This window comes from Flaviaesturariibacter aridisoli (assembly GCF_004343705.1).
In the GTDB taxonomy this organism is placed as follows: Bacteria; Bacteroidota; Bacteroidia; order Chitinophagales; family Chitinophagaceae; genus Flavisolibacter; species Flavisolibacter aridisoli.
The window spans coordinates 1-115,343 of sequence record NZ_SKFH01000007.1; the positions used below are offsets into that span (position 1 = coordinate 1).

Below are 115,343 nucleotides of genomic sequence, written 5' to 3' on the forward strand. Positions count from 1 at the left end.
ACTTCCGACTTTTTACTTTTTGTGTTACCAGCCGCTGGCCAGCACATCAGCCAGGTGCATGGTTTTGATCGGGGCACCGCGGTGGTTGATATAGCCTTGCAGGTGCATGAGGCAGGAAAGGTCGGTGGAGATTAGGTAGTCGGCACCGGTGGCGAGGGCATTCTCGACTTTTTGCTCGCCCATCCCTACCGAAATGGCTTCGAACTTAACGGCGAACGTACCACCGAAGCCGCAGCAGGTTTCCACATCGGCGAGTTCGGTGAGCTCGAGGCCCTCCACGGCCATCAGTAGCCTGCGCGGTTCTTCCTTGATATGGCACTCGCGGAGGCCGGCGCAGGAATCGTGGTAGGTGGCCTTGCCGGGCAGCTTCGCGCCGAATTCGGTGATGCCGAGCTGCTGCACAAGGAACTCACTCAGTTCGAAAATATTCTTGCTGATGGCCTGCACGCGGTGATGCAGCGAGGAATTGTCGAACAGCTTTCCATAGTAGTTGCGCACGAAGCCCACACAGGAGGCGCTCGGTGCCACGATGGGCAACTCGGGATCGAAGTCGTTGAGAAACTTGCTGCACACGGCGCGGGCGTCGTCGAGGAAGCCGGCGTTGAAGGCGGGCTGCCCGCAACACGTTTGCTGCGGGTTGTAGCGCACGGTGCAGCCCGCTTTCTCCAGCACCTTCACCATGTTGAAGGCAGTGTCCGGAAAAAGCTGGTCTACGAAACAGGGAACAAAGAGTTGAACGGTCATTCGTCTTACTTTTTGAGCCGGTGGCTCAGCTGGATCATCTTCAGGGCGGTAACGGCGGCTTCTTCGCCCTTGTGGCCGTGAATGCCACCGGTGCGCTCGTCGGCCTGCTCCTGCGTGTTGACGGTAAGCACCCCGAAAATGGTGGGCACCGGCAGGCGGAGGTTGAGTTGCGTTACGCCCATCGTCACGGCCTGGCACACGTATTCGAAGTGCGGCGTGTCGCCGCGGAGCACGCAGCCAAGGGTGATAAAAGCGGCGGGTCGGTCTTTTTTCTTGTGCTGCCTCCAGTAATGGCGGACGGCGAACGGAATTTCTACGGCCCCGGGCACCAGCAGCGTTTCGCTGCGGACCTGGTTGGCGGCCAGCACGCGCAACGCTCCTTCTTCCAGGGCATCAACGGTGGCGGCGTTCCATTCGGTCTTCACCAAAACAACGAGGGCATCCTGAAGCTCAGGGATGCCCTCGAAATCCAGTAAGCGGCTGTCTTTGATATCGGCCATGGAAACTTACTTGTCTTCGGTATTGTATACACCCAGCTGGGCCAGGTATTTGTCGGCTTCGATGCCGCGCTGCGTGCGCGGGTATTTCGTTTTCAGCTCGCGGTACAGGTCGGTGGCTTCCTTGCTGTTGTTGAGCACGCGCTGTGCGAAGTAAGCGGCGGTGAACAGGTAGTCGGCCGAGTTGGCGTCGTCCTGCTCAAAGTGGTGGGCCGCCTTCTTGTAGCTGCTGAGGGCGTCGTTGTTTTTGCCTTGTTCGGCATAAGCGTCGCCGAGGAGCTTGTAGGCGCGGGCCTGCACCTGCGGGGCGTCGGTGGAGAAGTCGGACAGGAATTTGGCGGCCTTCGCGGCGTCGCCGAGCTGCAGGCTGATGGCGCCGGCATAGTAGTGGGCGAGCTCACCGGCCTTCGTACCGCTGTACTTGTCGGCGATCTTGGCAAAACCGGGGTTAACGCCGTCACCATTGAGGGCCTTCTGCAGTGAGTCCATGCGGAAGTATTCTTCGGCGCGGAACGAAGCTTCGGCGGCCTTTACTTCGTTGGGCTCCTTGAACATTTTTTTATAGAGCAGGTAACCGCCCGCCAGCAGGATGATACCCAGACCGAGTATCATGATCAGCCGGTTGTTGCGGGTCCAGAAGTCTCTTGCACGATCCACCACGATTTCGTGGTCTTCACGGGTTTGGGGCGTTACCGTTTTCGTTTCAGCCATTGTCGTAATGTTTAGAGTATGTTAGTTTTAGTCGGTGATGAACGGATAGTTCTGGTCTACGTAGATGTCTTTGTACACTTCGCTGTCATCGGGCCAGGGCGACTCCTCGGCGAATTTCACGCTTTCGGCCACGGCAGCGTCCACGCGCTCGTTGATCGCCTGGATCTCCTCGTCGGAAACGAGGTTGTTCTCTTTCATCGTGGCCAGCAGGGCGGTGATGGGATCCTTGCCTTTGAATTCTTCCACTTCTTCCTTTGTGCGGTATTTCTGCGGGTCGGAGATGGAGTGTCCTTTATAGCGGTAGGTTTTGATCTCGAGCAGCGTCGGGCCATCGCCTTCGCGGGCGCGCTTTACGGCGCGGCTCACGCCTTCGTGTACGGCTTCGGCGCTCATGCCGTCGATCACGTCGCTCGGCATTTCATAGGCGTCGGCCAGCTTGTAGATGTCCACGATGTTGGAGGTACGCTTTACCGAGGTGCCCATCGCGTAGTTGTTGTTCTCGCAGATGAAGATCACGGGCAGCTTCCAGGTCATGGCCAGGTTGAAGGTCTCGTGCAGCATACCCTGGCGGGCAGCGCCGTCGCCGAAGTAGGCGAGGCACACGTTGTCGGTACCCTTGTATTTCTCGGCAAACGCCAGGCCGGCGCCGGTACCGATCTGGGCACCCACGATACCGTGGCCACCGTAGAAATGCTGTTCCTTGCCAAAGAAGTGCATCGAGCCACCCTTTCCCTTGGCATTGCCGGTGGCCTTGCCATAGAGTTCGGCCATGCAGGAATTGACGGAGATGCCCTTGGCGATGGCCAGGCCGTGGTCGCGGTACGCCGTGATGAACGGGTCCTCGGGACGGGTAGCCGTCATGCAGCCGGCGGCAATCGCCTCCTGGCCCACGTAGGCATGGAAAAAGCCCCGGATCTTGCCTTCCATCTTGTATTTTTCCTCGGCCATCAGCTCGAACTGGCGGATCAGCTGCATCAGTTCGTACCAGTACAGGTAGGTTTCTTTCGTGTATTTCGTCGACACGGGTCCAATTTTGAAGCGCGAAAATAAGACTTTCGGGGGAGTTTATCGGTTAATTGGTCGATTGGTTTATTGGTATCCGGCTCGCTGCCAAATCAAAATCCTAAAAACCTGATACCCAGAACGTAAAACCTATTACCTGTTCTCCTATTCTCCCTTTATCCCAATAACCCATTCACCTTACCTTCGACCACCTTGAGCCTGTTTGTCTCCGACATATCGCTGTTCCAGTTTAAAAATTACTTCCACCAGGAATTCCGCTTTACCGAACGGATCGTGGGCATCTGCGGGCGCAACGGGCGCGGCAAGACCAACCTGCTCGACGCGCTGCACTATCTCTGCTTCACCCGCAGCTATTTTACCCGGCTCGACCAGAACGTGCCGCAGCACGGTCACCAGGGCTTTCGCCTCGAAGGCCGCTTCCGGCTCAATGGCCGGGAGGAAAAAGCGGTTTGTGTACTCCGCGAAACCGGCCGTAAGGAATTTTCGGTCAACGACCAGGCCTACAGTCGCTTTTCGCAGCACATAGGACGCTACCCCTGCGTGGTCATCGCCCCGGACGATGTGCAGCTCATCATCGGAGGCTCCGAAGACCGCCGCAAGTTCCTCGACACGCTCCTCTCCCAGCTCGACAGCGCCTACCTGCAGCACCTCATTGCCTACAATAAGATCCTCCAGCAGCGGAATTCCTTCCTGAAAAACTACGGCGACGGGCCCAGCCGCGACCTGTCGGTGCTCGACGTGCTGGACGAGCAGCTGCTGGCTGAAGGAAATCCCCTTTTCAGCCGCCGGGAGCGCTTCCTTATCGGCTTCCTGGCCGACGTTAAGCATTTGTACAACGAGATCGCGCAGAATTACGAGCCGCTGCAGCTGCTTTACGACAGCGAGCTGCTTAGCAGCGAATTTGCGGAGCTGCTCCGCTTCAACCGCCCCAAAGACCTTGTCATCCAGCGAACGGCCTCCGGTATTCACCGCGACGACCTGCAATTCCTGATGGGCACGCAGCCCTTCAAGGCCATTGCCTCGCAGGGCCAGCGGAAGAGCCTGCTGTTCGCCCTCAAGCTGGCCGAGCTCGATGTGCTCAAGGCGGAGAAGCACCTCACCCCTCTTCTCCTCCTCGACGATGTGTTTGAAAAACTGGATGAAGAGCGCATCGGCAACCTCCTCAACCGGGTTTCTTCCGACGAAGACGCCCAGATCTTCATCACCGACACCAACTGCGGCCGGTTGACAAAGCAGCTGGAAGCGCTGAAACAGCCGTTCCAGATCATCGAACTATAGGGAAGTTTGTGGTTTGCAGTCTGTAGTTTGAAGTTGGCTAAAGCTTGCCAGCCTGCTGAGAATCGTATCTTTGTCTACGCCGCATCGCGGAACAACAAACCACCAACCTACAAACTACAAACGGCTTTTTATGGCGCAATACTCCCTCGGCGACGCGATCCAGAAGTTTTTGCAGGGCAGCCGCCTCAAGGGCGAGATCCAGGCCCTGCAGATCGGCGACGTGTGGGCGGAGCTCATGGGCAAGACCATCGCCAAGTACACCGACCGGATCGCCATCATCAATGGCACGCTCTTCATCACCACGCACGTGGCACCGCTGAAGCAGGAACTCTCCTACCAGAAGGAAAAAATAAAGCTTCGCGTGAACGAAGCTTTGGGAGATGCGGTGGTTAAAGAAGTGGTGATTCAGTAACTCCAGGTATACAATTCAGAAGCATTTTCTTCCTCGAAGAAATTGCGGCGCTTCGACAGTGCCTGTTTCATCAGGTCGTGCGAAGAAACGACACCCTTGAAGTTGAAGCGGTCGTAGATGGCTACGTGGCGTACGTTGTAGCGCTCCATCAGCTGCATGCAATACTCGAGCGTATCGTTCGTGGTGGCCACCGGCAGGTACGTGCTCATGAATTCTTTCACGGTTGCGTGCTCGAGCTCGCCCGAGCGGTACAGCACTTTTTCGGCAATGTCGTGCTCGGTCAGGATGCCCATGAACCGCTCCTCATCCAGCACGATGAGATAATCGACGTTTTCGCAATGCATCTGGTGCAGGGCTTCGGTGATTTTACGGCGGGAGGAGGTAGAGTTGAATTGGGGATACTTGTGACGAAGCACATCTGCTACTTTTTCCATGGTTAAGGGTTTTAAGGGTGAATCCCTTGGGTGGGTTTTGGGTGAAACGTATGGTCCCGGTAAAATTAAAACTCTTTGTTATACGATTCGACGTTTGTGTACTTCGGACACGCCGAATTACCGGATGCGCACCCTCGGATCGACGATACCGTAGAGCAGGTCGGCAAGTACATTGATGAGAATGAAAAAGGTAGCCGACAGCAGCACCGAGCCCATCACAACCGGGAAGTCGAGCTTCTCCAGCGCATCCACAGTCAGCTTCCCGATGCCCTGCCAGCCGAAGATGTATTCAATGAAAAAGGCGCCGGCGAGCAGCTCGGCAAACCAGCCCGTAACGGCCGTGATGACGGGGTTGAGCGCATTGGGCAGCGCGTGCCGCCAGAGCACGGCGCGGCGCGTTAGTCCCTTCGCATAGGCGGTGCGGATATAATCCTGCTGCAGCACGTCGAGCATCGCGCTGCGCGTGAGCTGCGTGATGATGGCCAGCGGTCGGATGCCGAGCGTCAGGGCGGGGAGAATGAGGTTTTGAAGGGTGAGGCGCCGGTGCCCTTGCATGTCGGTCATGAACCAGCTGCCGGTCAGCGATAAACCCGTCCAGCCGCTGAGCAAAAAGCCAAATACATAGGCAATGATGATGCCCATAAAAAACGAGGGCGCTGAAATGCCGAGTATGGATCCGCCGATGGCGGCACTGTCGGCCCAGGAGCCTTTGCGTACCGCCGCCAGCATCCCCAGCGGCACCCCGAGCAACACGGCAAGTGTCATGGCGGAAAAAGCCAGCAGCAACGTTCCGGGCAATGCTTCCAGCAGCATTTCGCCCACGGGCCGCTTGGTCTGGTACGAGCGGCGCAGGTAAGGGGTCTTCAGCACGAGGCAGCGCGCGCCGCCGATGGCAATGCCCCCGACCTGCCGGGCCTGCCAGTCGCTCCTTGTATAAATACTGACGGGCGACACGTCGTTGAGGTAGTGCAGGAATTGTTGCGGCCGCGGCTGGTCGAGGTACAATTCTTTGCGGATGGCCGCCTCCGTGGCCGCGTTGCCGGTTTGCCCGAGCACGAGCCGCGCAGGGTCGCCAAACCCCTGGAACAGCACGAACACCAGCACCACCACGCCCAGCAGCACGAGCACACCGTTGAACAGCTTTTTCAGGAAATAGGGGAGCATACAGAAAGATAAGAAGAGGGTAGAATAAATGAGTACATGAGTACATGAATACATGATTACATGAGGTAAGAAATATTACCTCACTTCACCTTTCATGTACGCATGTATTCATTTGCTCCTGTAATCTACAACCTGTTCAGGATGCGGTCGGCCTTCGGGGCGGCGGCTTTATCGCGGATAGTTCCCTTTTCCACCAGCATCACCGTCGGGTTGGCGCGGGCGGCGGTTTTGACGGCGGTGTTGTCGCAACTCAGGAACACCACTTCCGGGAGCCCCGCGCTGTTGAACAGCACCTTGCCCTGCGCCACCTGCGGCGTGACCACGAACAGCGGAACGTTCTTGCTCCGCGCCTGTGCATACCAGTTGCGGAAGGCGGGCATCCACTTATTCAATTCTTTGAAATCAAGCGCAAACACGAGGACAGCTTTCGGTTCGGCCAGCACCTGTTCGGTCACGTCGCCGGCATCGGAGGTGAGCGAGAAGCCTTTGATCGGCGCTTCGGCATTGCCTTTGCGCACGAGGGTCTGTTCGCGGTCGATGAACTTGTAGGAAGCGAGATCGGACGGGAATTCACTGATCCCGAACGAGTACCGCTTGCCATCTTTTTCATAAATGAATTTCATCGCAAAGGAGTCCGGAACCGCTCCCGCGGGGATCTTCATCCCTTCCGGGATGTTCTTGCCCACCTTGTAGGGCAGGCAGTCCACCGCAGGCAGGAAGCGAAGCATGTACCACTGGAACACGAAGCTGAATACAATGCTTAGAAGAAACAGCATCCGGTTGGCGCGGTGAGAGAACAGCGGCTGAATGTAGCGCTGGAATACGATCAGCCAACCGATCATCAGCACAAGGGCCACGTCTTTGAGGAAGGACGCCAACGGTGTTATGGGCAGGCAGTCGCCGAAGCAGCCGCAGCTGCGGAACTTACCCGACAGGAAAGCATAGGCCGTAAGAAACGTAAAGAACACGATCAGCAGCGCCAACCCATTGAGCACCCAGCGGCGCCACAACCCCAGGAGCAGCGCCACGCCGGCCACGATCTCCAGCGCGATCATCAGCACCGACAAAGCGAGGGAATGCCCGTGCAGGTACTGGAACAGGCGGATAAGCGCGTCCTTCGCGAAGAAGGAACCAGCCTGCAGCGAGGTATTCCAGACCTCGAAGAATTCTTCCATCTTGTAGCCGAGGCCCAGCGGATCGTTGGCTTTTACGAGTCCCGAGACGATAAAGAGCACGCCGACGAGGATGCGGATGACATTGGTGACGGTTCTCATGGTGGTGGCAGCTTAAGCGTTGGTATCGCCGCTCAGGATGAGGGCGAAGACCGCGTAGTTCAGGATGTCGTTGTAGTTGGCGTCGATGCCCTCACTGACGAGGGTTTGTCCCTTGTTGGCGAGAATCTGGCGGATGCGCGCGAGCTTCATCAGGATCAGGTCCACGAAGCTTTCCTGCGACATGCTGCGCCAGGCTTCGCCGTAGTCGTGGTTCTTGTCCAGCATCAGGTCGCGGGCGGTTTGCACGGCGCGGTCGTAGTACTGCAGCGTGGGGTCCACGGGCAACTCCTCGGCCGCATCTTCGGGCAGCTGCAGCTGGATGAGACCGATGACGGCGTAGTTGGCGATGCCTACGAATTCACTCCGCATATCGTCGCCGATGCGCTGCGTGCCTTTCTCCTGTATGGTGCGGATCCGCTGCGCTTTGATGTAGATCTGGTCGACGATGGAGATGGGCCGCAGCACGCGCCAGGCCGTTCCATAGTCGCTGGTCTTTTTGGCAAACAGGTCGCGGCAGGCCCCGATCACTGCATCATACTGCGCCGATGTGCGCTCCGCTCCTTGCGTGAGATTCATGTGCTGGTAAGTATTACTTTAGCTCCAAAAGTAAGTAAACGTGAGCCGTGAACCGTCAGCCGTGAGCGGGCATTCCGAAAGCCCGGTGCCGCCTCTTACCGTCAATGCCCGCGGACGCCTTCTCCGGCTCGAAGGCCCGTCCGTGCTGGGCATCCTGAACGTCACGCCCGATTCCTTTTTCAGTGGCAGCCGCGTGGCTGCCCCCGACGACCTGTTGCGCCGCGCGGAGGGCATGCTGGCCGACGGCGCCTGGATGCTCGATATCGGCGGCCAAAGTACCCGCCCGGGCAGCGAACGGGTGGATGCCGATGAGGAACAGCGCCGTGTGCTCCCTGCGATTGAGGCGATCCTGAAGCGCTTCCCGGAGGCGCTGATCTCCATCGACACCTTTTATGCCTCCGTAGCCCGCGCGGCCGTGGAAGCAGGCGCCATGCTGGTCAACGACGTCAGCGCCGGCAGCATCGACCCGGAACTGCTGTCCACGGTGGCCGGTCTCCGCGTGCCTTATGTGCTGATGCACCGCCGCGGCGACCCGCAAACAATGCAGGGGCTTACGCAATACAACGACGTGCTGACCGAAGTGTTTGACGACCTCAATTTCCGGCTCCGGGAACTGCGTGCCTGCGGCATCAACGACGTGCTGATCGACCCCGGTTTTGGCTTCGCCAAGACCGCGGCGCACAACTTCCGGCTGCTGCAACAACTCTCCTTCTTCCACGAGCTCGGTTGCCCGCTGCTCGTGGGCATTTCCCGAAAAGCTACCGTGTACCGCACGCTTGGCGTTACACCGGAGGAAGCACTCAACGGCAGCACGGTACTCCACACGCTCGCCCTGCAGGGCGGCGCGCAACTGTTGCGCGTGCACGACGTCCGCGAAGCCGTGGAAGCGATCAAGCTATTCACCGCCGTTCAATCCGCTTCCTGACCCTTTGCATTGACCGCCGTTATCAAATAAATATTATTCAATCTTCATTATTCAATAAAAAAGCCCCCGCCTGAGGCGGGGGCTTTTTTATTAATGTCCGTGGCCGTCGCCACCTGCTGCGGGCGGGGGCGGCGGGGGCATAGCGGCGCGGGGATCGGCAGTGCTCACCTCGCGGAGCTCCACGTCGAACACAAGGATCTCGTTGGGGCCGATCTTGCCACCGGGGGGCGGGTTCTCGCCATACGCCAGCGGCGACGGGATCAGCATGCGGGCCTTGTCGCCTTTCTTCAGCAGCTGGATCGCTTCATCGAAGCCTTTCAGCATCTGGCCCTGCGCCAGTTGGAACGACAGCGGCTGGGGGTGATGAAAGGCCGTGTCGATATTGGAGTCGAACACCACACCGTTGATGGTGCGGCCCGTGTAATATACGTCCACAAAATCGCCCTTCTGGGCTTTGGCGCCCGTGCCGGGTTGCGTCACCAGCACATAAACACCGGAAGGCGTCTGCTGGGCCTGGCCTGCGGAAGCACCCAGGAACTGCTGGATCTTCTGCTGGTCTTCGCGGATCTTGGCCTGGAGCTTCACATCATTTTTGAAGGCCAGCTCGCGTGTTTTGACCTCGTCGTCGTTGGCGGCCTTCTGGTCGGCAAAAATGTCCACCACGCGGATCCGCGTGGTCAGCTTGCCCCCCTTCTGGAAGTACGGAGGAGCACCCTGGGGTGAACGGCGCAGGAAGGTGTCGACCGACTGTACCATGATGAGGCTATCGCCTTTGTGCAGCATCGGAAGAACCTCGGAAAGATCGTAGGGTTGCGTCTGGGCGGTCACCGGCATGTAAAAAGGCGTGCCGCGCTCGTAGGAGGACTGAAGTACGGAGTCCTTGTTGCCATTGGTGATTGTCACGACGTAATTAAACTTGATCCACTCGTTGTTCTTCACCTTTTGAGCGCCGCTTTGCGAGATGATCTTGTACGGCATGCCGCCCTTCGTTTTCTTGAAATCCTTGCAGCCAGCCAGCAGGAGACCCAGCGCGGCGGCAGACAGGAGCGATTTGAAATGCATGTATGAATGGTTTATTGTAAAAGCGAACTGTTTTGACCAATGGCTTCGCGGAAGCGGCGCACCGTGTCGGTGAGCGATGCGCTGTCGCGGCCGCCGGCGGCGTTGAAGTGGCCGCCGCCCTCGAACCAGGTCCGCGCAAAGGTATTGCAATCGAAGGTTCCCTTACTGCGGAAGGACCACTTGCGCTCTTCGTCGCGGTCGATGCAAAGCCCTACGAGCTTGATGCCCTGTATGGACAACGGGTAGTTGACGAGCCCTTCGGTGTCGCCGGTCTTGATATCGAACTTGAGGAGATCGGCTTTCGGGATCGTGATGAGCGCCGTGTTGAGCTCGTAAATCACTTCCATACGGTTCATCAGCACATGGCCGAGAAAGCGCAGGCGGTTTTCAAGGTAGTTGTCGTAGAGCGCTTCGTGCACGCGGGTATGATCGAGTCCGCACTCCTTGAGCTTCGCCACCATATGGTGCGTGGCGGCATGCGTGGAAGAAAAGCGGAACGAACCCGTATCGGCTACGACGCCGGCATAGAGGCATTCGGCCACCTGGAGGTTGATCTTGTCGGCATGACCCGAGCCTACGATGAAATCGTACACCATTTCACAGGTAGAGCTCTTGGAGGTATCAGATACACCATATGTGAACATTTGCTCATCGGGTTCCTGGTGGTGGTCGATGAGCACCTTCACGCAGGGGAGCGCCGATAGCTTCGGGGCCATCGTTTTGGTGCGGCCCATGTGGTTGAAATCAAGGCAAAAAAGCCAGTCGGCACTGTCGAGCCACTCGTCGGACTGTTTGCGGAGCAGCTCGTAATCGAGCACCGCGCGCGCGCCCGGCATCCAGTCTACCCAGCGGGCCCAGTTGGTGGGCGAAATGACCTGCACGGTATGCCCCAGCTGCACCAGGAAGTGGTACAGTCCAAGGGTAGAGCCCATCGCGTCGGCGTCGGGCTTCTGGTGCATCGTGATGGCTATGCGGCGGGACGGACCTGCCAGCTGGGAGTAGATTTCAGAGATCGGCTGCATAAAGAAGCGGCAAACCTAAGGCATTTCCTGCAACACAACGCCCAATTAACAGCGTCCGTACCGCGTCACCGCTACAGCCCTACGGTCTTGATCAGCGTTCCTTTGGACACGTTGTCCGTGAGCTGCATTCCGTTCAGGATCGACAGCTCCTCGAGGCGCGCTTCGGGTGTACCGAGGGCGGTAAGCACCTGCCGCAGCGTGCCGCCGGTATTGGCGGTGCGCAGGCGTACGCGCTCAGGCCTGCGGTTCAATTTATTGGCGTCGGTGAGTGTGCGGAATCCTTCCATGACCGAGGCGAACTGGCCCTCGTAAGCCGGGTAGTCGGCCGCGGACGTGACCCCGATCAGGTGGTAGATCGCGTTGTTGTATTGAATGAAATACGACAGCGTACGGATGACGCCACCGCCCTGCTGTTGCTGGTCGGCCACTACGATCTGGGCCGGGAGGCCGTTAACCGTAGAAGTACGGGAGCTGCGCGCGGTGAGCTGGTATTTCTGGAGCTGGGCGGTGGCGGCTTCCTGGAGGTTGGCGCCCGCGGCCAGCGTCAGGATCATGAGGGCTTTGCCGTCCTGCGGCGCCATCTGGAACTGTTGCGGCGTATTCTGCGTTTGCCAGCCCTGGGGTACCGGGAACTGGAACTTCAGGTCGGGGTGGTAGAAAGCGCCCGCTTCCACAAAGCCCTGGCGCGGGTCGGCGCCGTAGATGATGCCTTCCAGGCGGCGCAGGTACGAGTCGCGGTTCACCTTGAGGTTGGCCGTGTTGCCGGTCTTCTGCTGCCATTGGTTCGCCAGCTCGTTCACGGTCACGTAGCGGTCGCCCGGGTCGGGGTGAGTGCTCAGCAGCGGGGGCAGAGCCTGGCCGCCGTGCGATTGCGTTTCGCGCTTCAGCGTCTGGAAGAATTCCGCCATGCGGTGTGCGTCGTAGCCGAGCTTGGTGGAGTATTCCACGCCGAGCTCATCGGCCTGGCGCTCGTCGTCGCGGCTGAATTTGAGGAGCAGGAGCCCCAGGCCCTGGGAGGCCTGCTCGGCAAATTGCCCGAGGTTGGGGTTGATGATAACGCCGGCGATGATGCCGACCTGTCCGAGGATCTGGTTGCGCTGCTGGATCACCGAGTGGCGGGCGGTCACGTGGCCGGTTTCGTGGCCAAGCACGCCTTCCATCTGCGCCTCGTCGTTGAAATAGGCCATGATACCCCGGGTGAAATATACGTAGCCGCCGGGGGTGGCGAAGGCGTTGATGACATCCGAGTCGAGGATCTTGTAGCTCCATTGCAGGCCAGGACGGTGACTCACGGCGGCAACGGCCTGTCCGCGCTCACGGAAGTAGCGCTGCAGGGCGCTGTCGGGGTATACCCCGAACTGCGCCGTGATCTGCGGGTCGGCATCGGCGCCCTGCTGGATCTCGGAGGCTTCGGAGGTGAATACGACCTGCTTTTTGCCCGTAACGGGGTTGCGGGCGCAGGAGTGCATAAAAGCGACGGCTGCGGCAAAGGAGCCAAATAGGAATAGACGTTTCATAAATGCTTCGTTGAGGAATGTCATTCAAAAACTGAGCCGTACCAAATATAGAGGCCGCACCCCTATCTTTGCGCGGCAAAACACAGAATATGAGCAACCGCACGTTTACGATGATCAAGCCCGACGCCATGCGCAATGGCCATGCCGGCGCTATCCTGGACCAAATCATTAAAGCCGGCTTCCGCGTGGTGGCCCTGAAGCAAACGAAGCTGAGCCTTGACCGGGCCGGCGAGTTCTACGCCGTGCACAAAGAACGCCCCTTCTATGGTGAGCTGACCGAGTTCATGAGCAGCGGTGTGATCATCGCGGCCATCCTCGAGAAAGACAACGCCGTAGCAGACTTCCGCAAGCTGATCGGCGCTACCAACCCGGCCCAGGCCGAGGAAGGCACGATCCGTAAGAACTTTGCTACCTCCGTCGGCGAGAACGCCGTACACGGTTCCGATTCCGACGAAAACGCCAAGATCGAGGGCGACTTCTTCTTCTCCGGTCTCGAGCAGTTCTGAGCCCCCTGTCCCCCAAAGGGGGCACTTAGGTTGAAATGTCCTTACGACTTCAACCTTACGGTAGATCGATACTAATCAAAGCCCCGGATCGCTTCGCAATCCGGGGCTTTTCTATTCCCCTTCCTCTCGGGAAGGGGTTAGGGGATGGGCTAGAGATTTTTCTCTAGTTTCTTCAGCATATTGTTGGCCACGGGCTCCACGGTATAGCCGGCATTGCGCAGCAGGCTAAGTACGCCGCGGTCGCCGGGAAGGTGCCCCGCTCCTACTGCCGCTACGATGGGATGGTCGGGCATCAGCGTTGACAGCTTCGTCACCCAGTCCACGTTGCGGCGGTACAGCAGCAGCTCCATGTATTGCTCCATGGTGGCGTTCTCTTTTTTGGTGATCGATTCCAGCTGGTCGAGGCGCTGGTTCACGTACGCCTGCATCATCAGCTCGAAACCCTTGCGTCCCTCACCCTTACCGTAGTTCCTTACGTAGTCAACCAGTTGCTGCGCCTGGAGGCGGTAAGGAATCGAATCGAATATGCTCATCTGGAAGGCCATCGTTTCCAGCCCGCGTACGCCCACGTGCTGCTGGCGGGCTTCCACCATGATCAGCTGCTCCATCCCGATGGGGTTCGAGCAGGCCATATCGGCTTCCATAATGGCCGATGCAGCGAGCATGGGCTTGAATTTTTCCAGCATCGTAAAGGGGATCATCCCCGGCTTGTCGCTGAAAAACGTTTTGACCGAATCGTAGGCGGAGCGTGAAAGCAGGTCGGCCAGCGTGGTGTCGCCGGTCATTTTCATCTTGCTCATGATGCTCATGAGTTCCTGCATATTTTCCATATCGAGCTCCAGGTACACATAATCGGAGCGCTTGATGGCATCGCGGAGGCTATCGCTAAGATCGATCTGCGTTGCGCACAGCATATGCATGGTGCCAAAAAGATAAGAGGGTTGCTTGAGGTCTTTGCCGGAAACCCGCCAGAGGAGCGTGTTTTCGTCCGCCGCTGCTTCACGCGATTGCGCGTGCGCGCTGCCTGCCGCCACCAGCAGCAGGAGAGCCAGTAAGATGTTTTTCATGTTTCTTGTCTTTGGGTTAGCGGCAGGCGGACGCGGGTGCGGTGGATCATCCCCAGGTGCGACGAGCGGCAGATTCTTAGGTAGTAAGACAAGGGAAGTGCCAAAGTCGTGAGGCGTGAGGCGTCAGTTGCTTTCGCCCGTAACGAAAGAACGGATGCCGAAGGCATCCGTTCTTTTTAACCGCGCACGAGCGCTCACGGCTCACGCCGGACGCCTCACGACGCTACGGCCTCTTCGCCGTACATCTGGGCGCGGAAGCGCAGCGACGGCGACGATAGGAAAGGCCCGATGCCGAGCTTTTCCCACTTCGCGTCGACGGAGCGGATCGTTGCTTCGTCAGCCACGATGATGTTGGGCCAGTCGCGGCCGAAGCCGTCGAGTTCCGCGGTCTTGCGGGTGCCGTCCATGCCCAGGCAGGCCGTGCGGTGGCCGGAGTCGGAGGATGCGCTTCCCTCGTACAGAAACGAATCGCGGCGCGGATCGAGGTTGTTGCAAAAGCGCCAGAGGGCCACGCCGAGGTCGGCGGCGTCGACGTTGTGCTCGATGTACAGAATGAGCTTTACCCCTTCGAGTTCGCTGTGCGCCGCCAGGCGCCCGTGCAACTCGCGGAGCTGGTTGGGACGTTCCTTTTCCACCGACAGTAGTAATACGGGAATATCCTGCTGAAGCAAGTCGGCATTGACCGATTTCACTTCGGGAAAATCGCGCGGTATGAACGACAGGTCGCGCGAGGTTTGGGCGAAAACGTAGCGGTCGTCGACCTCCTCATCGTGCTTGGCGGTACCGTCGAGGCACATCTTGCCGCCGTAGCCAAGCTTGCTGCAGCTGTGGTCGAGGACGTCCATCGGGCCCTGCGAAAAATAGATGTCCGTCGCGGGGTTAAGGTTGCGGAAAACGTATTGCGCGAGTGTTTTGTAATCCTGGATGGGTGTGCCCTCGTCGGTGAGCACGAGGATCTTGTTGAACATCATCTGGCCGGCGCCCCACATGGCGTTCATCACCTTTTGTCCTTGCCCGGCATAGTCTTTCCTGATCTGCGCGATGACCAGGTTGTGGGCCACGCCTTCCACGGGCATGTCCATGTCCACGATCTCGGGAATGAGCGTCATCTTCATCGGCGCCAGGAAGATGCGTTCGGAAGCCTTGATCAGCCAGGCGTCCTCCTGCGGCGGAATGCCCACGATGGTGGCCGGATACACCGCGTTTTTGCGGTGCGTGATGGCCGTTACGTGAAAACGCGGGTACCAATCGGGCAGCGAATAGTAACCCGTATGATCGCCGAAGGGACCTTCCCAGATCATTTCTTCCGACGGGTCCACATAGCCTTCAATGATGATATCGGCATCGGCCGGCACTTCGATCTCGGGCTGTGTAAGACAGCGCACGAGCTCCACTTTCTTCTTACGGAGAAAGCCGGCCAGCATGTATTCATCCACGTTATCGGGCAGCGGCGCCGTAGCCGAATAGGCATAGGCCGGATCGCCGCCGAGCGCCACGGCCACGGGCATTTTCTTCCCGAGTTTCTTGTATTCGTTGAAATGACGCGCAGACACCTTGTGCTTGTGCCAGTGCATCCCCGTCAGCGTTTTGTCGAACACCTGCATGCGGTACATGCCCACGTTGCGGATACCGGTATGCGGGTCCTTGGTGTGAATGACGGGCAGCGTAACGAAGGGACCGCCGTCTTTCGGCCAGCAGGTGATCACGGGCAGCTTCGTCATATCGGGATCGAGCATTACCACTTGCTGGCAGTCGCCGCGGCCGCTGCGTACTTTGGGCATCCAGCCCGAAAACTCGGCGAGGCGCGGCAGCATGCGGAGCTTTTCCATCATACCCTCCTTGGGCGACGAAAGCATCTTGAAGAGGCCTTCGATCTCGCGGGCCACGTCGTCGAGCTTTTGCACGCCGAGGGCAAGGCACATCCGCCTTTCCGATCCATATGCATTCATCAGCACCGGGAAATCATAGCCCGTGTTTTCGAAAAGCAGGGCCTTGCCGCCGCCTTCCGTCTTCGACATACGATCGGTGATCTCGGCGATCTCCAGCTTAGGGTCCACATAGGTTTTGATGCGGAGCAGCTCGCCTTCACGTTCAAGGATCTCGATGAAGTGCTGCAGGTTCTTAAATGCCATACTGCAAAGGTAGCCCCCTGTCCCCCGAAGGGGCAACGAAGGCGGGTCATTTTTACTTTTCTTGCTATGGAAAACACGCAAAAAGTCCAAAGGTTGCTGCCAACCTTCGGACTTAAAAGTGAATTACCGGAGATCGTGATACGGTCTGCCTGTACGTGCCCTTTTCGGGAGACAGGGGGCCTATTCTGAAACCTTCGGGCAGCCATAACGCTTCGTGCTGCCGCCACCGCTGCCGAGGCGGAACTGCAGGTGCAGGCCTGTAAAATAATAGAGGTCTTTGTTTTTCGAATTGCCCCGCATGGAACCTTTTTGCGGGTAGGCGGCGCCGGGGTCCACTTCGGGGCGGCGGAAGGCGAGCTCCACGGACTTGGCGCCGCGCGTAGCCATCAGGTCATTAGCGTCGGCATAGGTGCCGCTCACGTCGTCGATGTAATCGGTGAAGGTCTTGCGCAGTCCCAGCTCGAGGCCCAGCTGCCAGCGCTCGGTGAGGGCGTAGGTAATGCCGCCGCCGAAGGGAATGGCGAACTGCGTCAGGTGGTACGCCTTGCGGTCGGGGTATTGCTCCAGGCCCTGGCCTTCGGTGCCCAACGGCATCAGGTACCACTTCTGGCCACCCGAGTCATAGGTGTAGGGATTCATCCGGAAAACGGCCACGCCGCCGAACACATAGGGCGACCAGCGGGTGTCGTCGAGGTTGAAAAAAGTGTATTGCCCCACCAGGCTGGCTTCCACCAGTTTGCTGGCAAAGCTGAAGTTGCGCACGCGGAGTTCCTCCTTTGTATTGTAGCGATCGCTGGCTTCGAGGCCCGACAGCGTGAGGCCGGCGCGAAGGGCCAGGCGCGGCGCGAGGTCGTACGACGCCGTGAGGCCGAAGGCGCCGCGCGCAAAGCGGCTTTGAAAAACAGAACTCTGGAGATCGCCCTGGTACTGGCTTACGCCTCCGAAGAGACCGATACGAAGAGGCGACTGGGCAAAAGAAACGGAAAGAATAAGCAGGCCGAAGACGGTTAGCAAAGAACGCATTGAGATTGGGTGTTTTGCGCAGGTAGGCAAATTTGGGACCGCTTTTGTCCTTTCATCATATTAACAGCAGAGTGACGGCACTTTGACCTATTTTGTAGCCTTCAACACTCAAAATCTTATGCGTCATTCCTTGCTTACCGCGGCAGCCGCCACGCTCCTGCTGGCAGCCTGCCAACAGGAAACAAAAGTGGCGGGCTCCACAGCCGACAGCCCCGCCAACGACATCCTGTACAACGACCGCGACACGACAATCAGCCCGAGAGAAGACTTCTTCGAATACGCCAACGGCGGATGGATCAAGGCGCACCCCATCCCCGAAGACCAGAGCTCCTGGACCATCGGGCATGCCATCCAGGAAGACCTGTACGTTCGACTCCGCAGTATCAACGAGGAATCGCTCAAAGCGTCCGGCGGTATCGAAAAGAAAGTGGGCGACTTCTGGTATAGCGCCATGGATTCGGCCACGGCCCAAAGCCAGAAGCTGCAGCCGATCGCTCCCGAGCTCGGTGCCATTGCAAAGGCCGGCGACCTGAACAGCCTGCTCGCCGTGATGGCCGACCTGCAAGTGAAAGGCGTCGGCGCCGGGTATAACGCCAGTGTGTACCAGGACGCCAAAAATTCCGACGCCATGGCGCTGTACCTGAACCAGGGCGGGCTCGGTCTGCCCAACCGCGATTACTACTTCAACAGCGACGCGCGCACGACGGGTATTCGCAACGGCTACCAGCAATACGTGCGTTCAGTGTTCGCCGCACTGGGTGCCGACAGTGCCACGGCACAGCAAAAAGCCCTGGCGCACCTGTCGCTGGAAACGCGCCTGGCCAAGGCTTCGCGCAAGCTGGAAGACCTCCGCGATCCCTACCGCAACTACAACAAAATGACGGTGGACGCCCTCAGCAGCCTCTGCCCCGCCATCCAGTGGAAAGACGTGCTGCAGCGCCAGGATGTGCACGGCGTGGATACGGTGATCGTTGGTCAACCGGAATTCTACAAAGAGCTCGACGCCACCCTCCGCGGTACGCCGGTGCCCGTGCTGCAGGATTACCTGCGCTTCCACCTCATTCGCGCCACGGCCCCCTACCTCGACAGCGCCACCTATGGCAGCTATTTCGCCTTCTACGGCAAAACCCTCCGCGGTGCCAACCAGCCGAAACCGCGCTGGAAGCGCATGCTCGACCTGGAAGACAACCTGCTGGGCGAAGCGCTCGGTAAAGTATTCGTGCAGGAATTTTTCCCGCAGGAAGCAAAAGACCGCTACACGCGTATGGTGGAAGACATTCGCAGCGCGCTGAAAGAGCGCATTCAGCAACTCAACTGGATGAGCGACAGCACGAAGCAGAAAGCCTACACCAAGTTGGCCACCATGAAGAAAAAAGTGGGCTACCCCGACAAATGGAAAGATTTTTCGGCCATGAAGATCGAGCGGCAGCCGCTGGTGCGCAACGTATTCGCCGCCAACAACTGGTGGCACCAATACGAGGTGAACAAGCTGGGCAAACCCGTTGACCGCGATGAATGGGACATGAACCCCCAAACCTACAATGCCTATTATAACCCGAGCAACAACGAGATCGTGCTGCCGGCCGGCATTTTTACGGTACCCGGTCTGAAAGACAACCAGCTTGATGATGCCCTGGTATACGGCTATGCCGGCGCCACCACCATCGGCCACGAGATCACCCACGGCTTTGACGACGAAGGGCGCCAGTACGACGAGAAGGGCAACCTCCGTGCGTGGTGGACACCGAAAGATTCCGCCGAGTTTGCACAGCGCGCTGAATTGATGGTGCGGCAATTCAACGAGTACATGCCCGTGGATTCGCAACGCATCAACGGCCGCGCTACGCTGGGCGAGAATATCGCCGACCTGGGCGGCGCCATCCTGGGCCTCGAAGCCTTCAAGAAAACGGAAGCTTACAAAAGCGGCAAACTGATCAATGGCATGACGCCGTTGCAGCGCTACTTCCTGGGTTATGCCCTCGGCTGGCTCGGCCACCAGAAAAAAGAGGAACTGGCCAACCGCCTGCTCACCGACGTGCACTCACCAGCCAAGTGGCGCGTGAACGGACCCTTTGTGAATGTGCCGGAGTTCTACGAAGCCTTCGGCATTAAACCGGGCGACAAGATGTATCGCCCCGACTCGCTGCGCGTGCGCATCTGGTAATACGGCACGCAGAAAACGCGGATAACGCAGATCAGAAAAGCCATCGCATTGCGATGGCTTTTCTTATGTCATTCAATGAACTGCGTTATCCGCGTTTTCTGCGTGTTACTTCTCGTAAGGCTCCGGGTTGAACCGGATGCCCAGCCCGTGTTCTGCACTCGTCATGATCAAACCGTCGGCACCGTATTCGAGCCCGGTGGCGAGGTCCTGCTTCAGCAGCAAGGGACCGTCGGCATCGATATAGTCGGCGAGGCAGGCCAGGTGCGCAATGGCAGCAGAACCCACCGTGCTTTCGTTCATCGCACCGATCATCACGCCGAGGTCCAGTTCGCGCGCGCGACGGATCATCCGGATGGCCGGCGTGATGCCGCTGCACTTGGTGAGCTTGATGTTGATGCCGTGAAAATGGCCGGCGCACTTTTCCACGTCGCTTTCCGCCACGCAGCTTTCATCGGCGATCAACGGCAGCGCCGATGCATCCACCAGGCGCTTCATGCCGTCCCAGTCGTCTTTGGCAAGGGGCTGCTCCACGAGTTCTACCCCCAGGCCGGCGAGGACGCGGATCTTTTCCACCGCCTCATCGTACGTCCAGGCCGCGTTGGCGTCGATCCGGAAGGGCGCATCGGTGTGGCGGCGCAGGGCTTCCACGATCTCGATGTCGCGGTCGGTGCCCAGCTTGATCTTATACAGGGGCCAGGGATGGGCGCGCAGCTTTTCCACCATCTTTTCCGTGCTGTCGATGCCGATGGTAAAATCGGTGATGGGCCGCTTTGGCGCTTCGGGCTTCCAGAATTCCTGCAGCGGCTTGCGCTTCATTTTCCCGAACAGGTCCCAGCCGGCGATGTCGAGGGCGCAAACGAGAAAGGGATTGGCCGGGTACAGGTGATGCAAATAATGCCAGTAGCGCTCGGGCTCGGTAAAGGCGAACTTTTCAACGAACACCTTTTTGCGCTCGAGGTCGGCGACCATCGCTTCCGTGCTGATGTTGTAATACGTGATGGCCGGTGCTTCACCAAAACCAACGTGGCCCAGGTGTTCCAGGGCCACGATGAGGGTCGGCTGATGCGTCTTGGTGCCCTTCGAGATCGTAAACGGATCACGGAAAGGCAGCTCGTAGGTGCGGTACCAGAGACGCATATCAGCGACCGCTGTTGGTGATGTATTCGCGGAGCTCCGTATTGAATTCCTTCTCCTTGAGCAGTTGCTCCAGGGACAGGTGCATGCGGTAGCGCCAGTAATGCTTCGGGTCGGCGGGCTGGTTGATACGCTCCTCGGCCGGGTTGTCGCGGCGCAGGGTATCGCTCATGCCCAGCAGGTCCTGCAGCTGGAAGATGCTCCACATCGCCGGCGCGTAGAGGTGTTGCAGGATGATGGCGCGGTTGATCCAGCTTTCGCAGAAATACGGTGCCGCACCGGGCGACTCCAGCACTTCGTTGAAGAAGCGCTGCGTGCGTTCCCGGTCTTCTTCCCACCAACCACGGATGGTGCTCATGTCGTGTGTGGACGGGGTCACCACGCTCAGGTAGGGCGCCGTTTTGGGATGAAAGAATTCGGTCTTCGGGTCTTTCGGCATCCGCTGGATCTCGAGGCTCAGGATACCGAGGTCCTTCATCACGCTGGGCACGGTGGCGGGCACCATGCCGAGGTCTTCACCGCAGATCAGCATGTGCGTGGCCGCTTTCAGGGCCGGCAGCTTGCGCAGGGCCTCGCCTTTCCAGAACTCGTCCTGGCGGCGGAAGAAGTAATCCACGTACAGTTCTTTCAACCGGCCCTTCGTGCCTTCGTCGAGGTGACGGAAAGACGTCGTGCTGTCGATCGAAATGCGGAAATGATAATTCGTGCCGTTCGAGCCGGGCTCGTCGAAAAAGAGCACGTTCGACACCAGGTCGTAGAGGCCTTGCTTCAGCGATTCGTTGTCGGGAGTAGCTTCCTGCTGGGCAAAGTAAGTTTCCACTTTGCGCTGCGTCCGGTAGGCGTCGAGCAGGTCGTAACCGCCGCGGACATTGCTTTGCACAAAATGCTCTTTTACAAACTGGGCGCGGTCAGCAAACACCTCGGCCAGCACGGCGTCGGTGATGTAGGGACGGCAGTAGCGGTCGTAGTCGAACCAGATGCCGCGTTCGCCAAACTCGTGGTGACGGATGGGCAGCGCCGGGATAAAGCGGCCCATGATGCCTTCCACCGCGTCGAGCGGGATGCTCCAGATGCGGAAGAAGCCCAGGATATGATCGATGCGGAAGGCGTCGAAATAGTTGGACATCTGCTCGAAGCGGCGCTTCCACCAGCGGAAGCCGTCCTGTTGCATCCGGTCCCAGTTGTAGGTAGGAAAGCCCCAGTTCTGACCTTTCACCGCAAAGTCGTCGGGCGGTGCGCCGGCCTGCCAGTCCATATGGTACAGGCCCGGCTCCTGCCATGCGTCCACGCTGTAGCGGTAGATGCCGATGGGAATGTCGCCTTTGACCACGATGCCGCGCTTGTGGATGTATTCAACGGCTTCACGGAGCTGCAGGTGCAGGTGGTATTGCACGAAGTAATAGAAGCGGATTTCCTTGCCGGTGCGCGAGCGGTTGGTCACGAGGCGGTCTACCTCGGCTTCGTCGTACACGCTGTTGGTCTTCCACTGGTTGTAATCGGAGGTACCGAACTTGTCGCGCAGCTGGCTGAAGGTAGCATAGGCTTTGAGCCAGTGGTTGTTCTGCGCTACGAATTCCTTGTAGGCCGCTTCCTTGGTAAACTCGTCGCCGTCGGCTTCGAAGAGTTCACGCAGCACCTGCATCTTGATCTTCATCACCTCTTCGTAATCGATCTCGGCGAGGGCGTTGAGTTGCTTTTGCTTTTTCGCGAGCGACTTCAGCGATGCGGCGCCCTTCTTGCCGGCAACGCGGGCAAGGCTGATGTACTGCGGGTGCAGGGCAAAGGCAGAAATGGCCGCATACGGATAGGAATCGGCTTTGGTAAAGGTGGCCGACGTATCGTTGACGGGAAGCAGTTGGATCAGCTTCATGCCTACGCCCGATGCCCAGTCGGCCAGCAGTTTCAGGTCGGCAAATTCACCAACACCGAAGGAGTTCTGCGAACGCAGCGAGAACACGGGGATGGCGATGCCGGCGCCCTTCCACGAAGTGTTGGGCAGCCGCAGGAAGCCGTCGTGGAGGATGGTGAGGGTTTCGGGCGTTTCCTGGCTGTGCAGGAGGCGGTTGTCGCCTTCCTCGTAACAGATAAAGTGATTTTTCTTGAAATTATAAACACCGTACTTGTAGCTCAGGGGAAACACGGCGTCGCCCAGGTCCAGCCTGGCGGTCCACCATTCGCCGCTGCGCTCGAGCAGCACAGGTGTTTCGTGGTTCCAGTTGCCGAGGCCTTCGCCGTCGCCGAGGAGGCACACACACTCGTTGGCCTGCAGCAGCGGCGCCTTGACGCGGAACTGGTGGGTATAGCGCTTTGCCTTCTTTACGCGGGGCGAGGAAGCGCCGTTGAAGAAAACATCCGTGAAAGGCGCCGTATAAAAGGCGTTCTCAAATTCACCGGCGTAGTTCCAGGTATCGATCAGTACGAGCTGCTCTGCGTCCTTTTTGGCCAGCGCCACGCTGCGGTGCTGCTCGGCATCGGCAATGATCTCTCCGTGCTCATTGGTGTAGAGGTAATGGTAGTGCAGGTGTTCGGCAGTACCGGTTTCTACCTCGATGGAGGCGTGCCAGAAGTCGTTGTTCAGGAAGCGCATCGGGAGGGCGGCGGCGGGTTCGCCGGCACCGAGGCTCAGCAGGTTGCCCGACAACGCCAGCGATTGCCCGTAGCGGGTTTGGAAGCGCAGGTAAAAATCGATCTTCATCAATAGGTTGGTTGGTCAAATAATGTGTGCGGCGCACACAATGTTTGCGAAAATAGCAAAGGGCGGGGACGTGGAAAAGGCGAAAATAAGATTCGGCCCAATGCAGCCCGTCCCCTATTTTTGCCAAAATTTTTTCAGATGGAAGTGAAACGTTCTAAACGCGGCATCTACTGGCTCCTGTTCTTCATCTCCACCGCCGCCCTGCTCGCCGCCATCTTCCTGCATTGGGAGTGGCTGACCCTCATTATCCCCTTCGTGACCACGTTCTTCGTGCTGGCGATGGACATCATTTAAGAGAATTCCGGATGTCGGATTTCTGATGTCTGGTTTTAAGATACAGGCCCTGGGGTTTCCCGGGGCTTTTTGCGTCGCTCCCTCTCCCCGCAACGACGGTTTCAAGGGCCCCGGCCGCGTAAATAGCAACGAAAAGCTACCAACGAAAAGACCCCAGCGGGATCGCCGGGGTCTTTCACTAAAATCAGCTATTACTTCACTTCTTCAAATTCCGCGTCGGTCACATTCTCAGAGCCGCCGCCGGGCTGGCCTTGCTGGCCGCCGGGCTGACCGCCCATATCAGGACCGCCGGGCTGACCGCCTGCCTGGTTGTACATGCTCTCGGAAGCCGACGTCCAGGCTGCGTTGAGCGCAGCCATGGCCGTGTCGATGGCGCCGAGGTCCTGGCTCTTGTGGGCGTCCTTCAGCTGCGTCAGGGCCGTTTCGATGGGTGCCTTTTTATCTTCGGGCACCTTATCGCCAAACTCTTTCAGCTGCTTCTCGGTCTGGAAGATGAGGGAGTCGGCAGAGTTCAGCTTTTCCACGCGCTCTTTCTCGGCTTTGTCCGTGGCCTCGTTGGCGCGGGCTTCGGCCTTCATCTTTTCCACTTCTTCCTTGCTCAGGCCCGAGCCGGCTTCGATGCGGATCTTCTGCTCCTTGTTGGTGCCTTTGTCCTTGGCCGTTACATGGAGGATGCCGTTGGCGTCGATGTCGAAAATCACTTCGATCTGCGGAACGCCGCGGGGTGCCGGCGGGATGCCGTCGAGGTTGAATACGCCGAGGCTCTTGTTCTGCGTCGCCATGGGGCGCTCGCCCTGCAGCACGTGGATCTGCACGCCGGGCTGGTTATCGGAAGCCGTGGAGAAGGTCTCCGACTTCTTCGTAGGAATCGTGGTGTTGGAGGGAATGAGGGTCGTCATCACACCGCCCATCGTTTCGATACCCAGCGACAGCGGGGTCACGTCGAGCAGCAGCACGTCCTTCACTTCGCCGGTGAGTACGGCACCCTGGATGGCGGCGCCGATGGCTACCACTTCGTCGGGGTTCACGCCGCGGTTGGGCTTCTTACCGAAGAATTTCTCGACGATCTCGCCCACTTTGGGAATGCGGGTGGAACCACCCACCATGATCACCTCGTCGATCTGGCTGATGCTGAGACCGGCGTCTTTGAGGGCCTGCTCGCAGGGCTTCAGGCAGCGGGCAAACAGGGTATCGGCCAGCTGCTCGAACTTGGCGCGGGTGAGCTTCTTCACGAGGTGCTTGGGCACGCCGTCGATAGCGGTGATATAGGGCAGGTTGATCTCCGTTTCCGAAGAGGACGACAGCTCCACCTTGGCCTTTTCGGCCGCTTCCTTCAGGCGCTGGAGCGCCATCGGGTCTTTGCGGAGGTCTACGTTCTCGTCGCCGCGGAACTCTTCGGCGAGCCAGTCCATGATTACTTTGTCGAAGTCGTCGCCGCCAAGGTGGGTGTCACCGTTAGTGGATTTTACTTCGAATACGCCTTCGCCGAGCTCGAGCACGGAGATGTCGAAGGTACCACCGCCGAGGTCGAACACGGCGATGTGGTGGTCTTTGCCGCCCTTATCGAGACCGTAGGCAAGGGCTGCGGCCGTAGGTTCGTTTACGATACGGCGCACGTTGAGACCGGCGATCTCCCCGGCTTCTTTCGTGGCCTGGCGCTGGGCGTCGTTGAAGTAGGCCGGCACGGTGATCACCGCGTCGGTCACTTCCTGGCCGAGGTAGTCTTCGGCCGTCTTTTTCATTTTCTGCAACACCATCGCGGAGATTTCCTGCGGGGTGTAGAGGCGTCCGTCGATGTCGATGCGGACGGTATTGTTGTCGCCTTTGGCTACTTTATAGCTCCAGTGGCTGATCTCTTCGGAAACTTCGTCAAAACGGCGGCCCATGAAGCGCTTCACGCTCATGATGGTGTTTTGCGGGTTGGTAATGGCCTGGCGCTTGGCGGGGTCGCCCACTTTGCGCTCGCCGTTTTTGAGGAACGCCACTACCGAGGGGGTCGTGCGGCGGCCTTCGTCGTTGGCGATGACCACGGGCTCATTGCCTTCCATCACGGCCACGCAGGAGTTGGTCGTACCTAAGTCTATACCGATAATCTTTCCCATTGCGTATACTGTTTTTAAGAATTCACCCTGTAGCATCAATCATTATGCCCCGGCGGCAGATTATGCAATTTTGTCAGGGCTTCGCCCTTCGACTAGCGCTCAGGGTGACAATTGTCAGGCCGAGCTTGAAAAAACCTGTCATCCTGCGCGGAGCTCTGTCATCCTGGGCGCAGCCGAAGGATGGGTTTCGGGAAGGCGCCCTTTTGCCGGTTGGAAGATACAGGAAGGTAAATAAGCTTCGGTCCCGAAGCATCGGGACGCTAGGAGGCTATCTAAAAATGATTCGTTGAAAGTGCGTTAGTAGCGAACCGTCCCGAAGGGACGGAATATCGGTAGCCCCGGGTGCAACCCGGGGTTAAATGCGGGTAGGTTAACCGCGCACCCTGTAGGGGTGCCACCGCGTAGAACAGGCCCTCCCGGAGGCTTAAGCCCCCGGGATAAAGTGGCGCCCCTACAGGGCGCGCCTGCTCACCCCGGCTCACGCTACCCCGGGTTATACCCGGGGCTACCAACATGCTGCCTCTTCGAGGCAGTACTTACCATCGGGTAATCAACCACTTAATTTTAGACAGTCTCTAAGAAAAGAAGAGAAAAAGGTGGTACGTGAAGGATTCGGGGCTGCGTCGGTGGTCCAGGTATCCGCGTCGATGGTCGGGGAGTCCGCGTTGCGGGTCGGGGAAAGCGCGTCGATGGTCCGGGTATCCGCGTTGATGGTTGAGGTAAGCGCGTTGGTGGTCGAGGAAAGCGCGTCGATGGTACAGGTATGCGCGTCGATGGTCCAGGAGTCCGTGTTGGTGATTCATTTAAGCGCGTTGCCGGTCGGATTATGCGTGCAGGCGGCCACTTTACGCGTGCAGGCGCTCCGTTTATGCGTGCAGGTGCTTGCTGTACCGCTACAGGCGGTCGGTTTACGCCTACCGGCGGATCATCACCCCGCGGTGGTCATGGAGACGCACATGGTGCGGTGGTCAGGGAGACGCACATGGTGCGGTGGTCAGGGAGACGCACATGGTGCGTCTTTACCATTCTTCCTATTTTGCACCCGATGAAACGCCTCCTGACCGCCTTCCTTTTATTGCTGACCGCTTCCGCTTTTGCGCAAAAGGGACTTACCGATTCTGCCCGCCGCGTGCTCGATTCGCTGCCCGAGTCGGACATCGACATTCCCATTACCATCAAGCTCCGCCCCCTGTTCGCGCTGGCGGAAAAAAAGGTCGATACCGCCTTTGCCTCCCCCGGCTGGCCGGCGGGCTGGGTACAACCCGACTGTGCCACGCGCTATAAATACCACCTCCGCCGCTCGCCGCTGCGCTTCTCGGCATCCGGCACGGCGTTCAACCTGCAGTTTACCGGCTATTACAAGATCATCGGCTCCTCGCGTGCCTGCGTCAAAGGCACGGTGCTGAGCCCCTGGACGCCCGAGTGCTCCTGCGGTATCTCCGAAAGCGAGCGCCGCGTGCTGATCGGCTTCGGAGCCACCTTCAGCCTGCAGGCCGACTACCGCCTGCTGACGAAGATCGTGCGCCCCGAGCCCCAGGCCCTCGACAAATGCACCGTCTGCTTCTGGGGCCAGGACGTTACTTCCACCGTCATCGACGGCATTCGCGCCAAGCTCGACGCTTCCAAAAAGGAGCTGGAAGATTCCTTCGGCGTGGTCAACCTCCGCCCCTACCTGCAACAAGCCTGGAATAAGCTCAGCACGGTTTATGCAATTCCTGGTGCAGGCTTCTTTTCGCTTCACCCCAAACGCCTTCGCATGGAAAACATTTCGGCCCAGAACGACCTGCTCCACATCTCGATCGGCATCTCCGCCACGCCCGTGGTGAGCCTGGTGCGCCCCGGCGAGGCCAGCACGCCGGTGCCAAACCTGAGCAACGCCGCCCATCCCGGCGGTTTCAACATCTACCTCGAAGCGGCCCTGCAATACGACTCGATGTCGCAGGTGATGAACCAATACATGCTGCACAAGCGCTTCGACATCTCCGACGGCCTTTTTAAAAAATACATCGTGGTGGAAGGCGTCCGCGTCACTTCCGACACGAGCGGCAACCTGCGCTTCCAGCTCGACTTCTCGGGGTCGTTCAACGGCACGGCCGTCTTTATCGGCAAGCCCATTTACGATGCGGTGCAAAAGACCATTGAAGTGCAGGAACTGGAGTACGACCTGCAAACAAAGAGCGTGTTGCTCAAAACGGCCAAGTGGCTGTTCAGCAAAAAGATCACCACCGAATTGCAGAAGTATACCACCTTCCCGATGCAGCCCTATTACGACTCGGCTGCGAAGACCATCAACGAATGGCTCAATAAGGAATGGACAAAAGGCATCAAGGGGGCGGGCTCGGTAAGCGACCTCAAGATCACCGGCCTCTGGGCGCTGCCCGACCACCTGAAGATCCGGACGAATTGCGCGGGGAAGCTGGCGGTGGTGGTGAACGAAATCAACCTCTAAGCCCCCTGTCCCCCCAAGGGGGCACTTAGGTGGAGCATATTTTCGAGATCGCGCTATTTCTAACTTTGAAAATACTATAACGGAAATCCCCGCCAGCAGCGGGGATTTTCTATCTACATCTATTGATAAGACTGCTATTGTAGGAATACAGGAACTAAGTGCCCCCTTCGGGGGACAGGGGGCCTACTCCAATGCTTTATTTCCTTTAAATGTAAAGAACCGCTGCGCGAGGTAACTGAATAACACCACGATACCGACGGTGGTGATGTAGGAAGGCGTCGGGTAAAAATGAAAAACTTCCACGAAGATCTTCACGAAGAGCCAGTTGAGAAAGAGGCAGGCCATCGTCACCAGGAAGTAGCGCCACAACTGGATGCGCCGCTTCAGGTACGAGCCCTGGAACACGACGAACATCGACAGGTAGAAGCCGATGGGAAAGGTGCAGCAAAACGACAGGAACACCGCCGCCGTATGCGGCTCGAAGGCCCAGAAGCCGAAGTCGACCACCGACTCGTGGAGCACGTAATGATACGTGAGGTAATAGAGCAGGATGTTGAAGGCGGTATTGCCCCCGCCGCAGGCGGCGTAGCGGAACATCTGCACCGTCATCAGGCGCCGGAAGGGCGGGTAGAACAGGTCGATAAAGCGCAGGATCGCTGCCCGGACCTTATAATGTGCCTGTTTCATGAAGCGCGAATTTAATGTGCTAAACTGCTAATGTGGAAATCTGCTACTACTTTATTCTTTACCAACAGCGGCAACGATCTGCCGCGGGCAAGGCGCTCACAATTAGCAGACTCGCAGATTATCCCCACCAGCAGATTATCTTTGCGGCTTAATTTCCAGAAAGAAGATGAGCCTTGTAGCCCGTGTTAAAGAAGCCAGCGCCGCCGCCATCAACGCCCTGTATGGGGCGAACGTGACGGCCGACGCCATTTCCATCAGCCAGACGAAGCCCGAGTTCGAGGGCGATTTCACCGTGGTGCTCTTCGCCCTTGTAAAGAGCCTGCGTAAAGCCCCCGAAGCGCTGGGCACGGAGCTGGGCACCTATATGGTGAAGCAATCGCCGGAGCTGTTTACGAATTTCAACGTGATCAAAGGCTTTCTCAACCTGACGCTGTCCGACGCCGTGCTGATGGATTTCCTGAGCAAACCCGCCTTCGCTGAAGCTACGACGGGCGGAGGAAAGGTGATGGTGGAGTACTCCTCTCCCAACACCAACAAGCCGCTGCACCTGGGCCACCTGCGCAACAACTTCCTGGGCTGGAGCGTGGCCGAGATCCTCAAGGGCGCCGGCAACGAAGTGCTCAAGACCTGCATCGTAAACGACCGCGGCATCCATATCTGCAAGAGCATGATCGCCTGGCAGAAGCTGGCCAACGGAGCGACGCCGGAAAGCAGCGGCATGAAGGGCGACCACTTCGTAGGTCACTATTACGTATTGTTTGAAAATGAATTGAAGGCGGAAACGGAGCCCATCTTCGAGCGCCTCAAGAACGGTAAGTTCGACGCGCTCGACGAAGCGCAGCGCACGAAAGCCGAAGCCATTTATAAGAACTGGGCCAACGGCGACCGCAAGGGCGAGGCCGCACAGAAAGCGCTCGACGGCCTTAAAGAGATCGCCCGCGCCGCCACGCACGTGATGCGCGAGGCGCAGCAGATGCTGGTGGACTGGGAAGCGGGAAAGCCCGAAGTGATCGATCTCTGGAAGCGCATGAACAGCTGGGTGTACGCCGGCTTCGACGCCACCTACCAGCGCATCGGCTCCGACTTCGACAAAACCTATTACGAAAGCCAGACCTACCTCCTCGGCCGCGATATCGTGCAGGAAGGCCTCGACAAAGGCGTCTTCTTCCGCAAGCCCGACGGCTCGGTGTGGATCGACCTGACGGCCGAGGGGCTGGATGAAAAGCTGGTGCTCCGCAAAGACGGCACCTCGGTGTACATCACCCAGGACATGGGTCTGGCCCAGCAGAAATACGAGCAGTTTCCCTACGACCAGAGCCTCTACGTGATCGCCGACGAGCAGAACTACCATATGAAGGTGCTGCAGCTGATTTTGAAGAAACTGGGACGCCCCTATGCCGATGGTATTCACCACCTCTCCTACGGCATGGTGGAACTGCCTACGGGCCGTATGAAGAGCCGCGAAGGCACTGTAGTGGACGCCGACGACCTCGTGGACGAGATGGTCCAGGTGGCCGAAAAAGAAACCCGCGAGCACTGCAAGAACCTCGAAGAGTTCGGCGCGGGCGAGCTGACGGAATTATTTGAAACGATCGCCCTCGGCGCGCTCAAGTTCTTCCTGCTTCATGTAGACCCGAAGAAGAAGATGCTCTTCAACCCCGAAGAGACCATCAAGTTCCAGGGCTACACCGGTCCGTTCGTCCAGTACACGCATGCGCGCATCCGCTCCATCCTGCGCAAGGCGGGTTCCTTCCGCTTTGCGGCGAACGCGTCGGGTACGCTGCTGCCAAAAGAAAAGGAGCTGCTGCTGCTCATCGAGCAGTATACGGGCACCGTGCAGCAGGCGGCAACGGAATACAATCCGTCGGTCATCGCCAACTACGCGTTCACCCTTGCGAAGACCTACAACGGGTTCTACGCCGAACATTCGGTACTTAATGCCGAAAGCGAGGAGAAGAAGGCGCTGCGTCTCGAGCTGTGCCAGCGCACCAGCGCCGTGCTGAAAGCCGCCATGGCGCTACTCGGCATCCGGGTGCCGGAGCGGATGTAGCCCCCTGCGCCCCGAGTCCATCGCCAAAGGCTTTGGCCGCCGGCGAAAGGGGGCGCTTCGGCTGATCATCGTTATCCATTCAAATCTTTCCTCATTTTATTCACTACGGCCCGATCGCTTTGCGATCGGGCCGTAGCTTTATAATGGAACCAAGGAAAGATCCATATGAAAGGAAACTTCGATCTAAGTGCCCCCCTCGGGGGACAGGGGGCCGGGGCCGGCCCCGACACCTTCGAGCGCATACCCGTCTCCGTTTATGCAACGCCCGACGAAGGGGCGCGGGCAGCGGCAGCTGCCATTGCCGCCCTGCTGCGGCAGCGGGCTGCGGAAGGATGCTCCTGCGTGCTCGGGCTGGCTACGGGCAGCACGATGATCGCAGTGTATGCCGAGCTGCTGCGCCTGCACCGCGAGGAAGGCCTCTCCTTCCGAAACGCCGTCACCTTCAACCTCGACGAATATTACCCCATCGACCGCACGGCCTACCAGAGCTATTACCAGTTCATGCAGCGCCACCTGTTTCAGCAGGTGGACATCGCCCCCGCCAACATCCACCTCCCCGACGGCTCGCTGCCGAAGGAGGCGGTACGCGCGCATTGCGCGGCCTACGAGGAAGCCATCGCGGCGGCTGGCGGCATCGACCTGCAGTTGCTGGGCATCGGCCACAACGGCCATATCGGCTTCAACGAGCCCGGCTCGGGATTGCACACCCGGACGCGCCTCGTGAACCTCGAGCCGGGCACGCGCATGGCCAACAGCTACGAGTTTGCCAACCCCGGCCAGGTGCCGCGGCTTGCCATCAGCATGGGGCTCAGCACCATCCTGCAGGCCCGGCGGATCATACTCCTCGCCTGGGGGCCGGGGAAGGCGCGCATCGTACGCCAGGCCGTGGAAGGCCAGCCCTCCGAGTCGGTGCCCGCCTCGCTGCTGCAACAGCATCCCGACTGCCGCTTTGTGGTGGATACCGCCGCCGCCGCGGAGCTCACGCGCCTGCGCGCACCCTGGCTGGCGGGCGAAGTGGAATGGACCTCCGCCACCGTGCGCCGCGCCGTGGTGCGGCTGGCGCTGGAAAAGGGAAAGCCCGTGCTCTGGCTGACCAACAAGGACTACACGGAAGCCGGCCTCGGCGACCTGCTCGCCGACCGCGGCGATGCCTACACCATTAACCTGGAAGTGTATTACGCCCTCCGCGACAGTATCACCGGGTGGCCCGGGGGCAAGCAGGGCGCCGGCTCCAGCCACCCCGAGCGGGCGGAGCCCTGGCCGAAGCGCGTCCTTATCTTCTCGCCCCACCCCGACGACGACATCATCTCCATGGGCGGCACATTCCGCCGCCTCCACGAGCAAGGCCATACGGTGCACGTAGCCTACCAGACCTCGGGCAACATAGCCGTGACCGACGAATTCCTGCTGCGCCACCTCGACTTCGCTGCCGGTTTTGAAGCGGCTGCCGGCGATGGGAACGAGCAAACGGGCCGGGCGCTGCAGGAGGTGCACGCTTACCTCGCCCAGAAGGGACCGCACGACCTCGACTCGCCGCTCATCCGCTCCCTCAAGGGTTTGATCCGGCGCGGCGAAGCCCGCGCCACCTGCCGTTATGTAGGCCTTCCCGAAGACCAGGTGCATTTTCAAAACCTGCCCTTTTACGAGACCGGCACCATTGAAAAGAACCCGATGGGACCGGAAGATGTACGCATCACCAAAGAGCTGTTGCAGACGGTACGTCCCCACCAGGTATTCGCGGCCGGCGACCTCGCCGACCCGCACGGCACACACAAGGTGTGCCTCGACGTGGTGCTGCAAGCGCTGAAGGAACTGAAAGAGTCCGGCGCCGGCTGGATCGGCGACTGCCGCCTGTGGCTGTACAAAGGCGCCTGGCAGGAATGGGACGTGGAAGAGATCGACATGGCGGTGCCGATGAGCCCCGGCCAGGTGCTCGAAAAGCGCCACGGCATTTTTATGCACCAGTCGCAAAAGGATATCGTACCCTTCCAGGGCGACGACGCCCGCGAGTTCTGGCAGCGTGCCGAGGAACGCAACGCGCACACCGCCGACGCGTATGCACAGCTCGGGCTCACCCGCTATGCGGCACTCGAAGCCTTCAAGCGCTGGGACTTTTGAATGGCACCATCATTGTGAGACCCATTAAAAAAAGAGTATGAAGAAATGGATCCTGATGGCGGGCATCGTGCTGTTCGGCGCCGCCGGCGCTGGTGCGCAGTCGACAACCACAACGACCGCAATAACGACGTACGATAGTACGACCGGCACGGCCACGAAAACGAAAGTAAAGCCGAAGACGACGGTAAAGGACAAGGCGTACAACGCCGTGCACCGGCACAAGAAGCGGAGCAGCGGTACGAAAACAAAGTCCACTACAGAAACGACAGTACGCAAAGAAGACTGACGGGCTGCAGGCCGCTAAGGACTTGACTTTGAGCGGAATAGTTCGGCCCGATAAAAAGTTTTTTCCAATTTTTTTTCGGCCGGATTTGTTTTTTTGCAGTCAGCCGCCCTATATTTGCACTCCCAATCGGGAATGGCTGCGTAGCTCAATTGAATAGAGCATCTGACTACGGATCAGAAGGTTTCAGGTTTGAATCCTGACGCGGTCACGAAGAGAGTCTTACTGAAAAGTAGGACTCTTTTTTTATGCTCTAAATCAAGCGGTTACGCTTAGAGTGGCAGAGACCGACACGTCCCCAGTTCCCTACTTGTTTCAGTACTGTTTCAGTAACCGGTGTTCACCAAAAATTCTACTGAAACATGAACATCACTTTTGCCTTGGAACTTAGTAGTAGCAAGGGCTCCAATGGAGAACAAAGCATCTTGGTCCGGCTTACCCAAAACCGCAGGATGAAACGGATCAGCACCGGGATTAAAGTGGAAAGCCGGTATTGGGACAAGGCCAAACAGCTGGTAAAACGGGGGCATCCCCTGTACCAGGAATACAACGCTGTCCTATCGGAAAAACTCAGGGCCGTGACCAATGTCTACGCAGAGCTGCTAAAAAAGTCAGCCGACGTAGTTTTGGAAGACGTGGTGCATGAACTAGAGAACGCTTCCGGCTCCGTAGTGTCTTTCTTTGATTTTGCCCACCGTACCAAGCTAGCGGAGATCAAAGGACGGGGAAAGCTCGGCACCCTTCGCCGGTATGAAGCAGTACTCAGCAAGCTGCGGGACTACGTGGGAAAAGATCTTCCAATACGCAGGATCAATTACACCTTCCTTCAGCAGTACAGTAACCACCTCCGCTCTGAGCTGAAGAACTCAGAAGATACTGTTTCAGCGAACCTAAGCGTGATCAGGTCCATTCTGAACGAGGCTATCCGCCACGGGGCCTACACGGACCGGAATCCCTTTGACCAGCTCCAGTTGAAATACACGGACAACACCAAGGAAAAGCTCACGCTGGACGAACTGCGGCGGATTTTTACCACAGAGCTCCCCACAATACCTACGCTGCTGCTGGCCCGGGACGTCTTCCTGGCATGTTTCTTAGCGGAGGGCAGCCGGGCCGGCGATATCATCCAGATGAAGCGGGAGCATATTCAGAATGGATGCCTGGTGTTCCGGCAAACCAAAACCGGGATGCACATGGCAGTACCGATAACGCCCCCATTACAAGAGATCATAGACCGCCAGCCTTCGAACGGCCCCTACATCTTTCCGCTGCTGAACGGAGAGAAGCGGGTAAATGAGATCGTGGTAAACAGCCGGCTGACGATGGTGAACAAGTACCTACGGGAACTTGCCAAGTATACGAACATCTGTAAGAAGCTCACCACCCACGTAGCCAGACACACCTTTACGGACATGGCTCTTCAGGCTACAGGGGGAAACATCTACGACGTACAGAAGTCCTTGGGACACACGTCTGTGAAAACCACGGAGCTCTATAGCCGACAGTTAGTAAACTACCAACGAAAAAACCTGACAGAGCAGGTTCTTGTAATGATATATGACAAAAAGAAGTAGGTGCCGCAGCTGCCCTACTTCTTTTCACCAGCAAAGTATGTGTAGATCTGTGATATTACCCAGATTACGGCGGCTGCTATGGCCAGGTAGATTGCTATTTTGAATGCAAAACTCACGATCGTGCTTACCAACTCAAGGATCAAAATCAGAATTGGGACGCCGGCCAGAAAAGCAGCTAGGAACAAAAGTCCCGTTCCGAGCCCCTTGATAGCCTTGATATTTTGAAGAATGAAGCCGATGACTCCAACCACGGCTCCGGCTTTTATGCCCCATAGTAATTCGGCTTTTGAAAGGTGGTCCTCATCGTCCTGGGCAAAACAGACGGTTACAAGAAGGAGGAACAGTACGGTACAACTTACTCGTTTCAACATGACAGTTAGTTTGGACCAAGGTAATTAGATCTGTCCTCAATGCAAAGGTTCTAAACCTAATCATGTTATTCTAAGCATTGGAACTACTCGAAATTTATTGAGAAACATATCTTTACGCAAAGACCAAAACCAATGGCTCGAGCTAAGAAAGAGAAAACCCAGGAGCAGAAACCCTTTGAGCAGATGCTATGGCAGGCTGCCGATAAGCTCCGGAAGAATATTGACGCCGCAGAATATAAACACTACGTTCTCGGCCTCCTTTTCCTCAAATACGTGAGTGATGCCTTTGAGGAGCTGCACCAGACGATCCTGAATAAGGAGGGCGAGCACGCTTACGATGATCCGGAAGACAAGCTGGTGTATAGTTCCCAATACGTGTTTTTCGTTCCTCCCCATGCCCGCTGGAGCCACCTGGTGAGCCGGGCCAAGCTGCCGACCATCGGAGAGGACGTAGATAACGCCATGGACCTCATCGAAAAGGAAAATCCCAAACTCCGAGGTGTGCTGCCCAAGCAGTTCGGCCGCCCGCAACTGGATAAGATGGTACTGGGTGAGCTGATTGACCTGATCAACAACATTAACCTAGGAGATGAAGCGGCCCGAAAAAAAGACCTCCTTGGCGTCGTGTACGAGTACTTCCTCGGCCAGTTTGCATTGGCGGAAGGACGCAAGGGCGGACAGTTCTATACGCCCCGCTCCGTGGTGCAGCTCCTTGTTGAAATGCTCCAACCTGACCACGGTAAAGTATATGACCCCTGCTGTGGCAGCGGGGGAATGTTCGTGATGAGTGAGAAGTTTGTGCTGCAGCACCAAGGCCGGATCGACGATATCACCATCTACGGACAGGAAAGCAACCAGACTACGTGGAGGCTGGCCGTGATGAATCTAGCTATTCGCGGCATTGATCCAGAGCAGGTGAAGTGGAACGCTGAAGGAAGCTTTCTGAAGGACGCCCACCCTGACCTGAAAGCCGACTTCATCATTGCTAACCCGCCCTTCAATATTTCCGACTGGAGTGGAGAACTGCTTCGGAATGACGGTCGGTGGAAGTATGGCGTACCACCAACAGGGAACGCGAACTACGGCTGGCTCCAACATATGCTTTACCACCTATCACCCACAGGAAAGGCGGGTGTTGTTCTCTCAAAAGGAGCATTAACAACAAAGTCGGGTGGAGAATACGAGATCCGGAAAAACATGATAGAAGCCGGCGTTATTGATTGTATTGTAAACCTTCCCACGAAGCTGTTTTTAAACACGCAGATCCCAGCTTGTCTTTGGTTTTTGAACCGGGATGAAAACAGGAAGCGGAAAGGTCAGATTCTGTTCATTGATGCCCGGAATCTGGGACATTTGATCAACCGGCGGACGCGTGAATTTACTGACACAGATATTCAAAGGATTGCGGACACCTATCACCACTGGCTCAATGAGCGAGAATATTATGAGGATATTCCCGGATTCTGTATGAGTTCCAGCCTTCGCGACGTTACACAGATGGACTATGTTCTAACCCCTGGACGTTACATTGGCTTACCAGATGATGAGGATGATTTCAATTTTGATGAAAAATTTTCAGAGCTTAAACGGTCCTTGGAGTTCGAAATAAAGAAGGAGTACGAACTGAATGACCGAATACTTCGAAACCTATCACTCTTAAAACCTTATTCTAATGGGTGAATGGAGAGAGACAACGCTTGGTGAAATCCTTGGAGCCAAAGGGTATATAAGAGGGCCGTTTGGATCCTCACTTAAACGTAATGACATGAAGAGTTCTGGGACACCTGTTTACGAACAGATGCATGCAATCTATGGACATAGAAAATTTCGTTTTTTTGTTGATGACGAGAAGCTAGGTGAGCTTTCACGGTTTCAGGTAAAACCTAATGATCTCATTATTAGCTGCTCAGGTACAGTCGGACGAATATCTACGATTTCAAATAGTGACCCTAAAGGAATTATTAGCCAAGCTTTATTAATACTAAGGCCTGACACCTCTTTAGTTCGGCCCCAATTTCTCAAGTACTTCTTGACATCGGAGTTAGGTCAGCATCATCTTTTATCTGCATCTCACGGATCGGTCCAACCAAATATCTCAGAAAGAAAAATAGTAGAAAAAATACCCGTTGATTTACCTGACCCTGATACTCAGGATTTAATAGTTGAAGTTCTATCTAGCCTCGACGACAAAATAGAAATTCTTCAACACCAGAACAAAACGCTGGAGCAGCTAGCGGAGACGTTGTTTCGGCAGTGGTTTGTGGTGAACGAACTTGACGAAACTTTAACGACGACGCTTGGGGAGCAGACCACAATTCTTAGAGGTTTGAGCTATAAGGGGGCAGGGCTAACCGAACAATCTGATCTTTTGGCCGTGCCAATGATCAATCTAAACTCAGTGTTTGAAGGTGGCCATTTTAAGGAGTCTGGTACCAAATACTATAATGGTGACTTCAAAGAACGCCACCTGATATTCCCAGGAGATGTGTTCGTGACAAATACCGAGCAGGGGCATGAGCACCGACTGATTGGGCACGCCGCTATCGTCCCAAGGAGTATCGGGGAAAGAGCAATCTTCAGTCAACACGTTTACCGGATTGTGCCGAAGAACAATGCACTTACCCCCGCCTTTCTTTACCACCTGTTTAATCATTCACCGATGCGGGACCAAGTGATTGGAGCTACAAACGGGTCGACGGTAAACATGCTTTCTCTTGAGGGACTGGAACGCTGTACTTTTAGTTTGCCTGATGGTGAGCGACTGACGCATTTTAATACCATCAGCGGAGATCATCAGAAGAAGATAGAGGCCAATAACGAGCAGATAAAGACACTGGCTGGTACCCGAGATCTGATTTTACCTAAACTTATGTCGGGGGAAATCCGTGTTGTAGAAGCTGCAGAACAAATACTTGAAACCGCTTAAGTCTCCATACGATGAAGGCCCACCATCTCTACGAAAGCTATCCTGATATTTTCCAACCGAAGAAGCTGCCAGAATACCTGCAGTTCTCAGATATCCTACCGTTTTTCATTGATGATGGAACCGAATCCGAGCGGCCTTCCAGTTCCGCGCGGCCAGTAAAAGTCCTACGCTCGCGGCCGCAAGCCGAGACACTAGTACCAGTCAAAGGCAAGACATTGGATGACATGATCGAGCCGGGTGAAGATGGAATACCGATGCTCACCCATAACGGTCAGATCCTGGCATTGTACCTTCCTTTTCATTTCTTCTACCGGCCCGACCAGAGTGAATTTGAACAGTGGTGGGGTATCTGGATCACCGAGACAGCCATTTATGATGTACTTGAGCCGCTGCTAAGCCACCTTCCGATTAACGCCGCTCAGAGACAGCTGCTGGCCGAAACCTACATCGTCAATTTTGGCCTCTTTTACCACAAAGTAGAGATGTTCGTTAGCCGGAACGAGGTCTTTGAACGTGAGCCGCTCTATAAATACCATTTTAGCAAATTGAAAAAGGAGCTCCTAAAGCAGATCGACAGACACGCCCATACCTACGCAGCTTTGCGGGTTGATCAGGCGGTAAATAAGCGGCTGGAGAGCATTGGGAGAAAGGAGCGGGCTCAAGCGGCCACGATCTTTCGAGAGCTCTTTGAATACGGGTGGTACAATGAGGAAGCCGACTTGCTGAACGGTATTTACAACGAGATGCACCAACCCGGGCGGCATCGTAACAAGGAGATCTGGACGGATCTGGGACACTGGTCGGATGCGGGGATCGTGTCGACTAAAAGAGATAATGTTTTCATCGTTCCGGAGATCATCCCGGGAAGACGTCCAAAATAAAATGCAGTTTAAGTTTCCTACCTTGTAACCAAACCAACTGACTCATGGCCGCACTTGGCTCAAATAACACGAACGATGAATTCCTCCAGAACCTACGGGAGGGTTTCGTGTATGGAAACAGGTTTAAGAACGGCATTGGGAGCTATTTCCGGCGGGCATTCGATGAAGTAACGGAGCAAGAAACCGGATTCACGATAAACGTTACCAGCCGTATAGTAGTCAGGGCTACCTATATTTCTTCAAACAACGAGATCAATGGAATTGAGCTGACCAAACTCGATAACGGTAAAACAGTACAACAAATTTCTCTGACTGGCCTCAGTACGAAAGGGATCTGTGAGTTTTTGGAGTTCTTGACATCAGCTGACTTAAAAAACCTCACTGGCAGATTTCGAGTTCCCGTCACCTTCAACGATTTTGACCCAGAGGTGGAAGAAGCCGTTCGGGCTCTTTGTTCACGGCGCGACGCTACGAACTTTCTTGAAACATTACTAAAAGAGGACTGCGTAACCTCTCGGGACATAGTCAATACAGGATACCGAAAAAGGAGCCTGAACACCTTTGATCGGCTTGTCAACGAGGATGACTACTGGAGAGTGTATGCAGGAGAGCAAGGAGTCAGTGATCACCAAGAGGAGAAGGTAATCCAACACTTTCTGAAAAATAACCCATGGATTTTTGGCTACGGCCTTGATTACCGCTACCTAGGCATCATCCAACCCGAAGCTCTATTATCTAATCCTAGTTTCGATGGGTCAGGCGGGGTAATCACCGACTTTTGGATGGGCGATCCGAGATTCACCGTTTTTGTCGAACTGAAAAGACCCGGCACCAGCCTGTTTTCCTCAAAAAACCGCAGTGGGTCGTGGAGATTGTCAAATGAACTTTTCTGGGCGGTTTCACAGATTCTTGAACAGAAAGCTGCGGGTACGGAGAAAGTAAAGAACACAAAGTACCTTCCTAGCGGTGAGCTGAACGATCAGTCAGCATACGATCCCAAAGTGATTCTGGTGATCGGACGGTGGAAGGAACTGAATGACGCGTCCAATCCCGAAGAACGGGAAATAAAACGACGAACTTTTGAGCTTTTCCGTAGGGATAGCCGGAATATTGAAATCCTTACGTTTGATGAACTCTTGGAGCGGGCAAGGTTTATAGCAGGTTCGGCATCGTCACCTGAACTCCCTGATGATGATATTCAAGATCTTCCATTCTGATAAACTATGAACGGTATCGTCACCTTTTACAACAAGGAAAAATTCTACGGTTTCATTGAATCACAGGAGAGCAAAGAGTCATATTTCTTTCATGTGGACACGTCAAACCCGAGAAAGGAGCGGAAAGCGGCTCCTAAGGAGGGAGATGAAGTAGTCTTTAATCTCGTAGAGGACAAAACACACCCGGGTCAAAAAATAGCCGTGGTCCAGGAAGTTCTAGGGAATGAGCGATGGGAAGCTCTCATTGAACGTTTACGACTACAGCCTGTTCAAAGGGGATACTTAAAAAGAATAAACGGCTCTTGGTTTTTCAAGGTAATGCCTGAAAAGATGATGATACCAATGAAGGGCCCAGGCGTCTACGAGATTAACGTGGCGGAAAAATATGAAGCTCGAGAAAATCAACTGGTTGACGTCACCATGACTGTTTCCGCAAAGGGGGCCGCAAAAGCTCAGTTGACTGATGCGGCGTTCCATCCTGATTTTCTTGAAGTAAAAGCAGCATTGGAAGCGGAAGCTGAACTTCCAGCTCGTATTTCTGGACAGAACAAGGATGTATATTTTGTTCAGCTGAAAAGCCTACCCTTGTGTGTCATCCGAAAGAAAACGCTACCAAAGGCTATTTTTTTTGAGAAGGGTCAGGAAGTGCTTGTCAATGTCCATATGGCAGCTGATTCAATGATTGCAGTACATCCTGCTGGTGTACCACTAAATACCACCTTAGATGCCTGATCAGCTGAGCCCTTTTACCGAAACTTGCGAGCGGCTGGTTCAACACGCTCTCAGTGAGCTTTCTGGCTTTATATCCAGAGACTTTGAGAGCGAAAAGATGCTACACCTACTCAATTGCTACGAGAAAAAACTTAAACTGCTAGAGCTACTGAACGAGGTGCCGGATGCCCCTCATAATTCAGTTCTTTTTAAGGAGTTCGGGTGGGCGTCTGACCATAATTCGGCACAGGTTCGTTCGAAGAACTACGAGCAGACCACGGCCACCTATTTGGTTTTATCCGCTCTTTGTTTAGTCTCATCTCACAATTTGAGTAATGAGGTCTACTTGACTGATGAAGCCGAAGTAAATAGAGTGGCGGGCAGGTTCCGATACAATGCGAACATGACAATTTCACCAAAGACCCCACTACGCCGGACCCTGAGCTTCAGGATCTTCGTAATGGAACGCAATTCCCTTTATCTTGAAAGCAATCCGAGAGAGAACATCTTGAAGGACCTTGACGTAAGCCCGTTCATCGTCCACAGCTGCTCACAAAACTCGAAAAATTACCTTGTCTCATCGAGAGTGGGGTATATATGCGGTGTGTGTAGTAAACAGAGCAGGGTCGTACAAAGCTGGGAGTCTGAATATCAGCGTGTCTTTAAACAGAAGGGATGCACTGATCTGTATAGGTTTTTAAAGGTATCTCCGGAGCTAACCGATCTGCAGAAGTTATTGTATTGGACCCGGAGCATCCTTCCTGAAGCAGAAGCCACCCATTATCTCATAAACGAGTTACGGAACTATGAGGAAGAAAAAGTATGGGAGAACATCCTGAAGTTCCATACGGTTGACAACCAAGAAAATGACAACTAGAATCACAAACGAAAAAGCCACTTGATCATCTAAGCCAGCCCCTGTACCACATGAGCTCTATATCCGAAGATCATATTGAACGATGGGTCATTGAGGCCCTATCAAAAGATGGTTTCAAATACCTGACTCCTGAATCCATTGACCCAGATGTTGCGGGTTCATTGCGAACATCCTACCAGGAGCTGCTGCTGAAAGACCGTCTGCAGCAAGCCGTAGTGGCTCACAATCCTACCATTCCTATCACGGCCATTCAGCAGGCTATCAAAGAAGTGGAGCGGGTCAATGCCCACGGTGACCTAGTATCTTGCAACGCCTACTTTCAAAAGCTGCTCACTGAAGGCGTGGACGTGACATTCATGGAGAAGGGTGAAGAACGCACACAGAAAGTGTGGCTGGTGGATATTCACAACCCTGGTAAAAACGATTGGGTTGTCACCCACCAGATGACCATTATTGAGAACGGCCAAAACAAGCGGCCCGACGTATTGATCTTCCTTAACGGCATCCCCGTAGTGGTGATGGAGCTGAAAAACGCTACTGATCCGAACGCCACCATCGACAAAGCCTACCAGCAGCTTCAAACGTACCACGCCGCGATTCCCTCCCTATTCCATTATAACCTGTTGGAAATCATTTCCGATGGTCTTGAAGCCAAGGTCGGAACAATCACTTCCGACATTTCCCGGTTTTTGAGCTGGAAGACGGCGGATGGGAAGACGACCGCCGACCGAAAAACAAGTGAGCTGCAGGTGATGATGGAGGGGCTACTCAACCCCGGTACCCTGCTGGATATGTTCCTCAACTTCATCGTTTTTGAACAGTATAAATATGAGGATCTTAAAACAAAGACGATTCAGATTGGCACAATGAAGAAGGTTGCTGCCTATCATCAGTATTACGCGGTGAAGAAGGCTGTTCTTTCAGCCCAGCGTGCCAGCTCGGAAGCCGGCAACAAAAAAGGTGGCGTTGTGTGGCATACTCAGGGTAGTGGTAAAAGTCTTTCCATGGTGTTTTTTACCGGTCTACTGGTAAAACACCTGAACAACCCCACTATCGTCGTTATTACTGACCGCAATGACCTGGATGATCAGCTCTTCGAAACCTTTGCCAACTGTAAGCAGCTGCTCCGGCAGGTGCCCGTTCAGATAGAGAGCCGCGCAGCCCTGGTAAAGGAACTCAAACAGCGTCAGTCAGGCGGTATCTTCTTTACGACCATTCAAAAGTTCCTTCCCGAGGAAGGTAACAGCCAGTTTGAGCTGCTATCTGACCGTCGGAACATCATCGTAATAGCCGATGAAGCCCACCGGACCCAGTACGGCTTTGAGGCTAAAGTGCGGACCTACAAGGACGATCAGGGTAAGGAGATCGGCTCCGAGGTCTCCTACGGCTTTGCCAAGCACATGCATGATGCCCTGCCGGCCGCCACTTTTGTAGGCTTCACCGGAACCCCAGTAGAGGCAGCAGATAAGAACACGAAAGCCGTATTTGGTGAGTACGTAGACATCTACGACATCGAGCGGGCCGTCCGGGACGGGGCTACAGTACCTATCTTCTACGAGAACCGTTTTGCGAAGCTGAAACTGGACCAGTTCTTCGTGGAGGAACTGGATGACCGGCTTTCCCATGTGGCCGAAGGCCTGCCTGAGTACATCGTAAAGCAATCGGTGGAGAAAGCGACCCGCATGGAAGCAATCGTCGGTAACCAGGAGCGGATGGAAGCCGTTGCGCTGGACATCATCACCCACTTTGAAGACCGCACCGAAACCTTAAAAGGGAAAGCTTTGGTTGTAGCCATGTCCCGGAACGTAGCGGTAAAGCTCTATAACGAGATGGTCAGCCTCCGTCCGGACTGGCACAGTGAGGATGACACCGCCGGAAACCTCAAAGTCATTATGACCGGCAGTTCGTCGGATGATGCCTTCCTGCAACCTCATATACGAAACAAAGAAGGACGCTCCAGGATCGCGGCTCGTTTGAAAGAACCGAATGATCCCCTTCAGATGGTGATCGTGGTAGACATGTGGCTCACTGGGTTTGACGCTCCCGTACTCCACACCCTATACCTGGACAAGGACATGTCAGGACACAACCTTATGCAAGCCATAGCCCGTGTCAACAGGGTTTTCGGATCAAAGCCGGGTGGCTTGGTGGTGGACTACGTACCGGTAACCGGCAACCTGAAAGCTGCCCTTAAAGTCTATACGGAAAGTCAAGGCAAGGGAAATATCGCCGCAGATATTAGTGAGGCCGTGGCCTTTATGCTCACCAAGCTTGAAGTGGTGCAGCAGATGTACCATGGGTTTGAATACCCTGAGTACTTCACATCCCCTGTAGGGAGAAAGATGAACATTATCCTGGAGGCTGAAGATCATATCCTTTCACTGGAGAACGGAAAGGAACGGTACCTGAAAGAAGTCACGGCCCTCAGTAAAGCGTACGCTCTGTCTAAGGCGGAGCCGGCAGCCAAAGAGATCACCGAAGAAGTGGCGTTTTTTCAGGCCGTTAGAGCACGTCTGGCTAAGTTCGATACCCAAGTAACCGGGCAGAGGAGGAAGGAATTTGAAGGTACTGTACGCAATCTAGTGGAAGCGGCCGTAGCTGCAGACGGGATTGTTAACCTGCTGGATCAGGCAGGTCTCGAAAAACCGGAGATTTCAATCTTTTCCGATGAGTTCATGGACGAAGTCCGTAATATGAAGCAGCGGAACGTAGCCGTGGAACTGCTGAAGAAGCTCCTTTCCGACCAGATAAAGATCCGGTTCAAACGGAACATCGTGGCTACTAAAAACTTCTCAGAAAAGCTGACCGAGGCCATCAACCGGTATAACCGGAAAGCTATTACCGCCCTAGAGATGATCGAGTTGCTGCTGGAAATCTCTGGAGAGGTAAATAAAGAAACAGAACGCGGCCAAGACTTAGGCCTGACGGAAACCGAGAAGGCTTTCTATGATGCCTTGCGGGTCAACAAGTCAGCGTTGGAGCTCATAGGGGATGAAAAGCTGATGATCATTGCGCGGGAGCTGGTTTCTCGTGTTAAAAGGAGCACTACGTTGGATTGGACGGTCCGGCAGTCCGCGAAGGACCGTGTAAAGCTTGAAGTTAAGCGGGTGCTACGGTTTCATAAGTATCCGCCTGACGACGAGCCCAGAGCCACTGAAACTGTGCTCGAGCAGGCGGAACTCCATGCAGCAGATCTGGTATAGGGGGGGCACACTCGGTTCTTCATTAAGACCCCCAAAATGCCCCCCTAACCCCCCATAACAGGAGTGTTATTATGGGATGAGGAGCATTTAGACGGTAAACCCGCTTTTACTATAAAAGAGGGTTACCCCAAGCCGGAAAATCCAGTGATCCAGACGCGTGGTTGACTTTTGTTTCCGCACTGTTTACCATTGAATAAACCAGCGCAGGGGATTCTTTTGAAGGACCTGTAGTGACTGTTTCAGTCCATACCCCGGGGTGAGCCATACGACACCCCTCTCAGGACAGCCATCACATGTGATTGTTTCCCTTTCAGCTCTTCCCGGTGGTGATCGGGCCTTAGTTCCAGTCTGCTTCCACCGCTTTTGGAGCACGAAGCTCCTCTCATATATAAAATACCGATTATTTCCCAAAGATCCGTCCGTTCTGGTATGCCGGCATCCACAAACTGTACACATAATGTGGAAGGCTCTCACAACTAGTAATACAAGGACTTTCACGTCACCGGTAGTCAGGGGTGGTTGACTCTTCCATCGGCCCTTTTCATGGCCGTTCGTTTGGTGGACGGGTGGCAGAGAATGGAGTGTCCGCTCAGGTAAGCATACTTCAGGTATTCGTCAAGGAGTGAAACCATCGTCTCCAGCTTTTGGATTAAATAGCTATAACCCGCACCTTTAGAAGGAGGTCACAAAAAAACAACCATGCTCTATGTACCTTGACAAGATCAAACAGGTTCCGGCGCCTACGCTCCAAAGCATCGGTCAGTTCGTGGCTAATTTTTGTCAGGCACACAGCTGGTACAAACACTTCGGCCGGAACGAGCCCAGCCCGGTAATATTCTTTCTCGATCCAAACGCCAGCCGGCCGGTAGTCATTGGGCCTATTCCACATAAAGGGGGAGCACCGGCATTGTCCTTTGGCCCCCCTGTAGCGGGAAGGAAAGCATCCCTTTGGCGGTATTACTCCGATCGGTACACCAAAAACCACCTCACCAACGAAAATGGGGAACTCCAAAACCCGAATGATTACTTGGGGCTCAACGTGCTAGCGGAGGATGGCAGCCTCTTTCCGGTACCGGGAGACGTAGCAGCACTGGGAACGATCGGTTTGACAGCATACATTCATGAGAGCTTTAGCCGCGGGCGGGAGAAAGAACAGGTCTGCCATCAACAAGAAAAGGAAAGGCTCAGAAATCATCTGATCGACGTCTGGAATCATCTGCGGCCTGATGCTCCAATGGAGTTCTAAACCCAAACCGAGTACCATAATTTTTCTACCCCCGCCGTCACCACGGGCTAGCTAACCCCCCGGGCCACCAGAGCTAGAACTAGCCCCCGGGTCCGAAATGTCTCGTGTTCGTGTGAAACTCCCTCTACCAATCATCAGACTCCCCTCCTTACGATTAGTCGGGGTTCCCCCGGTCATTAAAATTTATAAGATGGAAAACAAAGCAATCCAAGGGATGATGGCTGTTGATCAGTTTCTCGAGTTTTTGGGTATCAATGAACTCCAGTTCTTGAAAGGAAAGGGCCGTGAGTACGTAGGCACGCCTGTCGGCACCGTATTCGTGGCCCGGGAGTTCGATAAGTCCAAACCGGCTTACATAGCCGTGGCGGGGCCGAACCTTATCAGTGAACGTGGGGAAAGCTTGGCTGGAACACTCTGGCTGGTGAATAGCTCCGTGCAGCTCGGCTCCGTGAAGCTGGTACGCAACAACAGCAAACCCTATCCGCGTCCGGCAATGAACCTGGACCGCGCACAACTGAACGACGTGGGGGCCTAAACCTCCCACGTTTACCACATGAAAGGCTGACAGCATACCGCTGTTAGCCTTTTTCTTTTTAAACCTTAAACGTTTACAGATGAAACTACAGACTGCTCAACGAAAAAGAGCCCGCATCAAAATGGGGTTACAGGGACCGTCCGGGTCTGGAAAGACTTTCTCCGCTTTGTTATTAGCTTATGGGCTCTGCAACGACTGGTCAAAGGTGGCAGTGGTCGACACAGAAAACCATAGCTCCGAGCTTTATGCCCACCTCGGACCCTTCCAGGTGCTTCCGATGCGGGCTCCCTTCACGCCGGAACGCTACATGCAGGCTATGGAAGCCTGTGAAGCGGGCGGTATCGAGGTCATTATCATTGACTCTGCCACGCACGAGTGGGAAGAGCTGCTCGATCACCACAGCAAGCTGCCCGGAAACAGCTTTACTAACTGGGGTAAGATCACGCCCCGCCACAATGCTTTCGTACAACGTGTGCTGCAGTCACCGACTCATGTGATCTGCACCATCCGAACCAAGCAGGACTACGTGCTGAACGAGAAGAACGGGAAGATGACACCTGAGAAGGTCGGCCTGAAAGGAGTCCAGCGGGATGGTATTGAGTACGAGCTCACACTTGTCTTTGATCTGGACATCAAGAACCTGGCAGTGGCATCAAAGGACCGTACCGGGCTTTTCTTCGGCAAGCCGGAACAGCGGCTGTCGGTTGAAACAGGGCTGGCAATCCTGGAGTGGTGTAATACAGGTGCCGACATCACCGCTCACGATGTGTCGGGGCGGATCGGTGATTGCCGCAGCATTCAAGAGCTGCTGGAGCTTTATCAGGAGTACCCGCAGTTCCAGGGGGTGCTGAAGCCAGAGTTTGAGCAGCATAAGCGGCGGATCATGATCAACCAGGAAGCTCAGAAAGAATTAGCTAACCAAAACCTCAGTACTAATGGAACCGATCATTCATAATACTTCCCTTTATCCTGTCCCCGAAACGGACCAGCAGCAGGAGTCAACGCTCTCTGTAGCCTCCAACCCCTTTATCGAGGCAAACACGCTCTCCGTGGACTTGGAGGAAATCCGTGATGAACACATAATCCCCGTTTACGCCAAGGACAACGAGCCGCTGATCTCTCATTTTGACTTCCTTGAGACCGTGCATCGGCAGGTGTTGGAGGTCTACCGCGGTGAGACGATCCTGCATCCTTCAGTCCGCGTGTCGCACCCAATCAAAGGGCGTATTCCGGATGCCCGGAACAAGCCGGCCAGCCAGCTAGAGGAATGGGAAAAGACGCTGTATTACGAACGTATGGCCTTTGTGATCGAGATCCCTTCTATAAGGGAGGACGTGGGCGGAAACGCACTATCCCTCACCATCGGTGGCGTGAAGGCCTACAATATGGACCGGCTGCACTTAAAAAAAGGAGCTGACGAGCATTTCAAAGTCTTCGTCGGCTTTCAAAACCGGGTGTGTACGAATCTGTGTGTCTGGACAGACGGCTACCTGCAGGATCTAAGGGTGAGCAATCTTCAGCAGCTTGCGGCTGCCGTAGGTACGCTTTTGCAGACCTACGATCAAAAGCGGCATCTGGCGGAGCTGGCTACGTTTCCGGGTCTCCACCTCGAAGAGCGGCAGTTTGCCCAACTACTTGGGCGGGCACGCCTGTATCCCTATTTACAGGGGGAGCTCCGTCGAACGCTTACACCGCTGCTCCTCACCGACACTCAGATGGGTACCGTTGCCCGGGACTATTACAAAGATCCCAACTTCTGTGGGTCGGGGAACGGGCAGATCAACCTCTGGCGGGCATACAACCTGCTTACCGGGGTTAATAAGAGCAGCTACGTGGACAGCTTTCTGGATCGGGCGTTAAATGCCTTTCAGTTCATCCAACAGGTCCGCCTGACGCTCGAGGGTAAAGCCAACAGCTGGTTCCTGCAGTGAGCCTATTATTTTTTCACCAGCCCACCCACGATATCTGTTCGGGGTGGGCTTTTTATTTCGACCATGAAGAAGACGACACAGCGTGTTTCAGAGATACGGGTAAGCTACCGGCCCAGGGCGGGCCATAAGCCGTTGATCCAGACTTCCCAAGATGCTTTCAATGAACTGCATCCGTTCTTTCCTTCCCAGACCATTGCCCTACAAGAGCGGGTGGTAGCCCTATATCTCAACCGGGCCAATCGGGTACTGGGGGCATACGAGGTTTCCAAGGGCGGGATATCGGGTACCGTTGTTGACGCCCGGCTGATCCTGTCCGTCGGGCTCAAGGTAGCCTGCAGTGGAATTATTCTCGGCCACAATCACCCATCGGGCAATCCGACACCGTCACAACAAGATCTGGAACTAACCGCTAGGCTCAGAGAGGCCTGTAAACTCGTCGATATGCGGCTACTGGATCATCTGATCCTGATCCCAGACGGACGCTTTCAGAGCCTGGCCGATGAAGGATACCTCTAACCGGGGGAGTCGAGCGGTTCTTTGCCCCTTTCTGTCCGTCATCAGTAAAGGGGTTATTATCTTTGTTTCAAACACAATGCTATCGGCATAAGAGCTTAATAACATATCATCTCGTTACGACCAATCGTAGCTTTTGTAACCGGGAAAGTCGAGAGTCCAAGTTAGATACAAAAAGCAGCGGTGCGGTCCACGTCAAGCGTGGGCTACACTCTGCATGTATCTAAACGGCCTCGACTCCGTCCGGTTACTGTAGATGTTGTTAGCCCACGTGTCGTTTCAGTACACCTAATTACTAAACCCTGCATTATGACAAAAAGTAACGTTCAATGGCTAGCTATCACCGCCTTCTGTGTATCGGCATTAACTGGATGTAAGAAGAAAAGTTCAGAGGAAGACACTAGCCGTACCACAAGCGGGCCGATATATTATTTCTCCTACACCGTCGGAGGTCAGACAAGAGACCATTCCGATACAGGATACGCAAATCTCGCAACCAACCACCTCTATCTCGGGCAAGCGACCAGTAGCCCGAATGTTCATGTTCTGATCTCTGGAGACTGCAATGTTAACGGACTACCCCCTTGTATTGACGCGTTTATTGGGTTGAACTCCATGAACGTAGGTACCACACAGATCGGTGGGGCTACGAACCAGAGCTTAAATATTGTTGAAAATCCCTCATCTCTGAATTCAACAACCTGTTTCATCGACAATCCGGACGGGACAGGAACTGTTACATTAACGGAGGTCGGGCAGATTGGAGGAATGATAGAAGGTACGTTCTCGGGTACGGCTTACCGGAACTCCACACAGAACCCTGTTTCCATAACCGGAAAGTTTAGAGTGAGGAGGACACAATAACTCAAAACAATTTCTATGATTTTTACGATAATTATACTGGTTCTTGCGTTGCTGGTAGTTCTCTTCCTCTATGGGAGCAAATTAAACGGCGCGGCAGTACCCAAGCTGAGTGAAAAGTACCCTGATCTCACCACCCGGCTACTAGGCGGAAACGCTAAGGCTCGGATCTTTCATGATCGAGACAACAAGCTGATCCTTGGAATTAAGTCACTGGAGGCTGGAAGTACGCTGTTTGAGATCAAGGAGCTTTCTGATGGTAATGTCCGCATCTGGTATACCGTTTCAGAAAGTCCGATGATCCCTAATTTCCAAGAACGCTTCGAGTTCACGCAGGCTACGTGTCTGAATGATCCCGATGAGGTGGCTGAGAAGATTGACTTCTTTATCGGCCGCCGGATCCAGAAGCATCTGGGTAACATGCTCTAACCTCTGATAAAGGGGTTGCCCACTTCTTTATAACTTTGTCATTCTCACCGGTTTGTTTCAGTAATGTTTCAGTAAGGACCGGGAAAGTGTTTCAGTAGACCTCTGCTGATGGCTGCGTAGCTCAATTGAATAGAGCATCTGACTACGGATCAGAAGGTTTCAGGTTTGAATCCTGACGCGGTCACGAAGAACCTCACAGAAATGTGAGGTTTTTTTATTTTCCATCCGAAAGGCAGTGCACGCACGTTCTTTCCATCGCATCAATCTGTGAAGCACGGTTCCTCTATCTCCTGTGGAGGTACCGCACCGGCAGGTCCCTGTTACCAATCCACCAATAAACCAATCCACCAATCCACCAATAAACAAGGCCCCGCTCATCGCGGGGCCTCGCTCCAATCTTATGTGCTGTTGATTATTGCACCTGCGTGCCGTTCGCATGGAAGGCAGCAGAGCCGTTGGTGTACGAATCTTCCACCGACATGTCCACGATCACGAAGGTGGCCGTGTAGGTGTTGCCACTGTGCGTCCACACTACGTTGGTGAGCACCTGGTTGTTGGCGGCGTACTGGGCCTGCAGGGCGGCAAAGGCGTTCTGCACTTGCTTGGGCAGGGCGGCCGCTACCTTAACAGTGCTGTTGGCGAAAAGCTCAGTGGTGCCGGCTACGCCGGTTGTGAGCAGCAGGGCGGCAAAAAGAATCTTTTTCATAAGGGACGGTTTTGGGATGGATAAAATGGATAACACAACCAAAGTAGTCGTCCCATTCCAAAAAAACAATCGGAAAAACACGAGATTTGAAAATAATCGACCGTAAATCTACGGTCCTAATGGGAACCCCATAGTCCCCGTAAGGATGAGTCTCAGTACTACTTACCCAATTCCGTGTCGCTGCAGCGCCGCCGGCATAACAGGCGTAGCGGGCGGCGGAAATTACCCGGAAAGACAAAACGACTGTTCGGTCAGGGCTGCACGTTACCCGGCTCCTTGCCCGGCGACTGGTAGATCTTCGGCACGCGTCGCGCCGGCCGTGGGTTGATCCTCCGGGCTTTTTTGCCCCGCACCAGGTTGTATTCGTCGCCGGTATCGTCGGCATTGAGCTCGAAGCGGAAACGGCTGCGACCCGGTCCAAATGTAAACCGGTCCTTCCCGTGAAAGGCCCAGAGCCGCAGCAGGCGGGTATCGTCTCGGACAAATTGCCTGCTGTACAGTTGCCGGTCGCGGCGGCCGTCTTTCAGCGCGAACACCTGCACCTGCACGCTGTCGCCGCTACCCGAGATGAAAAATTCTTCGTCTTTGTCAGAACCGAACACATCTACATAGCCCGATAAGAAGCGGTAGTATTTCAATCCCCTCGTCACCAGGTCGTCGCGGCGGCCTTTCAGTTGGCGCAGAAGGCGGCTGCCGTTTTTCGCATAGATCTCCGGTGGCATGGCCCGTACCGACTCCTCCAGCACGCTGTCGGTGAGTGCGGACTGCATGTGTTGCAACTCGCTGGTCCACTGGGCCCGATTGAGGCTGTTGAGAAAGAAGCGGTCGAAGGGCCAGCTCTTAAAGGTGATGCCCCGCCAGTTGCCGAGGTCGTCCTCGTACGACACGAGGTATTTCAGGGCGACGGCCTGGAAGAGGCGCGGCAGCAGCCCGTTGCTGAAAAAGAAGGCCTGGTCGCGGTCGCGGGGCAGGGCCTGCACCAGGCCGTTGGACCGCTCGGCCCAGCGCCACTGGCCGGTGTGCCGGTCCCAGTCGCCGATAAAGAGGTCCAACAGCCGCGCCCGCAGGATCTGCTCCCCGTCGGGCCGGGCAGCGCCGCGGTCGATAAGCCGGTCGAGCACCTTTTCGGAGTTGAGTGTTTTCACTTCGCCCGGCTCCCGCTCTTCGAGCAGGCACACGTTACCCGCGAACCGCTTCTGGAATTCTCCGAAGTCCGGGTCGTCGGGAACATAGTAAATAGCGGGGTGCGGTGTCTTTACACCGACGGCGTCTGACAGCGGCGCCACCACCAGGGGGGCATAGGGATGCGAGCCGGAGACCTGCTGCTGCACGAGGCTCAGCACAAAGGTCTTGGCCAGCAGCGGCGGCAGCGCTTTCGTTACTTCCTTTTCCACCGTCCGCAGCACCCATGGGTGCCCCTGCGGGTCGGTGAGCTGCAGCGACAGGGTCTGGTTACCGCCGCCGAGTTCCTTGATCCTGAAACCTTGCCCCTTGAGGTGAAATACCGGGAGCCGCACGGGGGTCTCCCACAGCTCGCGGTAGTTGTTGCCCAGTAACGCCCGGTTGATCAGCCCGGGGCGCTCGTATTGCAAGCTCGCCGGCACCCACACCGAATCGTTCTGTGCGGCCAGCTGCCCGGCCGGCAAGCCGGAAAGAATGGTTACCAGGAAAGAAAGCCGAACTAAAAACCGAATACCCACCACGTGCACATCCATTTGTGGATAGGACTTTGCAAATCCCGTACTAGCCCCATCCATGAGCCGGCGAAGGAAAATAACGTACTATTGCCGGGCACTGCCCCTGTATGAAGATCGCCCTTTGGACCATCGGAAAGCCGCACGAGCCCTACGTTAAGGCCGGCGTGGAAGAATTCACCAAGCGGCTCGGCCGCTATTTCCAGGCCGAGTGGCAGATCATCCCCGTGCCGCGTAATGCGGCAAGCCTCCCCGAGCCGGAACAGAAAAAGCGGGAAGGCGAGCTCATCCTGGACCTGCTGCGCCCCGAGGACTACCTGGTAGCCCTCGACGAGCGGGGCAAAAGCCTCAGCTCCGAAGGACTGGCGAACTTCCTCCAACAGCGCGCTACGGAAAGTACGCGGCAGATCGTATTTCTCATCGGCGGCGCCTTCGGCATCGACGCGGCCGTGCTGAAGCGGGCACAGCTCCAATGGTCGCTTTCGGCGCTGACCTTTCCGCACCAACTCGTGCGGCTGCTGCTGGCGGAGCAACTTTACCGCGCCTGCACGATCCTGCGCAACGAAAAATACCACCACAAGTAAAGAACGCATTATGGACTTCATTCCCTATATGACCATCGGCATCATGATCCTCACCGTGCTCGTTTCCATCGGCGCCTTTTCGAGCCCGAAGATCATGGAGGACCTGATCTTTTACCCGCCGGCCGTCGGCCGCGGACAATGGTACCGCTTCTTCACGAGCGGTCTTATCCATGCCGACTACTTCCACCTCGGCTTCAATATGTACGCGCTGTTCCTGTTCGGCCGCAACGTGGAGCTCGCCTTCGGCTACATTTTCGGTGACTATGGAAAGTGGGTATACCTGCTGCTGTACGTGCTGGCCCTCCTGGCCGCGCTGCTGCCCACTTACAACCGCAATAAAGACAACTACGCCTACCGCGGCCTCGGCGCTTCGGGCGCCGTGAGCGCCGTCATCTTTGCATCCATCCTCATCGACCCGACGGCCAAGATGGGGCTCATCTTTATCCCGGTGTTGGTGCCCGGCTTCGTGTTCGGACCGCTGTACCTGCTTGTGTCGACGTACCTCGACAAGCGCGGGGGCGGCAACGTGAACCATTCGGCGCACATCTGGGGGGCACTGTTCGGTATCGGTTTTCTTATTCTCGCGTGCCGGATGGTGGAGTTCCCGATCGTTCAGAGCTTCCTGCAGGAAGTGAAGCGTTATCGCTGGGGCTGACGGCCGCGAGTCGTAGCTGCAGCACCTTTCGCGTAGCGGGCGTGACCTTGAAGCGGTCATCGATGCGCAGCCCGGCCACCCACACGATCTTCTTGTGCGATTCCACCACCCACACCCGCTCGCGCAGGTGTCGCGGCAATTTGCTGTCAATGAAAAAGCGCGCGAGCTTCTTCTTTTTACGCATGCCGAGCGGGTAAAAGTAATCGCCTTCTTTCCAGCGCCGCACCACCAGCGGAAACCGGATGTCGCGGGCGTCGAGCAAGGCGATGGCGGGATCGGGTGGCATGACGGCGGGCGCAGCGGTCCATTCTTCCCAGCTGAGCACCTGCTCGTCCAGCAGCACCGACGATTCGTTGCGTTCCAGCAGGTGGAGGCGGTTGTCGCGGCCCTGCAGCGGCACCACCTGGAGCCAGACGCCGTAGCGCAACGCGCGGTGCGTAGCCGAATCGATATAACGTCCCGGCCCGCTGTCGAGCAACCGGCGAAGGCCGTTTGTTTGCCCGGGGGTAAAACCGAAGGGACGCGCGAGCTCGTATAACACCGTATCCAGCGGCGTTGCCTGCAGCAGCTTGCGCACCGGCACGCGGGCCTCGCTTCCGTGCCATTCCAAAAGCTTTTTCAACTGGGCGTCGATGGAGCTGCGGTAAACGGCTTCCAGCCCGGCAAAGCGTTCGAGGTTGTGCGCCAGGTTTTGCCGCACCTGCGGGAACAGCTTTTCGAGCAGTGGCAGCACCTCGTTGCGGAGGGCGTTGCGGGTGTATTTGGTATCGCTGTTGGAACTGTCTTCGCGCCAGCTGAGTGCGCGGGCGTCGGCCCAGGCACGGATCTGCCCGCGGCCGGCGAAAAGCAGGGGCCGGAGCACGCGCCCGTTTTGCACCGGGATGCCCGTCAGTCCCGCCACCCCGGTGCCTTTGAAGAAGTTCAGTAACAGGGTTTCGATGGAATCGTCGAGGTGATGCGCCGTCAGAAGGAATGAATCATCCATGGTGCAGCGGGCATGCGCCCCCCACGGCTGTTGCAGCAATTCCTCGAACCAGGCATAGCGCAGCTCCCGTGCGGCTACCTGTATCGAGATTTTTTTTTCTACCGAATAGCTGTTTGTATCGAAGCTCTTTTCGAAGTAAGGAACTGCGAGCGTTGCCGCCAGTGCCCGTACGAATGCCGCATCCGCATCGCTTTCGGCACCGCGCAGTTGAAAGTTGCAGTGCGCGATGGCAAAGTCGTAGCCGGCTTCGCGGCACAGGTGTGCCAGCACCACCGAATCAAGGCCGCCGCTCACGGCCAGCAGCAACCGTTTTTGGGTAAGGTTCCAACCCAGCTGGTCAATATGATGGAGAAATGCTTCGGATAAATGCACGATTCAGGTTTGACGATTCACGATGCCGGATGACGATAGACGGTTCACGATCACCGGTTACATCGTGAGTTCCTCGTAGGCCGAGCGGAGCTCGGAAAGGGCGTGGTTGTCGCCCGCGGCACGGGCCTGGCGCATCCCTTCTTCGTACACCCGGATGGCCCCCTCTTCTTCGCCCTGGCGCTCGAGCAGCTTGGCCAGGTGGTAGTAGCTGCCTACGTACCCGGGATCGCTGGCCAGGATAGCCTCAAAGTGGCCGCGGGCGGCGCTTTCGTCGCCCAGTTTGATGTATTCAAGGGCAAGCGCATGCTGCAGGAAAGAGTCGTTGGGCTGGGTCTGTAAAAGCTCTTTCAGTCGGGCGATCCGGTCCATGGTAAAAAATATTTTGGCAGGGGCGAAAGCTTATATTTGCATGCCGGATGGTTGCTTATGCAACCTTTGGCTCTTCACTTCAAAACCTGTTTGTTATTATGAAAATCTTGGTGTGTATCAGTAAGACGCCAGATACAACGGCAAAAATAGCCTTCACCGACAACAACACGAAATTCGCGGACGCCGGCGTGCAGTGGATCATCAACCCGACCGACGAATGGTACGCCCTGGTGCGCGCCATCGAGCTGAAGGAAGCCGATGCCTCCACGACGATCCACCTGGCTACCGTGGGCGGCGCCGACGCCGAGCCCATCATCCGCAAGGCCCTGGCCCTCGGCGGTGACGAAGCCATCCGGATCAACGTGGACCCGCAGGATTCCTACCAGACCGCCGCGGCGATTGCCGAGGTGGCGAAAGAAGGCGGCTATGACCTCATTCTGACCGGAAAGGAAACCATCGATTATAACAACGGCGCGGTGGGCGGCATGCTCGCCGAGCTGCTCGACCTCCCCTACGTGGCCCTTGCCACGGGCTTGCAGCTGAGCGGTACAACGGCCACCATCAAGCGCGAGATCGAAGGCGGTGAAGAAACCCTCGAAGGCACGCTCCCGCTGGTGATCTCCTGCCAGAAAGGAATGGCCGAAGCCCGCATCCCCAACATGCGCGGAATCATGGCCGCCCGCACGAAGCCGCTGAAAGTGGTGGAAAGCAGCGCCAAACCGCTTACGGTAGCCGCCGAATACGGCCTTCCGCCTGCAAAAGCCGGTGTGAAGCTCGTACCCGCCGATAACGTCGACGAGCTCATCCGCATGCTGCATGATGACGCACGCGTTATCTGATCTCAGATCTCAGATTTCGAATTCCAGATTTAAATCTTCACATCTGACATCTGACATCTGAAATTGATTCTAACAATCTTGAAATCATTAGATCCACACATCATGAGTGTTTTGGTTTTTATCGATCATATCGACGGCCATATCAAGAAGGCCTCGCTGGAAGCGGCCTCTTATGCTTCCAAAATTGCGCAGCAGGGCGGCACCAAGGCAGAGGCCGTAGTGCTCGGCGCTCCCGCCGACCTGGCGTCACTGGGTAAATACGGTATTACGAAAGTGCACCAGGTGCAAAACCCCGCGCTCGACAGCCTCGACGCACAGGTTTATACGTCCGTGATCGCACAGGTGGCGGAAAGCACCGGTGCCGGCATCATCGTTTTTTCCAACAACAGCAGCGGCAAAGCCATCGCCCCCCGCCTGTCGGTACGCCTGCAGGCCGGTCTCGTGTCGGGCGCCACGGCGCTCCCGGAAACGGGCAGCGGCTTCACGGTGCGCAAGAACGTCTTCTCCGGCAAGGCCTTCGCCAACGTCCGCGTCGACACCGAGCGTAAGGTGGTGGCCCTCAACCCCAACGCCTTTACCGTTACCGAAGGCGAAGGCACGGCCGAGGTGGTGGCGGCTAACGCCAACGTGCCCGCGCCGAAACTGAAGGTGACCGGTTCTACAAAAACCAGCGGGAAAGTAGCCCTCGCCGAAGCCGACGTGGTGGTGAGCGCCGGCCGTGGCCTCAAAGGCCCGGAAAACTGGAAGATGGTGGAAGACCTCGCCGACCTGCTCGGCGCCGCTCTCGCCTGCTCGCGGCCCGTTGCCGACGCCCACTGGCGCCCGCACAACGAGCACGTAGGCCAAACCGGTGTGGCCATCGCTCCTAACCTCTACATCGCCATCGGCATCTCGGGTGCCATCCAGCACCTGGCTGGCGTGAACCGCAGCAAGACCATCGTGGTGATCAACAAGGACCCCGAGGCGCCGTTCTTCAAGGCGGCCGACTACGGTATCGTAGGAGACGCCTTCGAAGTGGTACCGAAGATGATCGAAGCGGTCAAGAAATACAAAGGTGCCTAAGCAAAAACTCAGCACGAATGCCATAGCCTCCGCTATGGCATTTTTATTGTTTAATTTGTAGGTTTGTACGCAGTCTAAGATTTTAGAAACCGGATATGAAGAAAATCGAACTGGAAATTGTGGCGTTGTCGCACAGCATTACCCAAACCCATTCCTATGCCGTCGTGCTGGGCGAAGTGGGCGGACTGCGACGCCTGCCGATCGTCATCGGCGGCTTTGAGGCCCAGGCCATTGCCGTAGCCCTCGAAAAGATGCAGCCGAGCCGGCCGCTCACCCACGACCTGATGAAGAATTTCATGAATGCCTTCAACATCGAGCTCCACGAGATCATCATCTCGGACCTCCAGGAAGGCATTTTTTATTCGAAACTTGTCTGTTCCTCCGACAACGATACCATTGAAATAGATTCCCGCACCTCCGACGCCCTGGCCCTCGCCGTGCGCTTCGGCTGCCCGGTATTTACCTACGAGCACATTCTCGACAGCGCGGGTATCATGATGGAAGACAGCAGCAGCAGCAAGCGCCGTAAGGCCTCGCCCACCTCGGAAGAGGAAGAAGAGGAAGAGCCCAGCAGCACCATCAGCGGCGGCAAAGAAGACCTCCGCTCCCTCTCCCTCGACGACCTCAACACGCTCCTTGGTGAAGTGCTGGAACAGGAAGATTACATCCGCGCCATCGCCATCCGCGATGAGATCAATAACCGCAAAAAGCGCAAATAACCAGTTTGTCGTTTGTAGATTATAGTTGCCCGCCCGGCTGACCGGTCGGACGGGACTGACGACTGCAAGAGTTACCGCGTACCGCAAAACCACAAACCGGAAACCACAAACCACAAACGTTTCCTCCTTGCTCCTCTTCCCCAACTGCAAAATCAACCTCGGCCTGCAGGTACGCCGGAAGCGCCCCGACGGGTTTCACGACCTGGAGACGGTCTTCTACCCAGTGGCTGTGCATGATGCATTGGAGGTGGTGCAGGCGCCGGGGAAGGGCACCCTTCACTTTACCGGCAGCGGACGTCGCGTCACCCGAATTCCCGAACAGAACATCTGTGTAAAAGCCTACGGGCTGCTGCAGGAGCGCTTTCCCGGGCTGCCGTCGGTGCGGATGCACCTGCACAAAGTGCTGCCCAGCGGCGCCGGCCTCGGCGGGGGCTCTGCCGACGGCGCCTATGCCCTGCTGGCGCTCAATCGAAAGCTCAACCTGGGCCTCACCAATGATGACCTGGCTGCGCTCGCGTTACGCCTCGGTTCCGACTGCCCCTTCTTTATTTATAACACGGCGGCCTTCGCCCGCGGCCGCGGCGAACTGCTGGAGCCGGTGCCCCTCGACCTGTCGGGCTATTCCCTCCTGCTGGTGCACCCGGGCCTGTCCGTTCCCACCGCTGAAGCCTTCCGCCACGTGCGTCCCGATGACGACCGGCCCTCCCTGCGGGAACTGGTCCAGGAACCCCTGGAGCGCTGGCAGGACGTACTCCGCAACGATTTCGAAGCCTCCGTTTTCAGCGCCTTCCCCGTCATCAGGCAGTTGAAAGAACGCATCCGGGCGATGGGCGCTCGGTACACGGCCATGTCTGGCAGCGGCTCAACGGTATTCGGGATCTTTAGCGCCGGCACACTGCCCGCACCGACCGGGTTCCCCGACACCTACTTCGTGCGCTCCGTGCCGCTTTAGCACGGTAACGGGAAAGCGCCTACATTTGTCGCAGATGCATGGCACTACCCGTCATATCCTCCAGGCCAACCTCGACCTGCTCAACCACTAAGGACCCGTTCCTTCGCGGCCGCCTTTCGTTGCGGCCTGCTTCCGCATCTGCCCGACTCATTCCTTGATCCTTCATACTTCTTTTATGGCTACCACGATCGAGCGGTCTACCGACCCCAATTACTATATGCAGCTGGAGCACCGCTACGGTGCCCATAACTATCACCCCTTGCCGGTTGTGCTGGAGCGCGGCCTCGGCGTGCACCTGTGGGACGTGCAGGGCAAACAGTACTACGACTTTCTCAGCGGTTATTCGGCCGTGAACCAGGGCCATTGCCACCCACGGATCATCGGTGCCCTGGTGGAGCAGGCGCACACGCTGACGCTGACCAGTCGTGCTTTTTACAGCAACCTGCTGGGTGAGTTCGAACAATACATCACCGCTTATTTCGGGTACGATAAAGTGCTGCCGATGAACAGCGGCGTGGAAGCCGTAGAGACCGCCATCAAGCTGGCCCGGCGCTGGGGCTACCGCGTCAAGGGAATTGCCGAAGGAGCAGCGAAGATCATCGTGTGCCGGGAGAATTTCCATGGCCGTACTTCTACGGTCATCTCCTTCAGCACCGACCCGGCTTCTTACCGCGACTTCGGGCCCTTCATGCCCGGCTTCGTGCAAATCCCTTACAACGATGCCGCTGCGTTGGAAGCTGCGCTCCAGAATCCCGACGTGGCAGGCTTCCTCGTGGAACCGATACAAGGTGAAGCCGGCGTGGTGCTTCCCGACGAGGGCTTCCTGCGCCGCGCTGCCGACCTGTGCAAAGCGGCCAACGTGCTGTTCATGGCCGACGAGATCCAGACCGGTCTTTGCCGCACCGGGCGCCTCCTCGCTATCGACCATGAAGACGTTCGGGCCGACATATTGATCCTCGGCAAAGCCCTCAGCGGCGGTGTACTGCCCGTGAGCGCCGTCCTTGCCGACGACGACATCATGCTTACCATCGCTCCCGGCGAACACGGCTCCACCTACGGCGGCAACCCGCTCGCCTGCGCTGTGTCGATGGCCGCGCTGGCGGTGCTCAAGGAGGAAAACCTGGCCGCAAATGCCGAAGAACAAGGTGCTTATTTCCGCGAGCAGCTGCGCGGCTTGCAGTCACCGTTCATCAGCCTCGTGCGCGGAAAAGGCCTGCTCAATGCCATCGTGGTGCAGCACCCCGATAAGGAGGCTGCCTGGAAGCTTTGCCTGGAAATGAAGGAAGCGGGTATCCTGGCAAAGCCGACCCACGGCGACAAGATCCGGTTGGCGCCGCCGCTGGTGATCACGCGGGCGCAGATCGACGACTGCGTGGAGCGGATCGGGAAAAGCCTGCAGGTCTTCCAGTGAGCTGAAGAATTCGTGAATCGCGATGCGCGGTAGGTGAAGTTCATCATTCACGTTGCACAATTTCCTTTCTTTACACAAAGCCTCCCCCATGGATACCCACCTCCACCACGAAGAGCACATGGAAAGCAGCGACGTGATCAAGGACATCGTGATCGGCATGAGCGACGGGCTGACGGTGCCGTTTGCACTGGCCGCCGGTCTAAGCGGCGCCGTGCACGACGCGCGTATCGTGGTGATCGCCGGCATCGCCGAGATCGCCGCCGGCTCGATCGCCATGGGCCTGGGCGGCTACCTCGCCGGGCGCACTGAGGCCGATCACTACGAGAACGAGCGCCGCCGCGAATACTATGAGGTGGAACACCTGCGGCACCGCGAGGTGCAGGAAACGAAAGACTTTTTTGCCGGTCTTGGCCTCAGCGAAGACCTGCAGGAACGCGCCACCGCCGAGATCGCTTCGGACACCGACCGCTGGGTAGACTTCATGATGCGTTTTGAGCTCGGACTGGAGCGGCCCGACCCGAAGCGGGCGCACCGCTCGGCCCTCAACATCGGGGTGAGCTATATCGTCGGCGGCCTCGTGCCACTTTCGCCCTACTTTTTCGTGCAGGAACCCGTGGACGGTCTGAAGATCTCGGTATGCCTCACCCTGGTTTGCCTGTTCGCCTTCGGATGGATCAAGAGCAAGCTGACGGGGGTGCCGCCCTTCAGCGGAGCCCTGCGCGTGTTGCTGATCGGCGCACTGGCTGCCGGCGCCGCCTTCGGCATTGCCCGGCTGCTCGAAGGCTGACCGTATTTCTACAGTTTTACAAACCGAACAGCCAGCGGCGCGCTGCCCTTGCTGCTGCCTTGCAGCACGCAGGTACCGGCCGGAAGCGCCTGCAGGTTGCGGATGCTGAGACCTGCCGGCAGGTTTTCCATCCTCTGCAACACGGGACGTACCTGCACGTCGACCACCTGGAAGGTGTAAGCGGCGGGGCGATGCAATCGGAGTTGCAGCACGGTGTCCTGCGCAACCCGGTTGGGCAGCTTGCGGAACGAGCTGGTGTCTTCATTTACCGAACCCACCGCCAGCACTTCCTGGAATTCATCCGCACCGATGTCGGGCGTCAGCGCCATCCGCGTTTCCGCGTCGAAATCCGTGAGGATGCCGGTCACCGGCGCGCCTTTGTGGGACATGGGTGGTAAGGCGGCCCCATCGAAGTGCAGGAAGTCGGCCTGCATGCCGGTCGGTATTGATCAGCAGGTTGAGGTCATAAAATTTGTTTGAAAAAAAGCGGAGCTCCTGTCGCTGGCGGATAGCAGCGTTTACATTCTGATCCTTCCGGCACAAAAAAAGGCCTCCCGCGAAGGGAGGCCTGGATTGCTGAACCCAATAAGAAGTTAGAGCCGGATCACCTGCTGCTGGAGCGTAGCACCCGTGCGGGTGTTGACCAGCTGCACGAGGTAGGCACCCGGGCGAACGCCCGACAGGTCGATGGTGGCCGTCGTACCGGTAAACGTCCGGGGACGCGTAGCCGGCTGACCGAAGCCGTCCACCAGCTGCACGGTGAAGGGACCGCTATCGGCACCCGTGTACTGCACCGTTACCTGGCTGCGGGCCGGGTTGGGGCTCAGGGTCATCGAAGTGGCAACACGCGCATTCTGGTCGTTGGCACCGGTGCCGCCGGCCTGCGTTACAGGGGGGCAAAAGTTAACAGCGATGCGGAACTTGATCGGCTTGCTGGCCGTGCAGGTGCTCGTGCCGTTGCCTACGGGGGTTACCGATACATAAGCGTATTGCACGCCCGGTCCGGCATTTACCGTGGTGAAGGAAGGCAGGCTCGTACCCGTGCCGGAGGCCGCCAGGCCGATCGCCGGGTTGTCGTTGCTCCAGTTGTAGGTGCTGCCTGTGCCGGTAAAGGCTACCGGCGCCGTCACGATACCATTGCAATACACCTGGTTGGGGATCGGGTTGACCGTAGCCTGCGGGTTGATCGTAAGCTGCGTGGTAGCCGTGCCCGCGCAGACGCCGCCGGCGAGGGTATAGGTAACCGTGTAGGTGCCCGCTGTGGAAGCAGCGAGGTTCACCTGGCCCGTAGCGCTGTTGAGCGACAAGCCGGCCGTGGAGCTGTACACGCCACCCGAAGTACCGAGGTGCGTTACATACGCAGGACCGCTCTGGCAATAGGGCGATCCGGCATAGCGGATCGTGCCTGCCGACGGGGCCACGGCGATCGTGAAGGTTTTAGCGGCACCAGCGCAGGAGCGCACATAAGGCGTTACGGTAATGGTGGCCGTTTGCAGCGCTGCACCGTTATTCTGCGCGGTGAACGACGCGATGTTGCCCGTACCGGCAGCGATAAGGCCGATAGAAGTGTTGTTGTTCGTCCAGCTGTACGTGGTACCGGCCAGGTTGCCCGTGAAGGTCACAGCATCCGTGGCGGCGCCGGCGCAGAGATTCTGGCTGGCGATGTTGTTCACCGTCGGGAGCGGGTTGACGGCGATGCGGAAGGCCATGATCCTGGCCTTGCATTCCGTGCCGCCTACCGGCAATACGCTGATGGTGGCATATGCTACCTCCGTGCCACCGTTGCTGGCGCTGAACGAAGGAATGTTACCCGTGCCCGAAGCGGCAAGGCCGATCGAGGGGTTGGTGTTGGCCCAGTTGAACGTGATCCCCGCGGGACCGCTGAAGTTGATCGGCGTGGTGCTGCTGCCGGCGCAGTATACCTGGTTGCCGGTAGCGGCGATCAGCTCCGTCGGACGGATCGACACCTGCGTGGAAGCCGAGGAAGCGCAGGCCGTGCCGCCATTGAAGCTGTAGGTAACGGTGTAGGTGCCGGAAGCGGAAGCTGCGATGTCGATGGCGCCCGTAGCCGCATCGATGACGAGGCCGGCGGGCGTTGCCGTAAAGGTGCCGCCGTTGGTGCCGCTGAAGAACACGGTGCCGGTACCCGCAGAAGTACACCAGGGCGAGCCGGGATACGAGATCGAGGCGGAGCCGGACTGGTCGACCGTGATGGCGCCGCTGGCGCCGCTGAATACGGCGGGGTTGCTGTTCACCACGCGCACTTTATAGGTGCCGGCGGCCTGACCCTGCGGGATCGTAGCCGTAATCGGCGAGCCGTTGGAAGCGCTGCTGATGATGTTGTCTGTGGCGTTGCCGGGGAAGTTGCCCGAAGCATCGGACAGCTGCACGTAGAACGAGCCGCTGTAGGCGCCCTGCGACGTAAAGGCCACGGTCAGCGGGTTGGCCGAACCGTTGCAGAAGCTGTTGCCCGAAACAGAGCCCAGCGTGATGCTGCGCGGGTTGATGGTGAAGGTCTGCGTGTTGGATGCATTCACGGCTCCGGCGGTCGTTACACCCACTGTGGCTGTTCCGGCGGTGGCTACCAGCGAAGCGTTCACGGCAGCCGTGAGCGTCGTGGCATTGACGTACGTGGTGGTCAGCGGAGTGCCGTTCCAGGTGATGGTAGAAGCACCGCTCTGGAAGTTGGAGCCGTTCACCGTAAGGGTGAAGGAGGCATCACCGGCATAGGCCGACGAAGGGCTCAGCGACGTGATGGCCGGGTCGGCGAAGTAACCGGCAAGACGGATGTCGTCGAGGCGGATATCGCCGTTACCGTCCTTGCTGAAGCGGATGCGGAGGTTGCCTGTGCTCGGAATCGTACCGGAAGCAACGATCGGCGTCCAGGTGCTGGTAGAGGCCGGATAGCTGAAGGTCAGCGGGGTCCAGTTGGTTCCATCAGTGCTCACATCAATCGTGAATACCGCGCTCACGTTGCTGCGGAAAACGCCAAAGCTCAGAACGAGGTTGTTGTAGGCCGTCGTGTTGATATTGGAGATGATCAGGTCGCGCTGGAAGGCGCCGGCCGTGCCCATGAAAAGGCCCGACGAACCGGATACCTTAGCGTAGCCAACCGACGATTGCGAAGTACGGGCGTCGGTTTTGTTCGTGGTAGTGGAGCTGAACACCAGTCCGACACCGTTCGTGTAACCGTTGTACGAACCGACAGCAGTGCCGCCGGATGTAGGTGCGGTCGTTCCCAGGGTTTCATTGAAAACAACAGCCTGTGCGGGGCTCAGCGTGCTGAACAGCACGGCGTTGCTTTCCACGTTGCCGCAGGGCGTATTACCCGTAACCTGCAAGCGGTATTGGTTGCCGGCCATCGTTTCGCTGACGCTGCTGATGGCAAGGTAGCTCGTGCTGGCGTAGGTAGTGCTGTAAGGAGCGCCGTTGGCAATGTTGTTCCAGCTGGCGCCGCCGTCGGTGGACAGCTGCCATACGCGGCCGCTTGCAGCAGCCCCGGTGGAGGTGGCCATGAACGTAGCGCCTCCGGAGACATAAGCCGCAACAGAAACAGGCTGCACGGTGATGGCCGGGGACGCGATGATGTTAGCGCCCGTTACGGACACCGGGGTGGAGGCTACCGACCAGCAACCGGTGCTGCTGTTGAAGGCACGTACATAATAGGTGCCTGCCACGGTAGCGGTAAAGTCGGACGTTGCGGGCGAAGCCGTGGAGATAGCGCCATTGGTGGTTCCCTGCCAGTAGTAGGCCAGCGGGGCGCCCGGGTCGGCGATGGCGTTGAGGGTGGCGGAGCCGCAGGCGTTGGTCACGGTGGGCATCGGTGCCGCAGGCGTGGTGTTCACGGTCATCGTCACCTGGGCGCTCACGCCGTTGGCGGTGACGCAGGCGATCGACGAGGTCATGGTTACTTTAATAATGTCACCGTCAGCGGGTGTGGCGTTGGTATACGTGTCGCTGTTGGTACCCACGGGGCTGCCGTTCTTCGTCCAGGCGTAGGCAGGCGTGCCGCCGTTGACCGGGGTTGCGGTATAGGTAACAGAGCTCCCGGCGCAAACGGTGGTGCCGGGGTTGGCGCTGATGCTTACCGAAGGCGTTACTGCCGAAACGATGGCCACATCGGAGCCGTTGTCGGTACCGTAGAATTCGGGGTTGTCGTTGAGCACGCGGAAGCGGTAGCCCGTACCGGCGGTGTAGGCCGCGGGGATCGTTACCGGGATCGGCGAGGCCGTGCCCGTACCGATGATGTTGCCGGTGGTATTGTTGGGGAACACGCCGTTCGCATCGGAGATCTGCACCTTGAAGGTACCCGTGAAGGTGCCGCCCGAAGTGAAGCTGACGTCGAAGGTGTTGCCCGCCGCATTGCAATAGGAAGCGGCGAAGGAAGCCCCGCTGATGGCAATGCTGTTGCCGTTCACCGTGGTGCCGGAGGCGGAGCTGCTGTTGGTCGTAGTGGTGCCGCTCGTATTACGGGCAATGGCTACAAAGGTGTACTGCGTGCCGCCCGACAGGCCCGTAACGGTTTTGGTACCCCAGGTGGACATCGGGGCCCAGGCGGCCGAAGCGCCGAGCGAGCCGTTGCTTTGTACATAGAGGCCGCTGCCCGTTTCGAGGATCGCGTATTCCGTACCGGCTGGGTTGACGTCGGCCTGGAGGGTTACGTCGAGGGTAGTGATAGTGGCGTTACCAACCGTCGGTGCTACCGGGGTCGCGGCGGGCGACACGAAGGTGGCATCGGAGCCGGATGCAGAGCCGCCGCTGTTGGAAGCGCTGACGTTGAAGTGGTAGGTCGTATTCGGGTTGAGGCCGCTGATCGTTGCCGTAACCGGCGTATTAACGCTCCCGGTAATGGGGCTTTGATCGGCCGTCGCGCTGCTGCCGTAACTGTTGGTCGTACCGTAGTTAAAGGTCACGGTTGTAGAAGCAGAAGCTCCGTTCGCGGTGCCATTCAGCAATACGTTGCTGCTGCCGTTGGTCAGCGATGCGTTTCCGGTAGTGGCGGAAGGCTGCGTGGAAACGGTGAGGGCCTGCGTATTGGAAGCGGAGGCCGCGCCGGTAGTCGTAACCCCGATGTTTACTGTACCACCGGCAGTAATGGCCGCTGCCGGGATCGTAGCGGTCAGTTGACTATTGCTGCTAAAAGTAGTGGCGGCAGAAGTGCCATTGTAAGTGACAACCGAAGAAGCAGTCCCCGAAGGAAGGTTAGTGCTGTTAGCACTTCCTTTGATAAAATTGGCACCGTCTACAGTAATGGTAAACGCATTCCCTCCTGCAACCGCAGTAGTTGGCGTTATACCTGTGGTAGTAGGCGTAGCAGGCAAACCAGTCAGTTTGACATCATCTATCCGATTTTGAATCGTGGCACTGTTCTGGCGAAACCGGATGCTTAAAGTAGGTGACGAAGGGATACCTGTGCTAATCGTGCGCAATACCCAAGATGTTGTTCCAGCACCGGTCGCAAGGGGGGTATAAGAATGTGGCGAATAGTTCGTGCCGTCCGTGCTGGTTTCAACAATTAGGTCACCGGCGTTCGTAGTAAGATGTTTGCTGATGCCAAAGGAAAGTGTGAGGTTGGTAAAGGCACTGGTATTGATGCCGGATATAACAAAGTCACGACCGACGGTGTTCGTGATAAAAACGTGGTTGCCTCCGCTCACCCCAGTGTAACCGGATGAATTACTTCCGTTATTCCGGATATCTGCCGTTCCGGTGTACGTGAGGCCACCATTATTTTGCCAGCCTGTAAAGGTGTTAATCACCGTTGTGCCTCCAACAGCGGTAGCGCCGATGTTTTCGCTGAATACGGTTTGCGTTGTCTGCGCACCGGCTACCCCGGCGCCCAGCGCCGCCGCAACGGCGAGGAACAAGCGACTCAAACTTCGTTTCCGCGATTTACGGGAAATGGGTAAAGAGGCAACCGGCAAATGGCCGGTGTCGGACAGATAAGACTGCGTCATATCAGTGTTTGGTTTTTGTTCGTTTTATAATGGACGGCAGGTGAGGGTACGCGCGTCCTTGCGTTGGTTCAGCCGGAGATTGGATGGCGCAGTTCAGAGGTTAGAAAGGGGCAAAACTAGGAGCCCCGGGCAAGCGAAAATCGTTGGAAAGATTACCAAATTAAGAATTCCGGCCGGTCTGCCAAGCATTTGGGAATAAATTTCGCCGGGTGGTGGAAAACTAAAGGGGGACGGCGCAAGCCCTCCCCCATAAATACTTACCTGTTTTCCCCGGTTTGAATCTGGCCGGGTGCCAGCAGCACCGTCAGCAGCAGGATCATCGTCAGCACCGGCAACGCATAGAGTGCGGCCAGCTTCTCGGGGCATTCGCCATAGGCGCAGGCGCCGATCAGCAGCAGGTTGCGAAAGGCCCAGGCCACGTTGAAGGCCTGGAAGAAAAGATTCAGGCGGCGGGTCCATACGGGCCGCAGGAAAACGAGTCCCAGGAACAGGGCGGAGAAGATCACGTGCATCAGTCCCGGCTTGCCGTAGTTGGTGCTGCCCGGGTCCATCCCGTACACCAGGATGTCGCGCGAGGCAATGTGCACCCAGGGCTGAAAGCAACAAATCACCAGGGCCACGGCGGCGGCGGCTCCCACATACTTCAGGTAACGCATGCCGCGAAGGTAAAAGACAGTTTGGAGTTTGCGGGTTTGGAGTTTGGGGTTGCGCGAAGTGACGCCACCTGCGACCATCAGTCGCCTCTGAACGCCCGTCAAATCGCACCGAGTGACCGTTAGCGTGCGCCGAACACCTGTCTGCATCCTACGAAAGATCAAAAGACAGCTCCGGAAAACAATCAGGCACCGGGTGCTGTCGATCAGCATGCAGCTATTGGCGATGAGGACGCCCCGCACTCCATTAGCCACGTCCTCCTTCCAATCAGCCACCCCTGTTTCCGCTAAGAACGTTCCGGGCCAAAGTCCGCTTTAGACTCTCTTTCTCACGTTCTCTCGTTCTCCCGTTCTCTCGTTCTCTCGTTCTCTCGTTCTCGCCCGGGAAATGCCTCCCGCCTTTAACCTTAATTAATCTAAGCTCCTGTTAAGCCTCCTCCACTCCCCTGCCAACGGATCCAAATTTGCACGTCCGCGGGTATGAAGAACCACCGTCTTTCCCGTCCGTTCCTGGCCGTTCTGGCGGCCCTGCTCCTGACCGTTACGGCGGGCGCACAGACCATCGTGATCCGCATCGGCCAGCACCCGGGCAGCACATCCTCGTCGCTGCGCAACTGGCGCCCGGCCGCGGCGCCGGCAGCCTCCACATCGGCGGCTTCGCAAACACCTTATTACCTGCAGGAGATCATGAATACGATCGGCCTGCGGCCCAACTTCACCGTGCAGGCCGCCCGCATCGACAACGCCGCCGCCGTTACCTACAACGGGCAGCGCTATATCCTTTACAACCCGGCCTTCATCGATAACCTGGTGCAGCGCACCGGCAATAAATGGGCCGCCGTAAGCGTCCTGGCCCACGAAATCGGCCACCACCTCGACGGCCACACCGTCACCAGCACCGGCTCGCAGCCGCAGCTGGAACTTGAAGCCGACGAATTTTCGGGATACGTACTCCGTAAAATGGGCGCCTCCCTCGCCGACGCGCAGGCGGCCATGAAGACCATCGCCACGGAGCGCGGCAGCGCCACCCACCCCGGCCGCAGCGACCGCCTTGCCTCCATCGCCGCCGGTTGGAACCGCGCCAACGGCACGACCGCCGCCCGCGTCGCCAGCGCACAGCCCCGCAGCAACCCCGATCCCTATTACCCGCAGCGCAGCGCCCCGCAACCGATCGTGCGCCGCGGCGCCTCCCCCATCGCCGAACGCAATATCCTCGGCGACCTTTCCTTTCACGCGGATCCCGATACCCGGTATTTTGTCACCACCGACTACAACGTGGTAAAGGTGCAGGACAACCGCCTTTACGTGCTGGGCAAGATGGCCCGCAGCAACAACCGCAGCTACCCGTACATCATCTACGACAACCAGACGAAGATGCTGGTGCACGCCAGCGGCGCCGTCGTCACCGAACGCGGCCGCACGGTGGGCCGGCTGACGGCACATGCCTAAGTTTTTACGCACAAAGGCCCGCCTGCGGCGGGCCTTTGTGCAAACACGTACGCGTTACTTCCTGAACTTCATTTGCAGCGAAGCGAGCTTGTCGGCAAACGAGCCTTCCTGCTCCTTTGGCTTCGCGGGCTGCGGGCTGCGCTGCGGGGCAGCGCCGCCGGCTTTGCGGGCAGGCGCGGCGCCTTCGGTCTTCGGTCCCTGCGATTTCATCGTCAGGGCGATGCGCTTGCGGGGCACATCCACTTCGGTAACGGTTACGAGCACTTTCTGATTCAGCTTCACTACAGCGTTCGGGTCGGTCACATAGCGGTCCGAAAGCTGCGACACGTGCACGAGTCCGTCCTGCTTCACGCCGATGTCCACGAAAGCGCCGAAGGCGGTGATGTTGGTCACGATGCCCGGCACCTGCATCCCCGGCTTCACGTCTTCGATGCTCTTGATCGACTCCTCGAAGCGGAATTCCTCCACCACGCCGCGGGGATCGCGTCCGGGCTTTTCGAGTTCTTTCAGGATGTCGTCGATGGTGTAGGTGCCAGCGGTTTCGCTTACGTATTTTTTCCGGTCGATGCCCTTGCGGAGGTCGGCTTTCTTAATGAGGTCTTCGAGCGTCGCCTGCAGGTCGGTGGCCATCTGGGCCACGAGGCCGTAGCGCTCGGGGTGTACCGACGAATTGTCGAGCGGGTTCTCCGCACCGGGGATCCGCAGGAAGCCGGCGCACTGCTCAAATGATTTCGGACCCATAAGGGGCACCTTCTTCAGCTCGTCGCGGCTCTTGAAGGCACCATACTGGTTGCGGTAGAGCACGATATTGCCGGCCAGGGTTGTAGAAATGCCAGACACGTATTGCAACAGGTGCTTCGACGCCGTATTGACGTCCACCCCCACGAAGTTCACGGCGCTTTCCACCACGCGGTCGAGGGCGCTCTTCAGCTTCATGGGGTTCACATCGTGCTGGTACTGGCCCACGCCAATGGATTTCGGGTCGATCTTCACCAGCTCGCTCAGCGGGTCGAGGAGCCGGCGGCCGATGGAGACGGCGCCGCGCACGGTCACGTCCTGGTCGGGGAATTCCTCGCGGGCCACTTCGGAGGCGGAGTAGATCGAGGCGCCGCTTTCATTGACCTGGAAAATACTCACCGGCTTGCCGAAGTCGATGCCGCGTACGAGCGCTTCGGTTTCACGGCCGGCGGTACCGTTGCCGATGCCGATCGCTTCAATGCCGTATTTATCCACTAAGTATTTGAGTTCGTGTACTGCCTTGTCGGATTGGTGCAGGTAGATCACCGTGTGATGCTGCAGCGCGCCCTGGGCGTCGAGACACACGGTCTTGCAGCCGGTGCGGTAGCCGGGGTCGAGGGCCAGCACGCGCTTGGAGCCGAGCGGCGAGGCCAGCAGCAGCTGGCGCAGGTTTTCGGCGAAGACGGTGATGGCCTCTTCATCGGCCTTGCTCTTGCTGAGCAGGCGGAATTCATTTTCGATGGAAGGCTTCAGCAGGCGGTTGTAGCCTTCTTCCACGGCACGCTTCACTTCGGCGGCCGCGGGGTTCGATGCCTTTACAAATTGCTTTTCCAGTATTTCTACGGCAACGGTTTTTTCAACCGTAAGATCCATAAGCAGGTATCCTTCCTTTTCGCCGCGGCGGATGGCCAGCAGGCGGTGCGAGGGGCACTTCGCCAGGGGCTCGTTGAACTCGAAGTAGTCGCGGTATTTCTGCGCCTCGGGCTCTTCGCGCTTCGACTCGAGCACTTTGGCGGTAAGGCCGGCTTCCTTCTCAAAAAGGCGGCGGATGGAAGTGCGCGCTTCGGCGTCTTCGCTCACGCGCTCGGCGATGATGTCGCGGGCGCCCTGCAGGGCCTCCTTGATGTCTTTTACCTGTTCATTGAGGAAGGTTTGCGCCAGCGCGTCCACGTCGAAGGATTCCTGTGCCAGCAGGCGCTCGGCCAGTGGCTCGAGGCCTTTTTCGATGGCCATCACGGCGCGTGTTTTGCGCTTCGGCTTATAGGGTAGGTACAGGTCTTCCAGCTCATTGGAGCTGTAGCACTCGTCGATCTTCTTTTGCAGCTCCGGCGTCAGCTTGCCGAGGTCGCCGATGGTCTTCAACACGGTTTCCTTGCGCTTCGCCAGCTCGTTGAAGTAGGCGATCTCTTCCACCACGTTGCCGATCACGACCTCGTCGAGGCCACCGGTGGCCTCTTTGCGGTAGCGGGACATAAAGGGAATGGTGGCGCCTTCGGCGAGCATCGAATCGATGGCGGTCACCTGCTTTTCGGCCAGACTGAGCTTACCGGCAAGGTGACGAACGTATTTTGCTTCCATGGTGGGTTGCGGTGTTTTTTAGGGAGGGCGAAGGTAACATCGCCCGGGCGATATTCCATCCCTATTTCACCAGCGGCCGGGCCTTTCCAAAGCGCTCCAGGAAAGACTCCAGGTCGCCCGAAGACGTGCCGCGCCGGGGCGCCGGTCCTTCGGGTCCCGTTTTTTCCCGGATACCACGCAAGTGGCCGCGTTCGTCCAGTTCAAACGAGCCGGTATACTTCCGGCGCTGGCCCTGCCGGTCGTTGAGGTAGAATTCCGCATACAGGAAGCTTGTACCGCTCCCGGGCACTTTGCCCCGCGCATCGTGCTCGAAACTTTCCCCAAAGCGTCCGAACAGGATCGGTTCAAAACTGTCCGGGTAGAAGGTAAGCGATCGAAGCCACTGCAGCAGCGCCGCCTGCGTACGTTCCTGCGCCGGGTCTTTCCGCTCGCTGCCGTTTTGCAGGTAAGCGCGCGTCAGGGCCCAGTCGCCATACGAATCGTAAATGAATTCCAGGCGGGCAGGAACCAGGGACTGCAGGGCCGGGTTATTGATCAGACGACGCTCTTCCTCCAGCACGGTGTCGCGGTAGATCCACTCCATCCGGGGCACGCCGCGCCCTTCGTAGCGGATGTACCTGCCGTCACTGCCCCGCAGCTCCTGCAGCACTTTGCGGCCCTGCGCATCGTAAACGTACCGCTCGATGGCGACGCCAAACTGGTTGTTGCGCGGCCGATGGCCGGCATCCAGGTATTGTACCGACACGAGCTGAGTGTCGCGGTCATAGGTGCGCAGCTCGCTTGCCTGGAAGCGGTCCGACCGCAGCGGCTTACCCCCATTCAGGTAGATCGTCTCCCGTTGACCCGGCCCTCGCTCCAGTACCTGCACTGCCGGTGCGGCCGTACAGTTCGGGTTTTGCTCGTACACCTGGAGCCGCCCGATAAGGTCGCTGCTGTCGAAATACTGCAGGTGGTAGTTCATCGGCGACGACGGATCATTAAGGTGCTGCGCTCCATAGTCAGGGTCGAGGCCGAGGTAGAACTGCCGCGCGTCGATGCGGCGAAACCAGGCAGTCAGCAACGGCTGGCCGTGGCCCGCTTCCTGCTTCATCGCGATCGCTATACGCGCGGGCCGCTTCGACGAGTCGATGCGGTACGACAGCAGCCGTTCGGCCAGCCCATTCGACTCCCGACCCATGTCGAGCTTTAGCTTGTTGCCGGGAAGGATCGTGATCCGCAGGCATTCGCGCTCTACCGGGAAAACGGTAACGTAGGTGCCGGGGCGCAGCTGCGCGCGGAGTGCGGGCGAAGCGATCAGAAAAAGCAGCAGGATGCAGTTTGCCGGGCGAAACATGGGAAGGAGCATTTGCGGTTAACGGTTGCTGCCGAACACCGACGTCACGGTGGCGGCGCTCACGATCGCATCGTAGCGGGCGCCGAAGGCGCGGTAGTACACCAGCACGGTATACTGGTTGTCGGTGACCCAGTTATTGCCTTCGGTGCCGCTGAAATCGGCGGGGCCAGCCTGGCCTTTCGGCACGGTCACATAGAGGTAATTGTAGTAGCCTTGCTTCAGCAGCAGCTCACTCTCGTATACGCCGCGCTCCTCGTTGAAGGTCATGGGGCCGGGCGCGTCCTGCAGCCAGCCGGTAAGCTCGCCGAAGATATATACGTCGCGGTCCTTGTAGGGCGTACCGCCGGGCGGGCGGAAGGAGAAGTGCACGTTGCCATACTCCGACTGCCAGAAGGGGTTCAGGTTGTCGATCGCTTCCACGCTGTAGGCGCCGTTGTTGTCGCGATACTGCACGCGGATGTTGCCGTTGCGCGGCGCGTCGGTCTTTACATACACCTGCGTCGTATCGCGCTGGCTGTTGATCTTCTCCACGCGTTCGCTCATGAGGCGCAGGCTGCGCAGGTCGAGCCAGCGCCATTCCATGCCGGCGGGCATGGCGGTAATCGACTCGTCGCTGTATTCATAATAATTGCCGCGGTAGATCGTGGGCTGGTTGATGGTCTTGGAGGTGACCCAGTTGTTGTTTTGCAGGATCACCACGGTGAAATCCTGGGGCCCCATCAGGTTCAGCTTGTTGTTATCGGGCGTGATGCCGATGTGGAGCTTATGGTGGGTGTTGTACACGGCGGCGTTGTAGGGCTGGAGCAGCTGCACGGCCAGCTTCGCCTTGTTTTCGTATACGACGAAGCGCTTGGTAAAGGCGATCTGGGAAGTGTCTCCGTTGATGAACACACGCAGCAGGTAGTTGCCCGAAAGCATCGGCTGGCAGTTGCGGTCGGGCAGCACTGCCTGGTAGTGGGTGTAGCGCGAGGAGGTGATGGAGGAAATACGGTAATTGGAAATGCGGTTGTTGGCAAAGCCGCGGATGTATTCGAAGGTGTGGAGGACCGACGGCGTCCAGTCGGCGTCGCACAGCTGGTAGGAATAGTAGTAGTTCTTCACGTCGGCCTCCATATCGTCGAAGTGGAGCTCCAGCGACTCGATCGAGCCGAGTGCGATCATGGGGAAGGAGGTCTGGTCGCCGGGGCGATAGAGCTTGGCCGAGTGAATGTCGCCGACCGGGGAAGTAGGTGAGTCGGACGGGCGAAGTCGGAAGTGGGGGGCGGCAGACCTGGAATCGGAAATCTGAGACCCGGGATCTCCTTTCGGCTCCGGGCGGGCAAAAAGGTTTCCCATACATGAAAAAAGTACGATCGTGAGCGCAAGTATTCGGTTCATATGGAAAAGCTTCGTTAACGCGCGGCCGTTTATCTTTGGCGCGGTCGCCCCCGGTAGACGCGGTTTCGCGCCGGAGGGTTCCCGAAGAAACGAAAAAACACTGTGAATATTTCCACTTTCATCGCCCGCCGCATCGCTTTCAACCAGGAACGGAGCTTTTCCCGCTTCATCATCCGCCTGAGCACCGTGGCTACCGTTATCAGCGTGACGGTGATGATCGTCACCCTCTCCTTCGTCAACGGTTTCCAGGGCGTGGTGAGCGAGAAAGTGTTTTCGTTCTGGGGCCATATCCGCATCGGCTACCGCCAGCCGGGCAAGACGGCCATCGCCGAGGAGGCGCCGATGCCGCAGAACGACTCGGTGGTACGCACCGTAAGGGCCATGAAGGGGGTGCAGAGCATTCACCCTTTCGCTACCAAGTACGCCATCCTCAAAACGCCCACCGACATGGAGGGCACCCTGCTGAAGGGGCTCGACTCCTCCTACGACTTCGGGCACCTGCAGCCCTACCTCGAAAAAGGCGGTCGCTGGGTGCGCTTCAACGATTCCACGTACAGCCGCGACATCGTGGTGTCGCGCTACACCGCCAACCAGCTCGGCCTGAAGCTGGCAGACCGCGTGCTCATCTACTTCGTGCGCCCAGACGGCTCGCTGCGCCCCGACCGGCTGACCATCGTAGGCATTTACAAGACAGGCATCGAGGAATACGACAAGACCTTCGCCATCGGCGACATCCGCCTCATCCGCCGCCTCAACGGCTGGCAGGATAACGAAGTGGGCGGTTACGAAGTGTTCCTGGATAATTATCAGAAAATGGACGACGTCAGCGCGCGGATCTTCGAGCAGGCCTCGTTCCCGGAGCTCTGGGAAACGCGCACCATCCGCGAGATCTACCCCAACATCTTCGATTGGCTGGGCATCGTGGGCTCCAACGGCAGCATCCTGCTGCTCATCGTGGCGGTGATCGTCATCATCAACTTCATCACCTGCCTCATCATCCTGGTGCTGGAACGGATCCGGATGATCGGAATCCTGAAGGCCGTCGGTGCCACCGACTGGACCATCCAGAAGATCTTCCTCATTCATTCCGCCTTCATCACCGTCATCGGCATCGGCATCGGCACCGGCCTCAGCCTCCTGCTCATCGGGCTGCAGCAGAAGTTCGGGTTTGTGAAACTGAAGGAAGCCGAATATTACATGGACACTGCCGCCGTGCAGCTCGATTGGGGCCAGGTGGGCCTGGTGCTGGGCTGCACGCTGCTCCTCTCCGTCCTGGTGCTGCTCATCCCCTCGCTGCTGGTGCGCAAGGTGCGGCCGATACAGGCAATAAGATTTTCGTGATGCGTCAGGCGTGAGCGACGCGAAGCGTCATTGCGAGCGCAGCGAAGCAAACTCCTGCGTTACGCAGCGTGACTGCTATTTTGCACGCTTTGCGATTAAATGGCTCACGATGATCCCCGTGGCCACGGCCGCATTGAGGCTTTCGGCACCGCCGATCCTTGGAATGGTGATCTTTTGGGTGGCCAGCTGGAGTAACTCGGGGTGCAGGCCTTTCGACTCATTGCCGATCAGCAGGATGCCGCTTTTCGGCGCCTCGAATTCATACAAAGAAACGCCGTCGAGCGCGGCGGCCAGCACGGGTGCCTCCTGCTCCTGCAGCCAGTCGCCCGCTTCATCATACCAAACGTTTACCCGCGCCAGCGAAGCCATCGTGCTCTGCACCACCTTGGGGTTGAAGCGTTCGGCACAACCGGCGCTGCACACCACGTTTTTAATACCGAACCAGTCGGCGATGCGCAGGATCGTGCCCAGGTTGCCGGGGTCCTGGATGGTATCGAGGTAAAGGATCCAGCCTTCGGCAATCCCCGGACGCTCCCCCTCCCATTGCCGTGCAACCAGCAGCACCGCGTTGGGCGTCTGGAGCTGGGAGATGCGTTCGAGCTCGGCCCCGGTCACCTCGTGCAGTTGGTGCGGCTCCACGAGCGCGCGGTGCCCTTCGATCCATTGCGGAAGCGCATACACGCCTTCCACCTGCTGTGGAACCGCTTCGAGCAGTTCGCCCACCACCTTCGGACCTTCGGCGAGGAAGAGGCCCGTCTCGGCGCGGCCTTTTTTGAGGCCTAATCTTTGAATATCTTTGAGCACTCCTTTACTCAGCATTGAACGGACTAAATTAAATGGATGAAGTCAGCAGCACAGCGCGCACCACGCCTCAAAAATAGCCTCTTGTACGCTGCCCTGCTCCTTCTTTTATCGGCCTGCGCCGGTGTGAAGAACTACCCGACGAGCAGGCCCTTTGTATACGAGGCCAATGTGCACGTGCAGGATGCGGAGCTAAAGCGCGAAGTGCGCAACGACCTCGAATCGCGCCTCCGCCAGCAGCTGCACGACAGCATCAACGTCCGCCGCGTGTCGCGCTTTTTCTTTTTCTCGCAACTCAAAAACCCGCCGGTCTACGACAGCGCCAACGCCGCCAAGTCGATCGCCTACCTCGATGCCCTCATGCATTCGGCGGGCTTTTACCGCGACAGCGCCTGGTATACTGCCGACACCGTGGTGAAGGGCGACCAACAGCGGGCCATCCTCGACTACTACGTGGTGCCCGGCCGGCAGACCCTCATCGATTCCATCTCCATCGCCCTCAACGACACGGTGATGAACAACCCGCGCCAGGCCGAAGCGCTCGATACGCTGCAGCAGCTCACGCTCCGCAACCAGGCCGCTTCGCCCATTCAAAAAGGCGCGCCCTTTGCCAAGCCGCTCCTCTCCGCCGAGCTCGACCGCCTCGTGGGCATCTACCGCAACAACGGCTACCTCCGCTTCTCCCGCGACGAGCTGATGATCGTGTTCGACACCGTGGGCCTCGCCCTGCTGCGCCCCAGCTTCGACCCACTGGAGCAGGCCCGCCTGCTGGAAGCCTTGCAGCGCCGCCGCGAAAACCCCGTGGCCGACATCGAATACCGCCTTCGTCCCGTGCACGACAGCACCCGCCTGCTGCGCTACCATATCGGCAACATCAGCATCTACCCCGACCTTACCGTGGAGAACTCGAAGCTGCCCGCGCCCGAGCCCGTGCTGGACACGAGCGGGGTGTACGTACGCAGCTATGGCAACCTGTTCAAACACCGCGTGCTGGTGGAAAATATCTACTTCCGCCGCGGCCAGCTCTACGACCAGCGCGTGATCGACCGCACCGCCAACCGCTTCAACAGCCTCTCGGCCTGGCGCATCGCCTCGGTGGATCCGGTGCCCCGCGCCGGCACCGATTCGGTGGACATGGTCATCCGCCTCACACCGGCCGAGAAATACGGCTTCGACATCGGGCTGGAAGGCAGCCAGAACCTGGGCGGCCTGTTCGTGGGCTCCAACCTGGTGGGGGTGAACGCCAACCTGCGCAACAACAACTTCGCCCGCCGCGCCATCCAGGCCACGTACAGCGTAGGCGTGGCCATGGAGGTGAATTCAACGGTCACCCAAACCGTGCAACTTTCGGGAGCCGCCTCCTTCGTGTTTCCGAGGCTCGTGTGGCCGCGTAAGTGGGACGGCATCAACCCGCTGAAGCTGCTGATCCGCAACCCCTACCGCAGTACGCAACGCAGCCTGCTGGCCTACAGCGGTCGCTACATTCACCGCGTAGACTACCTCGATCTCGTGGGCATCAACGCCTCCTGGGGCTACGAAGGATCGCGCAACAACAAGATCGCCTCCATCCGGATTCCCAACATTGAATACGCTTCCATCCGCCGCTTTCGCATCCTCGACTCGCTCATCGAGAAGAACCGATCCTACCAATACCTGTTCAACGACGGCCTCATCATCTCGGGAATCGGCAACCTGACGCTGACCGGCGCCAATACCCGCACCACGCGGGTGGGCCGCATCGGCTTTGAAGCCGCCGGCCTGCTGGCCAGCCTGCTGCGCACCCCGTTCCTGGACGATAACCTGAAGCGCTTCCTGAAAGTGGACCTGACCGGCCAGATCAACCGCAAATTCGATCCGGAAGGCCGGCGGGTGCTGGCGGCGCGCGTGTTGCTGGGCCTCGGTTTCAGCCTGCCCTACGACCGTACGGACAGCGCCCGTTTTTACCTGCCGTTCTACCGCGCTTACTTCGCGGGCGGCGCCAACAGCATGCGCGGCTGGACGCTCCGCAAGCTCGGACCCGGCTCCACGGTGCAGTCGTTTGCCCGCGATGTTTCGCCCGAACGCTTCGGCGACATGCAGCTGGAGGCCAACGTCGAATACCGCTTCCGCCTCGCCAACGTCCGCGGCATCTTCGTCAATAGTGCGCTGTTCGTGGACGCCGGCAACATCTGGTACCTGAAGCCCAACCCCGCCTTTCCCGACGGCACCTTCCGCATCGACCGCCTCGGCCAGGACATTGCCATGGACGTGGGCACCGGCCTGCGCATCGACTTTTCCTTTCTTAAGTTCCGCGTCGACTACGCCTTCAAGATGAAGGACCCGAGCCCCGAAGACCCGGCCGCCCGAAACAAGCTGTTTTACGGCTTCAACCCGCTCAAGGGAACCGTGCAACTGGGGGTGGATTATCCTTTTTAATCTCAGATCTCAGATCTCTGATCTCGGATTTCAGATATCAGATCTCGGATTCAGTACGTTTGCTGTCAGGTGCGTAAGCAGTGGCCGTAGTGGTTGCCGCCTACTTGATTGTCCGGAAATAATTTCCGGGAGATGGGCTAAAAAATCAGACATCCGAAATCTGAGATCCGAGATCCTTGCGGATGATCGCTTCCCACTCCCCTACAGTCCTGGCGTCGCTGTTAAGAAAGGGGCCTATGCGGGTGCGGCAGAGCGCGCTGAGGTAGCCGCCGACGCCGAGGGCGGCGCCAAAATCGTGGGCCAGCGAGCGGATGTAGGTGCCGGTGGTGCACACGACGCGGAAGTCGACTTCGGTGCCCTGGATGCGGGTAAGCTCAAATTCCCTGATGGTAACGGTGCGGGGCTCGAGCACCACTTCCTTGCCGGCGCGGGCGAGCTCGTAAAGACGCTTGCCGTCTTTTTTGATGGCCGAATGCGCCGGCGGCAGTTGCTGGATGGTGCCAATGAAAGGTGCCGTGGCTGCGCGGATCTGTTCTTCCGTCAGGTGATCAATGGAAACGAGGTCCTGCGGCTCGCTTTCGAGGTCGTAGGTAGGTGTGCGGGCGCCGAGTGTGATGGTGCCGGTATATTCCTTTTCCTGCGCCATGTACTCGTTGATCTTCTTGGTGAACTTCCCGGTGCAGATGATGAGGAGCCCCGTCGCCAGCGGGTCGAGCGTGCCGGCATGCCCCACTTTCTTGATGCGCATCGTGTTGCGCAACTTGCGCACGGCGTCAAAGGAGGTCCACTGGTATTCCTTGTTCACGAGCAGCACCTGGCCCTCTTCGTATTTATTGGGGGTCTTTTCCATCAGGGCGCAAAGGTACGGTCCATCCCCTAACCCCTTTCCAAACGGAAGGGGCCTAGAGGCACCTATGTAAAATCAAAGGAATCTTTACTCCTCCTTCTCTTTGGGAAGGAGGTCGGGAAGATGGGTCAGATCCCCTGCCGGTTCTTTACTTCCAGGTACTTATTGATCGCCTGCACCGTCAGGTTCTCCGGCGTCGTGAGCAAGGCGATGATCCCGTGCTTGCGCAGCTCCCGCACGATAAGTCGCTTTTCCTGCGCGAACTTTTCGCCGATGGTTTTGATGTAGATCTCCTCGAGGTTTTTGGCCTTGCCTTCGCGCAGCGCCTTCAGCTCGGTGTTTTCGAAAAACACGACCACCAGCAGGTGGTAATGCGCCATCCGCTGCAGCGAGGGCAGCTCGCGCTCGAGGCTTTCGAAGGATTCGAAGTTGGTGAACAGCACCAGCAGCGAGCGCTGCGTGATGCGGTTGCGCACCACGGCGAACAGCTTTTCGAAATCCACGTCCAGGAAGGTGGTCTCCTCTCGGTACAGCGTCTCGAGGATCTGGTTGAATTGTCCCGGCTTTTTGTCGGCCGCCAGGAAAGAATCGGTCTTTTGCGCGAAGGTGATGAGGCCGGCCTTGTCCTGTCGCATCAGCGCCACGTTACTCAGCACGAGGGCGGCGTTGATGGCGTAGTCGAGCAGCGTCATGCCTTCGAAGGGCATCTTCATCGTTCGGCCTTTGTTGATGATGCAGTATACCTGCTGGCTGCGCTCGTCGGTGAAGTTGTTCACCATCAGGTCGCCGCGGCGGGCCGTGGCCTTCCAGTTGACGGTGCGGTAGTCGTCGCCGCGCACGTACTCCTTGATCTGCTCGAATTCGAGGCTGTGGCCCAGTGCCCGCTGTCGCTTGATGCCCGCTTCCTGCAGTCGGTTGGCGGCGGCCAGCAGCTGGAAGCGGCGCACCTGGATGAAGCTGGGGTACACTTTCACGAGGTCTTCGTTCCCGAACCGGTAGCGGCGCCAGGCAAAGCCCAGCGGCCCGCGCGCAAGCACGTTGACCACCCCGAAGCGGTATTCACCCCGTTGCTGCGGACGCAGCGTGTAGGTGATGGTGGCCCGCTGATCGGGCTCGATGCGCGCGCGACGAAGCCAGTTGCGCTCCTGGAACTGGAAGGGCAGCTCGTCGATGATCTCGGTCTGCACCGGGAAGGAATAATAATTAGACACCTGCACCTGCACCTTGTTGTCGTCGCCGTTGCTAAAGCGTTCGGGCACTGAGCGGCTACCCTGCAACCCTTTGCGGCTATACAGCAGCAGCACGTCGGCAAGCATCGCCAGCACGAGCCCCAGCAGCAGGAGCTGCGTGATGGGAAACAGCACGGGCCAGAAGTAGCTGGCGAAGAACAGGCCGCAAAGCACGAAGCCCGCGACGTACACCCGCCGGTCGGGGAAGAAGGAGCTTCGGTTCAGCAGGGTCTTTATGAATTGCATCAGCGGGGGATGTCCATGGTTTGAAGGATCTGCTTGATCACCGCGTCTTCGGTCACGCCTTCCATTTCTTTTTCGGGCGAAAGGATGATGCGGTGGCGCAGCACCGGCGGGATCACTTCCTGCAGGTCGTCGGGCGTCACGAAGTCCCGGCCGTTGAGGGCGGCCATCGCCTTGGCGGCGTTCATCACGGCAATCGAGGCCCGCGGCGAGGCGCCGAGGTAGATCGATTTGTGGTTGCGCGTTTGGTGCACGAAGTCGGCAATGAACTGCAGCAGCTTCTCGTCTACTACAAAGGTACGCACCTGCTGTCGGAGGGTAATGATGTCCTCGCGGCGCAGCACGGCCTCGATGCCGGAGAGCACGTCGGCGGTGTTCATCGCGCTGAACTGCTGCAGGATCTGGAACTCCTGCGCGGCGCTCGGGTAAGGTACCACGATCTTGAACAGAAAGCGGTCGAGCTGCGCTTCGGGCAGGCGGTAGGTGCCTTCCTGCTCGATGGGGTTCTGCGTGGCGATGACCATAAAGGGCGGCGCCATCGGGTAGGTTTTACCATCGATGGTGATCTGCCGTTCTTCCATCACCTCGAAGAGGGCCGACTGTGTTTTCGCAGGGGCGCGGTTGATCTCGTCGATGAGCACGATGTTGCTGAACAGCGGTCCTTTCTTGAAATCGAAGGTGCCTTCGCGGGGATTGAACACGGGTGTGCCGAGCACGTCGGAGGGCATCAGGTCGGGGGTGAACTGGATGCGTGAAAAGGGTACGTCGAGGCTTTTGGCCGTGAGCTTGGCTGAGAGCGTTTTAGCCACGCCGGGCACGCCTTCGAGCAGCACGTGACCATCGGCCAGCAGCGCCGTGATGATGAGGCGCACGAGCTCGTCCTGCCCCACGATCACGCGGCGGATCTGTTGCTGCACGGCGTTGATGGCGTTGCTCAGGGCGCTCAGGTCGGTCCGTTGCGCAAAAACGTCTTGTTCCATATTATCCATATTGGTAATAGTTTTCGAGTTGCTGGTGTAGGTCGGCGAGTTGGCTTTCGCTGGCTCTTCCGAGGGCGCGGATGTCGCCGATGAGGGCAAGCAGGCGTTCCAGCCCAGCCCGCGGGTACCCCGATCGGGCTTCCAGGCGGCGGATGAATTCCTCGTCGAGCGCGATAGTGGGAATCTTGTATTGCTGCCGCACGTGGTCCAGGAAGTATTGGATCATCTTCACGGCAAGGTCGTAGTGATCGCGCTGGTCGTAATACAGGCGCCCGACGGTCTGTACGAAGTCGAGCGATTCGTTGCGCGGCCGCTCGTGGGGCGGGATCCAGCGCTGGCGGCGGCGCATCTCCGAAAGAGCATACAGCATTAGGAGCAGCAGCATCAGGCCCAGTGCCCAGGAGAAGGCCTTGTAGCGCAGCAGCACCCGCAGCCAGTTGGGCGAATTGTTGCCGTCATCGTCGTCGCCGTTAGCGTCTTTAGATAGGTAATATTCACTCCAGGCCACGCGGCGGAGGTCGGAAGGCAGCACCGAAAGGGCGCCCGCCAGGTAGGCTTCGTTGCCGGGTTGCAGCAGGAAATAGTTGCTGAAGGCCAGCGGCGAAGAGTGTACGAAGATGGATCCGCCACCGATGCGGAATTGCAGGAAGTTGGGACGGCCGCCATCGCGGGTGCCCAGCAGCACGGTGCTGTCGGGGGCGTTGCGGATCAACAGTCCGCTCAGGTCCACACCCGGGTAATGGTAGCTGCGGCCGGCAAAGCGGGGCGCTTCGAGGGCCACGCTCATCGTGTCGCTGCGGTCGGTATCGGCGCGGCGGGCTTCGATGGACAAGGCATCGCAGAGTGCGCGGGAAAAGTCGACGCCCACGAGGTACACGTAGTTGCCGCGGGCGGCGAAGCGCAGGAGCTCGGTCACTTCGCCGTTGTCGGCGTCGATATAATAACCCATGAGGACGAGCGCCTGGCGGCCATCGGCGGTGGACAGCGAATCCCAGTGGCCCGGCGCGGCGGGCTCATTGTACACGTTGGCTTTCGGAAACAGCTTCGGCAACAGGTCCCGGGCGAGGAACGTGCCGTAGGGAATGCGGTCCTCACGGCGTAGCGACAGGCGCCCATCAAAACGACGCTCGGCCGGGCTGCGGCGTGCCAGGTAAAAGACGCCCAGCAGCAGCAGAAGCAACACGAGGATCAAAGGTATGTACCGCTTCATGCAAAACGGGTTTTGAGGTGATCCACGTCCTGCTGCATCCGGTCAAAGGTCGCCTGCGTTACGGGCAGCATGCCATACCAGGCATATTCGAAGGTGCGGGTAATGCGGAAGAAGTCGGTATAGTAGCGTCCGCCCCACAGTTGACTTACATAGTGGCCGTTGGTGGCGCCCTGGCGGTATTGGATGATGTTGCGGTCGGCGAGCTCGCGGAGCACCTGCAGGTAGCGGAGGCGGATGGCCAGGCGGTGGTCGCCGGCTGCCAGTGCGCGCGATACGCCGCTTTCAAAATCGCGGCTGAAGAAGTCCTCGGCGCTTTCGGGTTCGCCCTCGGCACCCACCGCCAACGTCCTTTTGCCGAATGGATTGATGCCCATCGCCTGCAGGAGCAGGAAGAGCAGGGCTGCGATCCCGATGCCGATCAGCACCCAAAACAGCCCCGTCGGCACTGAGAAACCGCTGCCGCTGCTGCTGGTGCTGCTGCTGTCCATTTCCTGCTCCTCGCGGCCGCTGCGGCGCCGGCTTCGGTAGCGCCAATACCAGAAATCGTCCTCGCGGCGGGCTTCGTTGAGGCGGGAAACCGGCAGGGGGCGTACGGCCACGGGGCTGCTGTCGGAAGCCAGGGGCTGGCTGATCGGCGGCGGCTGGTCGAGCGAATAGCGGGGCTCCTCCACCTCGGTGGCGTCGATGCTGCTGCTGTCGTAGCTGACGACGGGCGCCCCGCTGTCGACGACCGCGGAATCGATGGCCCCCTCCTGCGCATGCAAAGCGGCGGAAGAAAGGGTCAGCACGATCAGTAATAAGACCGGAAAGCGGCTACGCATGTACCCCCTTCTTTTTTTGCGCCCGGTACAGCTTCCAGGGATAGAGCACGAAATACCAGACGATAAAGGAGCCGGTGCTACCGAGAATCAGCAGCAGGTACGGAAGCGGCATCTTGTAATGACGGGTGATGTATCCTTCGATAAACGCCGCCACCATGAATACGGGGATCAGCGTTACGATGATCTTGACGCCGTCTTTGACGCCCTCCTGGAAGGCCGTCATGCGGCGTTGCGTGCCGGGAAACAGGAACGACGTGCCCATAATGAGGCCCGCGCCGCAGGAAAGAATGAGGCCGGTCAGCTCCAGCAGCCCGTGCAGCAGCACCGTCACCACGGCGTTGACGCCGAGGCCATGGGAATAGAACATATGCTCGAAAGCACCGATCCGGATGGCCTCGCGGCCGAGGGCCAGCAGGCTCGGGATGCCCAGCACGATGCCTTCACCGAAATAAGTGAGGCATACGCGGATGTTGTTCAGCATGATGTAGATCCACATCAGGAACGGACCGATCTGCGCATATACGTCGAAGGGATTGCCCTTTTCGATGTTGCGTTCGGTCATGTCCACATAGCCGTTGCCGAGCACCTCGCGCACGAAACCCTTGTCGTGCAGGGCCGAGAAAAAGCCGACCGAGAAAAAAACGACGAAGAGGCCGAACACGAAGAGCAGCATCCGGTAGTGGCGCGCGATGGTCAGCGGCACATCGTAGCGAAAAAAGCGGGCGAGCCGGTTGGAAGGATCCTTGCGGTTCTGGTAGATATTGAGGTAGATGCGCGACGCAAGGGCGTTGAGATAAACGGTCACCTTGCTGGTGGGGTAAAAGGTCTTGGCGTAGGCCAGGTCGTTCACCAGGCGGGTGAAGTTGCCGGCGGTTTCATCGGCAGTGGCCGCGCGCTCCTGCTCTATCTGTTCCCAGCGGTCCTTGTTCTTTTTAATGAATAATCCTTCGCGCAACGGTGGGCTCTGTTTAGGCTCCGTAAAATACAGAAATTTCCCTTCCATCTACGTAACTTGTTCCCGCACTATGTCGACGATTCACATCCCTACGAGCTTCAACATCAGCATCACCTTTCCCGCCGCGCCTTTTCACCGGCGGCTCCTGGCCTGGATCATCGACTTTGCCATCCTTGCCACCTATGCCTGGGGTCTGAAGCAAATTTTCGACGCGGCCGGCGAGGTTGACGAGGAAGCGAGCCAGGCCCTGCGGATGTTCTTCCAGGCCGTGCCCATCTTTTTGTACCACCCGGTGTGCGAGCTGCTGATGAACGGGCAAAGCCCGGGCAAACGCCTCATGCAGCTGCGCGTCATCAGCGACAAGGGGGGCCGCCCCAGCGTGAGCCAAGTGGTCATCCGCTGGCTGATCCGCACGTCGGACGTGATGATCATCATGTGCGTGCTCTTCCTCCCCTATGCCGCGCTAAACCCCGAAGCCGCCAAGCAGATCGCCGTGGCCTTCGGCCTTTTTGTACTCGACGTAGTGCTGGTGAACGTTACCGGGCGGCACCAGCGCCTCGGCGACATCCTGGCGCACACGATCCTCATCCGCAGCGCCCAGAAGGCGGGCATCGAGGAGACGATCTTCCTGAATGTAAAAGACAATTACAGCCCGCAGTACCCGCAGGTGCTGCACCTCTCCGACCGCGATATCAACGCCATCAAGAACATCCTCGACTCGGCGCGCAAGCACCACGATTACGGCCTCGCCGAGCGGGCTTCGGAAAAGATCAAACGGCACCTCAACATCCAGAACAGTATGTCGCCGTTCGAGTTCCTGGAGATCCTGCTGAAGGACTACAATTACTTAACGACACATTGAGGGCCGAGACGCAGGGGAGAAAGAACCCCGCCACGGCGGCTGTGCCGTTGCGTCGTCGCGCGGGAGCGGCCGCATGCGGGCTGCGCTTTACGGGGCGAGGTGCAACGCGGGTACATTCCGCAGAATTCCGAACAACAGCACAACCGCACAGACACTGAGCGCGATCCGGGTCTGGCTGCTTAGTGAAAGCCGTTTGGGGCTGAGAAAGCGCCAGGCGCAGTACATGAGCGCTACCGGCAGCAGTGCCACGAAAAGGGCATTGTAGCGGAAGGCTTTGTTCAGGTGCCCATGGAGCAGGGCGGAAAAGGAACGCTGACCGCCGCAGGCCGGGCAATACAGGCCGGTAAGGGCCCGGAACCAGCAACCCGGGTAGGCATAGCGGTCGGCGGGGAACCGGTAGTAAATCACCGAGGCGGCCACCAAGGCCGCCCCGATCATCAGATACCATACATTGCGGCGCTGCCGCATATCAATGCCATTTGCTGAAGCTCGACACAGAACCTACGAAGGCCAGCATCAGAAGCACATACAGCCACATGAGGCCGCTGAGACAGGTGCCGATGATGGACATGATCCAGCCCGCATTGAGCTGGCTGTACCCGTCGTAGAAAGAAGGGTTTTCCTTGTACATCGCCCGGCCTTTGCCCGACAGCACGAGCCCGATGATGCCGAGTACCAGGCCTACGTATACGCAGGACAGCACGATCGAGAGGATGCCCAGCACGAGCACAGCGGTTGCATTGGGAAGCAATTGCCGGCTCTCCGGGAAAAGGGGTTGCTGCGGCTGTTCGGGACGGTATTCGTTTTGAAAATCAGGCGTATTTTCCATGAATGCAGTTGTTTTCGGTAGTCAAATATAAAGGGTCCGGTGAAAACGGCTGGTGGATTAATAAGCCCGCGCAAAGAGCACACGCTGCGTGGACGGCTTACCCGTGAGCACACATACACCTTCCTCCTGCTCGTTGTCGAGCGGGATGCAGCGGATGGTAGCCTTCGTTTTTTCCTTGATGGCCGTTTCCGTCTCCGCGGTACCATCCCAATGGGCGGATACGAAGCCGGTTTTCGTGTCGAGGGTACGCTCAAATTCTTCCCAGCTGTCCACCTTCGTAATGTGCCCGTCGCGGAAGGCTTTGGCGCGGTTGAACATGTTGGCCTGGATCTCCACCAGCAGGTTTTGAATATGCTGCGTCAGTCCTTCCAGGGGCAGGGTGCTTTTTTCCTTCGTGTCGCGGCGGGCCACTTCCACCACGCCGTTGGCGAGGTCGCGGGCGCCGAGGGTAATGCGCACGGGCACGCCCTTCAGCTCGTATTCCGCAAACTTCCAGCCGGCGCGCTGGTTGTCGCTGTCGTCGTATTTCACGCGGATGCCGGCGGCCTTCAATTCGGCGATGAGCTTATCGGCATGCGGCGCCATTTCGGTCTTGCCTTCGGGTCCTTTATAAATGGGTACGATCACCACCTGCAGCGGTGCGATGCGCGGCGGGAGCACAAGGCCCTGGTCGTCGGAGTGCGCCATGACGAGGCCGCCGATAAGGCGGGTGCTCACGCCCCAGGAGGTGGCCCACACGTATTCCTGCTTGTTTTCCCTGGTGAGGTATTTCACTTCGAACGCCTTGGCGAAGTTCTGGCCGAGAAAGTGCGAGGTGCCGGCCTGCAGGGCCTTGCCGTCCTGCATCAGCGCTTCGATGCAATAGGTATCTACCGCGCCGGCAAAACGCTCGGCGGGTGTCTTCACCCCCTTGATGACGGGCACGGCCATGTATTCCTCGGCAAATTGGGCGTAGACGTCGAGCATTTGCTTTGTTTCCACAACAGCTTCTTCGGCGGTGGCGTGCGCCGTGTGTCCTTCCTGCCAGAGGAATTCGGCCGTACGCAGAAAGAGGCGCGTGCGCATCTCCCAGCGCACCACGTTGGCCCACTGGTTCACGAGGATGGGCAGGTCGCGGTAGCTCTGGATCCAGTCTTTGTAGGTATTCCAGATGATGGCTTCGGAGGTAGGGCGCACCACGAGCTCTTCCTCGAGTTTCGCTTCGGGGTCCACCATCAGCTTGCCGGGTTTCGAAGGATCGTTCTTGAGGCGGTAGTGCGTCACCACGGCGCACTCCTTGGCGAAACCTTCGGCGTTCTTTTCCTCGGCCTCAAAAAGACTTTTGGGCACAAACAGGGGGAAGTAGGCGTTCTGGTGGCCGGTATCCTTGAACATGCGGTCCAGCACGTCGCGCATGTTTTCCCAGAGGGCGTATCCGTAGGGCTTGATCACCATGCAACCGCGCACGGCCGAATAATCGGCCAGTCCGCCGCGGATGATGAGGTCATTGTACCATTGCGAGTAATCGGTTTCCCGGGACGTAATTGCGTTGCTCATGTCTTATCGCGATATTTGCTAATGTTTTGTGAAGGGGTGTCCGGCTGCGCAACTGTTACGGGTCTGTGAATCAACTTTACAGCAGGGTCCATTCCCGGATTTTCGGGAGGCCCAAAAGTAACAAATCCGGGCGCAATCCTCAACCTTTAAAGAAGTGCATATGAAACCTGCTTTACCCATCCTGGTCCTTTGCGCGGCGGCCGTTGGCTGTACCACGCCGTACAAGTCGGGACAAACACCCGACGATGTGTACTTCTCGCCGGCAAAGCCGGAAGTGGACTACGTGCAGGTGGAACAACGCGCCGAGGCGCCGCGCTCCGAAACCCGCGAAGACCGCTACCTGCGCCTGCGCGTCCGCAACCGCGACCGCTGGTCGCAGTTCGACGATTACTACAGCGATCCCTACGCCTATCACTACTCCACGAGCAATTGCTACTGCGAAAGCAACCCGCGCCTGTCGTGGAGCTATTATTATTCGCCCTATTCGCCGTATTACCACGGTTACGCTTACGTGCCGTTGCGGCCCTCGGTGCCCAACCGCCCGCGCAACTTCAACTTCGAGTCGTATCGTCCGCCGGCGCCCGGTGCCCCGGTCTATTCGTCGGGCAAGCCCGGTGATTACGGCGTTCCTTCAAACGCCACCGGCAGCGGCTCTTCTTCAGGCAATACCCGCGGCAGCGGCCTGCGCAACGTCTTCAGCGGATCGACGCGGAACACCGGCACGCAGCCGGCAGGCAGCACCCCTTCGTCGTCGTCCGCTTCACCCAGCTCCACGCCCGCACCCCGCAACGCACCGGTGCGCCGCTTCTGACCTGATATTCGAACACCCGTAAGCTACGCTTTATGAAAAAAGGGTCCCTGCTCCTTTGCCCCCTCCTGTCCGCCGCGGCGCTGCACGCTCAGTCGCCATCCGACGCCCTGCAGTTTTCCTGGTACGCCCCCGGCGGCACCGCCCGCCAGCAGGCGATCGGCGGCGCTATGGGCTCGCTCGGCGGCGATTATTCCGCCACCTTTGTCAACCCTGCCGGCCTCGGCTTTTACCGCACCAGCGACGTCCTCCTCTCGGGCGCCTACCACTGGAGCGACACCCGCGCCACGTATAACGACCGCACGGAAAAAAGCAAGGACAGCCGCTTTAACGTCAACGCCCTCGGGCTGGTGCTGGGCGGCAGCCACCAGGGCCGCGGCATGGCCCTCAGCCTCGGCTTCAGCACGCAGGCCGACTTCCGGAGCGAGCTCGTTTACCGCGGCCGCAACCAGGTATCCTCCTACGCGCAGCGCTTCGCGGAAGAACTCGCCCGCAACGGCGTGCGCGACTCCACAGCGGCTTACCTCTATCCCTTCGGCAGCAGCCTCGCCCTCAACACCTACTGGCTCGACCCGGTTAAGAATGGGTCCGGACAGGTAACGGGCTTCACCTCCACCGCGCCCGTGGCAACCGGCCTGCTGCAGGAGCAACTGGTCAGCAACCGCGGGGGCATTTACGAGCTGGCCATCGGCGGCGGCGGGCAAGTGAGCAAACGCTGGTTCTTCGGCGGCACCGTCGGCATCCCGATCCTCAATTACAGCCGTCATTCGACCTTTACCGAAGCCGATGCCACCAACGATACGTCGAACCGGTTCGATTATGCTTCCTTTGAAGAGAATCTGAGCACGAAAGGCACGGGCCTCAACCTGCGTCTCGGCGCCATTTACAAGCCTGCCGAATTCTGGCGCCTCGGCCTGTCGGTGCAAACGCCCACGCTCTATTCGCTGACCGATGTTTTCGACTACGTGGCTACTGTGAATACAGAAAGCTACCAGGGTGAATTATTCGACGCCTCCAAAGACTACAACGACGGCAACGCCAACCAGTTCAAATACCGGCTTATCACGCCGTGGAAAGTTACCGGCAGTCTCTCCTGGGTGCTGCGCGAGATCGAAGACGTCACGAAGCAGCGCGGCTTCCTTACCGCCGATGTTGAGTACGTGCACTACCGGGGCATGCGTTACCTCCGCGATGCCGACGAAGAAACCAACGACAACGGCAACGACGCCTATTTCAATGCTGTGAACAACACGATCAAGGATATTTACAAAGGTGCCTTCAACGTACGCGTTGGTGGCGAGCTGAAGTTCAGTCCCATCATGGTGCGTGCGGGTGCCGCTTATTACGGCAACCCGTATAAGGAAGTAAACGGCGGCAGCGGCAACAAACTCAACCTGAGCGGCGGTCTTGGCTACCGCAACAAGGGCTACTTCTTCGATCTCACCTACGTGCACAGCCTGCAGCGGGATATCCACGCGCCCTACCGGCTTTCCTCTGCCGACTATTACGTGGCGGAAACCCGGCGCACGCAGGGCAATGTAACGCTGACGTTCGGGATGAAGTTTTGAGAAAATGAAAATAAAGTGTTACGCTAAGGAGACGCATCATGTGCGTCTCTTTTCATTGAAACCCACGCCTGGTGAAATCAAAACGACACCGTTGCAAGCAGTGCCGTTACCCTATCTCTTCGCGAACCGCTTCTACTCTTATTTTCTAAGGCGGCTCCAAACCTCCTTCTACTTAAACTTACTTATGAGTTCCGCTCCCGGCAGCCACTCAAACTCTTCATCCTTCCGGAACCAGGTGAGCTGGCGTTTGGCGTATTGGCGCGTATTCGTCTGGATGTCGGTGACGGCCTGCTGCAGGGAGATCTTGCCATCGAAATGCTCGAACAACTCGCGGTAGCCCACGGTTTGCAGCGCGTTCATCTGGCGCAGCGGGTAAAGGCCGCGGGCTTCGGCCTCGAGGCCGGCGTCCATCATCTCGAGCACCCGCCGGTTGATCCGGTCGTAGAGCTCTTCGCGGGGCACATCCAGCACAAACTTTTGTACGATGAAGGGCCGCTCGGCCTTGCGGCGGCTATGGAAGTCGAGGATGGAGCGGCCGGTGCTCCGCACCACTTCGAGGGCGCGCAACAAGCGGTGCGGGTTCTGGTTCTCCCCCTCGCTGTAAAATTTCGGATCGGCGGCGGCCACCTCGCCCTGGAGCCAGGCCAGCCCCTTGCGCTCGTAGTCGGCCTGCAGCCGCTTGCGGAGCTCCTGAGGAATGTCGGGAACGGCGTCCATGCCTTCCAGCAGGGCTTTGATATACAGCCCGGTGCCACCCACCACCACGAGCGTATCTTTCTTCTTGAACACGCGCTGCGCTACATCGAGCGCGTATTTTTCATACGAAGCCGCGTTTAGGTTGTCGTAGATCGAATGCGACATGATGAAGTTGTGGCGCACCGCGGCCAGTTCCTCGCGCGAGGGGCGCGCTACACCGATGTTCAGTTCGCGGTAGCACTGCCGGCTGTCGGCTGACAGGATCTCTGTGTCCAGGGCCTGAGCCACCTCGATGGCCGCGGCCGTTTTACCCGCGGCCGTTGCGCCCGCGATCACGATCAGCTGTTTGTCCGGCATGCGGCAAAGCTATGGGAACCGCAGAACAGAAGAACAAGGAACACGGAATGATGAAGTGAGGGAAGAAGGTTGAATGAAAAAGGGAAGCGCTTCTGGCCTCCCTTTGATAGTCAAAATTCCTTGTGCGATATGCTACTTCCTTGTGCTAGAATTCTTCCTCGCCCCCGGCATGATCATCGGCGCCGCCGGCGTCATCCGAAGTGGTGCCTTCGTCGCCTTCGGTACCGAAGCCTTCGGCGTCCTTACTAAGGTCGTATTTTTCTTCCACGTCGGCGAAGCGCTCGCCCAGCAGGCTTTTGGCTCCGTACTGGCTAGGGGCGATGCCTTCCGTACGCACCGTGGCGGGGTAGCTGACCTTGGGGTTTTCTTCTTTCGAAACACCGATGAGCGATACGAGAAACGTCCAGTTCTTGTTGAAGTCGTAGACGTACACAAAGCGCTGGTTGGGATCTTTGATCTCCGAGCCGATGGTCACGTCCTTCATCAGCAGGGGTGCCATCCGGTAAGGGCGGTCGTAGTGCTCAAGGGAAATTTCGCGGCCGCGCTGCCAGTTGTCATTGCTTCGGTAGAAGGTGGCTCCGTGCTTGTTGTCAAACTCGAACGACTTCAGGATAGCATCGTGCAGCTGGAAGAACGAATGGGTATGGCGGATGGCGATGTCGCGGTAAACGCTGTCATCTTCCTCATATTGTACTCTGAACTTAAGTATGGCCATGCAGGGGAATCACTAGGTGAAGATCAAAAATAAGGAAATGGCGTTTATTGGTTAATCGGTCTATTGGTTAATTGGTCCGGGGACCTACCAACCTTGAAAACTACAGCATCCCAAGCACCTCAAGAACCCGGGCTTTTCGGTTGAAGGCCCAGTTCGGCCGCCTTTTTCAGCATATACCCGTAGGCGGCCTCGAATTCATTGGAGATCTCTCCATCCAGGATGGCGTTGCGGATGGCGTCCTTGATGTCGCCAACGGCGCGCGAGGGTGAAATCCCGAAGGTTTCCATGATGAGCTCGCCGCTGATCGGCGGCTGCCAGTTGCGCACGCGGTCCTTCTCCTCCACTTCCACGCAGCGTTGCTTCACCAGCTCGAAGTTGTCGAGGAAGCGCTGCACTTTCACCTTGTTCTTGGAGGTGATGTCGCTTTCGCAAAGCATCATCAGGTCGTCGAAGTCGTCGCCGGCATCGAAGAGCAGGCGGCGGATGGCCGAGTCCGTGATGTCTTCCTTCGACAGCGAGATGGGCCGCAGGTGCAGCTCCACGAGCTTGCGCACGTATCTCATCGGGTCGCCGAGCGGCAGCTTAAGCTTGGTGAAGATCTTCGGCACCATGCGTCCGCCGACTACTTCGTGGCCGTGAAAGGTCCAGCCATGGCCTTCCTCGAAACGCTTCGTGGCCGGCTTTGCGATGTCGTGGAGGATGGCGGCCCAGCGCAGCCAGAGGCTGTCGGAGCGCTGCGCCACGTTGTCGAGCACCTGCAGGGTATGGTAAAAGTTGTCCTTGTGCCCGAGGCCGTCCACGAATTCGGCGCCGGCGAGCTCCACCATCTGCGGGAAGATGATGTCGAGCAGCTTCGAATCGTAGAGCAGCTTAAACCCGATAGAGGGTTTCGGGCAGGCAACGATCTTGTTGAGCTCGTCGGTGATGCGTTCCTGCGAGATGATAGCGATGCGTTCGCGCATTTCACGGATAGCGCGAAAGGTAGGCGGGTGAATGCGGAAGTTGAGCTGCGCCGCAAAGCGGATGGCGCGGAGCATCCGCAGCGGGTCGTCGCTGAAGGTGAGCGCCGGCTCGCCGGGAGTGCGGAGGAGCTGTTGCTTCAGGTCGTCGATGCCGTTGAAGGGATCCACCAGGCGACCGAAATCGGCTTCGTTGAGCGATACGGCCAGCGCATTGATGGTGAAATCGCGGCGGAGCTGGTCGTCCTCGATTGTTCCTGGCACCACCACGGGGTTGCGCGAGGCGCGGTTGTAGCTTTCCTTGCGGGCGCCCACGAATTCCATGTCGAAGCCGTCGGGCGTGCGGAAGTGCGCCGTTCCGAAGTTGCGGAAGAGGCTGACGTGCGGCCGCGGGCGAAAAGCATGGGCGGCCTTCTGGGCCAGTGCCAGCGCATCGCCCACGCACACGAAGTCGGCGTCCTTGGTCGGCCGGCCGAGCAGCTTGTCGCGCACAAAGCCGCCCACCAGGTAGCAGGGAAGCCCCAGCGTCCGGGCGGCGTCGGCCACCGGTTGTATCTTTTCCAGCTCAAGCGAAGTGCAGGGAATCTCCATAGACAATCGTGCAAATGTAGCGGTTGTGGCCTTTTTCCGCATTTTTGCGCCAAACCAACGCCATGCGCTTTGCCCCATTCCTGCTGCTCGCCTGCCTGTTTGCAATAACATCGCTGCAGGCGCAGCAAAGGCCACCCGCCTATGCGGAGGTCGTGCGCTCTTTTTTCCGCGCGCATTCATTTACCGAAGAAGGGGCGGTGCTGCTGCACTTCGCCAAGCGGCCCGAAGGGTGGACCGTACAAATACAGGAGGGTATGAACTTCGAGGTGCGCAGTGAGGTGCTCTATTGGCCTACCGATTCAACGGCGGGCCGGCAGCTGGCGGGCTTTGAGCCGGCAGGCTCAGCGGAGGAGCAGGAGCGCTCAGTGGAGCGCTTTCTCAACGGCGGGCTGGCGCAGGAGGAGTATTGCTACGATCGCTTCCCGGTGTATGGCTACGATGGCTGGGAGCGGGATCTGATCGGCACCTATGGGGCGCAGCCGGTGTTGCGCGACACGCTGCTTGACGCCCTGGCGCGCGCCTATTCGTCGTACGGCGACCTGTTTCTCAACCGCTTTTCGGTACCGGCGTCGCGGGCGCGACAATTCCCGCTGCAGGCGCGGCTGGCGCCCCTCGAAAAGCCGGGCCTGGCGCGTATCGACAGCGCCCTGGCCTACTACCGGCTGGCCATCGCCACCTTTCGCCGCCTCTGCGCCGCCAACCCGGCTTACATCACCCGCGTGGGCAATGCGCCGGTGAAACAGTTCAACGAGGAACTGCACGTCTGGTCGATGATGGATATGAACGGGTATCCCGAAAGAGGCCGCCCCTTCCTCGACTCGATACATTTCGACGAAAACCTGCGCCGCACCGCACACAACTACCTCGACGCCTGTCCGCCCAACGCGGTGCTGTTCACCTACGGTGACAATGATACATACCCGCTCTGGTATGTGCAGCAAAAAGAGGGTTACCGCACAGACGTGACCGTGGTCAACACAAGCCTGGCGGGCGTACCGATCTACGTGCAAAGCCTCGCGGGCAGCCTGCGCTTCGACCTTCCGAAATCGCTGTATGGGAAATCCGATTTCCTGTATGTGCCCGTAGCGGAGCCACAGGGCGCCCCGAAGGCGCCGATGACGTTGAAGGAGCTGATCCGCGTCGTGTCGGCGCAGGCCGCCCTGCCGCTGGCGGGTCCGGAAGACCCAACGCCCTACCGGATCCCGGGGAACCGTTTGGTGCAACGGGTGGATGCAGCGGCATTCCGCACAATTCACCCCGATAAAAGTGCTGCTTTCGCCCCGGCGATGAACTGGACGACCGGCAGCTACCTGACCCTCGACCAGCTGCTGGTATTTGACGTGATCCAAAGCAACCTCGCGAAGCGGCCCATCCTGTTTACGAGCAAAGACCCGCTGCACGCCGGCTACCTGGTGCCTGAGGGAACCGCCTTCCGCCTGACGCCCATGACCGCGCTCCAGCAAAAGAAAGCGGCCCCGGCCAATGCATTGCGTAATGAAAATTTCCTGCTTACAAAGTTCGAGGCAATGGAATTCGACCGGGCCGGAGCGGCACTGCCATCGGCCATCGGCACCGGCTGGCTCATCGATCTCTACACACCGCTCATCGCCTACCATGCTACACAAAACCCGGTCAAAGCGCGGAAGTTGTACGCTACGTTGAAAGAGCGACAGCCGCTGGATCGCTTTTACAGCAGCAGCCTGTTCGATCTTGGCTTTACTGTGTGGACGCTGAGTGACCGAAAAGAAGGCCTGGCCCTTCTGACTACGGCGTTGAACAAGCTACGCCCGGAGCACCTGGCCGAAACACCGGGCCTTGACCCCTACCCCGCCGCTCAATGGGATGCGCTCCGCCAATGGGTGCTCGACGAGCTCCGCAAACGCAAGGCTACCGAGTCGGAGCTGAACGCGCTGGTCGACGCGACCGGCCCGCTATTTCCGTAAAAATACCGGAGCGCCTTCCTCCCAGCGGATGATCTGCGAAGGCTGGGCCGCTGTGACATCATCCTGGCGCCAGCGAACGATGTGATCGACGCCCTGGCGTATTGCTTCAGACACTTCCGAAAAATGCGCCGCGGCCGGCTCGCCGCTGACGTTGGCCGACGTGGAAACGAGGGGCGCGCGGAGCCGCTTTACGAGGGCCCTGCAAAAGGGATCGCGGGTGATGCGGATGGCGATGGAGCCGTCGGCAGCCACGAGGTTGTCGGGCAGCCCCAGCGCGCCGTCGAAGATGACCGTGGTGGGCCGCTCCTGTTGCTGCATGAACGTAAAGACCTCAAGGTCGGGTGCGGCTACATATTGCAGGATGTCGCGCTCACTGGCCACCAGCACAATGAGGCTTTTGGAGTCGGGGCGCTTTTTAATGGTATAAATACGGTCGATTGCGGCGGCATCGAGGGCGCTGCAGCCGAGTCCCCAGACCGTGTCGGTGGGATACAGCAGCGTGCCCCCGCAACGCAGGCAGTCGAGCGCCGCGCCCAGCTCGGATTCAAAAAAGGCGGGATCGGTATTCATGACAGAAGTTGCTGCATTTCGTGAACGATCAGGGTCGTGTCGAGGCGGTCGAGGCACTGGGGCGTTTCATAATAAACACAGCGGTTTTTCAGGCAGGGCTCGCAGCTGAGCTGGTTGAGGCGAAGCACGCGGCTGCCTTCGCGGTTATAGGGCGCTGTGTTGTTCTCGTTGCCGGCACCAAAGAGCGCGAGCGTGGGCGTGCCCAGCGCATTGGCCAGGTGGGCCGGGCCGGAGTCGGTGCTGAGTACGGCGCGCGCCGAGGCGAGCAGCTCCACCAGACCGGGGAGGTCGGTACTGCCGGCGGCATTACGTACGCCGCTGGCGTCGGGCAGGCTCTCGAGCACTTCCGCCACAAAGGCAGCTTCCTTGGGGGCGCCCACCAATACGATCGGTCCGCTGGTGCCGCGGCGCAGCGCCGACAACAGTTCAATGGCCTTCGCCAGCGTCAATCGCCGCGACTGCGCCTCCGAATTGATGTTGACCACCAGGTGCTGGCCGCGCGCAAACCCGTGCTGCAGGCGCACGCCAAGCCCGTGGGGCTGCCAGCTGGCATAGCGTTCCAGCAGGGTCAGGTATTCGTGTACGCGGTGGCCGCCGTGGGGCCGCGAGTAGGTATGCGTGAGCAGAACGCCGCGTCCTTCCTTGCGGAAGCCGATGCGGTGGCGCGCGCCGGTGGCATAGCCCATCACCGCCGCCGACAGTGAGTCGGGGAGAGAAAAGAAAAGGTCGAAGCGGTCGGTGTCGCGGATGCCGCGGCCGAAGCGCCAGAGGCCCCGCAGTCCCTTATCGCGCACTTTGTCGAAGACAAAGCGGTGCTCCAGCGGCGGAAAATAAGGCAGCAGCTCGTGAATGCCTTTCTTGGCGATGACCGAGATCTGCGCATCCGGAAAAGCCTGGCGCAACCCTTCTATAAAAGCCACCGCCATCACCATATCTCCCAGCCAATTCGGGAGGCGCACCAGAATCTTCATAAGGCAAATCTAATGGGGTAATGGGGTATTCTAGTTTGGGGTTTGGAGTTTGTAGTTTGTGGTTGGCTGACGCAAGGGTATCTTGTTGGATTACCCTCTACCCCCCAACTCCCCAACCTCCCATCACCCGATTAGATTACCCGATTACCCCATCCTCTCATTAGCTTTGCGCCATGAACCAGTACCAACAAGCCATTGCCAGCGCCTGGGCCGACCGTGCCCTGCTGGCGAACGACGATACGAAAGACGCCATCCGGGCGGTGATCGAAGAAGTGGACAAGGGCCGCCTGCGCGTGGCCGAGCCCGGTGCCGACGGATGGAAGGTGAACGAATGGGTGAAGCAGGCCATCCTGCTCTATTTCGGCATTCAGCCGATGCAGACCTGGGACCTGGAGCCTTTCGAATTTTACGACAAAATGCTCCTCAAGAAAAACTACCAGGAGCTGGGCGTGCGCGCCGTGCCGCACGCCGTGGCCCGCTATGGCGCCTTCATCGCCCGTAACGTGGTGCTGATGCCCTCTTACGTAAATATCGGCGCCTACGTAGACGAAGGCACGATGGTAGATACCTGGGCCACGGTCGGCTCCTGCGCGCAAATCGGCAAAGGCGTACACCTGAGCGGCGGTGTGGGCATCGGCGGTGTGCTGGAGCCCCTGCAGGCCGCGCCGGTGATCGTTGAAGACGGTTGCTTTATCGGCTCCCGCTGTATCGTGGTGGAAGGCGTTCGGGTTGAGAAGGAGGCCGTGCTCGGCGCCAACGTGGTGCTGACGCAATCCACCAAGATCATCGACGTCAGCGGTCCCGAGCCGATCGAAACGCGCGGCGTGGTTCCTGCCCGCAGCGTAGTGATCCCGGGCACGTACACGAAGAAGTTCCCAGCCGGCGAATTCGGCGTCGGCTGCGCCCTCATCATCGGCAAGCGCAAGGAAAGCACCGACCTCAAGACGAGCCTCAACGACGCGCTGCGTGACTTCAACGTGGCGGTATGATCGTGAGCCTTCAGCCGTGAACCGTGCGTCGTGAGCCCGCCATGCTGACGGCTCACGCTTCACGAACTAAAAAAACTTTTTGCTGGAAAGAAATCGCCCGCTTATATTTGCACCCCGCAACGGAACAAAGTAACTACCAATACTTTAGGAACTTGCGGAGCTCTTTAGCATGTTGCCCAGGTGGCGAAATTGGTAGACGCACCGTCTTCAGGTGGCGGCGCCGCGAGGTGTGCTGGTTCGACTCCAGTCCTGGGCACTTTTCTTAGAATGGCTTTTGATTGAAAATCGTTTTCTAAACGGTTGAAGATCAAAAGCCATTTTTCATTGAAGTAGGTCTGAAACAGAACACGGAATTGGTCGTTCGAACCGAAAAGCAATGCCGCAGCGGCTTACCCAGTTCAGGTATCGAATCTACCCTTATAGCCTATCTTTGTTTACATATCTCCTGGCTATACGGTTGCCGACCTGGTAAGAACACCACGGGAAGACCGGAAGGAACCACGCTGCAGCCATGAGTAATTAATTCACAAACCTCAAATGTAATCGTATGTCGAAAAAGACAGCTGAACCCAGGAAGAATAAGCCTACACAAAAGAAAAGCTCTGCGCAGAAGAAAGCGCATTCTAAGAAAAAAACACGCTAGAGTCAAACGTAAAGTAAGCACGCAGGCGGCTGTCATTCACCTTTTCTATTCGCAATGATAAGAAGGTCGAACTCCGGCTGGCACTGTCCGCTAGTACCAAAAAGGCAATCCGAAAGGGTTGCCTTTTTTCTTTTACCTCCTTCACCTGCGGCGCATCCGGTTCGCGCACGTACCGAAAGCCAATCCTAGTGCGATAAAACAACCTGCACCGTCGATTGATAGGAACGGCCCACCGGAAGGCGGTACTCCTCCACTTGAACTATCGTGGAGGAAAAAGCCCGCACCCGTTGGCTAGCCACGATAAACGACCGGTGAATGCGCAGGAAGAAAGCTTGTGGCAACCGCTCTTCGATACTTTTAATAGGCTGGTACACCTTCACGGCACCGGAGTTGAGGTAAAAGAGCAGGTAATTGCGCTTTGCCTCGATATACAGCACCTCGTCGAGGTAAATCTTCTGCAGCATCCGCTCAACGCGTACCATCAGAAAGGGCCGCTCGCTGGCGGGCGGTGCTACAGGACGACACGCTGAATAGCCGGCCTGCAAACGCCGGTAACGGTCGAGACCCTGCAGGAAGCGTTCATAGGAAAAGGGCTTGAGCAGGTAATCGACGGCATCCAGCGCAAAGCCCTCGGCAGCAAAAGCAGCATCGGCAGTTGTAAAGATCACCGGTACATCGGCAACGAGCGCGCGCTTCCACTCCACACCGCTCCGGCCCGGCAGATTGATATCAAGAAACACCAGGTCAATCCGTTCCTGGCGCAGGAGTGCTTCGGCCGAATCGGTGTCGCGGCAGCGGGCGACAAACTCCAGCCTATCCGTCTGCGTAATGTAGCGACGGAGGAGTAAGGCCGCATCCGCCTCATCCTCCACAACCAGGCAACGGACCGGCTCAGGCAGCATGCAGGCAGATTTTTAAAAGTACAAAAAAGCGGTCCGGCTCCGGTACGATCTCCAGCACATGCCGCGAAGGATACAGCAGGTCGAGGCGCCGCTGCACATTGCGCAGGCCAAAGCCACCCGCACCGTTTTCAGCAGGCGTATCTCTTTCGGGCCGGCTGTTTTCCATGCGGAGTGTCATCCACTGCTCTTCCACGCTGATGTAAAGAGTGATCCAGCCATCCGCCCCGGGCTCGGCGCGCAGCGCATGTTTAAAGCCGTTCTCTATAAAGGGGAGCAACAGTAAGGGCTCGATGAGGACATCGTCCACCGGGCCGCTGAAATCGACGCTCAGCGACAGGCGGCTGCCGAAGCGCGCCTGCTGCAGCGCGATATAGCTTTGCAGGTAGTGCACCTCCCGGGAGAGTCGTACCGGCCGGTCGCCGGCTTCGTATACATGGTAGCGCATCATCTCTGAAAGACGCAGCACCAGGCCCGGCGCACGCTCCGACCCTTCCAGCACCTGGGCATAAAGACTATTCAGCACATTAAACAGGAAGTGCGGATGAAACTGGTGACGCAACACCGCCAGCTCCGCCTGCAATTTCTCGGCGCGCGCAGTCTGCGCGGCACTACGCTCCACCGCTACGATTTGCAGCAGCCGGGCACAGGCCGGCAGCGTTACTACAAACTGCAGCTTGACCACGTTGTACAGGAAGGGCGGGACACTCAACAGCGCCTCGGGCTTCCAATGCGTGAGCAGGTAGGGCAGGATCAGGTAATTGTCGATAAGCCGCTGGAACAAGGCAGCCACCAGGATCAGAAGCACGTAAGCCGGCACGAATACGCGCCATCGGCCCCAGACCCTGCCCATTAATACCTCCACTACGAGGAACACAAAAAGCAGCTTCGGCGGAAGGCTCAGGAGCTCATTGATCAAGGCCGTGGAAAAATCACGTGCGGGCAATCCCTGCACCAGGCTGAACAGCAATACGTAGCCCAGCAGGTAGGCCAGGTAAGTCGTTCGTTTGCGGGGAAGATGAAAGGTGGACTTCATTAGTGCAGCGTTCGGAGGCAGCGGCAGCAAGATAGGCGCTTCCCCGCACTTCCCGTTGCCCGCAGCCCCTATGGCGCCTGCCGTTTGCAGCTCTAAACCCGCTGTTTGCACCGGTTCACCGGCACGCGTTATCCGCTTTGCTATTTTGACCCGAAACATTGTTGTATGAACAAAAGAACCTGTTGCCTGCTGCTGCTTTTTGCCTGGGCGGGGCGCCTGTCCGCGCAAAGCCCGGACGTCTATCCTGCGCACTGGTGGAGCGGCATGAACATGAACCGGATCCAATTGCTGCTGCACGACAAAGGACACGACCTTTCCCAGCTTAGCCCGGTCATCGCCTACCCGGGTATCCGCGTGTCCAGGACCTATCGTTTCACCAATCCCTCCTACCTCGCCATCGATATCGTGATCGCCCCGGGCGCCCGGCCCGGAACGGTGCCGATCGTGCTGAAAGGCAGGAACCGGGCCTCCGTATCCATCCCCTGGCAATTAAAGGAGCGGCGCGCAGGCCGCGGCAAGCAATTCGCACAGGGACTTACCCAGGCCGACTTTATTTATCTCGCCATCGCCGATCGCTTCGCTAACGGAGACCCTTCGAACGATCGTATACCCGGCATGCGCGAGCAGACGCTGAACCGCGATTCGATGTATCACCGCCACGGCGGCGATTTGCAGGGCATCACGCAACACCTCGACTACCTCGAAAGTCTCGGTGTCACGGCGCTTTGGCTATTGCCGGTGCTGGAAAACGACCGGCCCGCGCGCAGTGAGCACGGCTATGCGATCACCAACCATTTCAAGGTGGATCCGCGTCTCGGCGGCGCACAGGCCTACCGCGAATTGTCGGACGCATTGCACCGCCGGGGCATGAAGCTGGTGATGGATGCGGTATACAATCACACCGGGCTGCAGCACCACCTGGAGCTCGATCCGCCCGACAGCAGCTGGATGCACCGCTGGCCGCGTTACACACAAACGACCTACCGGGAGCAGACGCTTTTTGACCCGTATGCGGCGCCATCGGATACCAGGCGCATGAGCGAAGGCTGGTTCGACGACGGCATGCCCGACATCAACCACCACAACCCGCATATGGCGGCCTACCTCATTCAAAGCATGATCTGGCAGATCGAGGAGTTCGGTGTTGACGGCGTGCGTATCGATACCTATACCTACAGCGACCTCGACTTTGCCAACCGCTGCAATGCCGCGATCCTGGCTGAATATCCACGCATACACCTGTTCGGCGAAACGCGCGTATTCGGCACGGCCAACCAGGCCTATTTCAACCGGAATATTTTCAATACGCGCTTTAAAAGCAACCTGCCCGGCTCGGTCGATTTCCAGTTGTTGTACTATGGGATCAAACCGGCCCTGACCGAGCCTACCGGCTGGATGGAAGGCGTCAACCGGCTGTACAACACTCTGGCCAACGACTTCCTCAACCGCGACGCAACCCGCAACGTACTGCTGCTGGACAACCATGACGAGTCGCGCTTTCTCTCGGTGGTGGGGGAAGACTGGGAAAAGCTGAAGATCGGCTATATGTGGCTCCTCACCTGCCGCGGCATCCCCCAGGCATACTACGGGTCGGAGCTTGGCATGAAGGGATTTGCCAGCCCCGACGGCCTTGTGCGCGCCGACATGCCGGGTGGCTGGCCCGGAGACGCGGCAAATGCTTTCACCGGCGCAGGCCTGGATGCCCGGCAGCAGGAAGTGCAGAACCTTGTGAAGCGGCTCGGCACCTACCGGAAAAAAGCATCGGCACTGAAATCCGGGAAGCTGATGCAATACGTTCCGGCGGGTGACGTCTACACGTATTTCCGCTACGATGAAAAGCAAACGGTGATGTGCATCCTCAACACGGGCAGCTCGGCAAAAGAGGTACCTTTTTCCCGGTTCCCCGAGCGGACCAGTGGATTCAAGCAAGCTGTGGATGTGCTGTCCGGAAGCAAGTATCCTACCATTGGTTCTGTCACGGTACCGCCGATGCGCATGCTGGTGCTCGAGCTGCAGTAAATGTCCGTGGAAATACTTTGCTGAGCCTTCAATCGTTGGTCACACGGTTGATCCCGGCGAGCTAAATTTTCGAACTCCGGCTGGTCCTGGTCACAAAGAAGCAAGGAGGCCCTCCTTTCGGATGGCCTCCTTGCTTCTTTACTTAATGATTTATCCGTAACCTATTCCATTGGCAGCAGGACGTAGAACGTCGCTCCGTCACCGGGCTGCGACGATGCCCAGATGAATCCGTTGTGATTTTCAACGACCCTGCGAACGATCGACAGTCCGACGCCCGTGCCTATGTAATCGGCAGACCCATGGAGGCGTGTAAATACGTTAAAGATCCGCTCCGCATCGGATTGATTGAACCCGATGCCGTTGTCTTTGACGGCGACCAGGTAAAAATCACGGCCGGCTTCCTCTTCGGTCAGCGGTAAGCCGGCCTCGTGCCCCTTGATCCGGCTCCAGGCCAGGGTAACGACCGGGGCTGTGCCCGGCCCGGTATACTTCAGCGCATTGCTGAACAGGTTTTGGAAGGCCTGTTGCAGCTGGCGATGGTGCCCCCTGATCGTGAATAACTCCGGAATATGGATCGTGGCTCCTTTCTGTTCTATTTCGAGGTCCAGGTCCGTCAGCACCTGGCGCATCAGCTCATTCATATCAACCGTCTCCTCCGCCGCGGCCCTTTGCCCAACCTGCGAGTAGCACAACAGGTCGTCGATGAGGGTCTTCATCCGGATGGAAGCCGATTCCATACGGTCGAAATATTTCTGTTCACTCTCCCGGATCTGGTCGCCCAAACTGTCTTTCAACCGTTGTAAAAAGAAATGAATCTTGCGCACCGGCTCCTTCAGGTCATGCGAAGCCGCGTAGGCAAACTGTTCCAGGTCCTTGTTGGTTCGCTTGAGGTCTTCCAGGGAACGCTCCAGCTTCAGCTGCGCCTGCTTGATCGGTGTAACGTCGGAGAAAACATGGATCAGGTGGTCGTGATCGAGCCGGGAAACCGTCAGCTCCAGCCACTTTCCGGTGGACTCCATCAGATAATGCGTCAGGAACGGTTCACCCGTGTCGAGCGTCCGCACACATTGCTGGAAATAGGGCGAGCCGATGATATGCGGCTCAATCTCGGTGGCCGTTTTGGACAGGTAAATTTCTTTCGGGAGGCCAATGAACTTGATCGCTGCATCGTTGGCCATAATGGTGCGGGCATCGATTACCTCACCCGTTTCATCGCGGCACACGCGGCTCACGGAAATGCCGTTGGACGAGTTCTTCAAAATGCTGTCCAGAAGGTTGCGTTGCTCTTCGATCTGGAGGGCTGCCTGCTTTTTCTCCGTAATATCTTCCGTAGAAACCACCACCGTGTCCGCGTCCAGCGGCACGATCACGTACCGGTACCAGCTGTTGATGCTTTGGGCAACAAAATGGGTTTCGCCCTGCGTGGGCTCGCCGGTCCGGAGCAAGGTACAAAACAGATCGAAAAAGCCGTTGGTCCTGTTTTCCGGGATCAGGGTGAGCATAGACGCACCAATGATCTCCTCTGCGCTTTTTTGAACCAGTTGCGCGGTGTTGCTGTTGGCGAACAGATACTCGAAGTCTATGACCGCACCTTCACCGTCGCGGACGGCCTTCAGCGCATAGATGCCGTCGAGGGAAGCTTCGAGGATATTAGCGATGAATTCTTTTTGCTTTCCCAGGTCCGCCGTGCGTTCCGCAACGCGTCGTTGCAGAACCGCCTCGTTTTCTTCGAGCTTTTTCTGGGTGGCTATTTGTTCCGTTACTTCCGTGGCTACCGCAATGATGCCCGAAATGGTACCATCGCCTTCCCGGTATGCCTCGTAAAGTAAATTGATATAGACAGTTTCAATGGTATTGTTCCGGGGCAGCTTTACGGGTATGCCGAAGGCTGTAAAGCGCTCCCCGGTTGCAAGCACCCCGTTGAGCAGTTCTTCGTAGCCCTGGTTGCGCACCTCGGGAAGTCCTTCGAAGATGGACCTCCCAATGAGCTCTTCTTTGCCTCTCCCCCACAGTTCATACATGTGGTCGTTGGCGATCTCGATAACGTGGCCGGTGCCGCGCAGGATGGCCATTGCCGCGGGCGATTGCAGGATCGTATTCCGGAGGTTCTGCTCGCTCTTTCGCAGCGCTTCCGCGGCTTGCTTGCGGTCGTGAATGTCTATACCGGTACCGATATTTCCCAGCAGGGTTCTGTCGCTGCTGTAGCGGGGCCCACCCGTAAACAGGAAGTAGCGGTAGGCGCCATCGAAGCGCCGCATGCGCGCTTCCGCCGAATAGGATTGCTGCGCCAGGGTTGCCTGGCGGTACGTATCGAGCAGCGGCCCGAAATCGTCCGGGTGCACTACGTTTTCCCAGGCGCGGCCCAGGGCCTGCTCCAGGCTTTGGCCGGTATACTGAAGCCAGTAGCTGTTGCAAAACGTCACCGCGGCACTTGTATCCGCCATGAACACCATCATGGGCGCCTGGTCGGCAAGCACGCGGAAGCGGTCTTCACTGTCCTCCGCTTTTCGTTGCGCCAGCACTTTTTCCGTTACTTCATTGGAGATCGTAAAAACACCGCTGACCACGGGGCTGCCGGCATCAAAATAGGGCTTGTAGTAAAGATCGAAATACCGCATCACCTCTTCCCCGTCTTTCACCGACGCGATGGGCACGGCGGTTGCCTGGTACCGCTTACCGGTTTGAAAAACCCGCTCGATCTCCTCATACACTGCCTGGCCTTTCAGCTCTGGAATGGCTTCCAGTAAGGGTTTACCAATGATCGTACCCGACTTGTTCCAGAATTGTAAAGCCTCTTCGTTTACCAGTTCAATGATATGGTCCCGGCCACGAAGAATGCCGATCACAACGGGCGCCTGTAAAAAAATATCGTGGGCCTGCTCGATACCCTGCATCCGTTGTTTGCGTTTGCCGGCCATCACCTGTTCGGTAATGTCTACCGCGGTATGGAGGATGTAGGCCACTTCGCCATCGGGGCCCAAAACGGGTTTGTTGCCGGATTCCCAGAATTTTTCGCTGAAACGCCCGTTTGGATCCCGGAGGTTATAACGCTCAAGCGGCAGGAATTGCGGCTCGTGTGTGTCGATGACCGCCAGCAGCGAGGCCAACACCCTGTTTTCGCCCGTACCGGACGGTTCAGCACGTGCCGGGAACGCCTCGAAAAGCCCCTTCCCTAGCAGGTATTCACGGGAGTAACCCGATTGTTCGGCATACGCCGGCGTTGCCGCAACAATGGTGAAGTGCGGCGCATCATTTTTCAGCAAAAGGCTGCAGCCAGCCATCGCTTCAAATAAAGAGTTGTAGGAAACATCCCCACCAACAACGGTGCTTAAGGGGTAATCGGTCATAAGGGTAGGCATTGAAGGTAGGCAGAATCCGCATGGAAACCCACTTCACCTGCTCATTTGGACCGCGAGGTGCAAAGGTTTGCCGGCTGATAGGGAACGTATATCTGCATAGCCGCAACTATTAGAAAGCGGTTAGAACGGGACGCCTGAAGCCCGGGACGGGCCGATTGCCCCGTGCGTGACCGGCGTCGCGGCTGCATCGCCGCCCGGTCGCTACCTTCACACAAACCCGCGCATCATATGACAACCTTACCATTAACCACGGAAGACTTCAAGGAAAAGATCTTTAACTACGACACGGGGCAGGAATGGGAATTCAAGGGCGATGTGCCCGTGATCATCGACTTCTATGCCGACTGGTGCGGCCCCTGCAAACAGGTGGCGCCTGTACTGGAAGAACTCGCGAGGCAGTATGCCGACCAGCTCGTCATTTACAAGGTGGACACCGAAAAGGAGCAGGAGTTGTCCGCCGTCTTCGGCATCCAGAGCATTCCGACCTTCCTGTTTATTCCCGTTGAAGGCACGCCGATGCTGCAGCCCGGTGCGCTTCCGAAAAAAGTCTTCCAGGAAGTGATCGAAGAACAACTCCTGCAGAAGTAATCGTGATAACAGCAACCAACAGAATTGCGCTTCCCCGGAAGTGCTTTTTTTTAATACCTACCTGCCGCAGGCTTGCGACGTACAAATGACGCGAAACGCGGGCGCCTCGAACCAGGGGTCAATGCGGCAGGCGCTCGCGGAAGTAGCCATACACCCAGGTGCCGGCAATGGCGCTCAGCAGCACCACAACCACCACGGTAAAGCCCGACGCGATCTGTGCGAAGAGCGGCCCGGGACAAGCGCCCGTCATGGCCCAGCCCAGCCCGAAAAGGAGGCCGCCCCACACTTGTCCCTTGTTGAATTTCTTGGGGTGAAACTCGATGGGCTCGCCGTAAATGGTCTTTACGCGAAACCGCTTGATGAGCCACACGGAAGCGATGCCGACAACCACCGCCGAGCCGATGACGCCGTACATGTGAAAGCTTTGCAGGCGGAACATTTCCTGGATGCGGAACCACGATATAATCTCGGCTTTGACGAACACAATGCCAAACAGGAGCCCTACCAGCAGGTATTTGAAATTATACCACCAGGGGTGCACTTGCTGCGATTCGTTGATGCACATCGTATCAAGGCTGCGCACTTCGAAGTCGGTATCGACCGCGTGCGGAACGGGCTTGGGGCTGGAGATTTTTTCCATGGGTTGAATAGCTTTGGTTTACAGGGAAAGGATAAAGGGCAGGATCCAGTTGGCCATGATAAAGCCGCCTGCCATGAACGAGATCGTGGCAATGAGCGAGGGCAGCTGCAGGTTGCTCAGGCCCATGATCGAGTGCCCCGAGGTGCAGCCACCAGCGTAGCGCGTGCCAAAGCCGACCAGAAAGCCGCCGCCAACGAGCAGGACCAGCCCGCGCAACGTAAAAAGGCTGCTGAAGCTGAAGATCTCCGGCGGTAACAGTTTGCTATGGTCGGTAATGCCGTACCCGGCAAGCTCCTTTGTGAGCGCCGGGTGCACGGCAACGGGATCGGGGTTGGCCAGCAGCCAAACGGCGAGGAAGGCGCCCACGAAAATGCCCCCTACGAAAAAGAAGTTCCAGATCTCTTTTTTCCATTCGTATTGAAAGAACGGGATGCGCGCCGGGAAGCAGGCCGCGCAGGCGTGGCGCAGGTTGGCCGAGATGCCGAAGTGCTTGTTGCCGATCAGCAGCAGCGTGGGTACGATCAGGCCGATGAGCGGCCCGGCCACGTACCAGGGCCAGGGATGACGGATCCATTCAGGCATAGTCACTGGTTTTACAAAATGAAGGGAAATACAAGTTACAACGGAAAATTGCGGATCTCCTCACCCAGGTCGAACACTTTCGCCCGGCCGTCGACCACGGACGACAGCAGTGAAGCCGCGGCGGCGCTTCGGTAGCCACCGGCGCAATGCACCACGATGGGCTTTCCGAAAGGTATGTCGTGGGCCCGCTCGCGAAGATCGGCCAGGGGAATGGCGATACTGTGGCCAAAAGGTCGCGCCGCCTTTGTTTCAGACGGGTTCCGCACGTCCACGACAGTATAAGCGTCCGGCGCGTAGCGGAAAGCATCCAGGTCAAAGGGTTCTTCCCGCTCCGGACCGCCCTCCAGCACAAATGCTTCCGCGATCTGCGCTTCGTACCCGATAGCGGCCGCGCGGCGAAGCAGGCGTTGCAATTGCGCGTCGTCAGCCGCCGCGAGGTAAAACGGCTCGCCCGGCACAATGATGGACCCCAGCCAGGTCTCGAACTTATTGCCTTCCATCAGGTTTACCGAATGCGGCAGGTGGCCCGCCTTGAATACGATTTCTTTCCGTCCGTCGACGACCCAGGTGCCCGGTTGCAGCCGCGCCGCATTCGCTGCGCTCACCGGCGTGCCGATGGGAACGTTGCGGATAGCGGCCGCCAGCGCGGGCGCACCTTTACGGTTCAATTCCACGTCGAAGGGAAAGTACTTCGGAACAAAAGGCTGGTCGGCCAGCAGCTCTTTGACGAACTCTTCTTCCCCGAGGTCCTGCAGCGACCAGTTTGTTTGCCGCTCGGCGCCCATGCTGCTCACGGACGCATTACTGAGCGCTTTTCCGCAAAGGGTGCCGGCGCCGTGCGCGGGGTACAGCAGCACGTCGTCGGGCAGCGGCAGCAACTTGTCGCGCAGCGAGTGATAGAGCTGCCGCGCCAGGTCTTCCCGCGTTGCCTGGAGGGCGCCCGCGCCTTCCCGGAGGTCGGGGCGGCCGCAGTCGCCGATAAAGAGCGTATCGCCGGTGAACACAGCCTGGGGCTTGCCGTCGCGCTCCAGAACAATGGAGACGCTGTCGGGCGAGTGGCCGGGCGTATGTAGCGCCCGGAGCCGCACTTTACCGACGTGTAATTCGCTGCCGTCATACAGCGGCTCGTGCGGGTATTGAACCCCGGCAAGTGCGCTCACGTACAGGATCGCGCCGGTTTCCTGGTGCAGCTCCAGGTGGCTGCTTACAAAATCCGCATGCGGGTGTGTTTCGATGACGCCTACGATCCACGCGCCTTCTGCTGCCGCATATTCCAGGTACGGAGTTGCATCCCGCGCCGGGTCGATGAGGACGATCTTTTTTTCACAATCGCTGAGCACCGCGTAGCTGAAATGCGCGAGGCTTTTGTCTTCCCATTGTTTGATTTGCATGTCGTTTTATTTGCGTGTGTTGCTCAGGGCGCGTTTCATTTCCTCAAGTCCGCCGCCGTTGTAGACGTCAGCGAACCCTTGTTGCTTCAACATCGATACCGCCATGCCGCTACGATTGCCGACCCTGCAATAAAATACGACCGGCTTTCCCCAGCTTCGGATATCGGCAAAACGGACTGCGAGCTGGTCCAGCGGAATGTTTACGGCATTGGGGATGTGTTGTTGCCGGTATTCATCGGGTGTTCGTACGTCCACGATAACGGCATCTTCAAGATTAAGATTCATAACGTTTGAATTAAAGATTGTTGTTGTGTTGTCCCTGTAAAATTCAAGAGATCCTTTCGCCGTAACCGTGACCTGGGTCACAGGCAGCAGACTTTTTAGGGAAGCAGGATTTCACGGACCAGGATATAAGCGCCCATCAGCAGCACGAACCAGCCAAAGCCCCTTTTGAGCCGCTCGCCCGCGATCTTTTTACCGAGGGCACCGCCCAGGAAAATCCCGGCCACCGCAATTGTAGTGATCCGCAGCAGGAAGCCCCAATCGATCGCCACGTGGCCCAGGTCTCCTGCAAAGCCGATGAGTGCATTCAGGGCGATGATAAGTAACGAAGTGCCGACGGCCATCTTCATGGGAAGCCTGAGAAGCAGAACGAGCGCCGGGATCAGCAGAAAGCCGCCGCCCGCACCCAGCAGCCCGGTGACCAGGCCGATGCCAACGCCGTATCCGAGCAACTTCCGGACGGTAAAGCAATCGCTGCATTCCGATTCACCGGCAGCGTTTTTCCGGCCCCGGATCATGCTTACCGAAGCCAGGAGCATCAGCAGGGCGAACAGCAGCATAGTGAGCAGCGAAGACGTAAGCGTGAGCTTCCCGATCTGCGCCAGCTTTCCGGGAATGGACGGCACGAGGAAGCGCCGGGTAGCGAACACGGTAATCAGCGAGGAGGAACCAAAAAGAGCGACCGCCTTCAGGTGTACCCATCCTTTCCGGAAGTTGTCGAGGGCGCCGACAAAGCTGGTAGCACCTACCAGGAAAAGTGAATACGAAGTTGCCAACAATGGGTTGAGGCCAAAGAGGTACACCAGTACCGGTACGGTCAGGATCGACCCGCCACCACCGATCAGCCCGAGCGAAACCCCGATCAGCAGGGATGCGAAATAGCCCAATAATGCCATGCTTTCTGTTTGAAAAACGAAGGTGGCGTGCGGACAAGCTGCAAAACGTGACCCCGGTCACGGGAGTACGTCTCCAAGATCCACGATCTCGACACCCGATTTGAGGAGGCGCACGGCACCCCTGTCGGAAAGCTTTTTCATGAGGCGGGAAACTACCTCGCGGGAAGAGTTGAGATCCTGCGCGATCTCGGTGAACGACACCGGCACTTCGTTGATCCCGAATTTCTCCTGGTAGCGACGCAGGTAAAAAACGAGGCGCTCGTCCATGTTGTGAAAAGCGACCTGGTCAATGGTCTGCAGCAATTCGTCGAAGCGTTCGCGGTAGGATGAAACCGAAAACTGCGCCCAGCTTTTGTACCGGCCCATCCAGGCGTCTACCTGCTGCAGCGGAATGGCCAGCACGGTTGCGTTCGTGACCGCCTTTACCATAAGACCGCTTTGCTCCTTGCCCAGCTCGCACACGAGCGAAACGGCGCAGGCTTCTCCGGAGTCGAGGTAATACATGAAGAATTCGGCCCCATCTTCGTCTTCGCGGTACACTTTCACGAGTCCTTCCAGCACCAGCAGCGTCGTCCGGATATTCTGGCCCGTGCGCATGAGCACCGCTCCTTCCGGCAGCTCGCGGATATCGCCGGCCCGGATCATTTCGGCAAGCAGTTCCGGTTCCAGGGAGGGGAAATATTGGCCCAACTCGTTTTCAGTCATGCGGCAAAGGTAGGCAGAGGTATAGTCGGCGTCATGGGAGCAGCCTCGCGAGCCCGGTGTAAATAAATTCAACAAAGTTCCATCCCGGAGACATGGGAAACGGTTACACCTTCACCCCGAAAAGGTAACCGACCAGCGCAGACAGGAGCATTGCGATGGTGCCCCACACAACGATGCGGAGAATGGCTTTGGGCACACTGCTTCCGCCGGTTTTCGCCGATACCGTACCCAGTATGATCAAGGCTACGATCGTGAACCCATACAGAAAGTACTCCATGTAGGCCACGGGTGCAAACAAAGTAACCAGGAGCGGCAACACCCCGCCCGCCGTAAAAGCGGCGCCCGATGCGAAGGCCGCCTGAATCGGGTTTGCCTGGCTGATCTCGTTGACCCCGAGCTCATCCCGCACGTGCGCGGCTAGCACGTCGTGCTCGGTCAGCTCTTTCGCAACCTGCAGGGCCGTTTCTTTTTTCAATCCCCGTTTCTGGTAGATTTCGGCCAGGATCCGGAGCTCCGCTTCGGGACTCTCCCGGAGTTCCTGTGCTTCCCGTTCGATGTCCGACTTTTCGATATCGGTTTGCGAACTCACCGACACATATTCACCAGCCGCCATGGACAGGGCTCCTGCCACCAGGCCGGCGACTGTTGCGAGCAGGATCGGGCTCCTGGAATCACTCGCCGTAGCCACGCCGATTGCAAGGCTGGAGATGGAAATGATGCCGTCATTGGCACCCAGGACCGCTGCCCGCAGCCAATTACTCCGGTGTATGTAATGGCTGTCCAGATAGTTATCGATCGTCAGTTTTTCACTCATGATACCTTGTCGCTGAAGCCGGGCGACCCGGGTTTAATCTGTTTCCGGTTATGAAGTTAGGAACGTTCCCGTTGCGGGACGGCCAGGGCCTGGCAGCCCACGTGTTGAAAAGAACGCTCTTTCCATTCGGGTACATTTCCGATCGATGCCTCATCCTTTCGCCAGCTTGTAAAACAGGTACGGCGCCAGCGCCACCCACAGCGGAACGAGCAGCCACAGCCGTCCACGGAGCAGGTGGTAATCGGCCAGCAATTGCGGCCAGCTGCGGCCCTGGTAGCGGCCGAAGCCAAACTCGAAGGCGAGCGTTAGTACCAACCAGAGCACGCCGACCCAGGCGGCTTGCACTCCGGATGCCGGCGGGAACCGGTTGAGCACGAAACCGATATACAGGGTGAAGAACAGGAGGAGCGTCAGCGTGGACAACTGCTGCGCACGCAGCTCACCGAAGGCCCGTTTATAGCCCAGGTCGCGGAGGGCGCCGTTGAAGATCGCGATCAGCAACATCGGAAACCAAAGCATCAGGTAACGGAGCATGGCAGTTCCTTTTATTTGATGAAAGTCGCACCCGGTAAAGCTAGTACGGCAACCGCTCGAACAGGGATGACCGTTGTCAGGGCACACGAAGAGAAGCATCAGCCCGGCCGTGCTGGTACGGCCGCGGGAGGGGCGCGGTACTCCGGTAACTTAGCGCCACATCGGCTCCCATGAACTGGCACCTGCTCCGCACAGAAAAAGCATTGGAAGAAACCGGGTCTGCGACCCGCGGGTTGACGCGCGCGGAAGCAGCTGCGCGGCTGCTGTCGGGTGGCCCCAACGTGCTGCTGACCGCTAAAAAGCGCAGCGCCTGGAAGCTGTTCCTGAGCCAGTTCTACGACTTTATGACGCTGGTGCTGGTAGCTGCGGCCATCATTGCCGGCATCGCCGGCGACCGTGCCGACACGCTGATCATCCTCTCCATTGTCGTGCTCAACGCCCTGCTGGGCTTCGCGCAGCAATACCGCGCCGAAAAAGCCATGGAAGCCCTCAAGCACCTCGGCGATCCCCTGTGCACCGTGTGGCGCGAAGGGCTGGCGGAAACCATCCCCGTAGCCAACCTGGTGACCGGCGACGTCGTGCTGCTCGACGCGGGCAACGTAGTGCCTGCCGACCTTCGCCTGCTGGAAGTGCAGTCCCTGGCGGTAATGGAAGCCGCGCTGACCGGCGAATCGGTGCCGGTGCAGAAAACCGTGCGCGTGCCGGAAGAAGATACCCACAGCCTCGGTGACCGCCACAACATGGCCTACCGGGGCACGCAGGTCACCAGCGGCCGCGGCCGCGGTCTCGTGATCGCTACCGGTATGAATACCGAGATCGGCCAGATCGCGCGGCTGCTGCAGGCCCCCGAAGCCGACACGCCGCTGCAGGTGCGGATGCGCGACTTCGGCAAAAAACTGAGTTACGGCGTGCTGGCCATCTGCGCCATCCTGTTCGTCGCCGGGCTGCTGCGCGGCGAGAGCGCCGCGGGCATGCTGCTGCTGGCCATTTCGCTGGCCGTGGCGGCCATCCCTGAAGCGTTGCCGGCGCTCATCACCATCGCCCTGTCGCGCGGCGCCTCGGTGCTCGCCCGGCATCAGGCGCTTATTCGCAAACTGACGGCCGTAGAAACGCTGGGATCCGTCACCTATATCTGCACCGACAAGACCGGGACACTCACGCTTAACCGGATGACCGTAACGGTCACCGAGCCCGCCGGCGCCACGCAACTTGACGGCCTTCCGCTGCTGCACGCCGCCATGGCCCTGAATCATTCCGTACAATTCGGCCAGGAAGAGCTTAGCGGCGATCCCACCGAGACGGCCCTGGTTCGGTATGTGCTGGAAAACGCCGGTAGCGACGCCGTGCGGCAACTGGCGGAAAGCCACCCGGTGCTGCAGGAGCGGCCGTTCGACTCCGAGCGCAAGCTGATGACGACGGTACACCGCAGCGGCGAACACTACCTGGTGCTGGTAAAGGGCGCCGTCGAATCGGTGGCGGAGCGCCTGGCCGCTGAAGGCGCCGGTGGCTGGGCGGAGCGTGCTGCCGCCTGGGGGGCCGACGGAAAGCGCGTGCTGGCTTATGCCTACAAATTCATCGACTGCCTGCCCGCCAACCCCGAAGATTGGGAAAGCGGACTTCAGCCCGCCGGCCTCGTAGCGCTCCACGACCCGCCGCGCCCCGGCATCGACCGCTCCATCCGCGCCTGCCGCGAAGCCGGCATCCGCCCCGTGATGATCACCGGCGACCACCCGGAGACCGCCGCCGCCATCGCCCGGCAGATCGGACTGCTCGACGGGCTAAGCCGCGTGGTGTCGGGCCGCGAAATGGAGCACTGGGATGCCGCCCGCTTTGAAGCGGAGGCGCCGCTCGTAGCCGTCTACGCCCGCGTTTCGCCGGCCC

The 115,343-nt window shown here is 58.1% G+C and carries 99 protein-coding genes and 3 tRNA genes (1 of these 102 running past the window's edge); 46 read left to right on the plus strand and 56 right to left on the minus strand.

From position 1 onward, the window contains the following. Positions 1–24 precede the first annotated feature (24 nt). Genes E0486_RS06125 through pdhA form a run of 4 tightly spaced genes read right to left on the minus strand, consistent with a single transcriptional unit; the run spans position 25 to position 2,975 of the window. A complete protein-coding gene (locus tag E0486_RS06125; protein ID WP_131851268.1) occupies positions 25–744 on the minus strand; it encodes a (Fe-S)-binding protein in 720 nt (239 codons plus the stop codon). A 5-nt stretch (positions 745–749) separates the two neighbouring features. Continuing rightward, positions 750–1,244 (minus strand): 6,7-dimethyl-8-ribityllumazine synthase, encoded by a 495-nt coding sequence (gene ribH / locus E0486_RS06130; protein ID WP_131851269.1) that lies wholly within the window; start codon positions 1,242–1,244, stop codon positions 750–752. A 6-nt stretch (positions 1,245–1,250) separates the two neighbouring features. Further along, on the minus strand, positions 1,251–1,952 hold the full coding sequence (locus tag E0486_RS06135) for a tetratricopeptide repeat protein (protein ID WP_131851270.1): 702 nt from the start codon (positions 1,950–1,952) through the stop codon (positions 1,251–1,253). 27 nt (positions 1,953–1,979) lie between these two features. Then, positions 1,980–2,975, minus strand: a complete 996-nt coding sequence (gene pdhA, locus E0486_RS06140; protein ID WP_131851271.1) for a pyruvate dehydrogenase (acetyl-transferring) E1 component subunit alpha — start codon at positions 2,973–2,975, stop codon at positions 1,980–1,982. 192 nt (positions 2,976–3,167) lie between these two features. Between pdhA and recF the strand changes: the two genes are divergently transcribed. After that, positions 3,168–4,253, plus strand: a complete 1,086-nt coding sequence (gene recF / locus E0486_RS06145; RefSeq protein ID WP_243697392.1) for a DNA replication/repair protein RecF — start codon at positions 3,168–3,170, stop codon at positions 4,251–4,253. Positions 4,254–4,383: 130 nt separating this feature from the next. Then, positions 4,384–4,665 (plus strand): DciA family protein, encoded by a 282-nt coding sequence (locus E0486_RS06150; RefSeq protein WP_131851272.1) that lies wholly within the window; start codon positions 4,384–4,386, stop codon positions 4,663–4,665. Here E0486_RS06150 and E0486_RS06155 read toward each other — a convergent pair. The 4 genes from E0486_RS06155 to E0486_RS06170 all read right to left on the minus strand — a co-directional run bounded on the left by E0486_RS06155 (position 4,659) and on the right by E0486_RS06170 (position 8,113). Beyond that, complete coding sequence (locus E0486_RS06155; protein WP_131851273.1) at positions 4,659–5,099, minus strand: CBS domain-containing protein; 441 nt, start codon at positions 5,097–5,099, stop codon at positions 4,659–4,661. The genes E0486_RS06150 and E0486_RS06155 overlap by 7 nt on opposite strands. A 117-nt stretch (positions 5,100–5,216) precedes the next feature. Continuing rightward, complete coding sequence (locus E0486_RS06160; RefSeq protein WP_131851274.1) at positions 5,217–6,263, minus strand: ABC transporter permease; 1,047 nt, start codon at positions 6,261–6,263, stop codon at positions 5,217–5,219. Between the two features lie 125 nt (positions 6,264–6,388). Further along, on the minus strand, positions 6,389–7,537 hold the full coding sequence (locus E0486_RS06165; RefSeq protein ID WP_131851275.1) for a BT_3928 family protein: 1,149 nt from the start codon (positions 7,535–7,537) through the stop codon (positions 6,389–6,391). 12 nt (positions 7,538–7,549) lie between these two features. After that, entirely contained in the window at positions 7,550–8,113 is a 564-nt protein-coding gene (locus E0486_RS06170; RefSeq protein WP_131851276.1) for a DUF1599 domain-containing protein, read from the minus strand. A 40-nt stretch (positions 8,114–8,153) separates the two neighbouring features. On the opposite strand from E0486_RS06170, the gene folP reads away from it, so the two are divergent. After that, positions 8,154–9,038 carry a dihydropteroate synthase gene (folP, locus tag E0486_RS06175; RefSeq protein WP_243697393.1) on the plus strand — a complete coding sequence of 295 codons (885 nt, stop codon included), beginning with the start codon at positions 8,154–8,156 and terminating at the stop codon, positions 9,036–9,038. 90 nt (positions 9,039–9,128) lie between these two features. Here folP and E0486_RS06180 read toward each other — a convergent pair whose 3' ends face one another. The 3 genes from E0486_RS06180 to E0486_RS06190 form a co-directional block, all read right to left on the minus strand. Further along, positions 9,129–10,100 (minus strand): FKBP-type peptidyl-prolyl cis-trans isomerase, encoded by a 972-nt coding sequence (locus E0486_RS06180; RefSeq protein ID WP_131851277.1) that lies wholly within the window; start codon positions 10,098–10,100, stop codon positions 9,129–9,131. An 11-nt stretch (positions 10,101–10,111) separates the two neighbouring features. Continuing rightward, a complete protein-coding gene (locus E0486_RS06185; RefSeq protein ID WP_131851278.1) occupies positions 10,112–11,122 on the minus strand; it encodes a DHH family phosphoesterase in 1,011 nt (336 codons plus the stop codon). A gap of 71 nt (positions 11,123–11,193) precedes the next feature. After that, entirely contained in the window at positions 11,194–12,639 is a 1,446-nt protein-coding gene (locus tag E0486_RS06190) for a M48 family metalloprotease (protein WP_131851279.1), read from the minus strand. A gap of 89 nt (positions 12,640–12,728) precedes the next feature. Between E0486_RS06190 and E0486_RS06195 the strand changes: the two genes are divergently transcribed. Then, positions 12,729–13,145, plus strand: a complete 417-nt coding sequence (locus tag E0486_RS06195; protein WP_131851280.1) for a nucleoside-diphosphate kinase — start codon at positions 12,729–12,731, stop codon at positions 13,143–13,145. 149 nt (positions 13,146–13,294) lie between these two features. On the opposite strand, the gene E0486_RS06200 is transcribed toward E0486_RS06195, so the two are convergent. The 3 genes from E0486_RS06200 to E0486_RS06210 all read right to left on the minus strand — a co-directional run bounded on the left by E0486_RS06200 (position 13,295) and on the right by E0486_RS06210 (position 17,367). Continuing rightward, entirely contained in the window at positions 13,295–14,212 is a 918-nt protein-coding gene (locus E0486_RS06200; RefSeq protein ID WP_131851281.1) for a TraB/GumN family protein, read from the minus strand. A 215-nt stretch (positions 14,213–14,427) separates the two neighbouring features. After that, entirely contained in the window at positions 14,428–16,344 is a 1,917-nt protein-coding gene (locus tag E0486_RS06205) for a menaquinone biosynthesis decarboxylase (RefSeq protein ID WP_131851282.1), read from the minus strand. Positions 16,345–16,524: 180 nt separating this feature from the next. Continuing rightward, positions 16,525–17,367, minus strand: a complete 843-nt coding sequence (locus tag E0486_RS06210; RefSeq protein ID WP_131851283.1) for a DUF6089 family protein — start codon at positions 17,365–17,367, stop codon at positions 16,525–16,527. A 118-nt stretch (positions 17,368–17,485) separates the two neighbouring features. Between E0486_RS06210 and E0486_RS06215 the strand changes: the two genes are divergently transcribed. Further along, positions 17,486–19,531, plus strand: coding sequence for a M13 family metallopeptidase (locus E0486_RS06215; protein WP_131851284.1), 2,046 nt, complete (start codon positions 17,486–17,488; stop codon positions 19,529–19,531). Between the two features lie 105 nt (positions 19,532–19,636). On the opposite strand, the gene E0486_RS06220 is transcribed toward E0486_RS06215, so the two are convergent. After that, a complete protein-coding gene (locus E0486_RS06220) occupies positions 19,637–20,668 on the minus strand; it encodes a dipeptide epimerase (protein ID WP_131851285.1) in 1,032 nt (343 codons plus the stop codon). Between the two features lies 1 nt (position 20,669). Further along, the gene (locus E0486_RS06225) at positions 20,670–23,360 is read right to left on the minus strand and encodes a 4-alpha-glucanotransferase (protein ID WP_131851286.1); all 2,691 of its coding nucleotides are present in this window, start codon (positions 23,358–23,360) and stop codon (positions 20,670–20,672) included. A 144-nt stretch (positions 23,361–23,504) separates the two neighbouring features. Here E0486_RS06225 and E0486_RS18775 point away from each other — a divergent pair, with 144 nt between their 5' ends. After that, positions 23,505–23,654, plus strand: a complete 150-nt coding sequence (locus tag E0486_RS18775; protein ID WP_165917214.1) for a hypothetical protein — start codon at positions 23,505–23,507, stop codon at positions 23,652–23,654. 191 nt (positions 23,655–23,845) lie between these two features. On the opposite strand, the gene dnaK is transcribed toward E0486_RS18775, so the two are convergent. Beyond that, positions 23,846–25,756: a molecular chaperone DnaK gene (gene dnaK / locus E0486_RS06230; protein ID WP_131851287.1), complete on the minus strand. Its 1,911-nt coding sequence runs from the start codon at positions 25,754–25,756 to the stop codon at positions 23,846–23,848. A 1,045-nt stretch (positions 25,757–26,801) separates the two neighbouring features. On the opposite strand from dnaK, the gene E0486_RS06235 reads away from it, so the two are divergent. Beyond that, positions 26,802–28,205 carry a DUF4403 family protein gene (locus E0486_RS06235; protein ID WP_165917215.1) on the plus strand — a complete coding sequence of 468 codons (1,404 nt, stop codon included), beginning with the start codon at positions 26,802–26,804 and terminating at the stop codon, positions 28,203–28,205. Between the two features lie 183 nt (positions 28,206–28,388). On the opposite strand, the gene E0486_RS06240 is transcribed toward E0486_RS06235, so the two are convergent. Continuing rightward, positions 28,389–28,892, minus strand: a complete 504-nt coding sequence (locus E0486_RS06240; RefSeq protein WP_131851289.1) for a GtrA family protein — start codon at positions 28,890–28,892, stop codon at positions 28,389–28,391. A gap of 166 nt (positions 28,893–29,058) precedes the next feature. Here E0486_RS06240 and argS point away from each other — a divergent pair, with 166 nt between their 5' ends. The 5 genes from argS (at position 29,059) to E0486_RS06265 (ending at position 34,917) form a co-directional block, all read left to right on the plus strand. After that, positions 29,059–30,942, plus strand: coding sequence for an arginine--tRNA ligase (gene argS / locus E0486_RS06245; protein WP_131851290.1), 1,884 nt, complete (start codon positions 29,059–29,061; stop codon positions 30,940–30,942). Positions 30,943–31,107: 165 nt separating this feature from the next. Then, positions 31,108–33,060, plus strand: a complete 1,953-nt coding sequence (nagB, locus tag E0486_RS06250) for a glucosamine-6-phosphate deaminase (protein WP_131851291.1) — start codon at positions 31,108–31,110, stop codon at positions 33,058–33,060. 37 nt (positions 33,061–33,097) lie between these two features. Continuing rightward, the gene (locus E0486_RS06255) at positions 33,098–33,346 is read left to right on the plus strand and encodes a hypothetical protein (protein ID WP_131851292.1); all 249 of its coding nucleotides are present in this window, start codon (positions 33,098–33,100) and stop codon (positions 33,344–33,346) included. Positions 33,347–33,480: 134 nt separating this feature from the next. Continuing rightward, positions 33,481–33,554 (plus strand) — tRNA-Arg (locus E0486_RS06260). Between the two features lie 151 nt (positions 33,555–33,705). Continuing rightward, positions 33,706–34,917, plus strand: coding sequence for a site-specific integrase (locus E0486_RS06265; protein ID WP_131851293.1), 1,212 nt, complete (start codon positions 33,706–33,708; stop codon positions 34,915–34,917). A gap of 14 nt (positions 34,918–34,931) precedes the next feature. Here E0486_RS06265 and E0486_RS06270 read toward each other — a convergent pair whose 3' ends face one another. After that, the gene (locus E0486_RS06270; protein WP_131851294.1) at positions 34,932–35,288 is read right to left on the minus strand and encodes a hypothetical protein; all 357 of its coding nucleotides are present in this window, start codon (positions 35,286–35,288) and stop codon (positions 34,932–34,934) included. A 132-nt stretch (positions 35,289–35,420) separates the two neighbouring features. On the opposite strand from E0486_RS06270, the gene E0486_RS06275 reads away from it, so the two are divergent. From E0486_RS06275 to E0486_RS06305, 7 genes are read left to right on the plus strand one after another with little or no spacing between them, the layout of a single operon-like run. After that, positions 35,421–36,968, plus strand: coding sequence for a type I restriction-modification system subunit M (locus E0486_RS06275; RefSeq protein ID WP_131851295.1), 1,548 nt, complete (start codon positions 35,421–35,423; stop codon positions 36,966–36,968). After that, positions 36,961–38,214 carry a restriction endonuclease subunit S gene (locus E0486_RS06280; protein WP_131851296.1) on the plus strand — a complete coding sequence of 418 codons (1,254 nt, stop codon included), beginning with the start codon at positions 36,961–36,963 and terminating at the stop codon, positions 38,212–38,214. Before E0486_RS06275 ends, E0486_RS06280 begins: the two co-directional genes overlap by 8 nt. 11 nt (positions 38,215–38,225) lie before the next feature. Then, positions 38,226–39,095 (plus strand): hypothetical protein, encoded by an 870-nt coding sequence (locus E0486_RS06285; protein ID WP_131851297.1) that lies wholly within the window; start codon positions 38,226–38,228, stop codon positions 39,093–39,095. Between the two features lie 44 nt (positions 39,096–39,139). After that, positions 39,140–40,312, plus strand: coding sequence for a Shedu immune nuclease family protein (locus tag E0486_RS06290; RefSeq protein WP_131851298.1), 1,173 nt, complete (start codon positions 39,140–39,142; stop codon positions 40,310–40,312). 6 nt (positions 40,313–40,318) lie between these two features. Next, on the plus strand, positions 40,319–41,044 hold the full coding sequence (locus tag E0486_RS06295; RefSeq protein ID WP_131851299.1) for a cold shock domain-containing protein: 726 nt from the start codon (positions 40,319–40,321) through the stop codon (positions 41,042–41,044). Further along, on the plus strand, positions 41,037–41,900 hold the full coding sequence (locus tag E0486_RS06300; protein ID WP_131851300.1) for a hypothetical protein: 864 nt from the start codon (positions 41,037–41,039) through the stop codon (positions 41,898–41,900). The genes E0486_RS06295 and E0486_RS06300 overlap by 8 nt, the downstream gene beginning before the upstream one ends. 50 nt (positions 41,901–41,950) lie before the next feature. Beyond that, the gene (locus E0486_RS06305; protein WP_131851301.1) at positions 41,951–45,103 is read left to right on the plus strand and encodes a type I restriction endonuclease subunit R; all 3,153 of its coding nucleotides are present in this window, start codon (positions 41,951–41,953) and stop codon (positions 45,101–45,103) included. Between the two features lie 509 nt (positions 45,104–45,612). Here the strand turns inward: E0486_RS06305 and E0486_RS19265 are convergent. Further along, complete coding sequence (locus E0486_RS19265) at positions 45,613–45,735, minus strand: hypothetical protein (RefSeq protein WP_262709621.1); 123 nt, start codon at positions 45,733–45,735, stop codon at positions 45,613–45,615. A 74-nt stretch (positions 45,736–45,809) separates the two neighbouring features. On the opposite strand from E0486_RS19265, the gene E0486_RS06310 reads away from it, so the two are divergent. From E0486_RS06310 to E0486_RS06340, 7 genes are all read left to right on the plus strand, one after another. Further along, positions 45,810–46,349 (plus strand): hypothetical protein, encoded by a 540-nt coding sequence (locus E0486_RS06310; protein WP_131851302.1) that lies wholly within the window; start codon positions 45,810–45,812, stop codon positions 46,347–46,349. A 190-nt stretch (positions 46,350–46,539) separates the two neighbouring features. Next, positions 46,540–46,884, plus strand: coding sequence for a hypothetical protein (locus E0486_RS06315; RefSeq protein ID WP_131851303.1), 345 nt, complete (start codon positions 46,540–46,542; stop codon positions 46,882–46,884). A gap of 79 nt (positions 46,885–46,963) precedes the next feature. Continuing rightward, complete coding sequence (locus E0486_RS06320) at positions 46,964–47,839, plus strand: AAA family ATPase (RefSeq protein ID WP_131851304.1); 876 nt, start codon at positions 46,964–46,966, stop codon at positions 47,837–47,839. Then, positions 47,820–48,815, plus strand: a complete 996-nt coding sequence (locus E0486_RS06325) for a DUF3871 family protein (protein ID WP_131851305.1) — start codon at positions 47,820–47,822, stop codon at positions 48,813–48,815. The genes E0486_RS06320 and E0486_RS06325 overlap by 20 nt, the downstream gene beginning before the upstream one ends. A gap of 63 nt (positions 48,816–48,878) precedes the next feature. After that, on the plus strand, positions 48,879–49,331 hold the full coding sequence (locus E0486_RS06330; RefSeq protein ID WP_131851306.1) for a JAB domain-containing protein: 453 nt from the start codon (positions 48,879–48,881) through the stop codon (positions 49,329–49,331). 876 nt (positions 49,332–50,207) lie between these two features. Beyond that, the gene (locus E0486_RS06335) at positions 50,208–50,618 is read left to right on the plus strand and encodes a hypothetical protein (RefSeq protein WP_131851307.1); all 411 of its coding nucleotides are present in this window, start codon (positions 50,208–50,210) and stop codon (positions 50,616–50,618) included. A gap of 110 nt (positions 50,619–50,728) precedes the next feature. Continuing rightward, a tRNA-Arg gene (locus E0486_RS06340) sits at positions 50,729–50,802 on the plus strand. A 228-nt stretch (positions 50,803–51,030) separates the two neighbouring features. Here the strand turns inward: E0486_RS06340 and E0486_RS06345 are convergent. Together E0486_RS06345 and E0486_RS06350 are read right to left on the minus strand one after the other, a co-directional pair. Beyond that, entirely contained in the window at positions 51,031–51,324 is a 294-nt protein-coding gene (locus E0486_RS06345) for a hypothetical protein (protein ID WP_131851308.1), read from the minus strand. A 251-nt stretch (positions 51,325–51,575) separates the two neighbouring features. Further along, positions 51,576–53,039 carry a hypothetical protein gene (locus E0486_RS06350; RefSeq protein ID WP_131851309.1) on the minus strand — a complete coding sequence of 488 codons (1,464 nt, stop codon included), beginning with the start codon at positions 53,037–53,039 and terminating at the stop codon, positions 51,576–51,578. 89 nt (positions 53,040–53,128) lie between these two features. Between E0486_RS06350 and E0486_RS06355 the strand changes: the two genes are divergently transcribed. After that, complete coding sequence (locus tag E0486_RS06355) at positions 53,129–53,602, plus strand: 23S rRNA (pseudouridine(1915)-N(3))-methyltransferase RlmH (protein WP_131851310.1); 474 nt, start codon at positions 53,129–53,131, stop codon at positions 53,600–53,602. 10 nt (positions 53,603–53,612) lie between these two features. Continuing rightward, positions 53,613–54,257 (plus strand): rhomboid family intramembrane serine protease, encoded by a 645-nt coding sequence (locus E0486_RS06360; RefSeq protein WP_243697394.1) that lies wholly within the window; start codon positions 53,613–53,615, stop codon positions 54,255–54,257. Here the strand turns inward: E0486_RS06360 and tilS are convergent. Both tilS and E0486_RS06370 read right to left on the minus strand, forming a co-directional pair. After that, complete coding sequence (gene tilS, locus E0486_RS06365) at positions 54,178–55,614, minus strand: tRNA lysidine(34) synthetase TilS (RefSeq protein ID WP_131851311.1); 1,437 nt, start codon at positions 55,612–55,614, stop codon at positions 54,178–54,180. The genes E0486_RS06360 and tilS overlap by 80 nt on opposite strands. A gap of 57 nt (positions 55,615–55,671) precedes the next feature. Continuing rightward, the gene (locus E0486_RS06370; RefSeq protein ID WP_131851312.1) at positions 55,672–55,983 is read right to left on the minus strand and encodes a tetratricopeptide repeat protein; all 312 of its coding nucleotides are present in this window, start codon (positions 55,981–55,983) and stop codon (positions 55,672–55,674) included. 98 nt (positions 55,984–56,081) lie between these two features. Between E0486_RS06370 and E0486_RS06375 the strand changes: the two genes are divergently transcribed. The 6 genes from E0486_RS06375 to E0486_RS06400 all read left to right on the plus strand — a co-directional run bounded on the left by E0486_RS06375 (position 56,082) and on the right by E0486_RS06400 (position 61,753). After that, the gene (locus E0486_RS06375) at positions 56,082–56,822 is read left to right on the plus strand and encodes an electron transfer flavoprotein subunit beta/FixA family protein (RefSeq protein ID WP_131851313.1); all 741 of its coding nucleotides are present in this window, start codon (positions 56,082–56,084) and stop codon (positions 56,820–56,822) included. 102 nt (positions 56,823–56,924) lie between these two features. After that, entirely contained in the window at positions 56,925–57,884 is a 960-nt protein-coding gene (locus tag E0486_RS06380; RefSeq protein WP_131851314.1) for an electron transfer flavoprotein subunit alpha/FixB family protein, read from the plus strand. Positions 57,885–57,979: 95 nt separating this feature from the next. Beyond that, positions 57,980–58,603 (plus strand): bifunctional nuclease family protein, encoded by a 624-nt coding sequence (locus E0486_RS06385; RefSeq protein ID WP_131851315.1) that lies wholly within the window; start codon positions 57,980–57,982, stop codon positions 58,601–58,603. 127 nt (positions 58,604–58,730) lie between these two features. Continuing rightward, the gene (gene ispE / locus E0486_RS06390) at positions 58,731–59,555 is read left to right on the plus strand and encodes a 4-(cytidine 5'-diphospho)-2-C-methyl-D-erythritol kinase (RefSeq protein ID WP_131851316.1); all 825 of its coding nucleotides are present in this window, start codon (positions 58,731–58,733) and stop codon (positions 59,553–59,555) included. 175 nt (positions 59,556–59,730) lie between these two features. After that, the gene (rocD, locus tag E0486_RS06395) at positions 59,731–60,966 is read left to right on the plus strand and encodes an ornithine--oxo-acid transaminase (protein ID WP_243697395.1); all 1,236 of its coding nucleotides are present in this window, start codon (positions 59,731–59,733) and stop codon (positions 60,964–60,966) included. Between the two features lie 88 nt (positions 60,967–61,054). After that, complete coding sequence (locus E0486_RS06400; protein WP_131851317.1) at positions 61,055–61,753, plus strand: VIT1/CCC1 transporter family protein; 699 nt, start codon at positions 61,055–61,057, stop codon at positions 61,751–61,753. An 8-nt stretch (positions 61,754–61,761) separates the two neighbouring features. On the opposite strand, the gene E0486_RS06405 is transcribed toward E0486_RS06400, so the two are convergent. The 3 genes from E0486_RS06405 to E0486_RS06415 form a co-directional block, all read right to left on the minus strand. Continuing rightward, positions 61,762–62,187, minus strand: a complete 426-nt coding sequence (locus tag E0486_RS06405) for a hypothetical protein (RefSeq protein ID WP_131851318.1) — start codon at positions 62,185–62,187, stop codon at positions 61,762–61,764. Between the two features lie 159 nt (positions 62,188–62,346). Beyond that, complete coding sequence (locus E0486_RS06410) at positions 62,347–67,074, minus strand: IPT/TIG domain-containing protein (RefSeq protein WP_131851319.1); 4,728 nt, start codon at positions 67,072–67,074, stop codon at positions 62,347–62,349. A gap of 893 nt (positions 67,075–67,967) precedes the next feature. Further along, positions 67,968–68,366 (minus strand): hypothetical protein, encoded by a 399-nt coding sequence (locus E0486_RS06415; RefSeq protein ID WP_131851320.1) that lies wholly within the window; start codon positions 68,364–68,366, stop codon positions 67,968–67,970. 477 nt (positions 68,367–68,843) lie between these two features. Between E0486_RS06415 and E0486_RS06420 the strand changes: the two genes are divergently transcribed. Further along, entirely contained in the window at positions 68,844–69,812 is a 969-nt protein-coding gene (locus E0486_RS06420; protein ID WP_131851321.1) for a M48 family metalloprotease, read from the plus strand. A gap of 54 nt (positions 69,813–69,866) precedes the next feature. Here the strand turns inward: E0486_RS06420 and E0486_RS06425 are convergent, their stop codons facing one another. The 3 genes from E0486_RS06425 to E0486_RS06435 form a co-directional block, all read right to left on the minus strand. Next, positions 69,867–72,128: a Tex family protein gene (locus tag E0486_RS06425; protein WP_131851322.1), complete on the minus strand. Its 2,262-nt coding sequence runs from the start codon at positions 72,126–72,128 to the stop codon at positions 69,867–69,869. A 61-nt stretch (positions 72,129–72,189) separates the two neighbouring features. Beyond that, on the minus strand, positions 72,190–73,461 hold the full coding sequence (locus tag E0486_RS06430; protein WP_131851323.1) for a hypothetical protein: 1,272 nt from the start codon (positions 73,459–73,461) through the stop codon (positions 72,190–72,192). An 18-nt stretch (positions 73,462–73,479) separates the two neighbouring features. Continuing rightward, complete coding sequence (locus tag E0486_RS06435) at positions 73,480–74,838, minus strand: type IX secretion system plug protein (protein WP_131851324.1); 1,359 nt, start codon at positions 74,836–74,838, stop codon at positions 73,480–73,482. 102 nt (positions 74,839–74,940) lie between these two features. Here E0486_RS06435 and E0486_RS06440 point away from each other — a divergent pair, with 102 nt between their 5' ends. After that, complete coding sequence (locus E0486_RS06440) at positions 74,941–76,179, plus strand: ABC transporter permease (protein WP_131851325.1); 1,239 nt, start codon at positions 74,941–74,943, stop codon at positions 76,177–76,179. A 75-nt stretch (positions 76,180–76,254) separates the two neighbouring features. Here E0486_RS06440 and E0486_RS06445 read toward each other — a convergent pair whose 3' ends face one another. Continuing rightward, positions 76,255–76,998, minus strand: a complete 744-nt coding sequence (locus tag E0486_RS06445) for an RNA methyltransferase (RefSeq protein WP_131851326.1) — start codon at positions 76,996–76,998, stop codon at positions 76,255–76,257. 21 nt (positions 76,999–77,019) lie between these two features. On the opposite strand from E0486_RS06445, the gene E0486_RS06450 reads away from it, so the two are divergent. Beyond that, complete coding sequence (locus E0486_RS06450) at positions 77,020–79,395, plus strand: BamA/TamA family outer membrane protein (RefSeq protein ID WP_131851327.1); 2,376 nt, start codon at positions 77,020–77,022, stop codon at positions 79,393–79,395. A 145-nt stretch (positions 79,396–79,540) separates the two neighbouring features. On the opposite strand, the gene truB is transcribed toward E0486_RS06450, so the two are convergent. The 6 genes from truB to E0486_RS06480 all read right to left on the minus strand — a co-directional run bounded on the left by truB (position 79,541) and on the right by E0486_RS06480 (position 85,680). Beyond that, positions 79,541–80,245, minus strand: coding sequence for a tRNA pseudouridine(55) synthase TruB (gene truB, locus E0486_RS06455; RefSeq protein WP_131851328.1), 705 nt, complete (start codon positions 80,243–80,245; stop codon positions 79,541–79,543). A 125-nt stretch (positions 80,246–80,370) separates the two neighbouring features. Beyond that, positions 80,371–81,717: a DUF58 domain-containing protein gene (locus E0486_RS06460; RefSeq protein ID WP_131851329.1), complete on the minus strand. Its 1,347-nt coding sequence runs from the start codon at positions 81,715–81,717 to the stop codon at positions 80,371–80,373. Next, entirely contained in the window at positions 81,717–82,694 is a 978-nt protein-coding gene (locus E0486_RS06465; protein ID WP_131851330.1) for an AAA family ATPase, read from the minus strand. The genes E0486_RS06460 and E0486_RS06465 overlap by 1 nt, the downstream gene beginning before the upstream one ends. Position 82,695: 1 nt before the next feature. Next, positions 82,696–83,904, minus strand: a complete 1,209-nt coding sequence (locus E0486_RS06470; protein ID WP_131851331.1) for a DUF4350 domain-containing protein — start codon at positions 83,902–83,904, stop codon at positions 82,696–82,698. Then, on the minus strand, positions 83,901–84,725 hold the full coding sequence (locus E0486_RS06475; RefSeq protein ID WP_131851332.1) for a DUF4129 domain-containing protein: 825 nt from the start codon (positions 84,723–84,725) through the stop codon (positions 83,901–83,903). The genes E0486_RS06470 and E0486_RS06475 overlap by 4 nt, the downstream gene beginning before the upstream one ends. Continuing rightward, entirely contained in the window at positions 84,718–85,680 is a 963-nt protein-coding gene (locus tag E0486_RS06480; RefSeq protein WP_165917216.1) for a stage II sporulation protein M, read from the minus strand. The genes E0486_RS06475 and E0486_RS06480 overlap by 8 nt, the downstream gene beginning before the upstream one ends. Positions 85,681–85,750: 70 nt before the next feature. Between E0486_RS06480 and E0486_RS06485 the strand changes: the two genes are divergently transcribed. After that, positions 85,751–86,542 carry an RDD family protein gene (locus tag E0486_RS06485; protein WP_165917217.1) on the plus strand — a complete coding sequence of 264 codons (792 nt, stop codon included), beginning with the start codon at positions 85,751–85,753 and terminating at the stop codon, positions 86,540–86,542. A gap of 87 nt (positions 86,543–86,629) precedes the next feature. Here E0486_RS06485 and E0486_RS06490 read toward each other — a convergent pair whose 3' ends face one another. From E0486_RS06490 to proS, 3 genes are read right to left on the minus strand one after another with little or no spacing between them, the layout of a single operon-like run. Next, complete coding sequence (locus E0486_RS06490; protein WP_131851335.1) at positions 86,630–87,010, minus strand: DUF2752 domain-containing protein; 381 nt, start codon at positions 87,008–87,010, stop codon at positions 86,630–86,632. Position 87,011: 1 nt separating this feature from the next. Then, positions 87,012–87,371 (minus strand): CCC motif membrane protein, encoded by a 360-nt coding sequence (locus tag E0486_RS06495; RefSeq protein WP_131851336.1) that lies wholly within the window; start codon positions 87,369–87,371, stop codon positions 87,012–87,014. Positions 87,372–87,428: 57 nt separating this feature from the next. Then, complete coding sequence (gene proS / locus E0486_RS06500) at positions 87,429–88,907, minus strand: proline--tRNA ligase (RefSeq protein ID WP_131851337.1); 1,479 nt, start codon at positions 88,905–88,907, stop codon at positions 87,429–87,431. A gap of 160 nt (positions 88,908–89,067) precedes the next feature. On the opposite strand from proS, the gene E0486_RS06505 reads away from it, so the two are divergent. Both E0486_RS06505 and E0486_RS06510 read left to right on the plus strand, forming a co-directional pair. Further along, positions 89,068–89,718, plus strand: a complete 651-nt coding sequence (locus E0486_RS06505; RefSeq protein ID WP_131851338.1) for a hypothetical protein — start codon at positions 89,068–89,070, stop codon at positions 89,716–89,718. 32 nt (positions 89,719–89,750) lie between these two features. Next, a complete protein-coding gene (locus E0486_RS06510) occupies positions 89,751–91,283 on the plus strand; it encodes an OmpP1/FadL family transporter (RefSeq protein ID WP_131851339.1) in 1,533 nt (510 codons plus the stop codon). A 168-nt stretch (positions 91,284–91,451) separates the two neighbouring features. Here the strand turns inward: E0486_RS06510 and miaA are convergent, their stop codons facing one another. The 3 genes from miaA to E0486_RS06525 form a co-directional block, all read right to left on the minus strand. Then, positions 91,452–92,336 carry a tRNA (adenosine(37)-N6)-dimethylallyltransferase MiaA gene (gene miaA, locus E0486_RS06515; protein ID WP_131851340.1) on the minus strand — a complete coding sequence of 295 codons (885 nt, stop codon included), beginning with the start codon at positions 92,334–92,336 and terminating at the stop codon, positions 91,452–91,454. A 145-nt stretch (positions 92,337–92,481) separates the two neighbouring features. Beyond that, positions 92,482–93,051, minus strand: a complete 570-nt coding sequence (locus tag E0486_RS06520; protein WP_131851341.1) for an IS1096 element passenger TnpR family protein — start codon at positions 93,049–93,051, stop codon at positions 92,482–92,484. 119 nt (positions 93,052–93,170) lie between these two features. Then, entirely contained in the window at positions 93,171–94,601 is a 1,431-nt protein-coding gene (locus E0486_RS06525; protein ID WP_131851342.1) for a CCA tRNA nucleotidyltransferase, read from the minus strand. Between the two features lie 62 nt (positions 94,602–94,663). Between E0486_RS06525 and E0486_RS06530 the strand changes: the two genes are divergently transcribed. After that, positions 94,664–96,544 carry a hypothetical protein gene (locus E0486_RS06530; RefSeq protein ID WP_131851343.1) on the plus strand — a complete coding sequence of 627 codons (1,881 nt, stop codon included), beginning with the start codon at positions 94,664–94,666 and terminating at the stop codon, positions 96,542–96,544. Here E0486_RS06530 and E0486_RS06535 read toward each other — a convergent pair. Together E0486_RS06535 and E0486_RS06540 are read right to left on the minus strand one after the other, a co-directional pair. After that, positions 96,533–97,114, minus strand: coding sequence for an L-threonylcarbamoyladenylate synthase (locus E0486_RS06535; RefSeq protein ID WP_131851344.1), 582 nt, complete (start codon positions 97,112–97,114; stop codon positions 96,533–96,535). The two genes, E0486_RS06530 and E0486_RS06535, sit on opposite strands and share 12 nt — an antisense overlap. Then, on the minus strand, positions 97,111–98,085 hold the full coding sequence (locus E0486_RS06540; RefSeq protein ID WP_131851345.1) for a glycosyltransferase family 9 protein: 975 nt from the start codon (positions 98,083–98,085) through the stop codon (positions 97,111–97,113). Before E0486_RS06540 ends, E0486_RS06535 begins: the two co-directional genes overlap by 4 nt. 173 nt (positions 98,086–98,258) lie before the next feature. On the opposite strand from E0486_RS06540, the gene E0486_RS06545 reads away from it, so the two are divergent. Further along, positions 98,259–99,074, plus strand: a complete 816-nt coding sequence (locus E0486_RS06545; RefSeq protein WP_131851346.1) for a 2,3,4,5-tetrahydropyridine-2,6-dicarboxylate N-succinyltransferase — start codon at positions 98,259–98,261, stop codon at positions 99,072–99,074. Between the two features lie 174 nt (positions 99,075–99,248). Continuing rightward, positions 99,249–99,330 (plus strand) — tRNA-Leu (locus E0486_RS06550). Between the two features lie 572 nt (positions 99,331–99,902). On the opposite strand, the gene E0486_RS06555 is transcribed toward E0486_RS06550, so the two are convergent. Together E0486_RS06555 and E0486_RS06560 are read right to left on the minus strand one after the other, a co-directional pair. Further along, positions 99,903–100,619, minus strand: a complete 717-nt coding sequence (locus E0486_RS06555) for a LytR/AlgR family response regulator transcription factor (protein ID WP_131851347.1) — start codon at positions 100,617–100,619, stop codon at positions 99,903–99,905. After that, entirely contained in the window at positions 100,609–101,652 is a 1,044-nt protein-coding gene (locus E0486_RS06560) for a sensor histidine kinase (RefSeq protein ID WP_165917218.1), read from the minus strand. The genes E0486_RS06555 and E0486_RS06560 overlap by 11 nt, the downstream gene beginning before the upstream one ends. Before the next feature lie 165 nt (positions 101,653–101,817). Here E0486_RS06560 and E0486_RS06565 point away from each other — a divergent pair, with 165 nt between their 5' ends. Further along, positions 101,818–103,671 carry an alpha-amylase family glycosyl hydrolase gene (locus E0486_RS06565; protein ID WP_131851349.1) on the plus strand — a complete coding sequence of 618 codons (1,854 nt, stop codon included), beginning with the start codon at positions 101,818–101,820 and terminating at the stop codon, positions 103,669–103,671. A 161-nt stretch (positions 103,672–103,832) separates the two neighbouring features. Here E0486_RS06565 and E0486_RS06570 read toward each other — a convergent pair whose 3' ends face one another. Beyond that, positions 103,833–107,018, minus strand: a complete 3,186-nt coding sequence (locus E0486_RS06570) for a PAS domain-containing protein (protein ID WP_165917219.1) — start codon at positions 107,016–107,018, stop codon at positions 103,833–103,835. A 240-nt stretch (positions 107,019–107,258) separates the two neighbouring features. Between E0486_RS06570 and trxA the strand changes: the two genes are divergently transcribed. After that, entirely contained in the window at positions 107,259–107,618 is a 360-nt protein-coding gene (gene trxA, locus E0486_RS06575; protein ID WP_131851351.1) for a thioredoxin, read from the plus strand. A gap of 118 nt (positions 107,619–107,736) precedes the next feature. On the opposite strand, the gene E0486_RS06580 is transcribed toward trxA, so the two are convergent. The 8 genes from E0486_RS06580 to E0486_RS06615 form a co-directional block, all read right to left on the minus strand. After that, the gene (locus E0486_RS06580; RefSeq protein ID WP_131851352.1) at positions 107,737–108,258 is read right to left on the minus strand and encodes a DUF6691 family protein; all 522 of its coding nucleotides are present in this window, start codon (positions 108,256–108,258) and stop codon (positions 107,737–107,739) included. 18 nt (positions 108,259–108,276) lie between these two features. Further along, positions 108,277–108,840: a YeeE/YedE family protein gene (locus E0486_RS06585; protein ID WP_131851353.1), complete on the minus strand. Its 564-nt coding sequence runs from the start codon at positions 108,838–108,840 to the stop codon at positions 108,277–108,279. A gap of 35 nt (positions 108,841–108,875) precedes the next feature. Then, the gene (locus E0486_RS06590; protein ID WP_131851354.1) at positions 108,876–110,231 is read right to left on the minus strand and encodes an MBL fold metallo-hydrolase; all 1,356 of its coding nucleotides are present in this window, start codon (positions 110,229–110,231) and stop codon (positions 108,876–108,878) included. Between the two features lie 6 nt (positions 110,232–110,237). Further along, on the minus strand, positions 110,238–110,516 hold the full coding sequence (locus E0486_RS06595) for a rhodanese-like domain-containing protein (RefSeq protein WP_131851355.1): 279 nt from the start codon (positions 110,514–110,516) through the stop codon (positions 110,238–110,240). A 95-nt stretch (positions 110,517–110,611) separates the two neighbouring features. Next, positions 110,612–111,409 (minus strand): sulfite exporter TauE/SafE family protein, encoded by a 798-nt coding sequence (locus E0486_RS06600; protein ID WP_131851356.1) that lies wholly within the window; start codon positions 111,407–111,409, stop codon positions 110,612–110,614. A 57-nt stretch (positions 111,410–111,466) separates the two neighbouring features. Continuing rightward, positions 111,467–112,114, minus strand: a complete 648-nt coding sequence (locus E0486_RS06605) for a Crp/Fnr family transcriptional regulator (RefSeq protein ID WP_131851357.1) — start codon at positions 112,112–112,114, stop codon at positions 111,467–111,469. A gap of 103 nt (positions 112,115–112,217) precedes the next feature. Beyond that, positions 112,218–112,928 carry a VIT1/CCC1 transporter family protein gene (locus E0486_RS06610; protein ID WP_131851358.1) on the minus strand — a complete coding sequence of 237 codons (711 nt, stop codon included), beginning with the start codon at positions 112,926–112,928 and terminating at the stop codon, positions 112,218–112,220. A gap of 150 nt (positions 112,929–113,078) precedes the next feature. Continuing rightward, the gene (locus E0486_RS06615; RefSeq protein WP_131851359.1) at positions 113,079–113,462 is read right to left on the minus strand and encodes a hypothetical protein; all 384 of its coding nucleotides are present in this window, start codon (positions 113,460–113,462) and stop codon (positions 113,079–113,081) included. Positions 113,463–113,632: 170 nt separating this feature from the next. Here E0486_RS06615 and E0486_RS06620 point away from each other — a divergent pair, with 170 nt between their 5' ends. Then, a protein-coding gene (locus E0486_RS06620) for a cation-translocating P-type ATPase (RefSeq protein WP_131851360.1) crosses the window boundary here: on the plus strand, positions 113,633–115,343 show its 5' portion. The gene runs 854 nt beyond the window's last position; 1,711 of the gene's 2,565 nt are visible here — the first part of the coding sequence; it begins with the start codon at positions 113,633–113,635; the stop codon falls past the right edge of the window.

Bases quoted from the DNA above. Each gene is read 5' to 3' on its own strand.
- E0486_RS06190 (WP_131851279.1), bottom strand. From the start codon at position 12,639: ATGAAACGTCTATTCCTATTTGGCTCCTTTGCCGCAGCCGTCGCTTTT.
- E0486_RS06375 (WP_131851313.1), top strand. From the start codon at position 56,082: ATGAAAATCTTGGTGTGTATCAGTAAGACGCCAGATACAACGGCAAAA.
- E0486_RS06290 (WP_131851298.1), top strand. From the start codon at position 39,140: ATGGCCGCACTTGGCTCAAATAACACGAACGATGAATTCCTCCAGAAC.
- E0486_RS06165 (WP_131851275.1), bottom strand. From the start codon at position 7,537: ATGAGAACCGTCACCAATGTCATCCGCATCCTCGTCGGCGTGCTCTTT.
- E0486_RS06485 (WP_165917217.1), top strand. From the start codon at position 85,751: ATGTCGACGATTCACATCCCTACGAGCTTCAACATCAGCATCACCTTT.
- E0486_RS06580 (WP_131851352.1), bottom strand. From the start codon at position 108,258: ATGGAAAAAATCTCCAGCCCCAAGCCCGTTCCGCACGCGGTCGATACC.
- E0486_RS06475 (WP_131851332.1), bottom strand. From the start codon at position 84,725: ATGCGTAGCCGCTTTCCGGTCTTATTACTGATCGTGCTGACCCTTTCT.
- E0486_RS06545 (WP_131851346.1), top strand. From the start codon at position 98,259: ATGAACCAGTACCAACAAGCCATTGCCAGCGCCTGGGCCGACCGTGCC.
- E0486_RS06555 (WP_131851347.1), bottom strand. From the start codon at position 100,619: ATGCTGCCTGAGCCGGTCCGTTGCCTGGTTGTGGAGGATGAGGCGGAT.
- E0486_RS06465 (WP_131851330.1), bottom strand. From the start codon at position 82,694: ATGGAACAAGACGTTTTTGCGCAACGGACCGACCTGAGCGCCCTGAGC.
- E0486_RS06195 (WP_131851280.1), top strand. From the start codon at position 12,729: ATGAGCAACCGCACGTTTACGATGATCAAGCCCGACGCCATGCGCAAT.
- E0486_RS06590 (WP_131851354.1), bottom strand. From the start codon at position 110,231: ATGCAAATCAAACAATGGGAAGACAAAAGCCTCGCGCATTTCAGCTAC.
- E0486_RS06355 (WP_131851310.1), top strand. From the start codon at position 53,129: ATGAAGATCGCCCTTTGGACCATCGGAAAGCCGCACGAGCCCTACGTT.
- E0486_RS06415 (WP_131851320.1), bottom strand. From the start codon at position 68,366: ATGCGTTACCTGAAGTATGTGGGAGCCGCCGCCGCCGTGGCCCTGGTG.
- miaA (WP_131851340.1), bottom strand. From the start codon at position 92,336: ATGCCGGACAAACAGCTGATCGTGATCGCGGGCGCAACGGCCGCGGGT.
- proS (WP_131851337.1), bottom strand. From the start codon at position 88,907: ATGAGCAACGCAATTACGTCCCGGGAAACCGATTACTCGCAATGGTAC.
- E0486_RS06460 (WP_131851329.1), bottom strand. From the start codon at position 81,717: ATGCAATTCATAAAGACCCTGCTGAACCGAAGCTCCTTCTTCCCCGAC.
- E0486_RS06425 (WP_131851322.1), bottom strand. From the start codon at position 72,128: ATGGAAGCAAAATACGTTCGTCACCTTGCCGGTAAGCTCAGTCTGGCC.
- E0486_RS06615 (WP_131851359.1), bottom strand. From the start codon at position 113,462: ATGCTCCGTTACCTGATGCTTTGGTTTCCGATGTTGCTGATCGCGATC.
- E0486_RS06160 (WP_131851274.1), bottom strand. From the start codon at position 6,263: ATGCTCCCCTATTTCCTGAAAAAGCTGTTCAACGGTGTGCTCGTGCTG.
- E0486_RS06435 (WP_131851324.1), bottom strand. From the start codon at position 74,838: ATGAACCGAATACTTGCGCTCACGATCGTACTTTTTTCATGTATGGGA.
- E0486_RS06470 (WP_131851331.1), bottom strand. From the start codon at position 83,904: ATGAAGCGGTACATACCTTTGATCCTCGTGTTGCTTCTGCTGCTGCTG.
- E0486_RS06200 (WP_131851281.1), bottom strand. From the start codon at position 14,212: ATGAAAAACATCTTACTGGCTCTCCTGCTGCTGGTGGCGGCAGGCAGC.
- nagB (WP_131851291.1), top strand. From the start codon at position 31,108: ATGAAAGGAAACTTCGATCTAAGTGCCCCCCTCGGGGGACAGGGGGCC.
- E0486_RS06275 (WP_131851295.1), top strand. From the start codon at position 35,421: ATGGCTCGAGCTAAGAAAGAGAAAACCCAGGAGCAGAAACCCTTTGAG.
- E0486_RS06600 (WP_131851356.1), bottom strand. From the start codon at position 111,409: ATGGCATTATTGGGCTATTTCGCATCCCTGCTGATCGGGGTTTCGCTC.
- E0486_RS06385 (WP_131851315.1), top strand. From the start codon at position 57,980: ATGAAGAAAATCGAACTGGAAATTGTGGCGTTGTCGCACAGCATTACC.
- E0486_RS06335 (WP_131851307.1), top strand. From the start codon at position 50,208: ATGATTTTTACGATAATTATACTGGTTCTTGCGTTGCTGGTAGTTCTC.
- E0486_RS06605 (WP_131851357.1), bottom strand. From the start codon at position 112,114: ATGACTGAAAACGAGTTGGGCCAATATTTCCCCTCCCTGGAACCGGAA.
- E0486_RS06210 (WP_131851283.1), bottom strand. From the start codon at position 17,367: ATGCGTTCTTTGCTAACCGTCTTCGGCCTGCTTATTCTTTCCGTTTCT.
- trxA (WP_131851351.1), top strand. From the start codon at position 107,259: ATGACAACCTTACCATTAACCACGGAAGACTTCAAGGAAAAGATCTTT.
- dnaK (WP_131851287.1), bottom strand. From the start codon at position 25,756: ATGGGAAAGATTATCGGTATAGACTTAGGTACGACCAACTCCTGCGTG.
- E0486_RS06420 (WP_131851321.1), top strand. From the start codon at position 68,844: ATGAAGAACCACCGTCTTTCCCGTCCGTTCCTGGCCGTTCTGGCGGCC.
- E0486_RS06540 (WP_131851345.1), bottom strand. From the start codon at position 98,085: ATGAAGATTCTGGTGCGCCTCCCGAATTGGCTGGGAGATATGGTGATG.
- E0486_RS06150 (WP_131851272.1), top strand. From the start codon at position 4,384: ATGGCGCAATACTCCCTCGGCGACGCGATCCAGAAGTTTTTGCAGGGC.
- E0486_RS06315 (WP_131851303.1), top strand. From the start codon at position 46,540: ATGGAAAACAAAGCAATCCAAGGGATGATGGCTGTTGATCAGTTTCTC.
- E0486_RS06400 (WP_131851317.1), top strand. From the start codon at position 61,055: ATGGATACCCACCTCCACCACGAAGAGCACATGGAAAGCAGCGACGTG.
- E0486_RS06240 (WP_131851289.1), bottom strand. From the start codon at position 28,892: ATGAAACAGGCACATTATAAGGTCCGGGCAGCGATCCTGCGCTTTATC.
- E0486_RS06345 (WP_131851308.1), bottom strand. From the start codon at position 51,324: ATGAAAAAGATTCTTTTTGCCGCCCTGCTGCTCACAACCGGCGTAGCC.
- E0486_RS06525 (WP_131851342.1), bottom strand. From the start codon at position 94,601: ATGGAGATTCCCTGCACTTCGCTTGAGCTGGAAAAGATACAACCGGTG.
- E0486_RS06445 (WP_131851326.1), bottom strand. From the start codon at position 76,998: ATGCTGAGTAAAGGAGTGCTCAAAGATATTCAAAGATTAGGCCTCAAA.
- E0486_RS06280 (WP_131851296.1), top strand. From the start codon at position 36,961: ATGGGTGAATGGAGAGAGACAACGCTTGGTGAAATCCTTGGAGCCAAA.
- E0486_RS06170 (WP_131851276.1), bottom strand. From the start codon at position 8,113: ATGAATCTCACGCAAGGAGCGGAGCGCACATCGGCGCAGTATGATGCA.
- E0486_RS06370 (WP_131851312.1), bottom strand. From the start codon at position 55,983: ATGGACCGGATCGCCCGACTGAAAGAGCTTTTACAGACCCAGCCCAAC.
- ribH (WP_131851269.1), bottom strand. From the start codon at position 1,244: ATGGCCGATATCAAAGACAGCCGCTTACTGGATTTCGAGGGCATCCCT.
- E0486_RS06310 (WP_131851302.1), top strand. From the start codon at position 45,810: ATGTACCTTGACAAGATCAAACAGGTTCCGGCGCCTACGCTCCAAAGC.
- E0486_RS06215 (WP_131851284.1), top strand. From the start codon at position 17,486: ATGCGTCATTCCTTGCTTACCGCGGCAGCCGCCACGCTCCTGCTGGCA.
- E0486_RS06490 (WP_131851335.1), bottom strand. From the start codon at position 87,010: ATGCGGCAGCGCCGCAATGTATGGTATCTGATGATCGGGGCGGCCTTG.
- E0486_RS06565 (WP_131851349.1), top strand. From the start codon at position 101,818: ATGAACAAAAGAACCTGTTGCCTGCTGCTGCTTTTTGCCTGGGCGGGG.
- E0486_RS06135 (WP_131851270.1), bottom strand. From the start codon at position 1,952: ATGGCTGAAACGAAAACGGTAACGCCCCAAACCCGTGAAGACCACGAA.
- E0486_RS06510 (WP_131851339.1), top strand. From the start codon at position 89,751: ATGAAAAAAGGGTCCCTGCTCCTTTGCCCCCTCCTGTCCGCCGCGGCG.
- E0486_RS06360 (WP_243697394.1), top strand. From the start codon at position 53,613: ATGGACTTCATTCCCTATATGACCATCGGCATCATGATCCTCACCGTG.
- E0486_RS06570 (WP_165917219.1), bottom strand. From the start codon at position 107,018: ATGACCGATTACCCCTTAAGCACCGTTGTTGGTGGGGATGTTTCCTAC.
- E0486_RS06225 (WP_131851286.1), bottom strand. From the start codon at position 23,360: ATGAAGATCGATTTTTACCTGCGCTTCCAAACCCGCTACGGGCAATCG.
- argS (WP_131851290.1), top strand. From the start codon at position 29,059: ATGAGCCTTGTAGCCCGTGTTAAAGAAGCCAGCGCCGCCGCCATCAAC.
- E0486_RS06325 (WP_131851305.1), top strand. From the start codon at position 47,820: ATGGAACCGATCATTCATAATACTTCCCTTTATCCTGTCCCCGAAACG.
- E0486_RS06530 (WP_131851343.1), top strand. From the start codon at position 94,664: ATGCGCTTTGCCCCATTCCTGCTGCTCGCCTGCCTGTTTGCAATAACA.
- E0486_RS06595 (WP_131851355.1), bottom strand. From the start codon at position 110,516: ATGAATCTTAATCTTGAAGATGCCGTTATCGTGGACGTACGAACACCC.
- E0486_RS06560 (WP_165917218.1), bottom strand. From the start codon at position 101,652: ATGAAGTCCACCTTTCATCTTCCCCGCAAACGAACGACTTACCTGGCC.
- E0486_RS06430 (WP_131851323.1), bottom strand. From the start codon at position 73,461: ATGTTTCGCCCGGCAAACTGCATCCTGCTGCTTTTTCTGATCGCTTCG.
- E0486_RS06495 (WP_131851336.1), bottom strand. From the start codon at position 87,371: ATGGAAAATACGCCTGATTTTCAAAACGAATACCGTCCCGAACAGCCG.
- E0486_RS06505 (WP_131851338.1), top strand. From the start codon at position 89,068: ATGAAACCTGCTTTACCCATCCTGGTCCTTTGCGCGGCGGCCGTTGGC.
- E0486_RS06270 (WP_131851294.1), bottom strand. From the start codon at position 35,288: ATGTTGAAACGAGTAAGTTGTACCGTACTGTTCCTCCTTCTTGTAACC.
- E0486_RS06450 (WP_131851327.1), top strand. From the start codon at position 77,020: ATGAAGTCAGCAGCACAGCGCGCACCACGCCTCAAAAATAGCCTCTTG.
- E0486_RS06220 (WP_131851285.1), bottom strand. From the start codon at position 20,668: ATGCGTCTCTGGTACCGCACCTACGAGCTGCCTTTCCGTGATCCGTTT.
- E0486_RS06535 (WP_131851344.1), bottom strand. From the start codon at position 97,114: ATGAATACCGATCCCGCCTTTTTTGAATCCGAGCTGGGCGCGGCGCTC.
- E0486_RS06285 (WP_131851297.1), top strand. From the start codon at position 38,226: ATGAAGGCCCACCATCTCTACGAAAGCTATCCTGATATTTTCCAACCG.
- E0486_RS06300 (WP_131851300.1), top strand. From the start codon at position 41,037: ATGCCTGATCAGCTGAGCCCTTTTACCGAAACTTGCGAGCGGCTGGTT.
- E0486_RS06265 (WP_131851293.1), top strand. From the start codon at position 33,706: ATGAACATCACTTTTGCCTTGGAACTTAGTAGTAGCAAGGGCTCCAAT.
- E0486_RS06125 (WP_131851268.1), bottom strand. From the start codon at position 744: ATGACCGTTCAACTCTTTGTTCCCTGTTTCGTAGACCAGCTTTTTCCG.
- E0486_RS19265 (WP_262709621.1), bottom strand. From the start codon at position 45,735: ATGGTTTCACTCCTTGACGAATACCTGAAGTATGCTTACCTGAGCGGA.
- E0486_RS06380 (WP_131851314.1), top strand. From the start codon at position 56,925: ATGAGTGTTTTGGTTTTTATCGATCATATCGACGGCCATATCAAGAAG.
- E0486_RS06585 (WP_131851353.1), bottom strand. From the start codon at position 108,840: ATGCCTGAATGGATCCGTCATCCCTGGCCCTGGTACGTGGCCGGGCCG.
- E0486_RS06330 (WP_131851306.1), top strand. From the start codon at position 48,879: ATGAAGAAGACGACACAGCGTGTTTCAGAGATACGGGTAAGCTACCGG.
- E0486_RS06180 (WP_131851277.1), bottom strand. From the start codon at position 10,100: ATGCATTTCAAATCGCTCCTGTCTGCCGCCGCGCTGGGTCTCCTGCTG.
- E0486_RS06305 (WP_131851301.1), top strand. From the start codon at position 41,951: ATGAGCTCTATATCCGAAGATCATATTGAACGATGGGTCATTGAGGCC.
- E0486_RS06405 (WP_131851318.1), bottom strand. From the start codon at position 62,187: ATGCAGGCCGACTTCCTGCACTTCGATGGGGCCGCCTTACCACCCATG.
- E0486_RS06320 (WP_131851304.1), top strand. From the start codon at position 46,964: ATGAAACTACAGACTGCTCAACGAAAAAGAGCCCGCATCAAAATGGGG.
- E0486_RS06350 (WP_131851309.1), bottom strand. From the start codon at position 53,039: ATGGATGTGCACGTGGTGGGTATTCGGTTTTTAGTTCGGCTTTCTTTC.
- E0486_RS06205 (WP_131851282.1), bottom strand. From the start codon at position 16,344: ATGGCATTTAAGAACCTGCAGCACTTCATCGAGATCCTTGAACGTGAA.
- truB (WP_131851328.1), bottom strand. From the start codon at position 80,245: ATGGAAAAGACCCCCAATAAATACGAAGAGGGCCAGGTGCTGCTCGTG.
- E0486_RS06235 (WP_165917215.1), top strand. From the start codon at position 26,802: ATGAAACGCCTCCTGACCGCCTTCCTTTTATTGCTGACCGCTTCCGCT.
- E0486_RS06185 (WP_131851278.1), bottom strand. From the start codon at position 11,122: ATGCAGCCGATCTCTGAAATCTACTCCCAGCTGGCAGGTCCGTCCCGC.
- E0486_RS06255 (WP_131851292.1), top strand. From the start codon at position 33,098: ATGAAGAAATGGATCCTGATGGCGGGCATCGTGCTGTTCGGCGCCGCC.
- E0486_RS06295 (WP_131851299.1), top strand. From the start codon at position 40,319: ATGAACGGTATCGTCACCTTTTACAACAAGGAAAAATTCTACGGTTTC.
- rocD (WP_243697395.1), top strand. From the start codon at position 59,731: ATGGCTACCACGATCGAGCGGTCTACCGACCCCAATTACTATATGCAG.
- E0486_RS06610 (WP_131851358.1), bottom strand. From the start codon at position 112,928: ATGAGTGAAAAACTGACGATCGATAACTATCTGGACAGCCATTACATA.
- E0486_RS06155 (WP_131851273.1), bottom strand. From the start codon at position 5,099: ATGGAAAAAGTAGCAGATGTGCTTCGTCACAAGTATCCCCAATTCAAC.
- E0486_RS06520 (WP_131851341.1), bottom strand. From the start codon at position 93,051: ATGGCCATACTTAAGTTCAGAGTACAATATGAGGAAGATGACAGCGTT.